This window comes from Faecalimonas umbilicata, from assembly GCF_004346095.1.
Lineage (GTDB): Bacteria > Bacillota > Clostridia > Lachnospirales > Lachnospiraceae > Faecalimonas > Faecalimonas umbilicata.
Genome location: NZ_SLZV01000004.1, coordinates 1 through 115,343, shown reverse-complemented (window position 1 = coordinate 115,343; position 115,343 = coordinate 1). Strand labels below are relative to the sequence as shown.

The 115,343-nt window shown below is 41.6% G+C and carries 96 protein-coding genes, 1 tRNA gene and 1 riboswitch (1 of these 98 running past the window's edge); of the genes, 86 read left to right on the top strand and 11 right to left on the bottom strand.

Going from position 1 to position 115,343, the window contains the following annotated elements; all coding sequences use genetic code 11:
- Positions 1-138 carry the 3' portion of a triose-phosphate isomerase gene (tpiA, locus tag EDD74_RS02965; RefSeq protein ID WP_008975362.1) on the top strand. The gene continues 615 nt to the left of window position 1, outside the view, so the window shows 138 of its 753 coding nt (coding positions 616-753); the start codon falls outside the window, past its left edge; its stop codon occupies positions 136-138.
- 223 nt (positions 139-361) lie between these two features.
- On the opposite strand, the gene EDD74_RS02960 is transcribed toward tpiA, so the two are convergent.
- A complete protein-coding gene (locus EDD74_RS02960; protein ID WP_008975363.1) occupies positions 362-1,270 on the bottom strand; it encodes an alpha/beta hydrolase in 909 nt (302 codons plus the stop codon).
- 99 nt (positions 1,271-1,369) lie between these two features.
- Between EDD74_RS02960 and EDD74_RS02955 the strand changes: the two genes are divergently transcribed.
- The 3 genes from EDD74_RS02955 to gpmI all read left to right on the top strand — a co-directional run bounded on the left by EDD74_RS02955 (position 1,370) and on the right by gpmI (position 4,979).
- The gene (locus tag EDD74_RS02955; RefSeq protein ID WP_008975364.1) at positions 1,370-2,644 is read left to right on the top strand and encodes a hypothetical protein; all 1,275 of its coding nucleotides are present in this window, start codon (positions 1,370-1,372) and stop codon (positions 2,642-2,644) included.
- A gap of 9 nt (positions 2,645-2,653) precedes the next feature.
- A complete protein-coding gene (locus EDD74_RS02950; RefSeq protein WP_116442280.1) occupies positions 2,654-3,358 on the top strand; it encodes a DUF6320 domain-containing protein in 705 nt (234 codons plus the stop codon).
- A gap of 82 nt (positions 3,359-3,440) precedes the next feature.
- Positions 3,441-4,979 (top strand): 2,3-bisphosphoglycerate-independent phosphoglycerate mutase, encoded by a 1,539-nt coding sequence (gene gpmI, locus EDD74_RS02945; protein ID WP_008975366.1) that lies wholly within the window; start codon positions 3,441-3,443, stop codon positions 4,977-4,979.
- A 159-nt stretch (positions 4,980-5,138) separates the two neighbouring features.
- On the opposite strand, the gene EDD74_RS02940 is transcribed toward gpmI, so the two are convergent.
- Together EDD74_RS02940 and EDD74_RS02935 are read right to left on the bottom strand one after the other, a co-directional pair.
- On the bottom strand, positions 5,139-5,765 hold the full coding sequence (locus tag EDD74_RS02940; protein ID WP_008975367.1) for a response regulator: 627 nt from the start codon (positions 5,763-5,765) through the stop codon (positions 5,139-5,141).
- Positions 5,762-6,493, bottom strand: a complete 732-nt coding sequence (locus EDD74_RS02935) for a sensor histidine kinase (protein ID WP_242990187.1) — start codon at positions 6,491-6,493, stop codon at positions 5,762-5,764. The genes EDD74_RS02940 and EDD74_RS02935 overlap by 4 nt, the downstream gene beginning before the upstream one ends.
- A 598-nt stretch (positions 6,494-7,091) precedes the next feature.
- Here EDD74_RS02935 and EDD74_RS02930 point away from each other — a divergent pair.
- From EDD74_RS02930 to EDD74_RS02920, 3 genes are read left to right on the top strand one after another with little or no spacing between them, the layout of a single operon-like run.
- Positions 7,092-8,021, top strand: coding sequence for an ABC transporter ATP-binding protein (locus EDD74_RS02930; protein ID WP_039861460.1), 930 nt, complete (start codon positions 7,092-7,094; stop codon positions 8,019-8,021).
- A 12-nt stretch (positions 8,022-8,033) separates the two neighbouring features.
- Positions 8,034-9,143, top strand: coding sequence for an ABC transporter permease (locus EDD74_RS02925; protein ID WP_116442278.1), 1,110 nt, complete (start codon positions 8,034-8,036; stop codon positions 9,141-9,143).
- Positions 9,130-10,272 carry an ABC transporter permease gene (locus EDD74_RS02920; RefSeq protein ID WP_116442277.1) on the top strand — a complete coding sequence of 381 codons (1,143 nt, stop codon included), beginning with the start codon at positions 9,130-9,132 and terminating at the stop codon, positions 10,270-10,272. The genes EDD74_RS02925 and EDD74_RS02920 overlap by 14 nt, the downstream gene beginning before the upstream one ends.
- 3 nt (positions 10,273-10,275) lie before the next feature.
- Here EDD74_RS02920 and EDD74_RS02915 read toward each other — a convergent pair whose 3' ends face one another.
- The gene (locus tag EDD74_RS02915; protein ID WP_116442276.1) at positions 10,276-14,526 is read right to left on the bottom strand and encodes a 2-hydroxyacyl-CoA dehydratase; all 4,251 of its coding nucleotides are present in this window, start codon (positions 14,524-14,526) and stop codon (positions 10,276-10,278) included.
- Between the two features lie 204 nt (positions 14,527-14,730).
- On the opposite strand from EDD74_RS02915, the gene EDD74_RS02910 reads away from it, so the two are divergent.
- The 6 genes from EDD74_RS02910 to EDD74_RS02885 all read left to right on the top strand — a co-directional run bounded on the left by EDD74_RS02910 (position 14,731) and on the right by EDD74_RS02885 (position 19,705).
- Positions 14,731-15,591: a rhomboid family intramembrane serine protease gene (locus EDD74_RS02910; RefSeq protein ID WP_016438589.1), complete on the top strand. Its 861-nt coding sequence runs from the start codon at positions 14,731-14,733 to the stop codon at positions 15,589-15,591.
- Positions 15,592-15,630: 39 nt separating this feature from the next.
- Positions 15,631-17,067 carry a pyruvate kinase gene (gene pyk, locus EDD74_RS02905; protein ID WP_008975375.1) on the top strand — a complete coding sequence of 479 codons (1,437 nt, stop codon included), beginning with the start codon at positions 15,631-15,633 and terminating at the stop codon, positions 17,065-17,067.
- Between the two features lie 79 nt (positions 17,068-17,146).
- The gene (locus tag EDD74_RS02900) at positions 17,147-18,418 is read left to right on the top strand and encodes a diaminopimelate decarboxylase (RefSeq protein ID WP_116442275.1); all 1,272 of its coding nucleotides are present in this window, start codon (positions 17,147-17,149) and stop codon (positions 18,416-18,418) included.
- A gap of 86 nt (positions 18,419-18,504) precedes the next feature.
- Positions 18,505-18,586, top strand: a tRNA-Leu gene (locus EDD74_RS02895).
- 224 nt (positions 18,587-18,810) lie between these two features.
- The gene (locus tag EDD74_RS02890; RefSeq protein WP_116442274.1) at positions 18,811-19,086 is read left to right on the top strand and encodes a hypothetical protein; all 276 of its coding nucleotides are present in this window, start codon (positions 18,811-18,813) and stop codon (positions 19,084-19,086) included.
- A 133-nt stretch (positions 19,087-19,219) separates the two neighbouring features.
- Positions 19,220-19,705, top strand: a complete 486-nt coding sequence (locus EDD74_RS02885; RefSeq protein ID WP_008975378.1) for an acetyltransferase — start codon at positions 19,220-19,222, stop codon at positions 19,703-19,705.
- 60 nt (positions 19,706-19,765) lie between these two features.
- Here EDD74_RS02885 and EDD74_RS02880 read toward each other — a convergent pair whose 3' ends face one another.
- Positions 19,766-20,584: a polysaccharide deacetylase family protein gene (locus EDD74_RS02880; protein WP_008975379.1), complete on the bottom strand. Its 819-nt coding sequence runs from the start codon at positions 20,582-20,584 to the stop codon at positions 19,766-19,768.
- A 223-nt stretch (positions 20,585-20,807) separates the two neighbouring features.
- Here EDD74_RS02880 and pepV point away from each other — a divergent pair, with 223 nt between their 5' ends.
- The 7 genes from pepV to EDD74_RS02845 all read left to right on the top strand — a co-directional run bounded on the left by pepV (position 20,808) and on the right by EDD74_RS02845 (position 28,158).
- Entirely contained in the window at positions 20,808-22,214 is a 1,407-nt protein-coding gene (gene pepV, locus EDD74_RS02875) for a dipeptidase PepV (RefSeq protein WP_116442521.1), read from the top strand.
- Positions 22,215-22,224: 10 nt separating this feature from the next.
- On the top strand, positions 22,225-22,755 hold the full coding sequence (locus tag EDD74_RS02870; protein WP_016440588.1) for an ECF transporter S component: 531 nt from the start codon (positions 22,225-22,227) through the stop codon (positions 22,753-22,755).
- Entirely contained in the window at positions 22,730-23,197 is a 468-nt protein-coding gene (locus EDD74_RS02865) for a DUF1893 domain-containing protein (protein ID WP_016440587.1), read from the top strand. The genes EDD74_RS02870 and EDD74_RS02865 overlap by 26 nt, the downstream gene beginning before the upstream one ends.
- A 70-nt stretch (positions 23,198-23,267) precedes the next feature.
- On the top strand, positions 23,268-25,880 hold the full coding sequence (gene polA / locus EDD74_RS02860) for a DNA polymerase I (protein ID WP_116442273.1): 2,613 nt from the start codon (positions 23,268-23,270) through the stop codon (positions 25,878-25,880).
- Positions 25,825-26,487 (top strand): dephospho-CoA kinase, encoded by a 663-nt coding sequence (gene coaE / locus EDD74_RS02855; RefSeq protein ID WP_116442272.1) that lies wholly within the window; start codon positions 25,825-25,827, stop codon positions 26,485-26,487. Before polA ends, coaE begins: the two co-directional genes overlap by 56 nt.
- Complete coding sequence (locus EDD74_RS02850; protein ID WP_116442271.1) at positions 26,484-27,281, top strand: MBL fold metallo-hydrolase; 798 nt, start codon at positions 26,484-26,486, stop codon at positions 27,279-27,281. The genes coaE and EDD74_RS02850 overlap by 4 nt, the downstream gene beginning before the upstream one ends.
- 19 nt (positions 27,282-27,300) lie before the next feature.
- A complete protein-coding gene (locus EDD74_RS02845) occupies positions 27,301-28,158 on the top strand; it encodes a DegV family protein (protein WP_116442270.1) in 858 nt (285 codons plus the stop codon).
- 100 nt (positions 28,159-28,258) lie between these two features.
- Here the strand turns inward: EDD74_RS02845 and EDD74_RS02840 are convergent, their stop codons facing one another.
- Positions 28,259-29,479 carry a nucleotidyltransferase gene (locus tag EDD74_RS02840; RefSeq protein WP_008975387.1) on the bottom strand — a complete coding sequence of 407 codons (1,221 nt, stop codon included), beginning with the start codon at positions 29,477-29,479 and terminating at the stop codon, positions 28,259-28,261.
- Between the two features lie 140 nt (positions 29,480-29,619).
- Between EDD74_RS02840 and mgtE the strand changes: the two genes are divergently transcribed.
- The 17 genes from mgtE (at position 29,620) to ftsY (ending at position 48,616) form a co-directional block, all read left to right on the top strand.
- A complete protein-coding gene (gene mgtE / locus EDD74_RS02835) occupies positions 29,620-30,951 on the top strand; it encodes a magnesium transporter (protein ID WP_008975388.1) in 1,332 nt (443 codons plus the stop codon).
- A gap of 136 nt (positions 30,952-31,087) precedes the next feature.
- On the top strand, positions 31,088-32,086 hold the full coding sequence (gene pta / locus EDD74_RS02830; RefSeq protein WP_008975389.1) for a phosphate acetyltransferase: 999 nt from the start codon (positions 31,088-31,090) through the stop codon (positions 32,084-32,086).
- Between the two features lie 84 nt (positions 32,087-32,170).
- Positions 32,171-33,361 (top strand): acetate kinase, encoded by a 1,191-nt coding sequence (locus EDD74_RS02825; protein ID WP_008975390.1) that lies wholly within the window; start codon positions 32,171-32,173, stop codon positions 33,359-33,361.
- Positions 33,362-33,496: 135 nt separating this feature from the next.
- On the top strand, positions 33,497-34,030 hold the full coding sequence (locus tag EDD74_RS02820) for a YceD family protein (protein ID WP_016438601.1): 534 nt from the start codon (positions 33,497-33,499) through the stop codon (positions 34,028-34,030).
- A 3-nt stretch (positions 34,031-34,033) separates the two neighbouring features.
- Positions 34,034-34,210 (top strand): 50S ribosomal protein L32, encoded by a 177-nt coding sequence (rpmF, locus tag EDD74_RS02815; RefSeq protein WP_008975392.1) that lies wholly within the window; start codon positions 34,034-34,036, stop codon positions 34,208-34,210.
- A gap of 83 nt (positions 34,211-34,293) precedes the next feature.
- The gene (locus tag EDD74_RS02810) at positions 34,294-35,523 is read left to right on the top strand and encodes an AraC family transcriptional regulator (RefSeq protein ID WP_008975393.1); all 1,230 of its coding nucleotides are present in this window, start codon (positions 34,294-34,296) and stop codon (positions 35,521-35,523) included.
- Positions 35,524-35,772: 249 nt separating this feature from the next.
- Positions 35,773-37,320, top strand: coding sequence for an MFS transporter (locus tag EDD74_RS02805; RefSeq protein ID WP_016438603.1), 1,548 nt, complete (start codon positions 35,773-35,775; stop codon positions 37,318-37,320).
- A gap of 69 nt (positions 37,321-37,389) precedes the next feature.
- Positions 37,390-37,758, top strand: a complete 369-nt coding sequence (locus tag EDD74_RS02800; RefSeq protein ID WP_008975395.1) for a TM2 domain-containing protein — start codon at positions 37,390-37,392, stop codon at positions 37,756-37,758.
- A gap of 23 nt (positions 37,759-37,781) precedes the next feature.
- On the top strand, positions 37,782-38,666 hold the full coding sequence (locus EDD74_RS02795; RefSeq protein WP_116442269.1) for a sugar phosphate isomerase/epimerase family protein: 885 nt from the start codon (positions 37,782-37,784) through the stop codon (positions 38,664-38,666).
- Between the two features lie 14 nt (positions 38,667-38,680).
- Positions 38,681-39,874, top strand: a complete 1,194-nt coding sequence (locus tag EDD74_RS02790) for a Gfo/Idh/MocA family protein (RefSeq protein WP_008975397.1) — start codon at positions 38,681-38,683, stop codon at positions 39,872-39,874.
- Between the two features lie 29 nt (positions 39,875-39,903).
- Positions 39,904-40,908: a Gfo/Idh/MocA family protein gene (locus EDD74_RS02785; RefSeq protein ID WP_008975398.1), complete on the top strand. Its 1,005-nt coding sequence runs from the start codon at positions 39,904-39,906 to the stop codon at positions 40,906-40,908.
- Between the two features lie 87 nt (positions 40,909-40,995).
- Positions 40,996-41,862, top strand: coding sequence for a sugar phosphate isomerase/epimerase family protein (locus tag EDD74_RS02780; protein WP_016438606.1), 867 nt, complete (start codon positions 40,996-40,998; stop codon positions 41,860-41,862).
- Between the two features lie 177 nt (positions 41,863-42,039).
- Positions 42,040-43,074 carry a phosphate acyltransferase PlsX gene (gene plsX, locus EDD74_RS02775; RefSeq protein WP_016438607.1) on the top strand — a complete coding sequence of 345 codons (1,035 nt, stop codon included), beginning with the start codon at positions 42,040-42,042 and terminating at the stop codon, positions 43,072-43,074.
- Positions 43,075-43,108: 34 nt separating this feature from the next.
- Positions 43,109-43,339, top strand: a complete 231-nt coding sequence (gene acpP, locus EDD74_RS02770) for an acyl carrier protein (protein ID WP_008975401.1) — start codon at positions 43,109-43,111, stop codon at positions 43,337-43,339.
- A gap of 77 nt (positions 43,340-43,416) precedes the next feature.
- Positions 43,417-44,106 (top strand): ribonuclease III, encoded by a 690-nt coding sequence (rnc, locus tag EDD74_RS02765; protein ID WP_009261963.1) that lies wholly within the window; start codon positions 43,417-43,419, stop codon positions 44,104-44,106.
- A 7-nt stretch (positions 44,107-44,113) separates the two neighbouring features.
- Positions 44,114-47,674, top strand: a complete 3,561-nt coding sequence (smc, locus tag EDD74_RS02760; protein ID WP_116442268.1) for a chromosome segregation protein SMC — start codon at positions 44,114-44,116, stop codon at positions 47,672-47,674.
- A 12-nt stretch (positions 47,675-47,686) separates the two neighbouring features.
- Entirely contained in the window at positions 47,687-48,616 is a 930-nt protein-coding gene (gene ftsY / locus EDD74_RS02755) for a signal recognition particle-docking protein FtsY (protein ID WP_008975405.1), read from the top strand.
- 40 nt (positions 48,617-48,656) lie between these two features.
- On the opposite strand, the gene EDD74_RS02750 is transcribed toward ftsY, so the two are convergent.
- A complete protein-coding gene (locus tag EDD74_RS02750) occupies positions 48,657-49,919 on the bottom strand; it encodes a helix-turn-helix domain-containing protein (protein WP_116442267.1) in 1,263 nt (420 codons plus the stop codon).
- Between the two features lie 247 nt (positions 49,920-50,166).
- Between EDD74_RS02750 and EDD74_RS02745 the strand changes: the two genes are divergently transcribed.
- The 7 genes from EDD74_RS02745 (at position 50,167) to EDD74_RS02715 (ending at position 59,800) form a co-directional block, all read left to right on the top strand.
- On the top strand, positions 50,167-51,567 hold the full coding sequence (locus EDD74_RS02745) for an MFS transporter (RefSeq protein ID WP_116442266.1): 1,401 nt from the start codon (positions 50,167-50,169) through the stop codon (positions 51,565-51,567).
- A gap of 119 nt (positions 51,568-51,686) precedes the next feature.
- On the top strand, positions 51,687-52,727 hold the full coding sequence (gene uxuA / locus EDD74_RS02740) for a mannonate dehydratase (RefSeq protein ID WP_016438610.1): 1,041 nt from the start codon (positions 51,687-51,689) through the stop codon (positions 52,725-52,727).
- Between the two features lie 35 nt (positions 52,728-52,762).
- Positions 52,763-53,608 carry an SDR family oxidoreductase gene (locus EDD74_RS02735; protein ID WP_008975409.1) on the top strand — a complete coding sequence of 282 codons (846 nt, stop codon included), beginning with the start codon at positions 52,763-52,765 and terminating at the stop codon, positions 53,606-53,608.
- A gap of 164 nt (positions 53,609-53,772) precedes the next feature.
- Entirely contained in the window at positions 53,773-55,173 is a 1,401-nt protein-coding gene (uxaC, locus tag EDD74_RS02730) for a glucuronate isomerase (RefSeq protein ID WP_016440575.1), read from the top strand.
- Positions 55,174-55,182: 9 nt separating this feature from the next.
- Entirely contained in the window at positions 55,183-56,034 is an 852-nt protein-coding gene (locus EDD74_RS02725; protein ID WP_116442265.1) for an HAD hydrolase-like protein, read from the top strand.
- Between the two features lie 29 nt (positions 56,035-56,063).
- Positions 56,064-58,331: a glycoside hydrolase family 2 protein gene (locus EDD74_RS02720; RefSeq protein WP_016440573.1), complete on the top strand. Its 2,268-nt coding sequence runs from the start codon at positions 56,064-56,066 to the stop codon at positions 58,329-58,331.
- A gap of 254 nt (positions 58,332-58,585) precedes the next feature.
- The gene (locus tag EDD74_RS02715) at positions 58,586-59,800 is read left to right on the top strand and encodes an NADP-dependent isocitrate dehydrogenase (protein WP_008975414.1); all 1,215 of its coding nucleotides are present in this window, start codon (positions 58,586-58,588) and stop codon (positions 59,798-59,800) included.
- A 134-nt stretch (positions 59,801-59,934) separates the two neighbouring features.
- Here EDD74_RS02715 and EDD74_RS02710 read toward each other — a convergent pair whose 3' ends face one another.
- Positions 59,935-61,851: an ABC-F family ATP-binding cassette domain-containing protein gene (locus tag EDD74_RS02710; RefSeq protein ID WP_116442264.1), complete on the bottom strand. Its 1,917-nt coding sequence runs from the start codon at positions 61,849-61,851 to the stop codon at positions 59,935-59,937.
- 201 nt (positions 61,852-62,052) lie between these two features.
- Between EDD74_RS02710 and EDD74_RS02705 the strand changes: the two genes are divergently transcribed.
- The 34 genes from EDD74_RS02705 to EDD74_RS02540 all read left to right on the top strand — a co-directional run bounded on the left by EDD74_RS02705 (position 62,053) and on the right by EDD74_RS02540 (position 103,487).
- Positions 62,053-62,700 (top strand): redox-sensing transcriptional repressor Rex, encoded by a 648-nt coding sequence (locus EDD74_RS02705; RefSeq protein ID WP_008975417.1) that lies wholly within the window; start codon positions 62,053-62,055, stop codon positions 62,698-62,700.
- 6 nt (positions 62,701-62,706) lie between these two features.
- Positions 62,707-63,069 carry a holo-ACP synthase gene (gene acpS / locus EDD74_RS02700; protein WP_008975418.1) on the top strand — a complete coding sequence of 121 codons (363 nt, stop codon included), beginning with the start codon at positions 62,707-62,709 and terminating at the stop codon, positions 63,067-63,069.
- A gap of 1 nt (position 63,070) precedes the next feature.
- The gene (locus tag EDD74_RS02695; RefSeq protein WP_116442263.1) at positions 63,071-64,588 is read left to right on the top strand and encodes an NAD(P)H-hydrate dehydratase; all 1,518 of its coding nucleotides are present in this window, start codon (positions 63,071-63,073) and stop codon (positions 64,586-64,588) included.
- Positions 64,589-64,622: 34 nt separating this feature from the next.
- Positions 64,623-65,789 (top strand): alanine racemase, encoded by a 1,167-nt coding sequence (alr, locus tag EDD74_RS02690; RefSeq protein ID WP_116442262.1) that lies wholly within the window; start codon positions 64,623-64,625, stop codon positions 65,787-65,789.
- A gap of 79 nt (positions 65,790-65,868) precedes the next feature.
- Positions 65,869-66,216 carry a type II toxin-antitoxin system PemK/MazF family toxin gene (locus EDD74_RS02685; protein WP_009261949.1) on the top strand — a complete coding sequence of 116 codons (348 nt, stop codon included), beginning with the start codon at positions 65,869-65,871 and terminating at the stop codon, positions 66,214-66,216.
- A gap of 14 nt (positions 66,217-66,230) precedes the next feature.
- Positions 66,231-67,079, top strand: a complete 849-nt coding sequence (locus EDD74_RS02680) for a hemolysin family protein (RefSeq protein WP_008975422.1) — start codon at positions 66,231-66,233, stop codon at positions 67,077-67,079.
- Positions 67,080-67,125: 46 nt separating this feature from the next.
- Positions 67,126-67,857, top strand: coding sequence for a YebC/PmpR family DNA-binding transcriptional regulator (locus tag EDD74_RS02675; RefSeq protein WP_116442261.1), 732 nt, complete (start codon positions 67,126-67,128; stop codon positions 67,855-67,857).
- A gap of 269 nt (positions 67,858-68,126) precedes the next feature.
- Positions 68,127-69,410 carry an O-acetylhomoserine aminocarboxypropyltransferase/cysteine synthase family protein gene (locus EDD74_RS02670; RefSeq protein WP_116442260.1) on the top strand — a complete coding sequence of 428 codons (1,284 nt, stop codon included), beginning with the start codon at positions 68,127-68,129 and terminating at the stop codon, positions 69,408-69,410.
- Positions 69,411-69,622: 212 nt separating this feature from the next.
- Positions 69,623-70,312, top strand: coding sequence for a ClpP family protease (locus EDD74_RS02665; RefSeq protein ID WP_016440566.1), 690 nt, complete (start codon positions 69,623-69,625; stop codon positions 70,310-70,312).
- An 88-nt stretch (positions 70,313-70,400) separates the two neighbouring features.
- Positions 70,401-72,893 (top strand): FtsK/SpoIIIE family DNA translocase, encoded by a 2,493-nt coding sequence (locus tag EDD74_RS02660; protein ID WP_008975615.1) that lies wholly within the window; start codon positions 70,401-70,403, stop codon positions 72,891-72,893.
- Positions 72,894-72,935: 42 nt separating this feature from the next.
- Positions 72,936-74,606, top strand: coding sequence for a formate--tetrahydrofolate ligase (locus tag EDD74_RS02655; protein ID WP_116442259.1), 1,671 nt, complete (start codon positions 72,936-72,938; stop codon positions 74,604-74,606).
- 13 nt (positions 74,607-74,619) lie between these two features.
- The gene (gene folD, locus EDD74_RS02650) at positions 74,620-75,459 is read left to right on the top strand and encodes a bifunctional methylenetetrahydrofolate dehydrogenase/methenyltetrahydrofolate cyclohydrolase FolD (RefSeq protein WP_116442258.1); all 840 of its coding nucleotides are present in this window, start codon (positions 74,620-74,622) and stop codon (positions 75,457-75,459) included.
- A 14-nt stretch (positions 75,460-75,473) separates the two neighbouring features.
- Positions 75,474-76,709, top strand: coding sequence for a chitobiase/beta-hexosaminidase C-terminal domain-containing protein (locus EDD74_RS02645; protein ID WP_116442257.1), 1,236 nt, complete (start codon positions 75,474-75,476; stop codon positions 76,707-76,709).
- Between the two features lie 125 nt (positions 76,710-76,834).
- Positions 76,835-78,016 carry an iron-containing alcohol dehydrogenase gene (locus EDD74_RS02640; protein WP_008975619.1) on the top strand — a complete coding sequence of 394 codons (1,182 nt, stop codon included), beginning with the start codon at positions 76,835-76,837 and terminating at the stop codon, positions 78,014-78,016.
- A 324-nt stretch (positions 78,017-78,340) separates the two neighbouring features.
- Complete coding sequence (locus EDD74_RS02635) at positions 78,341-79,228, top strand: sulfide/dihydroorotate dehydrogenase-like FAD/NAD-binding protein (protein WP_008975620.1); 888 nt, start codon at positions 78,341-78,343, stop codon at positions 79,226-79,228.
- Entirely contained in the window at positions 79,228-80,616 is a 1,389-nt protein-coding gene (gene gltA, locus EDD74_RS02630; protein WP_008975621.1) for an NADPH-dependent glutamate synthase, read from the top strand. Before EDD74_RS02635 ends, gltA begins: the two co-directional genes overlap by 1 nt.
- Positions 80,617-80,790: 174 nt before the next feature.
- On the top strand, positions 80,791-81,270 hold the full coding sequence (gene rlmH / locus EDD74_RS02625) for a 23S rRNA (pseudouridine(1915)-N(3))-methyltransferase RlmH (RefSeq protein ID WP_008975622.1): 480 nt from the start codon (positions 80,791-80,793) through the stop codon (positions 81,268-81,270).
- Positions 81,271-81,299: 29 nt separating this feature from the next.
- Positions 81,300-81,917, top strand: a complete 618-nt coding sequence (pcp, locus tag EDD74_RS02620) for a pyroglutamyl-peptidase I (RefSeq protein WP_116442256.1) — start codon at positions 81,300-81,302, stop codon at positions 81,915-81,917.
- A gap of 391 nt (positions 81,918-82,308) precedes the next feature.
- Positions 82,309-84,015 (top strand): sensor histidine kinase, encoded by a 1,707-nt coding sequence (locus tag EDD74_RS02615; RefSeq protein WP_016440561.1) that lies wholly within the window; start codon positions 82,309-82,311, stop codon positions 84,013-84,015.
- Positions 83,987-84,754, top strand: coding sequence for a response regulator transcription factor (locus EDD74_RS02610; protein WP_243116168.1), 768 nt, complete (start codon positions 83,987-83,989; stop codon positions 84,752-84,754). Before EDD74_RS02615 ends, EDD74_RS02610 begins: the two co-directional genes overlap by 29 nt.
- The gene (locus EDD74_RS02605; protein ID WP_116442255.1) at positions 84,741-86,030 is read left to right on the top strand and encodes an ABC transporter substrate-binding protein; all 1,290 of its coding nucleotides are present in this window, start codon (positions 84,741-84,743) and stop codon (positions 86,028-86,030) included. Before EDD74_RS02610 ends, EDD74_RS02605 begins: the two co-directional genes overlap by 14 nt.
- A gap of 159 nt (positions 86,031-86,189) precedes the next feature.
- Complete coding sequence (locus EDD74_RS02600) at positions 86,190-87,503, top strand: ABC transporter substrate-binding protein (RefSeq protein WP_116442254.1); 1,314 nt, start codon at positions 86,190-86,192, stop codon at positions 87,501-87,503.
- A gap of 88 nt (positions 87,504-87,591) precedes the next feature.
- Complete coding sequence (locus tag EDD74_RS02595) at positions 87,592-88,521, top strand: carbohydrate ABC transporter permease (protein WP_008975629.1); 930 nt, start codon at positions 87,592-87,594, stop codon at positions 88,519-88,521.
- On the top strand, positions 88,518-89,381 hold the full coding sequence (locus EDD74_RS02590) for a carbohydrate ABC transporter permease (RefSeq protein WP_008975630.1): 864 nt from the start codon (positions 88,518-88,520) through the stop codon (positions 89,379-89,381). The genes EDD74_RS02595 and EDD74_RS02590 overlap by 4 nt, the downstream gene beginning before the upstream one ends.
- A 34-nt stretch (positions 89,382-89,415) precedes the next feature.
- Positions 89,416-90,753, top strand: coding sequence for an alpha-L-fucosidase (locus tag EDD74_RS02585; protein WP_016440556.1), 1,338 nt, complete (start codon positions 89,416-89,418; stop codon positions 90,751-90,753).
- Entirely contained in the window at positions 90,741-92,021 is a 1,281-nt protein-coding gene (locus tag EDD74_RS02580) for a Gfo/Idh/MocA family protein (RefSeq protein ID WP_116442253.1), read from the top strand. The genes EDD74_RS02585 and EDD74_RS02580 overlap by 13 nt, the downstream gene beginning before the upstream one ends.
- The gene (locus tag EDD74_RS02575) at positions 92,018-93,811 is read left to right on the top strand and encodes an L-fucose isomerase (protein ID WP_116442252.1); all 1,794 of its coding nucleotides are present in this window, start codon (positions 92,018-92,020) and stop codon (positions 93,809-93,811) included. The genes EDD74_RS02580 and EDD74_RS02575 overlap by 4 nt, the downstream gene beginning before the upstream one ends.
- Positions 93,812-93,859: 48 nt before the next feature.
- A complete protein-coding gene (locus EDD74_RS02570) occupies positions 93,860-95,356 on the top strand; it encodes a rhamnulokinase (RefSeq protein WP_116442251.1) in 1,497 nt (498 codons plus the stop codon).
- The gene (locus tag EDD74_RS02565) at positions 95,353-96,048 is read left to right on the top strand and encodes a class II aldolase/adducin family protein (RefSeq protein ID WP_116442250.1); all 696 of its coding nucleotides are present in this window, start codon (positions 95,353-95,355) and stop codon (positions 96,046-96,048) included. The genes EDD74_RS02570 and EDD74_RS02565 overlap by 4 nt, the downstream gene beginning before the upstream one ends.
- A gap of 202 nt (positions 96,049-96,250) precedes the next feature.
- Complete coding sequence (locus tag EDD74_RS02560) at positions 96,251-96,838, top strand: TetR/AcrR family transcriptional regulator C-terminal domain-containing protein (protein WP_008975635.1); 588 nt, start codon at positions 96,251-96,253, stop codon at positions 96,836-96,838.
- A gap of 128 nt (positions 96,839-96,966) precedes the next feature.
- Complete coding sequence (gene fucO / locus EDD74_RS02555) at positions 96,967-98,112, top strand: lactaldehyde reductase (RefSeq protein ID WP_008975636.1); 1,146 nt, start codon at positions 96,967-96,969, stop codon at positions 98,110-98,112.
- A gap of 224 nt (positions 98,113-98,336) precedes the next feature.
- Positions 98,337-100,196, top strand: coding sequence for a DUF5696 domain-containing protein (locus tag EDD74_RS02550; RefSeq protein WP_116442249.1), 1,860 nt, complete (start codon positions 98,337-98,339; stop codon positions 100,194-100,196).
- Positions 100,197-100,231: 35 nt separating this feature from the next.
- The gene (locus EDD74_RS02545) at positions 100,232-101,293 is read left to right on the top strand and encodes a helix-turn-helix transcriptional regulator (protein ID WP_116442248.1); all 1,062 of its coding nucleotides are present in this window, start codon (positions 100,232-100,234) and stop codon (positions 101,291-101,293) included.
- Between the two features lie 247 nt (positions 101,294-101,540).
- The gene (locus tag EDD74_RS02540) at positions 101,541-103,487 is read left to right on the top strand and encodes an oxidoreductase (protein ID WP_116442247.1); all 1,947 of its coding nucleotides are present in this window, start codon (positions 101,541-101,543) and stop codon (positions 103,485-103,487) included.
- 68 nt (positions 103,488-103,555) lie between these two features.
- On the opposite strand, the gene EDD74_RS02535 is transcribed toward EDD74_RS02540, so the two are convergent.
- The 3 genes from EDD74_RS02535 to EDD74_RS02525 are packed head-to-tail and all read right to left on the bottom strand — an operon-like array spanning position 103,556 to position 105,835.
- On the bottom strand, positions 103,556-104,245 hold the full coding sequence (locus EDD74_RS02535) for a radical SAM protein (protein WP_116442246.1): 690 nt from the start codon (positions 104,243-104,245) through the stop codon (positions 103,556-103,558).
- Positions 104,232-104,819, bottom strand: a complete 588-nt coding sequence (locus EDD74_RS02530) for an ECF transporter S component (RefSeq protein WP_008975641.1) — start codon at positions 104,817-104,819, stop codon at positions 104,232-104,234. Before EDD74_RS02530 ends, EDD74_RS02535 begins: the two co-directional genes overlap by 14 nt.
- Positions 104,816-105,835: a nucleoside hydrolase gene (locus EDD74_RS02525; protein ID WP_116442245.1), complete on the bottom strand. Its 1,020-nt coding sequence runs from the start codon at positions 105,833-105,835 to the stop codon at positions 104,816-104,818. Before EDD74_RS02525 ends, EDD74_RS02530 begins: the two co-directional genes overlap by 4 nt.
- Positions 105,836-105,885: 50 nt before the next feature.
- Positions 105,886-105,930, bottom strand: a riboswitch (PreQ1 riboswitch).
- 488 nt (positions 105,931-106,418) lie between these two features.
- On the opposite strand from EDD74_RS02525, the gene EDD74_RS02515 reads away from it, so the two are divergent.
- The 8 genes from EDD74_RS02515 to EDD74_RS02480 all read left to right on the top strand — a co-directional run bounded on the left by EDD74_RS02515 (position 106,419) and on the right by EDD74_RS02480 (position 115,064).
- Positions 106,419-106,946 (top strand): hypothetical protein, encoded by a 528-nt coding sequence (locus EDD74_RS02515; protein WP_116442244.1) that lies wholly within the window; start codon positions 106,419-106,421, stop codon positions 106,944-106,946.
- 103 nt (positions 106,947-107,049) lie between these two features.
- Complete coding sequence (locus EDD74_RS02510) at positions 107,050-107,556, top strand: DUF2975 domain-containing protein (RefSeq protein ID WP_016440543.1); 507 nt, start codon at positions 107,050-107,052, stop codon at positions 107,554-107,556.
- A 12-nt stretch (positions 107,557-107,568) separates the two neighbouring features.
- Entirely contained in the window at positions 107,569-107,784 is a 216-nt protein-coding gene (locus tag EDD74_RS02505; protein ID WP_116442243.1) for a helix-turn-helix domain-containing protein, read from the top strand.
- Positions 107,785-108,016: 232 nt separating this feature from the next.
- On the top strand, positions 108,017-110,230 hold the full coding sequence (locus tag EDD74_RS02500; protein WP_116442242.1) for an ABC transporter permease: 2,214 nt from the start codon (positions 108,017-108,019) through the stop codon (positions 110,228-110,230).
- 72 nt (positions 110,231-110,302) lie between these two features.
- Complete coding sequence (locus EDD74_RS02495; protein ID WP_116442241.1) at positions 110,303-110,971, top strand: response regulator transcription factor; 669 nt, start codon at positions 110,303-110,305, stop codon at positions 110,969-110,971.
- Positions 110,968-111,981, top strand: a complete 1,014-nt coding sequence (locus EDD74_RS02490) for a sensor histidine kinase (protein ID WP_116442240.1) — start codon at positions 110,968-110,970, stop codon at positions 111,979-111,981. Before EDD74_RS02495 ends, EDD74_RS02490 begins: the two co-directional genes overlap by 4 nt.
- Before the next feature lie 109 nt (positions 111,982-112,090).
- Complete coding sequence (locus EDD74_RS02485; protein ID WP_116442239.1) at positions 112,091-112,858, top strand: ABC transporter ATP-binding protein; 768 nt, start codon at positions 112,091-112,093, stop codon at positions 112,856-112,858.
- Positions 112,848-115,064, top strand: a complete 2,217-nt coding sequence (locus EDD74_RS02480; RefSeq protein WP_116442238.1) for an ABC transporter permease — start codon at positions 112,848-112,850, stop codon at positions 115,062-115,064. The genes EDD74_RS02485 and EDD74_RS02480 overlap by 11 nt, the downstream gene beginning before the upstream one ends.
- Positions 115,065-115,343 lie beyond the last annotated feature (279 nt).

The following is a 115,343-nucleotide window of genomic DNA, read 5'->3' as shown; positions in this document are numbered from 1 at the left end:
ATCCGCATCCAGTATGGCGGCAGTGTGTCTGCAGCAAGTGCACCGGAGTTATTTGCACAGCCAGATATCGATGGAGGACTTGTAGGAGGAGCTTCCTTGAAACCAGATTTTGGAGCGATCGTGAACTATAATAAATAATAGAAACACTTTTTGTGGAATCATTGCGGATGCTGCAGCAACGCATTAGGAAAGCGTGTTGCAGCAGATGGCTTTATGAAAAATGAAATGACCGGCAGAGGGAAGACGATAGAATTTGAATCTATCCCTCTGCCGGTCATTTGTGATATGCCCAGTTTCTGCTTGTTTTTGAAAAATGTAATTTTGATCGGGAACAGGAAGAAGATCCCATAGCAAATGTACGTTATAAGCGGAATAAAAACTGTGCGGCTTCGTTAATGGCTTCTGTCGCCGTCTTCATATTTGACATTTGAAAAACATGCCACATTCCTTTGTAGATAGTCAGCTTTGCAGCGACATCCTGTCGAAGAAGTTTCTTGTGTAAGTCTGTGGAGTCATTCAAAAGGATCTCATTGGTTCCAACCTGGATATAGACAGGAGGAAACCCCGTGTAATCTCCGTAAAGCGGGGAGACAAAAGGATCTGCATAAATGCTGGCATCACTATTGCTCTCTGGTACATAGGCACACCGCGCGCGTTCAAGATAATCCTTAGTCAGGATTGGATCCAACGCCGCTTTTTTTTCGTGGGATGCGCCACTTAATGTCAGATCTGTCCACGGAGAAAAGAGAACAAGAGCTTTTGGCAGAATCCGTCCATCTTCCTTGAGCTTCAACGCAAGTGAGAGAGCCAGATTACCGCCGGCAGAATCCCCAGCGAGAATAACATTTTTTGCACCGTATCCCAAGTGCATCAGATACCCCCACACTTTTAATGCATCTTCCAATGCTGCCGGGGAGGGATGCTCCGGGGCAAGGCGGTAGTTGAAACTTAAAATGTCAGAGGAAGAAGCAGATGCAAGCTTTGTTGTCAGTGTACGGGAATATTCGAGACTTCCGGTAAAGAAGCCGCCGCCGTGACAGTATAAGATAATTGTCTCGTTCTGATGTGGACGATTCAGGCGGATCCACTCTGAGGGAATATCATCGATCAAAAATTCAGTGTAGGATGCTTCGCTTTGCTTTGTCCCGAGCAGTCGCCCGAGGTTTGCCTGAGAGCGTCTGTATTTTTCTAAATCGTCATTGACTGTAAAATTATGAATAGCCTTGATGATCTTCATCAGTCCCTGTTGTTTTTTCTCTTGATTTGGCATAAATCCTCGTATCCTTTCTTGTAGTAATTTATTCTATCACAAAGCAGTTGTCATATACAATCCAATTCTTTATAATAAAGCTAGGAAAGGAAGAAAAAGATGAATAACAGAAATCAATGGTTAAAACTGGATTTGTCGGGCAATGTTTATCCAACACTTCAGAGAAAAAGTTTCTCATCGGTATTCCGCGTTTCTGTCACCTTGAAAGAAAAGGTAGATCCTCAGATTCTCCAGAAAGCTTATGAGAAGACACTTCCAAGATTTCCATCCTTGAAAGTTGCATTGCGAAAAGGATTGTTTTGGCGTTATCTGGAGCCAAATAAAAACCCGGTGCCGCAGGTGGAGCGAGATGTCAAAAATCCATGCATGCCGATGGATTTTAAGACAAAGCACCGCTATCTGATTCGTCTGTATTATTATGAATGTCAGATTTCTTTTGAAGTGTTTCATTCTCTGGCCGATGGTCTTGGGGCAGTTACTTTTTTAAAGACACTGACAGCAGTTTATCTGCGGATGCGCGGTGTGAAGATTCCGGATGAGGAGGGTATTCTTTCTGTAGAGGAGGAACCAAAAAGAGAGGAACTGGAAGATTCTTATATGAAGTATGCCAATTCTAAGGTGACACCAAAGAGGAGTCAGGGCAGTGCCTATAGGGTGCGTGGGACAAAAGAACCGTTCTATACACTGAATATTATCAGTGGAAGTATGAGTGTCAGTGATCTTAAGACAGCATCGAAAAAATACGGTGTGACGATCACGGAGTATTTAAATGCCGTATTGGTCTACGCATTGATTGAGAATCAGAAGCGCAGCAAGGTGTGGAGGGAAAAGCCGGTGAGGATTGCGATGCCAGTCAATCTGAGACAGTTTTTCCCATCAAAGACACTTCGGAATTTTATTACAATGATTTATCCCGGAGTGGATCCGCGGATGGGAGAATATAGTTTTGAGGAGATCTTAAAAGAGATCCACTATTATATGCGATATCATATCAATGAGAAGTTTTTGAATGCAGATATTACGACGAATGCAAAGACACTGCAGAGTCCGCTGATCCGTATTGTTCCGCTTTGTATTAAGGATATTGTCGTTAAACAGTTTTACAAACATGTGCAGGATTGTCAGTCTTCCGCGGGGCTTACTAATCCTGGAATCATCAAAGTTCCTGCGGAGATGGAACCGTATCTGGAACGATTTGATGTGCTGATGGGACAGCCATTTTCCGCTCGGACGAATTGTGCGATCGTAAGTTATAACGGTCTTACGACCATCAATTTTGCGAGCAGTATTGTGGAGAATGACATTGAGCGGGTATTTTTCAGAAAATTGGTAGAAGAAGGGGTTGCTGTGACAATTCAGAGCAACCGAGATTAGAGGTGTGAGATGGCTTATTGTGTAAATTGTGGAGTGAAACTGGAGGAAACGCTGACCAAATGTCCGCTTTGCAATACTCCCGTGTATCATCCACAGGAGGAAAAAACAGAGAGAAAAGTTCCGCCCTATCCATCTGAGCGCGGAACAGTGGAGAAGGTAAAACGGACAGACCTTGCAATCCTTTTGATCGTGCTTTTTGGAAGTACAGCTGTGGGCTGTGGACTTTTGAATTTGTTTGTATACAAGGGAAGTTTATGGTCGCTGTATGTGATCGGGGCATGTCTTGTATTTTTAGTGTTTTCCATTCCGATCATGGTGTATCGGAAGCTGCCGTATATTTTGATGGTACTGATAGATGGGTGTGCAGTTCTTTTTTATTTGGCGCTTGTGGCATGGGTGAATCATGGGATGGACTGGTATGTGCAGATTGCAGTCCCGGTTATTCTGCTCGGAACGGTTCTTGTGGCAGTTCTGCTATATGTCTATCAACATGTCAGCAGATCTATTTTGTTCACGGCGATGGTTGTTGTGATCGAGATGGCAGTATTCTGTGCGGGCATTGATCTGAGTGTCTATTATTATCTTTATGAAAAATTCTGTCTGACATGGTCCGCGGCGGTTGTTGTCTGTGCAGCAATCATTGCAGTGTCTCTGATTACTGTAATGCGGATTTCAAGACTGCGGGAGGAAGTGCGCCGCCGAATGCATATTTGAGTCTTGCAACGAGAGAAAAAATCATGTAAAATAAACTTCGTAGAAATTACGACATTTTTTTAACATAAAGGAGATTTGCTATATGAGTAAGAAACCTACGGTTTTAATGATTCTTGACGGATATGGTCTGAATGAAAAGTGTGAGGCAAATGCGGTGTGCGAGGCAAAGACACCGGTTATGGACAGCTTGATGAAAGAGTATCCGTTTGTAGAGGGAAATGCAAGTGGAATGTCTGTGGGACTCCCGGAAGGACAGATGGGAAACTCAGAAGTAGGACATCTGAATATGGGCGCTGGAAGAATTGTGTATCAGGATCTGACAAAGATCACGAAAGCAATTCAGGACGGAGATTTCTTTGAAAATGAGGCGCTGCTTACAGCGTGCAGAAACGCAAAGGAAAACAATTCTGCGCTTCATCTGTTTGGACTGGTATCCGATGGTGGAGTGCACAGTCACAACAGCCACATTTACGGACTTTTAGAACTTGCAAAGAAAGAAGGGCTTGACAAAGTCTATGTACACTGCTTCCTTGATGGCCGTGATACTCCACCGGCTTCAGGAAAAGATTATGTGCAGGAATTATCTGACAAGATGAAAGAAATTGGTGTTGGAGAAGTGGCTTCTGTAATGGGACGTTATTATGCAATGGACCGCGATAACCGATGGGATCGTGTAGAACTTGCATACAATGCAATGGTAAAAGGAGAAGGAGAGCAGGCGGAATGTGGAGTTTGCGCAGTGCAGAAATCTTACGATGCAGGAAAGACAGATGAGTTTGTTGTGCCGACTGTTGTTGTAAGAGATGGGGCTCCGATTGCAACGATCAAAGACAAAGATTCTGTGATTTTCTTCAATTTCCGCCCGGACAGAGCAAGAGAGATCACAAGAACATTTTGTGATGATGCGTTTGATGGATTTGACAGAGGAGAGCGTGTGAAGACAACTTATGTATGTTTCACAGAGTACGATGTGACGATCCCGAATAAACTTGTTGCATTCCACAAGACAGAAATTACAAATACATTTGGTGAATTCCTTGCGGCACATAACATGACACAGGCAAGAATTGCTGAGACAGAGAAGTACGCACATGTGACATTCTTCTTTAACGGCGGTGTGGAAGAGCCGAACAAAGGAGAGGATCGTATTCTTGTAAAGTCTCCAAAAGTGGCAACGTATGACCTTCAGCCGGAGATGAGTGCTTTTGAAGTGTGTGATAAACTGGTAGATGCGATCAAATCTGACAAATACGATGTAATTATCATTAACTTTGCAAATCCAGATATGGTAGGACATACCGGAGTTGAGAATGCAGCGATCAAAGCAATTGAAGCAGTAGACGAATGTGTCGGAAGAACTGTGGAAGCGATCAAAGAAGTGAATGGACAGATGTTTATCTGTGCTGACCATGGAAATGCAGAGCAGCTTGTAGATTATGAAACAGGAGAGCCGTTTACAGCACATACAACAAATCCGGTTCCATTTATTCTTGTCAATGCAGACCCTGCATACAAGTTAAGAGAAGACGGATGTCTGGCAGACATTGCTCCAACGCTGATCGAACTGATGGGAATGGAACAGCCGGAAGAAATGACAGGAAGATCCCTGCTTGTAAAATAGCGAGAGGCTGATTTGTTGTTAGGGGGCAAAGTGAAATATTCCCCAAAAGGCAAAAGAGAATATTCAGAAGAATTTACGACCCTGAATAGAGGAAACTCCTCTATTCAGGGTCTTTTTGGCTCTTTGTCAAGGATTGGAGTAAAATGCTTTTGTTCTGCGTTACAGTAAATGTTGATAAAAAAACACAGCAAGCTGCGTGCGGTCCCGCAGCTCTAATTTTTCTAAAATGCTGCTGAGGTAATTTCGTACGGTGCCTTCGCCAAGATACAGTGCTTCGGCAATTTCTCTGTTGCTGCGTCCATCTGCCACAAGCTCAATGATAGAAAATTCACGGCTGGTAAGTTGATACGTTTCGTAATCGAAAGCTTTCTGTGGCTCAAAGAGCTTTGGAATCCGTGTCGTGATCTCTGCGCCAAATACAGTTTGTCCTTTCAGGACAGCACGGATTGCAGGGGAGATTCCAGTATAATCTTGTTTTAAAATATAGCCGCGGGCTCCCAGGTGCAATGCCTTTATAATGTACTCGTCATCAGAAAAAGTAGTGAGCAGAAGAATACGGGCATCGGGATAGATCTGCAAAATCTGTTCTGCGGCATTTAGTCCGTCCAGATGTTCCATGCGGATATCCATGAGAAGGAGATCGGGCTGAAGTTGCTTATATAATCTGACAGCATCATTTCCGTCTTTTCCGATGCCGCAGACAGAAAGATCTCCCTCTGCCTCGAGGATAGTCTTTAATGCGGTAGTGATCAGATAATCATCATCGACAATTAAAAGTCGTATCATAAATCAGATTCCTCCTTTTTGTTCTTTGGGATTGCAATAAAAATCGAAAAACCGTTTTCGCAGGAAAATGTAATCGTGCCGTTTAGTTTTCGGATTCGTTCTTTCATATTTTCCAAGCCGATTCCTTCTGTGGCAGAAGGAGATTGTAAAGTACCGTTATCCTGGATGACAAGTTGCCAGAGTGCAGGGTGTTCTCGCATGAGGATTGAAACGGCGGTAGCGTTACTATGCTTGATAATATTAGAGAGGGCCTCTTTTGTAATAGAGAGAAAAGCATATTTAATGGTTCGTGGGACCGTGATCGGCATGTCGTACTCTAGTGTGATCGGGCAGAAAGTAAAGGAGGAGGTCAGTTCCTCAGTGACTTCTTTTAAATTGACTGAGTCGTCGTGCAAGTCATGGACACTTGTGCGGATATTGTCCATTGCAAGAGATAATGTATCGGTGAGCTGTCTGAGTGGTTCCTGTAACGATTCTTCCTTGTTGACCGTCCTAATGGCACCGGATAGAAGAATTGCCCGAGAAAGCATATGGCCTACATTGTCATGGATTTCTCTGGCAATTCGGTTACGCTCCTGTAAGGTGGCAGCATAGATTTCAGAATCCTGTTTCTGGAGGAGTGCCTCATGTTTCTGGGATAGGAGCATGTTTTTTTCGGTCTGATCATCTATGGTGTGAATATACTGTTCCTTTAGCTGATCGTAATCAGAAGTATGTTTTTCCAGCAAAATGGCTGTGATACATCCGAAAAGTATATATAGAATTTGATCAGTAGCGGAAGAAGTTATAAGGAAAAGAAAGTCCGCGACTACCAGAACAAATAGGGGAAGGATTCTGTAAAGGCAGAGATCGTAGCAAATGACCGGAAAAAATAAAAAGAGCGCCGGATAGAATGGAGCTGCCACAAGAAAAATAGGAAGAACAGAACAGGCATAGCGGCGGGATGTAAAAAAGAAAGTAGTCATTGCAGTAAAAACAGCAAGAAAAAATCCCACAACAAAAGAACGGTCCGTATTTGTCGGGCAGAGGAGAAGCAGAGAATATAATATGAGAAATGATTTATTTAAAAACTGGCGCATGGGAAATCCTTTCCCGGAAGTGATCCGGACTGTTACTATGAGAAATATTATACCATCTGTATGAAATGACGTCATTACTTTTTTATCGGTCTGCAGAAATTCTGTCTGTTTTAAGTTCTTTCCTCCCATTTAGGATTAAAAAGTGACAAATGTCATATAGGGAGCTGACGTGTGACACTGTTCGAAGCAGAATAGATTTTTTATAATGGCAGTAAAGAAAATGATGAACATGGGAGGAGAAAAAATTATGATTTTGATAGAAAATCTTGTGAAACGTTATGGAAAGATACTTGCACTGGATCACTTGAATCTCGAAGTACAAGAGGGAGAAATCTACGGACTATTAGGGCCAAATGGGTCGGGAAAGACAACCGTAATTAATTGTATTCTGGCACTTTTAAAATTTGACAAAGGAAGTGTAAAAGTATTTGGGGAAGAAATCCGGCCGGAAAGTTATCATCTGAAGAAACAGATTGGGGTTGTGATGCAGAATGTGGCAGTTTTTGAAGAACTTAGTGTTTATGAGAACATTGATTATTTCTGTGGACTTTACATTCCTGAGAAATTAAAGCGGAAAAAGCTGGTGGAGGAAGCGATTGCATTTACAGGACTTGAAGAATATTTAAAATTCCGTCCGCAAAAGCTTTCTGGAGGACTTTTGAGACGGCTGAACATTGCCTGCGGAATTGCACATAAACCGCGCCTGATCATTTTGGATGAACCGACAGTGGCAGTCGATCCTCAGAGCAGAAATAAAATTTTAGAGGGGATTAAGGAGCTTAATCGTAAAGGGAGTACGATTATCTATACCTCCCACTATATGGAGGAGGTTGAGCAGATCTGTACAAAGATTTCCATTTTGGATCGAGGCAAATGCCTTGCGACAGGGACGAAAGAAGAGCTGAAACGAATGGTGAAGACAGGGCAGAGAATTGTGATTGACACGGTTGTTTTAAATGAGAAACAGATTGAGAAAATTCGGACATTGCCACATGTCTTCTCGGCAGTCTGGAAGGACCAGTGCCTGATGGTACACTGTACGGAAGATGGAGAGAATCTGATCCGGCTTCTCAGCTATCTTTCCCAGGAGAAGATTCCTTTTGGAAGAGTGTTCTCAGAGCAGCCGACACTGAATGATGTATTTCTCGAAATTACTGGTAAGGCTCTTAGAGATTGAGGAGGGAGAACGATGTTACATTTAGTTAAATACCGTTTTTTACAGATCATCCGGATGCGTGCATTGATGTTCTGGGCATTATTATTCCCAGTGATTCTCGGAACACTTTACTATTTTGGGTTTTGGAAAAATGCAAATTGTCCACAGCTGGAAATGATTGATGTGGCAGTTGTCGCGGAAGAAGATTCTCCTTTTCTGACATTTTTGGAAGGTGCAGAAGATCTGCTATCTTTTCATGTGATGGAAGAAGAGGAGGCAGAAAAAGCACTGGAAAATGGAAAGGTGCAAGGAATTTATACGGAGGGAAGGGAACGGACACTGACAGTTGCCGCCACGGGAGTTGCTCCCAGCATATTAGAAACGATACTGAAGCAGTATAATACAAATGAAAGACTGATAGAGAAAGTGGCGGTAGAACATCCGGAGAGGCTTGAAGGAATGATGGATTCGATGAAAGCATACAGGGATCGAACGACAGAAACTTCTCTTGGGGGAACGGTAAGAAACTCTCTTGTAGAGTATTTTTTTGCACTGGTTGGGATGGCTTGCATGTTTGGCTGCGATTTGGGGTTTGCTGTATCTCTTAGCAGCAATGCGGATCAGTCACCGGTGGGGATGAGGAGAAATATAAGTTATCTGTCCAGAGGAAAGATAATGATGGCAGATTTTCTCGTTGTGTACGGGATCCATTTTGTAAACTTGTGGATTTTGATCTGTTACCTGAAAGGAATTCTTCGGATTCCGCTTGGGGAAGATAATGGGAAAATCTTACTTCTCTGTATGGCAGGAGGAATGATTGGAGTGTCTTTCGGCATTATTGCAGGAAGTATCGGAAAAAGTTCAGGGACACATAGACTGAATTTCTTGACGTTGATTACGATGTTGCTCAGTTTTTTTGGAGGGCTTATGGTACAGAATATGAGACATATTGTGGACAAATGTTGTCCGCTACTCAATGCATGGAACCCGGTTGCGCTGATCTCGGATGGATTCTTCAGTATGACAATTTATGAAGATATGGCAAGATACTGGAGAAATGTGATGATGCTGTTTGGAATGGGGATGATGTTTCTTGTTGCCGGATGTATTGTAATGAGGAGGAAACGCTATGACAGTATTTAGAGGATATCTTTTGATCATCAAGCGGAACTGGGGATTTATTTTTATTTACACAGCATTGTTTCTTTTGACAATGCTGATCATACAGGGGGAAACACAGAAAAAGGAAGAAAAAGAATTTCAAAGAAGCCGTCTGAAGATTGCAGTTGTGGATGAGGATGGAGGAATACTGGCAGAAGGGCTTACAAATTATCTTGCGACTTTGCATGAAATCACAGAGATAGGCAATGCGGAGGGGACTCTTTTGGAGGCAATTTACTATGGGGAAATTTCTAGTGTAATCCGCATTCCGAGAGGAGTGGGAGAAAAGTGGGAAGTACAGTTGACAAAAATACCGGGATATGCAGAAGCGGATTATTTGAAACAGCAGATCAATTTGTTTCTGAATCAAGTACAGTTTTGTACAGAAAATGGGTATTCCATGCAGGAAGCATTTGCGCTTGTAAACCAACAGTTGGAAGAGAAATCGGTCAGACTTTTAAATCTCAATGGGAATCAGGGGAAATGGGAATCTTATTATTATATTTTTCGTTTCCTTCCATACCTTTCCATTGCAGTATTGTGTCTGATCTTAAGTATTCCGATGAATGCATACCGGAAGAAAGAAATCAGACAGCGGCTGCAATGTTCTGCAGTTTCTCTGCGTCGCCAGACGGTGGAAGCAATGCTTGCATTTCTAGTTGTAGGGATTATTTTCTGGGCAGCGATGATCGGAGTTGCCATAATTTTTTCAAAAAATAGCTTTTTCGAAAGCCCGCATGCTGCGTATCTGGCAGGAAACAGTTTCCTGATGGTTCTAACGAGTCTTGCAATGGCATTTTTGATTGGAGCAGTCGCAGAGAGTGAGAACGTCATCAATATTATTGTGAATGTGACAGCGTTGGCAGTTTCTTTTCTTGGAGGGGTGTTCACTCCAACATCTGTATTAGATAAAGGGATATTGAAATTCTCCAGAATACTTCCGGTTTATTGGTATGAAGAAGTCAACAATCTGCTTGCCGGGTTCCGGGAGATTACACCGGAGAGACAGAGCGAAATCTGGAAATCATTTGGGATTCAGTGTTTGTTTGCAGCAGCATGTATCAGTATCGGTATGGCAGTGTTGAAAATAAAAGAGCAGAAAGAAGACTAAAAATTAGTCTTCTTCTCGCTCCAGATTCTTTTGTGCGGTAGACAGCATCAGTTTGATCCGATTCAGCTGGTTGACTTCACTTGCGCCTGGATCATAGTCGATGGCAACAATGTTTGCAAGCGGATAGCGGTGTCGCAGCTCTTTGATGACACCTTTTCCGACAATATGATTTGGGAGGCAGCCAAATGGCTGTGCACAGACGATATTTGTAGTACCGCTATGGATCAGTTCTAACATTTCTCCGGTCAGAAACCATCCTTCCCCAGTCTGATTTCCAACAGACACAATGTCTTGTGCCATTGCTGCCAGATCCGAGATTTTTGCTGGTTCAGAAAAACGTTTGCTCTTTGCAAAGGCAGCAGAAGCCGGTGCCCGGAACCAGTCCAGTGCGTGAATTCCAAGGTTTCCCTTTGTGGCCGAAGATTTTTTCATTCCAAGGTGGCTTGCTTTGAAATTGTTGTTATAGAAGCAGTAGGCAAAAAAGTCCAGGAGATCCGGAACAACAGCTTCAGCACCTTCCTGTTCTAACAGTTCCACAAGATGATTGTTGGCTGCAGGGAGAAATTTTACAAGGATCTCTCCTACGATTCCAACACGCGGTTTTTTTCTATTGAGAATCGGAAGTTCGTCAAATTCATGTATGATCTGTGCGCACAGCGATGAGAAAGTTCGCCTGGATGGATAACCACCAGATAAAAATTCTTTACACCTCTTTCTCCATTTTTCATGAAGCGCATTGGCAGAACCAGGGACTGCTTCGTATGGTCTGACACGGTACAGACATTTCATGAAGACATCTCCCAGAACAACAGCATAAATTCCCTTCAGTGCAAGAGGGAGAGTGATCTGGAATCCAGGGTTGCTCTCAAGGCCGCTCAAATTCAGGGAAATGACCGGAATGTGAGGATAGCCGGCTTTTTTGAGTGCCCGCCGGATAAAGCCAATATAATTCGAAGCACGACAGCCGCCACCAGTCTGCGATATAATCACAGCGAGCTTATCGGTGTTATATTTTCCCGATAAGATGGCATCCATAATCTGTCCGACAACGATCAGTGACGGATAGCATGCGTCGTTGTTGACGTATTTTAGACCTACATTGACCGCTTCTTTATTATCATTCGGAAGAATTTCCAGTTGGTAGCCGCAGGAGCGGATCGCCGGCTCCAAAAGGTCAAAGTGGATCGGAGACATCTGCGGACAGAGAATCGTATAGTCTTTTCTCATCTCTTTTGTAAATACTGCCTTTTGGATGGAAGATGGCTGGATCGTACGGGTTGTGTGTATCTTTTCGTGAACGCGGATCGCTGCGATCAAGGATCGGATACGGATGCGGGCAGCTCCAAGGTTATTGACTTCATCAATCTTCAGGGAAGTATAAATCTTTCCTGAGTTTGTCAGAATATCAGAGACCGCATCAGAAGTTACTGCATCTAGTCCGCATCCAAAAGAAGTAAGTTGGATCAGATCCAGGTTATCTTTTGTCTTGACATAGTTTGCCGCAGCATAGAGGCGGGAATGGTACATCCACTGGTCCATGACGATCAAAGGGCGCTCTACTTTGTGTAAGTGTGAGACGGAGTCTTCTGTAAGTACAGCGATCCCGTAGGAGTTGATCAGTTCTGGGATTCCGTGATTGACTTCCGGGTCAATGTGATATGGGCGTCCGGCAAGAACGATTCCCCTCTTATGATGTTTTTCAAGCCATGCGATCGTCTCTTCTCCTTTTTTTCGGATATCTTCCCGGCAGGCGGCAAGTTCGTCCCATGCTTTTTTTACTGCATGGCGAATTTCCTGTTCTGGAATCTGGAATTCTTTTGAAAATTCTTCTGTGAGCCTCTTGGACAGCACTTCCTCGCTTTGGAAAGAGAGGAATGGATTTTTAAAGTGAATCGTTCCATTGGTGATCGCATCCATATTATTTTTGATGTTTTCAGCATAGGATGTAACCATTGGGCAGTTATAATGATTGTTTGCATCTTTAAACTCTTCCCGTTCATAAGGAATGCAAGGATAGAAAATAAAGGTCACTCCCTGATTGATCAGCCATTCCACATGTCCATGTGCCAGTTTTGCCGGATAACATTCAGATTCACTTGGAATAGATTCGATTCCGAGTTCATAAATCTTACGGCTAGACGGTGGCGAGAGCACAACACGGAATTTCAGTTCATGGAAGAAAGTAAACCAGAACGGGTAATTTTCATACATGTTCAAAACACGAGGAAGACCGACCGTTCCGCGTACGGCTTCTTGTTCGGAAAGCGGTTCATAACCGAAGCAACGTTCGTTTTTGTATGCGAATAAATTTGGAAGTTCCTGTTCCTTTTTCTCTTTTCCAAGTCCGCGTTCACAGCGGTTTCCGGTAACAAAACTTCTTCCGCCGCTGAAACGGTTGACAGTAAGCCGACAGTTATTTGTGCATCCGCGGCACTTTGTCATTGTTGTGCTGTATGTAAGCGCTTCAATTTCTTCTATCGGAAGCATGGTTGTTCCTTTACTTTCATTGAAACGCTCGCGGGCAATCAGAGCAGCGCCGAAAGCGCCCATAATTCCTGCGATATCTGGTCGAATACATTCGCAGTCTGCAATTTTTTCAAAACTTCTAAGCACGGCATCATTGTAGAAAGTACCTCCCTGTACGACAATGTTTTTCCCAAGCATACTGGCATCTGATACCTTGATAACTTTATACAGTGCATTTTTGATGACAGAATAGGCGAGTCCGGCAGAAATGTCCGAGACAGATGCCCCTTCCTTTTGTGCTTGTTTGACTTTTGAGTTCATAAAAACAGTACAGCGTGTTCCAAGGTCGATCGGATGCTTGGCAAAAAGTGCTTCATGTGCAAAGTCTTCCACGCTATAATTTAAAGATTTCGCAAATGTCTCAATGAAGGATCCGCAGCCAGAAGAACAAGCTTCATTTAACTGTACACTGTCCACAGTGTGATTTTTGATTTTAATGCATTTCATATCCTGTCCGCCGATGTCTAAAATACAATCGACATCTGGATTGAAAAAAGCGGCAGCATAATAGTGGGAAATAGTCTCCACTTCACCCTCATCAAGTAAAAGGGCGGCTTTTATAAGGGCTTCTCCGTATCCTGTGGAGCAGGAGTGGGCAATTTTAACCCCATCTGGAAGTTTTGTATAAATATCTTTAATTGCCTTGATCGTTGTTCCTAACGGATCACCATCATTGCTGTGATAAAAAGAGTAAAGAAGATTTCCGTCTTCGCCGACAAGTGCCGCTTTTGTTGTGGTAGATCCTGCATCAATCCCGAGAAAACAGTTTCCCTTGTAGGAGGAGAGATCAAGTACAGGAACCTGATGTCGTTCGTGCCTGGTCTTGAAGCTCTGATACTCTGCTTCACTTGCAAACAGTGGTTCCATACGTTCTACTTCAAAATCCATATGGATATGTTCTGCCAGTCTTGTCTGAAGGGTTGTCAGAGAGGTTTCGTGATCTCCCTTAGAGTTAAGTGCAGACCCAATCGCAGCAAACAAGTGGGAATGCTTCGGTGCGATGATATGTTCATCGTCGAGATTTAGAGTGCGGATAAAGCTATTTCGCAGCTCTGACAAAAAGTGGAGAGGACCGCCAAGGAAGGCGATATGTCCGCGGATCGGTTTTCCGCAGGCAAGCCCACTGATCGTCTGATTTACGACTGCCTGAAAAATAGAAGCAGCGAGATCTTCTTTTGTAGCGCCCTCATTGATCAGAGGCTGGATATCTGATTTCGCAAAGACACCACAGCGTGCAGCGATGGAGTAAAGCGCCTGATAATTTTTTGCGTAGGAATTTAATCCGGTAGCGTCTGTCTGCAGAAGAGAAGCCATCTGATCAATGAAAGAACCAGTACCACCGGCGCAGATCCCGTTCATGCGCTGTTCGACATTTCCGCCTTCAAAGTAGATGATTTTTGCATCTTCTCCACCGAGCTCGATTGCAACATCGGTCTGAGGTGCGTAGTCCTGAAGAGCGGTAGAGACTGCGATGACTTCCTGTACAAAAGGAACTTCCAGGTGATTGGCAAGTGTCAGCCCGCCAGAACCAGTCATGACAGGAGATACTAAGATTGGACCGAGTTTATAAAGCGCTCGCCCGAGAAGATCGGAAAGAGTCTCCTGAATATTAGCAAAATGACGCTCGTAGTCAGAAAAGAGTACATTATTTTCTGTATCAAGAATTGCAATCTTTACAGTGGTAGAACCGATGTCGATTCCCAGTTTATATAGTTGTTTGTAATTCATAAATATTGCTCCTTTTAGAAGAAATAAGGTCTGTTCTAACCTATTAAAATATAGTCTGCTTAAAAAAACAATTTTCATTATATGACAACAATTTGCAAAATACAACGAAAAAATAATAAACTGTTAGAATTGACAAAAGAGGAGCTTGCAGGTACAATTAGTATGAGTAAATTTTAAGAAAGGTCAAGAGGAGTAGTTATTCATATGAATTGGATCAACAAACTAGAACGTAAATTTGGAAGATATGCAATACACAATCTGATGCATTACATTATCATCCTTTATGCGGTTGGCTTCGTTCTGAACCTGATCGCACCTGGTTTTTATATGGAGTATCTGAGCCTGAATGCTAACGCAATTCTGCATGGGCAGATTTGGAGAATTGTGACATTTTTGCTTCAGCCACCAGACGGAAGCCCGATTTTTATTGTTTTTGCATTGTATTTGTATTACATGATCGGACAGAATCTAGAGGCGGCATGGGGAGCGTTCCGGTTTAATCTGTACTTTTTTACCGGGGTATTGTTTCACTTGATTGCGGCGCTGATCGTATACTTCCTGACAGGAATTTCATTCCCAATCGGGACTTCGTACTTGAATCTGTCACTGTTTTTTGCCTTTGCGGCATTGTATCCGAATGTAGAGTTTTTGTTGTTCTTTGTCATTCCGATTAAGGTCAAATATCTAGCATTGCTGGATGGGGCATTTTTTGCATTCACGATCTTGCAGGGAATTCTTCCGGCTTACGCAGGAGGGGTCTTTGGAATTATGTATAAAGCAGACGCAATCGCAGCATTCGTATCTCTTTTGAATTTCCTGATCTTCTATGTATCATCAAGGAATATGAAGGCTTACTCACCAAAAGAAATCAGAAGGAAACAAGCATATAAGAAACAAGTGCACCGGGCAGAACACACTTATGCCAATGGAGCAAGACACAGATGTGCTGTGTGTGGCAGAACAGAACTGGACGATCCGAATCTGGAGTTTCGGTATTGTACAAAGTGCAATGGCGATTACGAATATTGCCAGGATCATTTATTTACGCATGAGCATGTCAAATGATTTTGAGACTGAAGTGAGATAAGAAAGGAAAAGTAAAAGATGAGAAAGACAAAAATTATATGTACGATGGGACCAAATACGAACGATAGAGCTATGATGAAGCGTCTCGCGGAAGAAGGCATGAATATAGCGCGCTTTAACTTTTCGCATGGCTCTCACGAGGAGCAGAAAGGAAGAATGGATCTTCTGAAATCTGTTCGTGAGGAGATTGGGAAGCCGATTGCGATTCTGCTCGACACAAAAGGACCAGAGATCCGTACAGGTGTGCTGAAAGACGGAAAGAAGGTAATGTTAGAAGCAGGAGAGATGTTTACGCTGACAACAGAAGAAATTGAAGGAGATGCAAAAAAAGTATCTATCACGTACGATGGACTTGCAGAAGATGTAGAACCAGGCAAGAGAATCCTGATCGATGATGGATTGATTGAGTTAGAAGTAAAGAACATCAACGGAAATGAAATCACTTGTAAAGTGTTAAATGGAGGAGAACTTGGAGAAAGAAAGGGTGTCAATGTTCCAAATGTTCCGGTACGTCTTCCTGCACTTACGAAGAAAGACCGTGAAGATATTATTTTTGGTGTGGAACAGGGAATTGACTTTATTGCAGCATCCTTTGTTCGTTCTGCAGAAGGAATTTTGGAAATCCGAGCATTATTAAAAGAGTGTGGAGCACCACATACACCGATTATTGCGAAGATTGAAAATGCAGAGGGAATCAAAAATATCGATGAGATCATTCACTGTGCAGACGGTATCATGGTTGCGAGAGGAGATCTCGGTGTGGAAATCCCGGCAGAGAAAGTACCGTACTTACAGAAAATGCTGATCAAGAAATGTAATGATAACTATAAGCCGGTAATCACTGCAACACAAATGTTAGACTCCATGATCCGTAATCCGCGTCCGACAAGAGCGGAAGTGACAGATGTTGCCAATGCTGTTTATGATGGAACAGATGCAGTGATGCTTTCAGGTGAAACAGCGCAGGGAAAATACCCGGTGGAAGCTTTACAGATGATGGTACACATTATTGAAAACACAGAGAAACATCTTGATTATGATGTGCTTCTTGAAAAAGCGCAGGAGCATAGAAAGAAAGGAATTTCTAGTGCGATCGGATATTCTTCTGTGGCAACTGCAATGAATCTTTCAGCAAAATGTATCATCACACCGTCTGTAACCGGTGCAACAGCAAGAGTAGTGTCTAAGTTCAAACCAAAGGCAGATATTATCGGTGTGACACCGTGTGAAGAAACTTTGAGAAAAATGCAGATCTACTGGGGTGTAACACCAGTAAAATCGATTGAGTACAACACGACAGAAGATATCTGTAACGATGCGATCGATCTTGTGACAGCAAAGAGACTTGTGGAGCCGGGTGATATTGTCGTAATGACAGCGGGAATTCCGTCTCCAACGATCAAAAAATCACGTGACGGCGTAAGTAATATGATGAGAATCGCTGTAGTGGAATAAAATAGTCCGAGAGGGCATGACAAGACGGCAGACAGCTGTTCGGTCATGCCTTCTCTGCAATAGAAAAGGAGAAGAAACGATGACGAAGAAACCATTTGTGACAAAAGAGCAACTGGAAGAGATTGCAAAAATCTATCCGACTCCGTTTCACATTTATGACGAGAGAGGAATTCGTGAAAATGTGAGAGCACTAAAGGAAGCTTTTTCTTGGAATAAGGGATATAAAGAATATTTTGCAGTCAAGGCAACACCCAACCCATTTTTGATTCAGATTTTAAGAGAATACGGATGCGGTTGCGACTGTTCTTCTTATACAGAATTGATGATGTCAGAAGCGATAGGAGCTGTGGGAGAAGATATTATGTTTTCTTCCAATGCAACTCCGGCAGAAGAATTTGTTTATGCGGATAAGTTGGGAGGAATTATCAATCTGGATGATTTTACCCATATTGATTTTCTGGAGAAGGCAATCGGATATATCCCGGAGACCATCAGCTGTCGGTACAATCCGGGTGGACTGTTTCAGATCAGCAATGACATTATGGACAATCCTGGGGATGCAAAATATGGAATGACGACAGAGCAGCTGTTTGATGCATTCCGGATTTTAAAAGAAAAAGGGGCGAAGCACTTCGGAATTCATGCCTTTCTTGCAAGCAATACAGTGACAAATGAATATTATCCGATGCTTGCAAAAGTTTTGTTTGAAGTGGCAGTGAAGTTGCAGAAGGAAACAGGAGTCCATATTAAATTTATCAACCTGTCCGGTGGAATTGGAATTCCGTATCGCCCGGATCAAGAACCGAACGATATCCATGCGATCGGGGAAGGGGTCAGAAAAGTATATGAGGAAGTACTTGTGCCAGCAGGTATGGGAGATGTTGCGATCTATACAGAACTTGGCAGATTTATGATGGGGCCGTACGGTGCACTTGTGACAAGGGCAATCCATGAAAAACATACGCATAAGGAATACATTGGCTGCGATGCATGTGCGGTAAATCTGATGCGCCCGGCAATGTATGGGGCTTATCATCATATTACAGTTATGGGAAAAGAGGATGCGCCATGTGACCATAAGTATGATGTGACGGGATCGCTCTGTGAAAATAATGACAAATTTGCGATTGATCGCATGCTTCCAAAGATCGATACTGGAGATCTGCTTTATATCCATGATACCGGTGCACACGGATTTGCAATGGGATATAACTATAACGGCAAATTGAAATCGGCAGAACTTTTGTTGAAAGAAGACGGAAGTGTACAGATGATCCGGAGAGCAGAGACGCCGGCGGATTACTATGCGACGTTTGATTGCTTTGAAATTGGAAAAAAATTGATAAAATAAGTAAAAAATAGAAAAAAGGACTTGCAATTTAAAAAAAAGTGTGTTATGATAAATCTCGGTTCTGAGAGATGAACCGAGGTAAAAGAGCCGATGTGGCGGAATTGGCAGACGCACATGACTCAAAATCATGCGGAGCGATCCGTGCCGGTTCGAGTCCGGCCATCGGCAGTAAAATCCAGATTACTTTAAGTAGTCTGGATTTTTTGCATAGAAAAACACTTGCAATCGGGGGACGCAAACGGTCATATGTAATTTGTAGGTCGGAGAAAACAGTGTATTTTAGAAAGATAATTAAAAATGATAGAAAATTATAAATAAATAATAAAAATGATTGACTATTTTGGCAAATAGAATTAAAATAAAGAAAACGAAAAGAAAAGGGGTTGAAGGCAATGTTGAATCATATTCAGAGTATCATTGTAATGACTACTGTTGTATTGACTGGAATTGTGGCTGCGCTTTTTATGAAAGGGCATGTAGATTACAAAATTGAACCGTTCCATAAGTTCTTTAACCTTTTGGAACTCGGATTTTTTAAGATCTGTGATAAGATCGGTGCCAGCAAAAAGTACTTTGATTTAAAGAAGAGTGAAGAAGTACAGAATTATCAGCCAGAGATTGGCTGGACAGATGTGGTAGAGAAAGGACATAAGAAAGCTGCAAGATAGTTGGTACAGACAAGGTTACAGTAGTAAGAAATCTGTCGGACGATGGTCAAAGACAGATTGTACGGAATATCAATAGCAGAAATAGGAATGTGTCAGACACATTCCTATTTCTTTGAGAAGAAAGGAAGAACAGATGCAGATTAGAAGAGGAAAAGCAGAAGAAATCGATAAAATTATGAGGATATATGAGCAGGCACGTGCATTTATGAGAAAAAACGGAAATGCGACACAATGGGACAAGGGTTACCCTTCCAGAGAATTGATTCTAAAAGAAATTGAACAAGGGTGTCAGTATGTTTGTGAGGAGGAAGAAGCTATTGTGGCAGTCTTTAGCCTGTGTGGCGGACCAGATCCAACTTATGAGAAAATATGGGATGGACAGTGGTTGAACCAGTCTCCCTATCATGTCTTGCACCGACTGGCATCCAGCGGAGAAAGAAAGGGAGCGGGCATGTTTTGCCTGCAATGGAGCATTGAGCAAAGCGAGGAAATTCGAGTGGATACACATGAGGCGAATCTGCCTATGCAGCGCCTGCTGGAAAAGAATGGATTTGTCAAATGTGGAAAGATCCAAGTGGCAGACGGCACAGAAAGAATCGCCTTTCAGTTAAAGAAGTAATTTATTTCAGAGAAAAGACAGTAGGCAGGTTGAGGTGTGGGAATCTGAGTGTGAATAAAACTATGGTGTCTGGACCAGGTCGTTTAGAGAACCGAAAGTGTATCCCATCTCTTCCCATTTTGTGAGCAGTTCGTCTAAGATAGAGGCATTTGTGCTGGAAGTACTGTGGAGGAGGACGATCGCACCAGGGTGGATGCGGCCGAGTAGTTTTTCAAATGCTTCTTCCCTGGTCGGTTGCTGATCCTGATACCAGTCTACATAGGCGAGGCTCCAGAAAAAGGTGTGATACCCCATCTCTTTTGCCATCTGTAGATTGGCTTCGCTATATTTTCCTTGTGGCGGGCGGTAAAATTTTGTCATTTCTTCTCCGGTTGTCTTCTGGTAAAGTGTCGACAGTTCCCCAAGCTCTTTTTCGAATGCTTCTTTTGTAGAGATTTTAGACATGTCAGGATGGGTATATGTATGATTCCCAACGATGTGTCCTTCTTGCTGCATGCGTTTCACTAAATCCGGATTTTCTTTTAGAAAATTCCCGACGACAAAAAAAGTTGCAGGAACATGATGTTTTTTTAGCGCATCGAGGATTGGAACAGTATTTCCGTTTTCATATCCTGCATCAAAAGTAAGATAGATTATTTTCTTATCGGGATTTCCAGCATAAAATGCATTGTATTTTGAAAGTTCTCCGGAGGTGGCATTCCCAGTTGGTGTTTTTCCTTCTTCGGGAAAACTTAGTCCCCAGTTACCGTCGGCAGCTGTGGGGATTGCCTTCAAAGACTGTTGTTTCTGTAAATGGGCAGTCATGGTGCCGATACAAAATGCGGCGCTGAATAAGAAACATAGTTTGAAAGCAGAAATCAGATGCTGTTTTTTGAACATAGAAAACTCCTGAAAGATATTGTTATTCTAATATATGGAAAATCAGAAGTCGTATGCATTAAGAAACAAAGCGAAATTTTTAAAAAAGATTGTAGTATCCCCCAAAGTGCAGTATAATAAGACACAAAGTGCGGCATATGACAGGAAAGCTGTCATTGCCCGGAATACCAGAGTTTATCTCTGCGATTTCATGATAAGTCAGAAGAAGGGAAGGAAGAGATTTATGCAATACAGAGAACAGATTGAAGCTTATTTAGACGCACACAAAGAGGAAATGCTCGCAGATATCTGCCGTCTGATCAGAATCAATAGTACAAAAGGGGAAGCAGTCATCGATTGTCCGTTTGGGGAAGGACCGGCGAAAGCACTTGCAGAAGCACTTGAGATGGCAGAAGGATACGGATTTACAGTGAAAAATTATGAAAACTATGTTGGAACAGCAGATTTAAACGACATGGAAAAGCAGTTGGACATTTTGGCACATCTTGACGTAGTTCCGGCAGGTGACGGATGGAGCGTGACAGAACCGTACATGCCAGTTATCAAAGATGGAAGAGTGTATGGCCGGGGAAGTGCTGATGACAAAGGACCTGCAATTGCGGCGATGTATGCAATGCGTGCAGTGAAAGAGCTTGGCATTCCATTAAACAAAAATGTACGTTTGATTCTTGGAACTGACGAGGAGTGTGGAAGCAGTGATATCGCACATTACTACGCGGTAGAGAAAGAAGCACCGATGACATTTTCGCCGGATGCAGATTTTCCGGTGATCAATATTGAGAAGGGAAGTCTGAATGGACATTTTGTTGCAAAATGGGATACAGAAGAGGTATCTCCACGTATTTTAAGTGTTTCTGGCGGCAAGATCGTCAACATTGTTCCGGGAAAAGCTACTGCAAGTGTAGTTGGAATTGGCAGCGCAGAGATCCTGGAGAAGGCAGAACAGGTACAAAAGAAAACTGGCGTTGTCTTTACTTGTGAGGAATCAGAAGGAACTGTGATCATCCATGCAGAGGGAGAAGGCGCACATGCTTCTAAGCCGGAAGAAGGAAAGAATGCATTGACAGCACTTCTGGAATTATTATGTATGCTTCCATTTGCAGCATGCAGTACAACAGATGCAGTAGAAAAATTACATCGGATGTTCCCGTCCGGAGATCATCAGGCGGAGGCGCTTGGTATCAATCTGGAAGATGAACTTTCTGGGAAGCTCACAATGAATTTTAGTGTTTTAGAGTTAAATGAAGATGGACTGGATGGAATCTTTGACAGCCGGATTCCGATTTGCGGTACAACAGAGAACGTATTAAATGTCGTAAAAGAAAGAATGGCAGAAGATGGGATCACATTATTAAATGAGACACAGAATCCGCCGCATCATGTCCCGGCAGATTCTCCTCTTGTTCAGACATTGCTTGCGTGCTATGAAGAATATACCGGACAGAAAGGAGAATGCCTGGCAATCGGCGGAGGTACTTATGTACATCACTTAGAAAGAGGTGTCGCTTTCGGATGCTCGATGCCGGGAACGGATAATAGAATGCATGGTGCGGATGAATTTGCAGTTGTCGATGAGTTGGTGCTCAGCGCTAAGATCTTCGCACAGGTAATCTGCGAACTCTGCTGTTAGGAATAAGTTTATGAGAACAAAAAAGATGGTATACGGCGGTCTTTTGACTGCCGTCGGACTTGTACTGCCGCAGGCGTTCCATGTATTTGGACAAGGAGCGGGCATGGCATTTTTGCCGATGCATCTTCCTGTGATGATTGCCGGAATCTTGCTTGGACCTTGCTATGGCGGGCTGATTGGACTGATTGTCCCTCTCGTAAGCTCTATGCTTACCGGGATGCCGCCGGTACCTAAACTTTATTTTATGCTTGTGGAACTTGTGGCTTACGGAATTTTCACTGGGATTTTTATCAGAAAAATGAATGTGTATTTCACTTTGCTCAGCGCGATGATCCTTGGAAGAGTGTTGTATGGATGTTCCTTGATCATCGGTGTTAAGCTTTTGGGGTTCCATTTTCCGTTTGCCAATATGGGAGCGTTTCTGGCAGGGATTGTATCTGGAATTCCGGGGATGATCCTTCAGATCACGGTAATCCCACTTTTCTATTTTACATTAAAAAAGGGAGGATGGATGATTGAACGAGACAGAGGTGAGGAGTAAGGAGCAGAAGATCGAAGAACAACTGAGCAATGCGGTTACGATTTTGAAAGAGGAGCAGAAAAGCTGTGTAATCTTATCGGAAGATGGAGCGGTAAGGTGTTCGGATGCCATCGGGATCAAGCCGCTTATGGTGGAGCTGCGCGCAGACAGAAAAGCATTTCAAGGATCTGTGATTGCGGACAAGGTTGTTGGAAAGGCTGCAGCACTTCTGGCGGTTCTCGGAGAAGTTCAGGCCGTATTTGGAAGAGTTATGAGTGAGGGTGCTGTTAGTATATTTGAAAAGCATCAGATTCCATATCAATTTGAAACCCTTGTGCCGTATATTGAGAACAGGACAAAGGATGGCATGTGTCCGATGGAAGAGACGGTACAGTTGGTGGAAGATCCAGAGGAAGCGTTTGAAGCATTAGAAAAAACGATCGCCCGGTTGATGAAAAAATAAAATCTCTTTTAAAACGATCCGATTTGGTGTATGATAAATAAGAACGAGACACCGAAACGGAGAGAGAAGAATGAGTGAAAAAATTGTATTAATAGATGGACATAGTATTTTAAACAGAGCGTTTTATGGGGTCCCTGATCTGACGAATGCAGAGGGGCTTCATACAAACGCTATTTATGGTTTTTTGAATATTTTATTTAAAATATTAGAAGAAGAGCGCCCGGACTATCTGACCGTCGCATTTGATGTCCATGCTCCTACTTTCCGCCATAAGATGTTCTCGGACTATAAAGGGACGAGAAAACCAATGGCAGAGGAGTTAAGACAGCAAGTGCCGGTGATGAAAGAAGTACTCCGTGCGATGAAGATAAAAATTGTAGAGCAGAAAGGCCTGGAAGCGGATGATCTGCTTGGGACAATCGCGGGGATCGGAGAGCGTGCGGGAATGGATGTGGTGATTTTGTCGGGAGATAGAGATTTACTGCAGCTTGCTACGGACCATGTCAAAATACGGATCCCAAAGACAAAACAGGGAAAGACAGAAATTGAAGATTATTATGCCGCGGACGTAAAAGCAAGGTATCAGGTAACTCCGCAGGAATTCATTGATCTGAAAGCGTTGATGGGAGATGCCTCCGACAATATTCCGGGAGTGCCGAGTATTGGAGAGAAGACTGCGACAAAGATTATCACAGAGTATGGGTCTGTAGAAAATGCTTATGCGCATGTCGAGGAACTGAAGCCGCCGCGTGCGGCAAAAGCATTAAAGGAACATTATGACAAGGCGCAGATGAGCAAAATCCTTGCCACGATTGAAGTAAATGCACCGATTTCTTACGAACTTTCAGAGGCAAAAATCGGAAATCTATATACCGAGGAAGCTTATGAGTATTTCCAGAAACTTCAGTTTAAAAATCTGCTCGGCAGATTCGATGTGGAAGCAAAGGGAAATCAGATAGAAAATGCATTTGTCCGTGTGACAGATAAACAGCAGGCAGAAGAACTGTTTGCCCGTGCAGGAAAAGAAGCTTTCGTCGGAGTAAGTTTCGGGAAAGAAGAAAAAGATGCAGTACCGCTGTTTTCTCATTCTTCCGGATTTGGAAGTGTAGGACTTGCTTTTAGTGAGAAAGAAATCTACACGATTGTGGCAGAGGGAGAGCTTACGATGGAAGACCTGTTTTCACTTGTGGAAACATTGGCCAAGACAACGGTTGTTGCATTGTTTGATGTGAAAGCAGCGCTTTCCTATGTGAGGATAGAAGACCCTGAGTCGTGCTTTGATGTCGGAATTGCAGCGTATCTGCTGAATCCGTTAAAAAGCGACTATACGTGGCTGGACGTGGCCGCAGAGCATTTGTCACTGCTTATCGATGAGAAGACAGAAGGCTATTGCAGAAGCTGCTACGAAGCATATGTAATCTGGGCGGCGGCAGCTGTGTTGGAAGAAAAAATGAAAGAGAGCGGGACGGAAGAGCTATTCCGCACCATTGAGATGCCGCTTTTGTTTACTTTATTTGCGATGGAACAGGCTGGTGTGCGCGTGGAAGCGGAGGCGCTCCGTTTTTATGGAGAGCAGCTTGGGACGAAGATTGTAGAGTTGGAAAAGGAAATTTATGCGCAGGCAGGAGAAGCGTTCAATATCAATTCGCCGAAGCAGCTTGGCGTGATTTTATTCGAGAAACTGAAATTGCCACATGGGAAGAAGACGAAGACCGGCTATTCAACGGCAGCAGATGTTCTTGATAAGCTTGCACCGGAATATCCGGTTGTTGAGAAGATCTTAGAGTATCGCCAGCTTACGAAATTAAAATCGACTTATGCAGATGGATTGGCGAATTATATCTGTGCCGATGGAAGAATTCACGGCAAGTTTAATCAGACGATCACTGCAACTGGACGGATCAGCAGTACAGAGCCGAATCTCCAGAACATTCCGGTTCGGATGGAACTTGGAAGGCTGATCCGGAAAGTCTTTATTCCGGAAGAGGGGTATGTATTTGTGGATGCAGACTATTCACAGATTGAGCTTAGGATTCTTGCACATTGCTCGGGGGATCAGGAATTGATCCATGCCTATCGCGAAGCGAAGGACATTCACCGGATTACTGCTTCTCAGGTATTTCACACACCATTTGATGAGGTGACAGAACTTCAGCGGAGAAATGCGAAGGCGGTAAACTTTGGAATTGTTTATGGAATCAGCTCTTTTGGACTGAGTCAGGACCTAAGTATTACGAGAAAAGAGGCTTCGGAATATATTGATCGCTATTTTGAGACCTATCCGGGGATTAAGAAGTTTTTAGATGACACAGTCGCCCATGCAAAAGAGATGGGATATGTTGTTACACTGTTTGGAAGAAGACGTCCGGTACCGGAACTTGCATCAAGCAACTTTATGCAGCGGGCTTTCGGGGAGCGTGTGGCAATGAATGCTCCGATCCAGGGAACAGCAGCAGATGTGATGAAGATTGCAATGATCGGAGTACACCGGGAATTGACGGAACGAAAGATGAAATCAAGACTGGTGTTGCAGGTACACGATGAACTTCTGATCGAGGCATATGAAGAAGAATTGGAAGATGTGAAGAAAATTCTGAAGGAACAGATGGAGCAGGCGGCACAGCTGGATGTTCCGCTGGAAGTGGACATGCACACAGGACGAAACTGGTATGAGGCAAAATAACATGAAGATTATCGGGATTACCGGAGGTGTTGGATCCGGGAAAAGTGAAGTGCTGAAGTTTTTAGGGGAAAATTATCAGGCGACTGTCTGCGAGGCAGATAAGATGGCGCATAAGCTACAAATGCCGGGGGAGCGCTGTTATGAGAGAATTGTCGAACACTTTGGGGCGGAGATTCTTGATGACGAAAAAGAAATCGACCGAAAAAAGCTTGGAGCGATTGTATTTGCAGATGCAGAAGAATTACAGTTTTTAAATCAGATGATCCATCCAGAAGTTAAGCGGGATTTTTTGGAACGGATCCAATCAGAACGTATGAAGGGCACAACACTTTTGGTTTTTGAGGCAGCACTTCTATTGGAGGAGCATTATGAGGAAATCTGTGATGAGGTCTGGTATATTTATACAGAAAAAAGTATCCGCGTACAGCGCCTGAAAGAGGCGAGAGGGTATACAGAGGAGCGGTGCGAAGAGATTATGCAAAATCAGAATCCAGATGAGCTTTTCTTCCGGAAGTGCGACAGAGTAATTGATAATAGTGGATCTTTGGAAGAAACAAAGAGACAGATAAAGGAGATATTAGAAAAAATGGAGATACAGTCACGATGAGATTATGCAGTATAGCAAGTGGGAGCAGTGGAAATTGTATTTATGTGGGAAGTGATCACACGCATCTTCTGATCGATACGGGAATCAGTAAGAAACGAATTGAAGAAGGATTGAAAAATCTGGAGATCAAAGGAGAGGAACTGGATGGAATCTTACTTACGCATGAACATTCTGACCACATTCAGGGACTTGGTGTGTTCAGCAGAAAATATGAGATTCCTGTCTATGCTACACCAGGAACCATTCGAGGAGTCAGGGAATACAAAAAACTTGGAGAGATTCCTGACGGACTGTTTCATGAGATTGATGTAGATCAGAAATTTACGCTTGGAGATTTGAGTGTGGAAGCATTTGTGATCTCTCATGATGCGAATGAGCCGTCCGGGTACCGGATCGAGCAAGGTGGGCAATCGGTTGCAGTGGCGACGGATCTTGGGATTTATGATGAATATACCGTGTCAAAGCTACAAAATTTGGATGCGGTTCTTTTAGAAGCAAATCATGATATTCATATGCTGGAAGTGGGGAGTTATCCGTACTATCTGAAGCAGAGAGTTCTGGGAAATCGAGGACACTTGTCAAATGAATTGTCAGGTCGTCTTCTCTGTGATATTTTGCATGAGAATTTGAAACATGTCCTGCTTGGACATTTGAGCAAAGAAAATAATTATTCGGAACTGGCATATGAGACGGTGAAAATGGAAGTGCTGTTAAGTGATGTTCCGTACAAACCGGGAGATTTCCGTATGGAAGTCGCAAGGAGAGATATGCCATCAGATATTATCACTGTTTAATGGCAAGAAGGAGAGATGTATGAAAAAGATAGCAATTGTAACAGACAGTAACAGCGGGATTACGCAGGCACAGGCAAAACGTCTGGGGATAGAAGTAATACCGATGCCGTTTTTTATAGATGGGAAATTATATCTGGAAGACATTACGCTGACGCAGGAAGAATTTTATCAGCATTTGACACAAGATTCTGATATTTCGACTTCTCAGCCGGCGCCGGGAGAAATAATGGAATTATGGGATCGCCTTTTGGAAGAGTACGAGGAGATTGTGCACATTCCGATGTCCAGTGGATTGAGCAGTTCGTGTGAGACTGCGATGGCGCTTGCAGCAGATTATGACGGCCGGGTGCGCGTAGTAAATAACCAGAGAATTTCTGTGACGCAGAGACAGTCTGTTTTGGATGCAATGGAACTTGCAGCAGAAGGGAAGAGCGCAGTGGAAATCCAGAAGCGTTTGGAGGAAGAAAAACTGGATGCGAGTATTTACATTACCGTAGATACCTTGAAATACTTGAAAAAGGGAGGGCGGATCACTGCGGCGGCAGCGGCAATCGGAACGGTGCTGAATTTAAAACCCGTTCTCCAGATTCAAGGCGAGAAACTCGATGCGTTTGCAAAAGTGCGTGGATGGAAGCAGGCAAAAAAAGCGATGTTAGATGCGCTGGAGAAAGACATTGAGGAACGTTTTGGAAAGGAAAAGGTATATCTCCAAGCTGCGTACACCTGTTCAGAGGAAGATGCTGCCAAATGGAAAGAAGAGATCGAGAGCAGATTTCCGGGATATGAGGTACATATGGACAAATTGTCTCTGAGTGTGGCGTGTCACATCGGGCCGGGAGCAATGGCAGTCGCATGTACAAAAGTGATGGGAAAATAATACGAATAGAGGAAGAATGATAGTAAAAAAACTTCGCCCTGCAAGGCAACTGAGAATCGAAAAAGATTTGAGAGCCTGGCTGGGCGAAGTTTTTTGCCTTTTAAAGGCGTATAATGGATTGTCTGTATTCGTTGTGAAAAGGCCTCTGAAATTTGTCTGTGACGACGGATTCATACAGATTAGCGCTGTGAACGTCTTCCTGAAGCATATCTTCGGCAGCTTTGGATGTGAGCGCGGCAGAGGCAAGCTTTGTGATCAGAGGGATACGGCTTTCCTTTTTCAGGAGTGAAAAGAGCGGGGTGGCTGATTTTTGGAATCCCAGTATACGCGCATAAAGAGGGGGAACACTCTTATCAGGGTCCGGAATTTCCAGACAGACATGGAGAAGAGCACGGCTGATGCGCGTGTAGGTAAGCTCCTTTGTTTTTAACAGCTCGCAGAATTGTTCCCAGTTTTGGAACTGATCTCTGCATCGGATGATCCGGTTTGCAAGCGGTGAAGAGATATCCTGCCAATGCACGAGGGAGTCTGCAGTTTCCTGTAGCAGTCGGTATTTCAGCAAGAGAGAAAAGTCGTTGGAACACACTGGGAAGCGAATGTTATATGCCTCTTTGCAAAGTAGATGGACGGTCTTGGGAACATGCCCGACAAGGGTAGAAAGGGCATCTTCTCCTTGGGAGAGAAAAAGTTTGCGGATTGCAGAGGCAGAACTAAAAGTTTCATGAGGAACAGCGTCATGATAGTGTGCCCCTTGCCGCTGGATCGTGAGGGGACGGATGGGGCTCTTTCGTCGTTTCAATGCTTTTAGGTATTCGATTCCTAAAATATTGTTTGGTTCATTTAAAATATTGCAGAGCGCTTGGTCGTTGAGTGTCTGCAAGGCGGCTTTTTTTCGGGCTGCAGGATAAGAAAGGCCAGATTTTAGCGATGCCTGGAGTGCTTCTTTGAAACTGGCGGGCTCTTCCAAAAGAAATTGAGCGAGCGAAAGAAGCTTTTCAATCTCACCGCATTCACTTCCAAAACAAAGGAAATCAACACAGCCAAGCGCGTCTAGAAGAGATACAGCCCCAAAGGCGAAAAATTCTGCACTGCCTGTGGCATAGCGGACGGGAAGTTCTAAAACAAGAGAAGCACCACATTGAAGAGCCATCTGCGTGCGGACATCTTTTGGAAGAATTGCGGGACCGCCGCGCTGTACAAAGTCTCCACTCATGATGACGATCAGGTAATCGGCATCCGTCAGTTCTTTTGCTTTTTGAATGTGATAGAGATGTCCGTTGTGGAACGGATTGTATTCGGTGATAAGACCTGCGATTTTCATTGTTGGTTCTCCCTTTCTATAATCGTATTTCAGAATTATACTATAATATTTTTTGTTTGACAATCGAGGGAGAAGTCGATACACTTAAATTAGTGCGATTTGTTTAAAGCAGGGTAAAAAAGAGAAGAGGGAGGGTGCATATGCCAGAAGAAAGAATTGAAGAACTACTTGAACAGCGTGATTTTAAACAGTTGAAGCTGGAGTTGGAAGATATGTATCCTGTGGATCTCGCAGAGATCATGGAAGAGTTGACAGACAAACAGGTTGTATTGATTTTCAGGCTTCTCCCAAAAGAGGAGGCAGCAGAGACTTTTTCGTATATGAATGCGGAGATGCGTCAAGTGTTGATCGATGCACTGACGGATTCGGAATTACAGGAAGTCATGGAAGAGATGTATATTGATGACACGGTCGATGTACTGGAGGAAATGCCTGCAAATGTAGTGGATCGTCTTTTGCTTGTGACAGATGAGGAGACGAGAAAGCAGATCAATATGTTGCTCCAGTATCCGGATGACAGCGCTGGAAGTATCATGAATGTAGAGTACATCGCGCTGAGAAAAGAGATGACGGTGGCAGAAGCAATTTTGAAAATCAGGCAGGTCGGAATCAATAAAGAGACGATCTATACTTGTTATGTGACAGAAAAGAGAAAACTGATTGGAAGTGTGGATGTCAAAGATCTTCTGACAACAGGTGAAAATAAGGTGATTGAAGAAATCATGGAGACCAACCCGTTGTTTGTCAGAACATTAGACGACAAAGAAGATGTGGCAAATACAATACACAAATATGGACTGATCGCGATACCCGTGTTGGATCAGGAGATGTGCATGGTAGGAATTGTCACGGTCGATGATGCGATGATCGTTCTGCAGGATGAGGCGACAGAAGATATGAGTGTAATGGCAGGTGTGGTTCCGAATGAGGAGTCTTATTTTGGTACGTCTGTCTGGAAACATGCCAGAAACCGTTTTCCATGGCTGCTGTTTCTTATGCTCTCGGCAACGATCACAGGTTTGATTTTAGGACATTTTGAGGCAGCGCTTGCAGTGATGCCGATTTTAAATACGTTTATTCCAATGTTGACAGGAACAGGAGGAAACTGTGGATCACAGAGCTCTACATTGATCATCCGCGGTCTGACAGTAGGAGAGATTGAGTTTAAGGATATTTTCCGAGTGTTGTTCAAGGAGATACGGGTAGCGCTTCTTGTAGGACTCTGTCTGTCGATGGTGAATGGAGTTCGCGTAATCATTATGTATGGCGATCCGCTTCTTGCATTTGCGATCGGATTGACAATGATTGCAACGATCCTTCTTTCTAAGACAGTAGGGTGTGTTCTTCCGCTGGTCGCAAAAAAGTGTGGACTAGATCCGGCGATTATGGCAGCGCCGCTGATTACAACTTTAGTGGATACAGGTACAATTCTTGTGTACTTTGCGATTGTGACAAGGATTTTTCATATTTAATTTGGGAAAAATTTCGGAAGATTAGTGTAAATTAGCAAAAAATGAGAATTATTGACATATAATTAACAAAGCTTGTATACAAAAAGCATTTGCGCTATAATAAGATATATGAGAAAAATGAAAGGGGTCATAAATCATGGGATTTATTGATGTAATTAAAGCAAAAGCAAAAGCAGACAAAAAAGTAATCGTACTTCCGGAGACAGAAGACAAAAGAACTTATGAAGCGGCAGAAGCTGTTTTAAAAGAAGGCACAGCAAATCTGATTCTTGTCGGAAGCAAGGAAGAGATCGAGAAGAATGGAGCTGGATTTGATCTTACGGGAGCAGTGATCGTAGACCCTGCAACAGATGAGAGAACAGCAGGATATATTGCAAAACTCGTAGAACTGAGACAGAAAAAAGGAATGACAGAGGAGCAGGCAAAAGAGATTCTTCTGACAAATTATTTATATTATGGAGTAATGATGGTAAAAATGGGAGATGCTGACGGTATGGTATCCGGAGCATGCCACTCCACAGCAGATACATTAAGACCATGCTTACAGATCTTAAAGACAAAACCAGGCACAAAATTAGTATCTGCATTCTTTGTTATGGTTGTTCCGGACTGTGAGATGGGAGAACACGGAACATTTATCTTCGGAGATTCTGGTCTTGAGCAGAACCCAGATCCAGAAAAACTTGCAGCAATCGCAATTTCTTCAGCAGAATCTTTCCGTACATTAGTTGGAGCAGAACCGAAAGTTGCTATGCTTTCTCACTCTACAAAGGGAAGTGCAAAACATGCAGATGTTGATAAAGTTGTAGAAGCAACAAAGATTGCAAAAGAGGCAGCTCCAGAATTAATGCTGGATGGAGAACTTCAGTTAGATGCAGCAATCGTTCCGGAAATTGGTGAATCAAAAGCTCCGGGAAGCAAAGTGGCAGGACATGCTAACGTACTGATTTTCCCGGATTTAGATGCAGGAAATATCGGATACAAACTTGTGCAAAGACTTGCAAAAGCAGAAGCATATGGACCGCTCACACAGGGAATTGCAAAGCCGGTTAATGATCTGTCACGCGGATGCAGCGCAGCAGACATTGAGGGTGTAATTGCAATCACAGCAGTACAGGCTCAGGCAGCAGAATAAAAGTGCATTAGACAGGAGAAATGTAAAAGTGGTAGCATTTCTTCTGTTAAAATAAAATATTATAACCAAACGGAGGAAAGAAACATGAATATTTTAGTAATCAACTGTGGAAGTTCTTCTTTGAAATTCCAGCTGATCAACTCAGAATCAGAAGGAGTTCTTGCAAAAGGGCTCTGTGAAAGAATCGGAATCGACGGAAAGCTGACCTATCAGCCAGAAGGTGGAGAAAAGACAACATCTGATAAGGCAATGCCGACACATACAGAGGCTATTCAGTTTGTAATCGATGCCTTGACAGATGAGAAGACAGGTGTTGTAAAGAGCCTTGATGAGATCAATGCGGTTGGACATCGTGTTGTACATGGCGGAGAGAAATTTGCAAGTTCTGTAGTGATCGATGACGAAGTGTTAAAAGCAATTGAAGAATGTAACGACCTTGCACCATTACATAATCCTGCAAACCTGATCGGAATCAATGCATGCCGTGAATTAATGCCGGGAGTTCCTATGGTAGCTGTATTTGACACAGCATTTCATCAGACAATGCCAAGCAAAGCATATATGTATGGACTTCCATATGAGTATTATGAGAAATACAAAGTAAGACGCTACGGATTCCATGGTACAAGCCACAGCTTTGTATCAAAGAGAGTTGCAGAACTCGTTGGAAAAGCTTACGATGAGACAAAGACAATCGTATGTCATTTAGGAAATGGAGCAAGTATCTGTGCAGTGGAAAATGGAAAATCCGTGGATACTTCTATGGGACTTACACCGTTGGAAGGACTTGTGATGGGAACACGTTCCGGAGATATCGATCCTGCAATCATGGAATTCCTTGCAAAGAAAGAAAATCTTGACATTGCCGGACTTATGAACGTACTGAATAAAAAATCAGGAGTATATGGACTTTCTAATAACTTATCAAGCGACTTCAGAGATTTAAGTGAAGCGGCAGCAGACGGAAATGAAATTGCAGAGCTTGCGTTGGATGTATTTGCGTACAGAGTAGCAAAATATGTTGGAAGCTATACAGCTGCAATGAACGGAGTAGATAATATCGTATTTACAGCTGGAATCGGAGAAAACTCAGCAATCGTTCGCACAATGGTATGCAAATATTTAGGATATCTTGGAATTGAGATTGATGAAGAGCTGAACGGAAAACGCGGACAGGAAATCATTATCTCTACACCAGAATCGAAAGTAAAAGTGCTTGTAGTTCCTACAAATGAAGAACTTGCGATTGCTCGTGAGACAGTTGCCTTAGTTTAATTTCTGATTATTTTGTGGAAGGAAGATAAGAAAAAAGTCTGTACCAGACTTTTTTCTTATTTTTGTCATATAAAAGCATTGACAAACGCGTTGAACGTGATATAATAATTGAGGTGTGAATAGGAGAACTGTTTTATGATAATCAGCCTATTGAAAGTCGTGACAGCAGAAGATAAGACGATGCATCTGAATGCAGAGATGGAACTGGAAGAGTTTCGCACAAAGGCTGGGAGATTTCCAATTATAGAGAAAGAGCCAGTAGAGTTTGTGATCCGGCATGTGAAGAACCGTCAGGTACTTATTTCCGGGAAAACAAAGGTTGTGATTTCGATTCCGTGTGATCGCTGTCTGAAAGAAGTGCCGTATGAATTTTTGATTGAGTTTGAGAAAGATGTGAATCTGAACGAATTGAATCAATCAGAAGCGCACGATGAAACAGCAGAAGAAAAGAATTATATTGACGGATATAATCTTGACGTAGACAAATTACTCTATAATGAGATTTTGATAGGATGGCCGATGAAAATTCTATGTTGTGAAGACTGTAAAGGAATTTGCAACGTATGTGGTCAAAACCTAAATGAGGGAACTTGTGACTGTGAAGACACAAGTCTTGACCCTAGAATGTCAGTTATCCGCGATGTGTTTAAGAATTTTAAGGAGGTGTAACCTATGTCAATTTGTCCAAAGAATAAATCTTCAAAAGCAAGAAGAGACAAAAGAAGAGCAAACTGGAAAATGAGCGCTCCGAATTTGGTAAAATGCAGCAAGTGTGGAGAATTAATGATGCCTCACAGAGTTTGCAAAGCTTGTGGATCTTATAACAAAAAAGAAATTATCGCTCAATAATAAGAGGATAAGGTTGAAAAGGAGGTTGGGAATCAGCCTCCTTTTTTCCATTCTTTTTTTGCTTTAGAAAGAGGAGGAAGCATATGCAGGTTGATTTATGGAAAGTCCTTGAAGCCTTTCTGGAAAATTTTAATGTAAATCTGACATTGATTTCTTCAAAAGAAGATGACATCACGAAGTTTGATTTAGGGATCAGAAAGATTTTTGGGAATCAGAATACTTATGAGAAGATTGCAGCGTATGTCTGTGACACTTGTGAGAGCAGGAAGTTGTATGTCTTGCAGGATGTTTTTGAAACGGAATACTGTATGTTCTGTCTGCCGGAAGAAGAGAGAAGTGTGGGAAACTACTGTTTGATCGGACCATATCAAAATGAAAAGGTAGAAGAGAACTGGCTGAATGAACTGGTGCAGACACATAAAATCCCTACAATTTATATGGGGGAACTTCAGGAATACTATCAGGCAATGCCGATTCTGCCAAACTATCAAGAGTTTAAAGAATGTCTTGTATCCATCATACGTATGCTATACAAAAATGAAGGGAAACTGGAAATCTGTTATCTGGATCACTTTACATGGACAGAAGAGCTTACTGCGCCGGAAAATCAGGAAGAGTCAAACCTGTCGGCGAACTTGATTGAAGAACGCTACAAAATTGAAAATGATCTTATGAAAGCAATTTCCCAGGGGAATATTGATGCGGCTCTGAATGCAACGGCCAGAATGTCCAGTTTTCGCATTGCAGATCGCTTTAAAGAAGCAAGCAGGAATTACAGGAATTTTTTGATCACTGCAAATACGCTTTATCGAAAAGCGGCTGAGATGGGAGGAGTACATCCTTATTTGATCGACAAGGTGTCCTGTGCGTTGGCAAAAAAGATTGAGACGGTTTGCACTCGTGCAGAGTACAGCCATTTTAATCGGGAAATGATTCGAAGATATTGTATGTTAGTGCAAAATTATTCGTTTCAGAAATATACACCGCTTGTGCGAAAGGCGATGAATTATATTGAACTGAATATCAGTCAAGGGGTTTCTTTGAAAAATCTGTCGGAAGAGCTCAATGTGAATGCAAGTTATCTTTCCACGGTGTTTAAAAAGGAGATGGGTCAGACGGTGACGGAATATATCAATCAGCGCAGAGTAGAAATAGCTATTCTTTATTTAAACACAAGTTCTATGCAGATCCAGGACATTGCTTTTCGGGTGGGAATCTGCGATGTGAATTACTTTAGCAAAGTTTTTAAAAAGATCACCGGGATGACTCCGACAAAATATCGCGAAAAAGTGCTCTCGGCAACAAAAATGTAAAAAAAGAAAATACAAAAGCTACAAAAAAGCAGCAGAAACAAAGGGGTTTCTGTTGTTTTTTTACATTACAAGTCAAAAAAATAACAATTTTCCTTATTTCAAACAAAATTTTACTTATTTCTTTTGAGAATCCATGTTAGAATGTCAACATAAGGAGGGACGAGTAAATAATAGAAAGGGAATTCTAAAATACCATTTGCCTTGAGTATTTTCATTGATTTGAGAAATGAAAGAAAGAGGAAAATAAGAATGAAAAAACCTTTAGAAGAAAACGGTATTCACCGTGCGAAATTATGGGAGATAGGATTCTATGCACTGAATAATACTTCCACAAATATTTACATGATGTTGATGAGCTATATCAGCTATTATCTGATTGGTATCGTAGGTGTTGGTGCGGTACTGGCAGGTTCTTTTGTAACGATTATGAGAATCTGGGATGGTGTGACTGACCCATTTGTCGGATATTTCGTAGATAAGACAAATTCAAAATTTGGTAAGAATAGACCATTTATTGTAATTGGACAGATTATTTTGTTTGCATCATCTTTCGTGCTATTTAATGTAACACCGAGTATCCCGAAGGCAGGAAGATTTCCATTCTTCATCGCAATCTATATGATTTACATTATCGGGTATACTTGCCAGTGTGTTGTTACAAAATCAGCACAGTCTTGTTTGACAAATGATCCGAAGCAGAGACCAATCTTTGCAATGTTCGATTCCGTATATAATATTTTGGCAATGAGCATGATCATTCCTGTTTATATTTCTGGAACATTGATTCCAAAATTTAACGTGACAGACAAAGCTGGCAACGTGACACTTTCTGCATTTTATAATCCAGAGATGTTCCACCATCTTCAGTTGGTATTTGGTGGAATTGCAGCAGTTTTCGCAGTTCTTGCAATTATTGGTTTGTGGAGAAAAGACCGTCAGGAGTACTTTGGAACAGGTGAAACTGTAAAAGTTGGATTCAAAGATTACATCGATGTGCTTGCACATAACCGTGCAATCCAGATGCTTGTTGCTTCTGCATCTTCAGATAAGCTGAGCAACTCTATGGCAACAAATGCTACGATCATGATTACATTGTTCGGTGTTATTTGCGGAAATTATGCATTATACGGATCTGTTTCAGCTATTACATCGATCCCAATCTGTATTTTATCTATCCTTGGTATGGGTGTGATCGCAAGAAACTTAGGACAGAAGAAAGCTCTCGTGATCGGAACAGCAGGATCTATTATATTTGCTTTGGGATTATTCCTGTTAATGTATCTGGGAGATCCTACTTCTATGAAACTTCCGGTTGTATCTGGAATTATGGGTGTATTCAAAGGAAGCACATGGTCACTGGAAAACTGGAGTTTATATGGAATTATATTTATGCTCCTTTATATATTAATGCGTGGATTCATGAATGTGGCAGGATCTATTGTTATTCCGATGACAGCGGACTGTGCGGATTATGAAGTATACCGTTCTGGAAAATATGTGCCAGGACTTATGGGAACATTATTCAGCTGCGTGGATAAGATCATTTCTTCACTGGCAGCTACATTTGTAGCAGTTATGTTTGCGGCAATTGGGTTTAAGAAAGAGCTTCCGGTAGAATCAACACCATACAGTGATGGAATTTTCTGGGTGACAATGGCATGCTTTATCGGAGCACCATTGATCGGATGGATCATCAACTTGATCGCAATGAAATTCTATCCACTTACAAAAGAAAAGATGGAAGAGATTCAGGAAGAGATTGCAGCGATCAAAGCAAAAGCAATGGAACAGAAATAGTATTTGCAGAAGATTTATAAAAGGGGGAGGATTCCTGGCTGACAGTCTTTCCCATGGGAGGTAACAGACATGAAAAAAAAGGAAAGACTGGACAGTCCGGAAGACATTAAAAAGTTTTTAGAGTTAGAAAATGAACTACAGAAAACAAAAGAGGCATATGGTATTGAAGAAAAAGAGACTTTGCTGCAAAAATTCGCAGGGTGGTATCAAAACCTGATCAACAGCAGAGAAAAGAGGCTGGTAAGCCGTAAAACATACATATGGCTGGCAGTGCTCACAGGATGGATGGGGGGACACCGCTTCTATACGCATCAGTATAAGACAGCGCTTATCTACCTGTTGACATGCTGGGCGGGATTTCCGTTCGCTATGACGGTGGTAGATTTAATGATCGTCATCCCTATGAAGCCAGATGAGAACGGAAAAGTATTGATTTAAAATTTTAGAAAGAGGTGGAAGAAATGGAACATATTTTAATTTCTGGATTTGCAGATGAGATTAGTCCGGATTTTGATGAACAGCTTCGTGTTGTGACTTCTCTTGGAATGGAGTACATTTCTCTTAGAACAGCAGACGGGAAAGGCATCGCAGATTATACAGCAGAAGAGGTTGAGGAAAAGCTTCTGCCAAGATTGCGGGAAGCAAATGTAAAAGTTTCTTCTCTGGGATCTCCGATTGGTAAGATTAACGTAGATGATGAAGAAGCATTTGAAAAACAGCTTGTGCAGATGGAAGAACTCTGCAAAATCTGTAAAGTGCTTGATTGTAAATATATTCGCATGTTTAGCTTCTTTATTCCGGAAGGAAAGAATGCCGATGATTACAAAGAGATTGTTATTGAAAAATTAAAGAAGTTTGATGCGATCGCAGCAAAATATAATGTTGTTATGATCCATGAAAATGAAAAAGCTATTTATGGTGATATCAAAGAACGATGCAAAATCATTTTAGATGCACTTGGAAGCCCGCATTTCAAATCGGTATTTGATTTTGCGAATTTCGTACAGTGCGGGGAAGATACAATGGAATGCTGGGAATTGCTCCGTGACCATGTCGCATACATCCATATTAAAGATGCTGTGACAACAGATAAGGAGAATGTTCTTTGCGGAACAGGTGAAGGAAAGATTGCAGAAATCTTAAAAAGAGCGATCAAAGAGGAAGGTTATCAAGGCTTCCTGACATTGGAGCCGCACCTGGTACTGTTTGATGCACTTCAGTCTCTTGAGACAGAGAATGCAGAAAATATTATTAAAGAAAATAAAGCAAAAGATGGTGCAGAAGGTTACTCCATGCAGTATCATGCTTTAATAGATATTTTAGATTCCATAGAGAAATCAAACTAAGGAGGAATATAAACATGGAAAAAGTAAGATTTGGTTTAATTGGTATTGGTGCGCAAGGTGGCGCGTATGCAGGATTTTTATCAGGAAAGGGTGGATTCCCAGGAATGCCGGCACCAGAATGCCCACCGCACTGTGCATTAGGAGCACTTTGTGATATCGATCCTGAGAAGGAAGCAATGTGCAAAGAAAAATATCCGGAAGTTCCTTTCTTCAAAGATTGGAAAGAGATGGTTGCTTCTGGAACAGTCGATGCAGTAATCACAACTGTTCCACATTATTTACATACAGAAATCGCAATTTACTGTCTGGAACATGGAATGAACGTACTTGTAGAGAAACCAGCAGGGGTATATGCAAAATCTGTTCGTGAGATGAACGAGTGTGCAGCAGCTCACCCAGAGGTAGCTTTCGGAATCATGTTCAATCAGCGTACAAATAAATTATATCAGAAAGTAAAAGAAATCGTTGCTTCCGGAGAACTTGGAGAAATTCGTCGTTCTAACTGGATCATCAACTCATGGTGGCGTCCGGACAGCTACTACCGTCAGAGCGACTGGAGAGCTACATGGGGCGGAGAAGGTGGAGGTGTCCTTGTAAATCAGGCTCCTCATCAGTTAGACTTATGGCAGTGGATGTGTGGAGTTCCAAGCAAAGTATATGCAAAGATCATCTGCGGAGCTCACAGAGATATTATCGTTGACAACGATGTAACAATCGTCACAGAATATCCAAACGGAGCAACAGGAAGCTTTATCACATGTACACATGATCCAATCGGAACAGACCGTTTTGAGATCGACTTAGACGGTGGAAAGATTGTTGTGGAAGACAGCAAGAAAGCAACTGTATACCGTCTGAAAAAATCAGAAAAAGAATTAAATGATACAATGTCTATGATGGAACTTGTAAAACTGACTCAGGGAAATTCTTCAGGAGCAGACGGACTGTACGACATCGAAACATTTGAGAACACAGATGGATGGGGAGTACAGCACACAACTGTTATGGAAGATTTTGCAAAACACATCATCGAAGGAACACCGTTATTAGCTCCTGGAGCAGACGGAATCAATGGAGTAAACCTTGCAAATGCAACACTTCTGTCAAGCTGGTTAGGAAAAGAAGTAGAACTTCCTGTAGACGAAGATGTATATCTTGCTGAATTAAATAAGAAAATTGCAGAGGAAGGAAAATTCCCAACACGTTAATTTCACAATTGAAAATGGGAGGAGTTAGGATGAAGAGAGCAGCGATCATTGGATTAGGGGATATTTCCCAAATTCATATTGCGGGTATTCTTGCGAATCCAGAAATAACACTCTGCGGACTGTGCGACATCAATCCGGAGGCCAATCAAGGGCTTCCGGAAGGTGTCCCTTTCTTTACAGATTACAAAGAAATGGTAAAACAGACACAGCCGGACTGTGTCCATATCTGTCTGCCGCACTACCTGCACTATCCGGTTGCAAAAGAAGTAGCTGAGATGGGATGCAATGTATTTTGTGAAAAGCCGGTAGCGCTTACGACAAAAGAAGCGGAAGAATATGTAAAATTAGAAGCAGAGCATCCAGAGCTTCATATTGGAATTTGTCTCCAGAATCGCTTGAATGAGAGTGTGGAGATGTTAAAAGAGCTGATTGACAGTGGAAAATACGGAAAAGTTACAGGAACAAGAGGAATTGTCCCATGGTATCGCGCAAAGGAGTATTACGATATCAAACCGTGGCGCGGGAAATGGGAAACTGCCGGCGGCGGATGTATGATTAATCAGTCTGTGCATACACTGGATCTTTTATATTTTCTTGGTGGAACTATCAAAGGGGTACATGCTTCGGTAAGTCAGCTTTTAGATTATGGAATTGAAGTTGAAGATACTGTGACTGCGAGACTGGAATATGAAAATGGTGCAAGAGGTCTGTTTTTTGCAACAAACGCTAACCATAAAAATGAATCTGTACAGATTGCAGTTCAGCTCGAACAAGGAGAATTTCTGATTCGGGATAATGTACTTTATGAAGTGCAAGAGGATGGTACCCAGAAAAAACTGATCGAGGATGAGAAGATGCCTGGAAGCAAGTTTTATTATGGTGCGAGCCATAGTAAACTGATTGCCAGATTCTACAAATGCCTTGAGGATGGAACAGATAATTATATCAAAGTGAAGGATGCAAAGATGAGCATTCAGTTGATTGATGCGATCCAGGAGTCTGGAAGAACAAACAGTTATGTGCCTGTGCGATAAAATGTCTCATGCAAAAGATCATTTTTACCAGGCTGTGTCATGACGAAAGAAGATAACGGATTGTTTTTATAAGTAGGAGGAACATTGATGAAAAAAGGATTAATTGGTATTCAGATGAGTACAATCAAAGATAAAATTGCAGAATTAGGTGCATATGGAACATTAAAAGCATGTGCAGAGCTGGGATATCACTGTGTGGAAGTATCTCAGGTTCCGATGACAGAAGAAAACGTAGCAGGAATGAAAAAAGCATGCGAAGAATTCGGAATTAAGATTGCAGCGCTCAGCGCAGCATTAGAGCCGATGATGCCAGGAATGCCAGGAGAATACCTTACAACAGATTTTGACAAAATCGTAGCTGATTGTAAGACATTAAACTGCGATATGCTTCGTATCGGTATGCTTCCGATGACATGTATGGGAAGCCGCGAAAAAGCGCTTGATTTTGTAAAACGTGCAGATGAGGTTGCTGGAAGATTAAAAGAACATGGAATTGATTTATACTACCACAATCATCATGTAGAGTTTGTAAAATATGATGGAGAATACTTATTAGACATCATCAAGAACAATACAAAACATATGGGATTTGAGTTAGATATCCACTGGATTCACAGAGGAGGAGAAAATCCGGTAGAGTTTATTAAGAAATATGACGGACGAATCCGTCTGCTTCACTTAAAAGATTACAGAATCGGTGAAGTAAAACTTCCAGAAGGAAAATTTGATCCTGAAACATTTATGGCTGCATTTACAAGCAATGTAGAATTTGCAGAAGTTGGAGAAGGTTCTCTTCCGGTAAAAGAATGTATCGAAGCAGGTCTTGCAGGAGGAAGCGAGTACTTCTTGATCGAGCAGGATGCAACTTATGGAAGAGATCCATTTGAAAGCTTAAAGATCAGCAAAGCAAACCTGGAAAAACTTGGATATGCTGACTGGTTTAATTTAGATTAATCTAGGAATAGAAAAAGAAAATAAAACAGACAGGGAACGAAACGATCCTGTGACAAAAAATCGCTTTATGGGTAAACATAAAGCGATTTTTGTGATAGAGGGAAGTACAAAAAATTATATTGATTTTTGCAGAGATGTCTAGTAATATTATTAATAGTAATGCTGGGAGGAATGAATATGGCTGATTTAACAAAAGTAGTTCTGGATGCAATGGGCGGCGATCATGCACCTGGTGAAATGGTGAAAGGTGCTGTGGATGCCGTCAGCAGACGTCAGGACATTAAAGTTTTTCTCGTCGGACAGGAAGCTGTGGTCAGGGAGGAACTTGACAAGTATACATATCCGAAGGAGCAGATCGAGGTTGTCGGCGCCACTGAAAAAATCGAGACGGCAGAGCCGCCGGTTATGGCAATCCGCAAGAAGAAGGATTCATCGATTGTTGTTGGGATGAATCTTGTAAAGAAGGGAGAGGCAGATGCTTTTGTCTCTGCTGGAAATTCTGGTGCAGTTCTTGTCGGAGGGCAACTGATTGTTGGAAGAATTAAAGGCGTGGAGCGCCCGCCGCTTGCACCGTTGATTCCAACAGAAAAGGGTGTCTCTCTTTTGATTGACTGCGGGGCAAATGTGGATGCAAGACCGTCACATTTAGTGCAGTTCGCAAAAATGGGATCTGTTTATATGGAGAATGTGATGGGAATCGCGAAGCCAAGAGTCGCAATTGTTAATATCGGTGCGGAAGAAGAGAAAGGAAATGCACTTGTAAAAGAAACATTCCCACTGTTAAAGGCATGTAAGGATATTCATTTTATCGGCAGCATTGAAGCAAGAGAGATTCCACATGGGATGGCAGACGTAATTGTCTGTGAAGCGTTTGTCGGGAATGTTATCTTGAAGTTATACGAAGGTGTCGGAGCAGCGCTCACAAGCCAGATAAAAAAAGGGATGATGTCTACATTGAGAAGTAAGATTGGTGCACTGTTAGTAAAACCAGCTTTGAAGCAGACATTGAAATCGTTTGATGTCAGTGAACATGGTGGGGCACCGCTTCTCGGATTGAATGGACTTGTCGTGAAGACGCATGGAAGTTCTTCGGCAAAGGAAGTTTCCAATTCTATCATACAGTGTGTGACTTTCAAAGAACAGAAGATCAATGAGAAGATCAGAGAGCACATTCAGAAAGAAGAAAAGCAAAAAGACGAAACAACATCCTAAAAATCAAGTGGAATAACAGAAAGGAAATCAAGTTATGGAATTCGAAAAATTACAGGAAATTATTGTGGACGTATTAAATGTAAATCCGGATGAGATCACAATGGATACAACTTTTGTAGATGATCTCGGAGCAGATTCGCTGGATATTTTCCAGATCATTATGGGAATTGAGGAAGCATTTGACATTGAAATCGCAAATGAAGATGCAGAAAGCATTGTAACAGTTGGGGATGCAGTAGAACAGATCAAGAATGCTACAAACTAACAGCAGGCGATATTTCTATTATTTTATAAATGAGAAAGCCCATCCGGGCTTTTTCGTTTTATCAGAGGAGAATCAGAATGCAGAGATTAAAGGAATTAGAAAAAAAAATCGGTTATACATTTCAGAAAAAAGAATTGCTTCAAAAGGCGATGATGCACAGTTCTTATACAAATGAAAAACATATGAAAAAGCAAGACTGCAACGAACGGTTGGAATTTCTCGGAGATGCGGTATTAGAACTTACAACGAGTGAAGCACTCTTTTTTGACAATCCTTCTATGCCGGAAGGTGAATTGACGAAAACGAGGGCAAGTATTGTCTGTGAGCCTGCGCTTGCATTTGTTGCAAAGGAATTGATGTTGGGAAGTTATCTTTTACTCGGAAAAGGTGAGGAAGCAACTGGTGGACGGCAGCGAGACTCAATTACTTCGGATGCCGTGGAGGCATTGATCGGAGCGATTTATTTAGATGGTGGTTTTGCTAGTGCAAAAGAGTTCATTCAAAAATTTATTTTGTCAGATCTGGAAAACAAAAAGCTCTTTTATGATAGCAAGACTATCCTTCAAGAGATGGTTCAGGCGAAATTTACAGAAAATGTAAGATATGTGCTTGAAAAGGAGGAAGGTCCAGACCATAACAAATCTTTTACAACGTCTGCCTACATTGGAGAGGAATGCTACGGAACCGGAAGTGGAAGAACAAAAAAAGCTTCTGAGCAGGAGGCGGCATATCAGACGATTTTGATGCTGAGAAAGAAAGAACAGTAGGTGGAAGATGTATTTAAAAAGTATCGAAGTGCAGGGATTTAAGTCTTTTGCGAATAAGATTTTGTTTGAGTTCCATAATGGAATTACAGGGATTGTAGGACCAAATGGAAGTGGAAAAAGTAATGTCGCTGATGCAGTGCGCTGGGTGCTGGGAGAGCAGAGGGCAAAGCAGCTGCGTGGAGGATCGATGCAGGATGTTATTTTTTCGGGGACAGAGAACCGCAGACCCTTAAGTTATGCTTCGGTTGCAATCACATTGGACAATGCGGATCATCAGCTTCCGGTTGACTATCATGAAGTGACTGTCACAAGAAAGTTATACCGTTCTGGGGAAAGTGAATATCTGATCAATGGAACTGCTTGCAGGCTGAAAGATGTGAATGAGCTTTTTTATGACACCGGGATTGGGAAAGAAGGGTATTCGATCATCGGGCAGGGCCAGATTGATAAGATTTTAAGTGGAAAGCCGGAAGAGCGGAGAGAGCTTTTTGATGAAGCGGCAGGGATTGTCAAATTTAAGAGGCGAAAATATCTTTCTGTCAGAAAGCTGGAAGACGAGAGACAGAATCTCGTTCGTGTCAATGATATTTTGTCAGAACTTGAGAAACAAGTGGAGCCACTGAGAAGGCAGTCAGAAACAGCGAGAATCTATCTGAAGAAAAAAGAAGAATTAAAAATTTATGATATTAATATGTTTTTAATGGATACGATTCGGCTGAAAGAACAGATGGAAACCGCTCAGCGATCTTTTGATGATGCCAACAGAGAACTGACAGAAGCAAAGGAAAAGCAGGAAGCGTTGAAACATGCCTATGAGAAACAAGAACAGAAACTTGCTGAAGCTGAATTGCAGATGGATGGGTGCCGCACAAAGCGAGATGAAAAAACATTGGCAAAACAGCAGGCGGAAAGTCAGATCCAGGTATTGGAGGAACAGATCCGGACTGCGAAGATGAGCGATAGCCATTATGATCAACGTCTTCTGGCAATTGCAAAAGAATTAAAAGAGTATCAGGAACAGAAAGCAGCATTTGCAAAAGAGCAGGAGCAATTGGGAGAAAAGATTTCTGGCGCAAAGATAGAAGAGCGTCAGGTAGAAGAAAATCTAAAGGAAATCCAGACGCAGATCGCAGAACTTCTTGTGGCGGTAGAAAAAAAGAAAAATGATACGATGCAGTTATTGGAAAATCGTGCTGTAACAAAAGCGAAGCTGCAACATTATGATACGATGATGGAGCAGACAAAAGTTCAGCGGGCGCAGATGAATCAGCGACTGATCGAGATGAAAAGCAACTCCGGAGAACAGGAAGCACAATTAAAGAAATATGAGGAAGATTTTCTTGCAGTTCAGGCGGAAATCGAAAAACATCAGGCAGAGAGCAATCGTCTGGAAGATGAGATCGAACAGCTTCAAAAACAGCTGAAAGATCAAAATAAGCAATTACAGATCGGTCAGACAACATTCCATAGAGAGAAGTCAAGACTGGAATCTCTTAGAAACTTGACGGAGCGGTACGATGGCTATGGAGGAAGTATCCGCAAAATTATGGAACGAAAAGAGGAAGAAAAAGGGCTTCTTGGGGTTGTGGCGGACTTGATCAAAGTTGATAAGACCTATGAGATCGCAATTGAGACAGCGCTTGGCGGTAACATTCAGAATATTGTTACGGATTGTGAGGAGACTGCAAAACGCATGATCGATTTTCTGAAAAGGAATAAGTACGGACGTGCGACCTTTTTACCATTGACTGCAATCAATGGAACCTCCGGGATTCGACAACCAGAGGCATTACAAGAGAAAGGGGTTATAGGACTTGCAAGCACACTGGTAGCAGCAGACCCTAAGTATCAAAAGCTTATTGACCACTTACTTGGCAGAACAGTTGTTGTTCATACCATTGAGGATGGAATTGCACTGGCAAGAAAATACAGACAGTCTTTGCGGATTGTGACACTGGAAGGAGAACTGATGAACCCCGGCGGTTCCATGACAGGAGGATCTTTTAAAAATACAAGCAATCTTTTGAGTAGAAGGCGCGAGATTGAAGAGTATGAGAAAGCGGTAAGAAGGCTGTATCAGGAGATGCAGCAGATGCAATCTGCTGTGATTCGGGATAAAGAGAAGAGGACAGCTTGTTATGCAGATCTTGAAAAAAATCGAGAAATTCTTCAAAACCTGTATGTGAAACAAAATACGGTAAAGATGAATCTTGCACAGGCAAAGGAGCGACAGGGAGAAACGAGCCAGGCATTTACCGATATTCATCAGGAGGGAATGCGGCTGGAACGTCAGATGGCAGAAATTTTTGAAAACAAAGAGTCAATCCAGATGGAACTTGAAACGTCGGAATTACTTGAGAAAGAATTTCAGCGGAGAATCCAACAATTGCAGAAAGAAGTTGAGCAGAAGAAAGAGAAGGAAGCAATCTATCTGAAAAGTGCAGAGGCAGCACATCTCGAGAGTGCTGCACTGGATCAAAAAAATCTATTTTTGCAGGAAAATGTGAAACGAATGGAAGAAGAAATGTTTCGCAGATCGCACGAGGAGGAAACACTTCAAGCCGGAAAAGAACATGCGGCAAATGAGATTGCGGAGCGGGAAGGGCAGATTTTAAAACTACGTCAAACGATCGTACAGCTGAGTGAAGAACTTCATGCAGCAAAAGAGGAACTGGCGTCTTATATGGAGCAGAAAGAGAAACTGCAGCTTGTACAGAAAGAAATTTTCCAGAGCCGGGAAGATTTATCCCGTCATCTTTCTGATCTGGACAAAGAAACTTTTCGCTTGGACAGCAAAAAGACTGCTTTGGAAGAGCAGACTGAAAAGTTGATGGATTACATGTGGGAAGAATATGAACTGACCTATTCTCATGCACTGGAAATGAGAAAAGAAGAGCTGCTTGATCCTGTGCTTCTAAAGAAAGAAATTCAAAGATTAAAAACAGAGATCAAAGCGCTTGGCACAGTCAATGTCAATGCGATTGAGGACTACAAAAATGTACTTGAGCGCTACGAATTCTTAAAAGGACAGCATGATGATCTTGTAGAGGCAGAAAAGACTTTGGTTCAGATTATTGAAGAACTGGATATTGCGATGCGGAAACAATTTGAAGAACAGTTTGCAAAGATCGCAAAGGAGTTCGACAGTGTATTCAAACAGCTTTTTGGCGGAGGAAAGGGAACGCTCGAATTGTTAGAAGATGAAGACATTCTAGAAGCGGGTATTCGCATTATTGCACAGCCGCCGGGGAAAAAACTGCAAAATATGATGCAGCTTTCTGGTGGAGAAAAGGCGCTGACGGCCATTGCACTTTTGTTTGCTATCCAAAATTTAAAGCCATCCCCATTCTGTCTTCTTGATGAGATTGAGGCTGCGCTTGACGATTCGAATGTAACGCGTTTTGCAAAGTATTTACATAAACTGACCAAACATACACAATTTATCGTAATTACGCACAGGCGTGGTACGATGACAGCGGCAGACCGTCTATACGGAATTACGATGCAGGAGAAAGGGGTATCGACATTAGTGTCGGTAAATCTTTTGGAAGATGAGTTAGAGAAGTAGGAGGAAATAGATATGGGAGAAAAAAAAGGATTTTTTAAACGACTGGTATCTGGACTTGCAAAGACAAGAGATAACATTGTATCAGGAATTGACAGCATTTTTAATGGATTTTCAAGTATTGATGAAGATTTCTATGAAGAACTGGAAGAGATACTGATCATGGGAGACTTGGGAATCCATGCGACGATGAAGATCATTGAAGATCTGAAGGCAAAGGTAAAAGAGAACCATATTAAGGAGCCGGCAGAATGCAAGCAGCTTCTGATTGACAGTATCAAAGAGCAGATGAGCATCGGAGATACGGCATATGAATTTGAAAATCGTACTTCCGTTGTTCTTGTCATTGGAGTAAACGGTGTTGGAAAGACGACAACAGTTGGAAAACTTGCAGGAAAACTTCGAGAAGAAGGAAAGAAAGTTGTTTTAGCAGCGGCAGATACTTTCCGCGCAGCAGCAGGGGAACAACTTACCGAGTGGGCGAGAAGAGCAGATGCCTATATGATCGGAGGTCAGGAAGGAGCAGATCCGGCGGCAATCGTTTATGATGCAGTACAGGCTGCAAAAGCAAGAAAGGCAGATGTACTGCTATGTGACACGGCAGGGCGTTTGCACAACAAGAAAAATCTGATGGAAGAGTTAAAAAAGATCAATCGGATCATTGACCGGGAATTTCCGGAAGCATATCGTGAAACACTTGTTGTATTGGACGGAACAACCGGACAGAATGCGCTCGCACAGGCAAGAGAATTTAAAGAAGCAGCAGATATTACAGGAATTGTTTTGACTAAATTAGACGGAACAGCTAAAGGGGGAATTGCTGTGGCAATCCAGTCAGAACTTGGCATTCCGGTGAAATATATTGGTGTCGGAGAACATATCGAGGATCTTCAAAAATTTGATCCGGATGAGTTTGTAAATGCATTGTTTGCGACAGAAGAATAAAAGATAGATGGAGCGGGATTGAAAAATTCCCGCTCCATTGTTATATTGAAATCTGTGTGATAGATGAAGGTTGATTATCATAAGGTGTGGTCCGCTTGATATTTTTCTTATAGCAGCTTGGGGTTACACCAACCGACTTTTTGAACAGTTTTGTAAAATAATTGACATCATTCATTCCTACATTCCATGCCACATCCTGAATTTGCAGATCGGTGGTATTTAATAATTTCACTGCAATGTGTATTCTTTGCTGGTTGATAAATTCCGTCAATGTAATTTCAAGTTCCTTTTTGAAAATGGTTGACAGGTAGTTTGGATTTACATTCAGCACTTCTGCAATTGATTTTAATGAGAGTGGATGATGCAAATTAAAATGGATATAATTCAATGCTTTGCGAATGACTGGGCTATAATTCATCATGGACTGATTTTGAACAAGCAGACAATATCTCCGGATCATATCGAGCATCAAGGCATTTAAATCTTCAACAGAAGAAGAGTCTTCAATTTGTAAGGCATAAGATGTCGAAATTTCATTTAAATAGATAGGATGGACAAAACTCTTTTCAGCTGCTTTTCGGCACAGCGTATTTAAGATTACAAGCCGATTCTTAGCATCACGCAGAAGATCTTTTGTCCGATTCTCAAAGCGAGTGCAGCTAAATGCGTGAAAAGACTTTAGTGCATTTCTCCGGTCTCCTCTGGAAATCGCTTCTAGAAGTTCGTTCTCCATCCGATAACGTTCTTCCATGACATCCATGGAAAGATAGAGCTCCGGCGTGGAAGAAGATTCGTAGCTTACGTCATTTGTTCCCCAGTTTTCAGTGATGAAATGGACCAGGTAAGATTCCGGGCCACCGTATAGATAACTGCCTATTGTGTTGAGTGTGGCGATCATCGTTCGCATTTCCAACTGTGGAATTGTGTTATAGTAAGTACGGAGCGAATCACGCATATTTTCGGAAAGCTGATTTTTCTGAAGAATTTCCGAAAGAAAGGTATCATCCGCAGTTCGGGTGAGAAATGGACCTACATAATAATAACTGTTGGCAATCTCGGGGTGCTTAAAAATGATATAATGTGAATAAAAATTATCTTCCATGAAATAAATAGAATTATCAAATGTTACATTTGGTGCTCCGTAGAGTAGAGTCTGGTAGTCAAAATCGCTCCAAATCTTTCTGCGCAGTCCGAAGTCAATCTGCTCCAAAGATTCAAATGGAGGTGTCAGGACGGCAGAGTGCACTTTGAGTGTAGCGTACAAAAGGTCTGTGAGGAATGCAAAAATATTCGGTTGTTTCATACTCATCTCCTTAAAATTATTCTATATAATAATAAAATACATGAAAATAGTACGAAAATCAATGAGAATTCTACTCTCGCTCAAAAAAAATATGTGTTAAAGTAATAACAAGGTCAAGACAGACCGAATGCTAAAAGTCTTTTTGCCCATCCGACAGTGACACAGGTGTATACCAAGATCTGCTTGTTGCTGGGAGAGGAACAAAAAGTAAAACATGCCGAAAGAAAAAGATTTTAGGAGGATGACAATGGCAAGTTCAACAAACAACAATCAACCTTTCGGAATCAAAGATAAAATCGCTTACATGTGTGGAGACTTTGGTAACGATTTCTTCTTTATTCTGATTAGTCAATTTTTAATGGTGTTCTACACAAGCGTGTTGGGAATCAATGCAGGTGTGGTAGGAACTTTGTTTTTAGTAGCGCGTTTTGTTGATGCGTTCACAGATATTGGAATGGGACGAATTGTAGACAGTGCGAAACCTGGAAAAGAAGGAAGATACCGTCCATGGATCAGAAGAATCCGTATCCCGGTAGTCCTTGCAGGAGTACTTGTATTTATTCCATGGGTAGCAAACCTTCCGTATGCACTGAAGATTGTTTACATCTTTGTGACTTATATTTTATGGGGAAGCTTCTGTTACACAGCAATCAACATCCCATATGGTTCTATGGCTTCCGCAATCACTACTGATCCGGTAGAGCGTGCACAGCTTTCTACATTTAGAAGTGTAGGTGCGTCACTTGCAGGAGTTATCGTTGGATTTGTAGCGCCGATGATCGTATACGTAAAAGATGAGGCGGGAAATCAGGTATTAGTTGGGGAACGTATGTTTATTCTCTCACTTATTTTCGCTGTATGTGCATTCATCTGCTACACAATCTGTTACAAATGGTCTACAGAGCGTGTTGTGACAGAGACAAAAACAGCTGAGAAGAAGACTTCCGCAAAAGACCTTGTAAAAGGACTTGTTGGAAACCGTGCACTTGTATCTATCATTGTTGCGGCAATCGTATTACTTCTTGCAATGCTTCTTGCACAGTCTATGAACGTATATCTGTATCAGGATTACTTCAAAAATACAAAGGCAATGTCAATTGCAAGTTTATTAGGTACTGCATGTACATTGATTTTAGCTCCATTTTCTGGTAAAATTACTAAGAGATTTGGAAAGAAAGAAGCATCTAGTGCGGCATTACTTTTTGCATCTGCAGTATATGTATTCTTATTTGTTGCAAAGATTAAAAATCCATGGGTATTCTGCGGAATCATTTTATTAGGAAACCTTGGAAGCGGTCTTTTCAACTTGATGATCTGGGCATTTATCACAGACATCATTGATTACCAGACTGTAATGACAGGTTCTGAAGATGGTGGTACTGTTTATGGAGTTTACTCTTTTGCAAGAAAGCTTGGACAGGCTCTTGCAGGAGGACTTGGCGGATATGCGCTTGCACTGATCGGATATCAGTCAGGTGCAGGTATTGACCAGACAGAGGCTGTAAAAAACTCTATTTATGCGGTGGCAACAGGTGTTCCGGCAATCGGATATCTTATCATTGCATTGATCTTGATTTTCTGGTATCCTCTTTCTAAGAAGAAACTGGAAGAAATCAGAGAAGAATTAGACAAAAGAGCAGCAAAATAATTTGCGCTAGATACATCCGGCAGTCAGCGATATGGCTGCCTGTCGGTACGAGAAGAGATATTTTGCGTTCCTTATAACGCATAATAAAATATATAAATGAAACGAAAGGAGAAATGTGTATGAAAATGACATTTCGCTGGTATGGACCAGACGATCCGGTAACTCTGGACAATATTCGTCAGATTCCGGGAATGACAGGTGTCGTGACAGCTGTTTACAGTGTTCCTGTCGGAGAAGTATGGCCGGAAGAAGAAATTCTGAAATTGAAAGCTCAGGTAGAAGCTAAAGGACTTGAGATGGAAGTGATTGAAAGTGTTCCGGTTCACGAGGATATCAAGTTGAGAAGAGGAAACTATCAACAGTATATCGAGAACTATAAAGAGAACATCAGACGTCTTGCAAAAGCAGGCGTGAAGTGTATTTGCTACAACTTCATGCCAGTATTCGACTGGACAAGATCACAGCTTGACAGAGAACTTCCGGATGGATCTAACGCACTTGTATACTACAAAGAGCATGTAGCGCAGATGGATCCGACAAAATTAGCTCTTCCGGGATGGGATTCTTCCTACTCAACAGAAGAGATGGCAGAGCTGATCCAGGCGTACAAAGATCTTGGAGAAGAAGGTCTGTGGGAGAACCTGGCTTATTTCATCAACGAAATTATGCCGACAGCAATCGAATTTGATGTCAACATGGGAATTCATCCGGATGATCCACCGTGGTCTATTTTTGGAATTCCGAGAATCATTACATGCGAGGAGAACATTGATCGTTTCTTAGGTCTCTATGATGATAAACATCACGGACTGACACTCTGCAGCGGAAGTCTTGGATGTGCGACATTTAACAACTACGCAGAGATGGTAAAGAAATATGCGGCAATGGGACGGATTCACTTCGCTCATGTAAGAAATGTTAAGATTTTGGAGGACGGATCCTTTGAGGAGAGTGCACACTATTCTCCGTGTGGATCATTAGATATCGTTGAAATATTAAAAGCATATCACGATGCTGGATTTGAAGGATATTTAAGACCGGATCACGGAAGAATGATCTGGGGAGAGACTGGAAAACCGGGATATGGACTGTATGACAGAGCATTAGGTGCAATGTATATGACAGGAATCTGGGAAACCCTTGATAAATTAGACAAATAGTTCGAAAAAATAAAAAGATTGGAGCGTGGAAAAATATGAAACTTCCATTTCAAATTGATCTGAAAGATAAAGTAGTAGTTGTAACAGGAGCCGGCGGTGTACTTTGTTCTATGTTCGCAGCAGCTGTTGCTGAGACAGGAGCGAAAGTTGCACTTCTTGACCTGAACGAAGAAGCAGCAAAAGCAAATGCTGAAGCAATCGTCAAAGACGGAGGAATCGCAAAAGGATATGCATGTAATGTACTTCAGAGAGAGAGCATCGAAGCAGCAAGAGATGCGATCCTTGCAGATTTCGGAACATGTGACATCCTGATCAACGGAGCAGGAGGAAACAATCCGAGAGCAACAACAGACAATGAATTCTTCCACAAAGAAGATTTAAATCAGATGAAGACATTCTTTGATCTTGATGTATCTGGAGTAGAATTCGTATTTAACTTAAACTACCTTGGTACACTGCTTCCAACACAGGTATTTGCTCAGGACATGATGGACAAAAAAGGTGCGAGCATCATCAACATTTCCAGCATGAATGCATTTACACCACTGACAAAGATTCCTGCATACAGCGGAGCAAAGGCTGCTATTTCTAACTTTACACAGTGGCTTGCAGTACACTTCTCAAAAGTTGGAATTCGTTGCAACGCAATCGCACCAGGATTCTTCGTTTCAAAACAGAATGAAAAATTATTATTTAACGATGACGGAACACCGACAGCACGTACAGAGAAGATTTTAAGAAACACACCTATGGATCGTTTTGGTAAATCAGAAGAGTTGATCGGTACTTTATTATACTTAATGTGCGAAGATGCTTCTAGCTTCGTAAATGGTGTAGTAATTCCGGTAGACGGAGGGTTCTCTGCTTACTCAGGCGTATAATAGTAATCAGATAGAAAAGACACATTGCCAATGCAGAAGAACATGCAGAGTCTGTTTTTCTGCATTGGCGTTCTTTATCATAGAAAAAGTGAAATGACAGATGCTTTGGCAAGCATACAATCTTCCAGAGCGCACAAAAAAGATAGGATAAGGAGAAAATAAAAATGAAAAAATTTATGGATAAAGATTTCCTCTTAGAGACAGAGACAGCAAAAGTATTATATCATGACCATGCGGCAAAAATGCCGATCTGTGATTTCCATAACCACTTAAATGTACAGGAAATTTATGAAGATAAAGTGTTTAACGACATCGGAGAAATCTGGCTTGGGGGAGATCACTACAAGTGGCGTGCACTTAGAACAAACGGAATCAAGGAAGAGTATGTGACAGGAAAGGAAGTTTCTTTCCAGGAAAAATTCAGCAAATGGGCTGAAACAATTCCATATACATTCGGAAATCCACTGTATCACTGGACACATCTGGAATTACAGCGTTATTTTGGAATTGAAGAGCCGTTAAGCCCGAAGACAGAGAAAGAGATTTATGAAAAGTGTAACCAAATGCTCAATACAAAAGAATTCTCTGTTAGAAATCTTCTCCGCATGATGAATATCACAGTACTTTGCTCCACAGATGATCCGGCAGACGATCTGAGATACCACAAAGCATTAAAAGAAGATGGATTTGAAATTCAGGTACTTCCGACATTCCGTCCGGACAAAGCGCTTGGAATCGACAAGGCTGATTTTGCAGAATATATTGCAAAACTTTCAGAAGTTGTAGGATATGAGATCGATTCCATCGAAACATTAAAGAAAGCACTGGAAGAGAGAATTAACTACTTTGCAGAAGTTGGATGCCGTGTCAGCGACCATGGATTAGATGAAAATCTCTACATCAAAGCATCTGAAGAAGAAGTAGATGCAATCTTTAAAAAAGCATTGGCAGGGGAGAAACTGACAGCAGAAGAGATCAAGAAATTTAAAGGAAACGTTCTTGTATTTTTAGGAAGCCATTATCACAAGAGAAATTGGACAATGCAGCTTCACATTGGAGCAGTTCGTAACAACTCTACAAGAATGTTTGAAAAGTTAGGACCAGATGCAGGATTTGACTCTATCGATGATATCTGCTATGCAAAAGAATTAAGTGCACTTTTAAATGCAATGGATTACAACGCAGAACTTCCAAAGACAATCCTTTACTGCCTGAATGCAAAAGATAATGAGATGCTTGCAAGTATGGCTGGAAACTTCCAGGATGGTTCCTGCAAAGGAAAAGTACAGTTTGGTGCTGCATGGTGGTTCCTTGATCAGAAACGCGGTATGGAAGCACAGTTAGACGTATTGAGCCAGATTGGCCTCCTGTCTGCATTTGTTGGAATGCTTACAGACTCAAGAAGTTTCCTTTCTTTCCCAAGACACGAATACTTCCGCCGTATCCTCTGCAACTACATCGGAAATCTTGTTGAGAATGGAGAATATCCGGCAGACATGGAATTCCTCGGACAAATGGTAGAAAATATTTGTTACAATAACGCAATGGAGTATTTCGGATTTTAGGAGGCATAGATGTCAACGATATTTGATTCTTTTGAAAGAAAACATGACTTTTTAATCTGTGTCGATTCAGACGGATGTGCAATGGATACAATGGATATCAAGCATTTTCGCTGTTTTGGCCCATGTATGATCGAAGTCTGGGGACTCCATGCTCACGAACAAGAGCTTCTTGCACGTTGGAATGAAGTAAATCTTTATACAATGACAAGAGGGATCAATCGGTTCAAAGGACTTGCGATCGCATTGAAAGAGGCAGAGGAAACCTACGATGATGTGCAGATTGATGATCTGGAGACATTTCTTCGTTGGACAGAAACAACAAAAGAACTTTCAAACCGTGCGATTGAGGAAGTGCTTGCTCAAAAAGAGAGCAAGTCACTTCGGATGGCGCTGGAGTGGTCAGAGCGGGTCAATGTGGCAATTAAAAATCTTCCGGAAGAGGAAAATCTTCCATTTGAAGGTGCGAAAGCAGGACTTGCAGCTGCTCATGCTGCAGCAGATGTAGCGATTGTGTCTTCTGCAAATGCAGGAGCAGTCAGAGAAGAGTGGACAAGGCATAACCTGATTGAGCATACGGACATTATGCTGGCGCAGGATGCAGGAACAAAAGCTTACTGTATCGGTCAGCTTTTACAGAAAGGGTATGAAAAAGCCCATGTACTGATGATTGGGGATGCTCCGGGAGACCAGAAAGCGGCGGAGGACAACGGAGTGCTGTACTATCCGATTCTGGTGAAAAAGGAAAAAAGTTCCTGGGAGCGGTTCCTGTCAGAGGGACTGGAAAAATTCCTTTCAGGAACATATTCAGGAAAATACCAAGAAGAAAGAATTAACGAGTTTCAGAAGAATCTTTCCGAGTAAGTCATTTGAAAGAAAAAGGAGGAAGCAGCGTGAGAGAAATTATTAATATCAATGAAGGATGGTCTTTCAGTAAAGAGCAGAAAGAACTGCCGATCGCGTGCGAAGAAAGCTGGGAAGTAGTCGATCTTCCACATACATGGAACCAGTATGACGGGCAAGATGGAGGTTCGGACTACTATCGTGGAGCTTGCTGGTATGTAAAGGAATTAGGGCCATATACAGTGAAGCCGCATAGCCGCATTTACCTGGAATTTCAGGCAGCAGCAAATGTATGCGCGGCTTATGTAAATGGAAAGAAAGTGTGCAGTCATGAAGGTGGATTCAGCATTTTCCGTGCGGATATCACAGAGCAATTAGATGAAAACGGAGAAAATCTGATTGCCGTATGCGTGGACAATGCACCGAAATCAAATGTCTATCCACAGATGGCAGACTTTACATTTTATGGAGGTCTGTACAGAGATGTGAATCTCGTGATTGTAAATGAATCTCACTTTGATCTGGACTATTATGGAGCACCAGGAATCAAAGTTTCCTCTAAAATCCAAGGAGAGAATGCACTTGTAGATATTCATTCTTATGTGACAAATCCTTTGGAAGGTGACCGTGTAGAGTTTGAGATTTATGATGAAGATGGAGAGACAAAAGTATTTGCAGTTCGTCCGGCGACACAGGAGACACAGGTAGCTGTAGAGCTTCTTGATGCACATCTGTGGCAGGGAGTCGAAGATCCATATCTTTATACCGTTTCTGCGAGATTGGTACGACACAATGAAGTACTGGATGAAATTGAAACGAGAATAGGTATTCGTGAATATACAGTGGATCCGCAAAAAGGATTTTTCTTAAATGGAAAAAGTATGCCGCTTCGCGGAGTATCCAGACATCAGGATAGATATGATCTTGGAAATGCACTGACATTTGAGGAGCATTACGAAGATATTCTGTTGATCAAAGAAGTGGGGGCAAATACTATCCGCCTTGCACATTATCAGCACAGCCAGGATTTTTATGATCTTTGTGACGAAGCAGGATTTATTATTTGGGCAGAGATTCCGTTTATTTCAGCGATGAACGCAGATCCGGATGCTCACGAAAATTGCAGAAGCCAGATGAGAGAATTGATTTTCCAGAATTTTAATCACCCATCCATCTGTTTCTGGGGAATCTCAAATGAGATTACAATTGGAGGAGAAGTGCCGGGACTGGTAGAAAATCTGAAAGATCTACATGCGCTTGTCCATGAATTGGATGATACAAGGATGACAACAATGGCCCAAGTGTCCCATCTTCCGATGGAAAATGAGCAAAATGACATTACCGATGTGGTAAGTTACAACCATTATTTCGGATGGTATGGCGGAAAACTGGAAGATAATGAGGCATGGCTGGATGCGTTCCATGAGATGCACCCAGAAAGACCGATCGGAATTTCTGAATATGGATGCGAAGGAATTACAACATATCATAATGATAATCCAAAAGGCGGAGATTACAGCGAAGAATTTCAAGCAGTGTACCATGAGCATATGGCGAAAATCATTGAGGAACGTCCGTGGCTTTGGGCAACACATGTATGGAATATGTTTGATTTTGGATGTGATGCAAGAAATGAAGGTGGTGTCAAAGGACGTAACAACAAAGGCCTTATGACAATTGATCGTCTGATTCGCAAAGATGCATTTTACCTGTATAAGGCATATTGGACAGAGGAAGAATTCGTTCATATTTGCAGCAAGCGCTATGCGCAGCGTACAACAGACACTGTGACAATCAAAGTTTACACGAATTGTCCGGAAGTTACACTTTCTATCGGCGGAAGGGTAATTGAGAAACAGGCAGGAAATAAAGTGTTTACATTTGAAAATGTACCGTTGCAGGAAGGATTTACAACAATTGTGGCAAAAGCTGGAAATTGTACGGATACAATCACTCTGGAAAAGGTTGCAGAGGCAAATCCATCTTATATTTTTGAAGAAAGCGAAGATGATAAAGTAGCAGGTGTAACAAACTGGTTTGACAATGTAGATTTATCTGTAGCACGTCCAATGGAATTTAAAGAAGGATATTTTTCTTTGAAAGATCTTGTGAAAGATATTTTAAAGAATACAGAGGCATGCCAGGTTCTGTTAAATGGTCTCAGCAGTACGATGGGAATTAATATTAAGAAATCGATGCTTGAAGTTATGGGAGACCGTCCGGCAATGGATATGGGTGCAAACAGTGGAGACGAAAAGATGATGGCTGTAATGGCATATATCAATGCAGAACTTCAGAAAATCAAAAAAGAAGACTAACGATTGTTTCTGTGAAATTATATTGAAAACATAGACAAAGCAGGGGTGTTCCTATGAACATCCTTGTTTTTGTCTATAAAAGCATTTTTAAGATACTATGCAATAAAAATCTTCTAACAAAACGAAAAAGAGCAAATAATTATTGACATAATCTGTATTAAAATGTAAAATATTTAGAATAATTTGAAATACAAAAAGATATTCAGAATATTTCTCGAGTGTTTTGGATGGAGCTGTGGAAGGAGGAACTTACTATGGAGAAAATTCAGATGACGACACCGCTTGTGGAGATGGATGGCGATGAGATGACGAGGATTTTGTGGCAGATGATCAAAGAGCATTTGATTTTGCCTTATGTGGATTTGAAGACAGAATATTATGACCTGGGGTTGGAATACCGTAATGAAACGGAGGACAGGGTTACAGTAGAGTCTGCAAATGCAACAAAAAAATATGGGGTTGCCGTAAAGTGTGCGACGATTACACCGAATGCTGCCAGAATGGAAGAGTACAATCTGAAAGAGATGTGGAAAAGTCCAAATGGGACAATCCGAGCTATGTTAGATGGAACGGTATTTCGTCAGCCGATCGTTGTAAAAGGAATTGAGCCGTGTGTTCGGAACTGGAAGAAACCGATCACACTGGCGAGACATGCCTATGGAGATGTGTACAAAGGTGTGGAGCTGAAGATTCCGGGGGCTGGAAAGGCAGAACTTGTCTATACTGGCGAAGATGGCACTGAAATGCGAGAGCTGATCCACGATTTTTCGGGACCAGGTATTATACAGGGAATGCATAACACTGACGAGTCAATCACAAGCTTTGCAAGAAGTTGCATGAACTATGCGCTGGATACAAAGCAGGATCTCTGGTTTGCTACAAAAGATACCATTTCAAAGAAATATGATCATACGTTCAAAGATATTTTTCAGGAAATTTATGATACAGAATATCAGGAAAAATTTCAAGAAGCAGGTATTACATATTTCTACACATTGATTGATGATGCTGTGGCACGTGTGATGAAATCAGAAGGAGGATTTATCTGGGCATGCAAAAATTATGATGGTGATGTGATGAGTGACATGGTATCTTCCGCATTTGGATCTCTTGCCATGATGACTTCCGTGCTGGTATCTCCGGATGGTTACTATGAGTATGAGGCAGCACACGGGACAGTACAGCGCCACTACTATAAACACCTAAAAGGAGAAGAAACTTCTACAAACTCGGTAGCTACTATCTTTGCATGGACAGGTGCGTTGAAAAAGAGAGGAGAACTGGATGGCAATAAAGAACTGACAGCATTTGCAGAAAAGCTGGAGCAGGCGACGCTCGATACGATCGAGTCGGGAAAGATGACGAAGGATCTTGCGATGATCACATCGATTCCGAATCCAGTCGTGCTGAACAGTGAAGCGTTTATTAAAGAAATCGCGGAGAAACTTTCTCAATACAGTGAGAAATAGAAGTGGATATGGTTTTATAAAAAATGGAACGATTGCAAGAAAAAGGTATGTTGCAATCGTTCCGTTTGTCTGTTTATGAATAGTTTCCGAAAGAGCGGAGTGTAAGCATGATGGCTGGCACCCCAGATGACTATTTATTCCGCGAGGGATTCCCATTGTTCATAAAGATCCCATAGTTTTGTATCAATTTCGGCTTTTTCATTTGTGATGTCCATTAGCTTTTTTGAGTTCATTGCATACTCCGGTTTTGCAAGCTCTTCATCGAGTTTAGCGGAAGCCTCTTCCAGTTTTTGAATTTTCTCTTCTAATTTTTTAAGATCATTCTGCCGTTTCCGTTCTTTTGCCTGAAGTTCCTTTTGCGCCTGCCAGTCTAATTTCGATTCAGATGCTGTTTCTTCAGAGGAAGCATCTGTTTGCGCGGCAGATTCGGTGTAGGCGGCAGTAAGCTCTTCCTTTTTTTCTAGATAATAATCATAGTTTCCGATGTAGTTCACAAAACTTTGGTTAACGAGATCCAGAATCCTTGTGGCAGTTTGGTTGATGAAATAGCGGTCATGCGAAACATACAGAACCGTTCCAGTGTAGTTGTTAAGCGCTTGTTCTAAGATTTCTTTTGAGGCAATATCCAAGTGGTTTGTCGGCTCGTCAAGAATCAAAAAATTAGCTTCCGACAACATGAGCTTCGCGAGAGACACCCGTCCTCTTTCCCCACCACTGAGATCGCCGATCCGTTTAAAGACATCCTCTCCGGTAAAGAGAAATGCGGCAAGAGTGTTACGGATCTCTGTATTTGTCAGTGACGGATAGTCGTCAGAAATCTCTTCGAAAATAGTCTTTTCCATGTGCAGAACGTGATGTTCCTGATCATAATAACCGATATGGACATTGGAGCCAAGTGTAAAGGTTCCGTGATCTGCAGGAATCACTTCGTTTAAAATTTTTAGTAAGGTTGTCTTGCCGGTTCCATTATCCCCGATGACTGCAACATGTTCTCCACGCTTGATTTCAAAGTTGATATTTTGAAAGAGCGTGTGTGTGCCAAAAGATTTTCCTAACCCTTCTACACGAAGCACATCATTTCCGCTGATGACGGTCGGTTCTAAATGAAGCTTCAATTCGGCATGATGTTCCAATGGCTTTTCAATCCGATCCATTTTATCGAGCATTTTTTCACGGCTTTCTGCACGGCGGATCGATTTTTCACGATTGAAAGAACGAAGTTTTCGAATTACTTCTTCTTGATGGCGGATTTCCTGTTGTTGATTCAGATATTCTTTTAACTTCGCTTCCCGGATCAGTTTCTTTTTCTCGGCAAATTCAGAATAATTGCCGTTGAACATCATAATTTCGCCAAATTCAATTTCAATGACTTTTGTTACAACGCGGTTGATGAAATAGCGGTCGTGGGAGACTAAAAGTACGGCACCTGGATAATTTGAGAGGTAAGTCTCAAGCCATGCGATAGAATTCAGATCTAAGTGGTTCGTAGGCTCATCAAGAAGTAAAATATCAGGTTTGGTAAGAAGCAGTTTTCCTAGAGCTACTCGGGTTTTTTGACCTCCGGAGAGGTTGTCCACACATTTGTCAAACTCTGTCTCTGCAAATCCAAGACCTTTTAATACACCGACAATCTCGCTTTTGTAGGCATATCCATCTGCCCGCTCAAAGGCTGCACTTAATTTGTGATAGGTATGCAAAAGCTGCTCAAGTTCTTCCCCGCTTTTTTTCTGCATTTCTTCTTCTAAGCGGCGAAGTTGTGTCTCCATCTGAATCAGGTCGGCTTTTGCGCTTTCTACTTCCTGATAGATCGTGTTGCCGGACAATAGCGCTTGATGCTGCGCAAGATATCCGATGGTCTTCCCTTTGGCAAGGATGATTTCTCCATCATCAGCGGGAATCTCTCGCATGATCATTTTTAAGATGGTTGATTTCCCGGCACCATTTAAACCAACTAACGCCGCTTTTTCGTGTTCTTCTATATGAAAAGAGCCATTTTTGACAATCACTTGCTCCAAAAAGGCTTTTTTTAGATTATGGCATGCTAAAACCATGTTGTTTCCTCCTAAATCAATTGTTGAGTTGTTATTTCCATGCTGAAAAAATGTGACCATTTCCCCAGAATCTTCCTTTACTCTCTTTTCAATTATAGCGGATATCAAAGAAAATACAACTAAAAAGAAATGAAAAGTTTGACTTTGCTAGAACAATTTTATATAATAAGATGTAATAAACAATGGGGATGGTGAACATTTGTGACAGAAAGACAGATTTCTCAGGCAGTCATCAGACGTTTGCCAAGATACTATCGGTATTTAGGCGAACTTCTGGAAAATGGAGTGGAACGCATTTCCTCAAATGACCTGAGCAAGAAAATGAAAGTGACCGCTTCCCAGATTCGTCAAGATCTGAATAATTTTGGTGGATTTGGCCAGCAGGGCTATGGATACAACGTGAAATATTTATACACAGAGATTGGTAAGATCTTAGGGCTCGATAAGACACATAATATTGTGATCATCGGTGCAGGAAATCTCGGACAGGCGCTTGCAAATTATGCGGCATTTGAAAGAAGCGGATTTCTGCTGAAAGGAATTTTTGATATTAATCCAACATTAAAAGGAATGACGATTCGCGATGTTCCGATTCGAATGATGGAAGAACTTCCGGAGTTTGTACAAAACAATGACATTGAGATTGCAGCACTTACGATTCCGAAGACGAAAGCAGTGGAAGTGGCAGAACTTCTTGTGGACAACGGAGTGAGGGCGATTTGGAACTTTGCACATACTGATCTAAATCTTCCAAAGAATGTTATTGTGGAAAATGTACATCTTTCAGAAAGCTTAATGCGTTTATCTTACAATGTAAATCGCTATAATTACTTTAATGCAAAGGAATAAGAAACGATGATCATTGGAGTTGGAACCGATATGATAGAAATAGAACGTGTAAGGAAAGCGTGTGGAAAGCAGGCTTTTTTTACGCGTTGTTTTTCCGTGCGGGAACAGGAGATGATTCGCGGGCAGATGGAGAAAGCAGCAGGCAATTTTGCAGTCAAAGAGGCTGTGGCGAAAGTATTTGGAACCGGATTTTCAGGATTTCGTCCTGGAGATATCGAGGTATTGAGGGATGAGAGAGGCAAACCTTATGTGAATCTTTTGCGAGGGGCAAAGGAGGCGGCAGTATCTGCCGGTATTGTAAAAATACATGTTTCCATTACGAATACTGATTGTTATGCTGTTGCATTTGCAGTGGGAGAGGGGGAATAATATGAGATATCTGCCGACTGGAGCGCAGATGAAACAGGGAGACCAAAAGACGATCACAGAGATGGGTATGCCGTCGATGGTTCTGATGGAGCGGGCGGCACTTTCTGTTGTGGAGATGATGGAGTCTGAGCAACTAGATTTAAAAAAGGTGCTCGTTGTCTGTGGTTCCGGAAATAATGGAGGAGATGGTTTTGCTGTCGCAAGACTTTTGCATCTAAAAGGATATGCTGTGGATGTCTGGTTTGTCGGGAAGGAATCTTCTATGACAGAGGAGACAAGGCTTCAGAAACAGATCGCGGTCCACTATGGAGTACCTGTAAAAGAACGGGTAGGAGAAGATTGTTATACGGTGATCGTAGATGCAATTTTTGGAATTGGATTATCAAGACAGGTTTCCGGGACATATTATAATGTGATTGAAAACTTAAATCAGATGGATGCCATAAAAGTCGCTGTAGACATTCCATCGGGACTTTCGGCAGATACAGGAGATGTACTGGGAATTGCATTCGCAGCAGATTTTACAGTCACATTTGCATTTCAAAAGATTGGGATGTTGTTTGGTATGGCGCGCAAGCTTGTCGGAAAGCTTGTGACGGCCTCCATTGGAATTGAACCTTCTGTATATGATGGGAGGGGAGATGTGTGCTATACTTACGATAGGACGGATTTGAAAAATCTGCTTCCTGCGCGTGATCCGGATGCTCACAAGGGTAACTACGGGAAAGTGCTTTTGATCGTGGGAAGTCCGGGAATGGCAGGTGCTGCTTACTTTAGTGCAAAGGCGGCATATCTGACAGGTGCCGGACTTGTACAGATTTATACAGCAAAAGAAAATCAGTCGAACTTGCAGCAACTGCTCCCGGAGGCGATCATTACCACATATGAAAGGTATGAGGAAGAAAAGCTAAAGGAACTGCTGGAATGGGCGGATGTTGTTGGAATCGGTTCAGGACTTTCGATGAGTGAGACCGCACAGCACCTTCTTTCAACTACCGTTCGCTGTGCAAAAAAGCCGTGCATGATCGATGCGGATGGATTGAACATTTTGTCAAAAGACAGGGCACTTTTTGAGAAATTGACACCGGATTGTATATTGACTCCCCACATGAAAGAAATGGCAGGGCTATGCGGGCATTCCGTGAAGGAATTAAAAGAAGAACGTTTTCGGTATTTTCAGGAATTTCTCGGATCGATTCCGTCTGTCTGTGTGATGAAAGATGCACGAACACTTGTAGGAAGAGATGGACGGCCAGTATATGTGAATACTTCCGGCAATCAGTCGATGGCAAAAGGGGGAGCCGGTGATGTCCTTGGCGGCATGATCACGGGGTTACTTGCACAGAAAATAGAGCCGTATGAAGCGGGAACACTCGGGGTGTTTTTGCATGGTTTGGCGGGAGATGCTGCACAGAAGAAAAAAGGCAGTTATAGTGTTCTTGCAAGTGATATTCTTGATGGGATTGCAGAAGTGCTGACCGCGGAAAGCACAGAGATGATTTTGCGTGAAAAGTGTTAAAAGAACAGAATAAAAAGTAGTAAGGGGCAGATAAATGAAAACTTATAGCAGAGTGTATGCAAAGATAGATCTAGATGCAGTAGCATGGAATATGGAACAGATGAAAAAAAATCTCAAAGAAGGAACTGAGATGGTTGCTGTGATCAAAACAGACGGATATGGGCATGGAGCTGTGCAGGTTGCATCGATGCTGGAATCATATGATTATGTGTGGGGATATGCCGTGGCAACATTAGATGAGGCGGTTGTGCTCCGTGCGGCAGAGATTCAAAAGCCGATTTTGGTGTTGGGATGTATTTTCCCAGATCAATATTGGGAGATGTTGAAATATGAAATCCGTATGAATGTTTATACAAAAGAGATGGCAGAGGCGATTTCAGCTCTGGCAGTTGAAAAAGGGGAGCAGGCATATGTACATATTAAACTGGATACCGGGATGGCGAGGCTTGGATTTTCTGCAGAAGAAAGCAGTATTGAAGAAATCAAGGAGATTGCAGAACTTCCGAATTTAGTGCTGGAGGGAGTTTTTACCCATTTCGCTAAAGCGGACGAAGAAGATAAGACGTTTACAATGATGCAATTGGAAAAGTTTGAGTGGATGACACAGAGACTGGAAGAAGAAGGGGTTACTTTCCCGTATGTTCATGCGTCAAACAGTGCAGGAATTATAGATGTTCGCAGGGCTGATTATAATCTGGTACGTGCCGGGATCGCAATTTATGGGCTCTATCCTTCGGAGGAAGTCGATAAGAAAAAGGTGCAGTTAAAACCGGCATTGTCTTTGAAAAGCCATATTGCATTTGTAAAAGACATCCCGGCAGGGACGCCGGTAAGCTATGGCGGTGATTTTGTGTCAGAGCGTCAGATGCGGATTGCGACCATTCCGATCGGATATGGTGATGGGTATCCGAGAAGCCTTTCGGATACCGGATATGTGTTGATTCGCGGTAAAAAAGCTCCAATTATCGGAAGAATCTGCATGGATCAGTTCATGGTGGACGTATCAGATATCCCAGAGGTGAAATTTGGGGATAAAGTGACGTTGATCGGAAGAGATCAGGAAGAGTATCTCCCGGTGGAAAAGTTAAGCGAGTTATCTGGCAGGTTTAATTATGAGTTTGTCTGTGATCTTGGGAAGCGGATCCCGCGTGTCTATGTGCAGGATGGGAAGGTTGAAGAACAGGTAGATTATTTTGCTTAAATAAAATAAAGCTCTAAAGAATACATCCGAGAAAAGAGGAAATACTTTTTGTATCTTGAAGAATCGGAGTGTGAATAGAGTGGTTGTAAAACGAGGGGATATTTTTTATGCAGATTTAAGTCCAGTTGTCGGATCGGAACAGGGAGGTATCAGACCAGTATTGATCATACAGAATGATATTGGGAACAAACATAGTCCAACAGTCATCTGTGCCGCCATCACATCGAAGATGAATAAGGCGAAACTGCCAACGCATATTGAGATTGATGCAAAAAAATGCAGACTGGTAAAGAATTCAGTCGTACTGTTAGAGCAGATCCGTACAATCGACAAACAGAGGCTCAGGGAGCAGGTTTGTCATCTAGATCAAGAACTAATGAAAAAAGTTAATGAAGCACTGAAAATCAGTCTGGAGCTTCATACATAGTAAAGGAGTAGACGATGGAAGAAGAGAGGCGTCTGTGGAAAAATTTGAAGCAGATAGTATCCGGAGAGAGTCCGGAGAGCAAAGAAGAAGTGCAGGAAGCGGTTGAACATGTGGTAGAAGAGTGCGGCAGTCAGGGATACCTTGAAGAAAACGAAGTGCGAATGATCAAGAATGTGCTGCAGTACAGTGGGAAAAATGCTCGTGATATCATGACGCATCGAAAGGATATTGTAGCGGTGGATGGCAGTGAGACGCTGGAACATGCTTTGCAGTTCATGCTGGATGAGCGGTTTACGAGATTTCCGGTTTATGAGGAGAATATCGATGATATTATCGGTACGATCCATCTTAGAGACGCGATGAAATATTATTTAAACAAAGAGCTTCGCCCGGTCAAAGTAAAAGAATTAAAAGATTGTCTTCGTGAGGTCAGCTTTATCCCGGAAACAAAAGGACTATCCCGTTTGTTCAAACAGATGAACACAGAAAAGAATCATTTATTTATTGTGCTGGATGAGTATGGACAGACAGCGGGGATCGTAGCGATGGAAGATATCATTGAGGAAATCGTCGGGAACATTTTTGATGAATATGATGAAGAAGAAACATTGTACTTCCGGCAGGAAAATGGGACCTATCTTGTTAAGGGGAAAGTAGCATTGGATGATCTGGAGGAGATTTTAGGAATCGAGATTGAAGATGAAGAAAATGAGACGTTGAATGGCTTTTTGATTTCGAAACTTGAACGGATTCCAGCTGAACATGAGACGTGCGAGGTACAATATGATGTTTACTGTTTTAGAATTCTTCGCGTAGACAATAATATGATCGAGTTGGTTGAAGTTGAAAAGATAGAAGATTAGTGATAGAATATAGCAGTGAAATACAAAATAGAAAGAGGTTAGAGTAATGTCAGGACATTCAAAATTTGCGAATATTAAGCATAAAAAGGAAAAAAATGATGCTGCAAAAGGAAAAATCTTTACAAAGATCGGAAGAGAACTTGCAGTAGCAGTAAAAGAAGGAGGCGGACCGGATCCGGCAAATAACAGTCGTCTGCGAGATGTAATTGCAAAAGCAAAAGCAAACAATATGCCAAATGACAACATCGACCGCAGTATTAAGAAAGCGGCGGGCGAAGGTTCTGCTGACAATTACGAACACATTACATATGAGGGATATGGACCAAATGGAACAGCGATCATTGTGAAAGCGCTGACAGATAATAAGAACCGTACTGCATCCAATGTCCGCAATGCCTTCACAAAAGGTAGTGGAAATGTTGGGACTCCGGGATGCGTTTCTTTCATGTTTGATGAGAAAGGACAGATCATTATTGCAAAAGAAGATTGCGATATGGATTCTGACGAACTGATGATGCTTGCTTTAGATGCAGGAGCAGAAGATTTTGTGGAAGAGGAAGACAGCTACGAAGTGTTGACAGTGCCGGAAGATTTCAGTGAAGTTCGTCTGAAATTGGAAGAAGCAGGAATTCTGATGGCAAATGCAGAGGTGACCATGATCCCACAGACATGGGTAGAGTTGACAGATGAACAGGATCTGAAAAATATTCAGAAGACATTGGATCTACTTGAGGAAGATGATGATGTCCAGGAAGTGTACCACAACTGGGATGAATAAGAAATTCAGTTTAGAGTATAGCATGTAGTTATTTTGCAGCAAAAAGGAGCTGTTGCTCTTAAAAGAATAAATGGCACAGTCAGATCGATCACCAACCAGGTGAAAGAGTGGCTGTGTCATTTTTGCATAAAATTTTCATAGTTAGATAAATTATTTTCAATTACAAATTAAAAAACATGAAAAAGATAGCTCTTGTGCAAATATTTTCTGAATGGTATACTAGATTCTAGTGAGAAAAAATCAGAATGAATACGCAGGAGGCAACGCAAATGAGCAATAATTACAGACCAGAGACAAAATGTATTCAATCAGGCTGGAAGCCGAAAAATGGAGAAGCCAGAGTGCTCCCGATCTACCAGAGTACAACATTTAAGTATGAGTCCAGTGAGCAGATGGGCAGACTTTTTGACCTGGAGGAGGCAGGATATTTTTATACAAGACTTCAGAATCCTACTAACGATGCCGTGGCAGCGAAAATCTGCGATCTGGAAGGAGGGGTTGCAGCAATGCTTACTTCCTCTGGACAAGCAGCAAATTTCTATGCGATCATGAATATTGCAGAAGCTGGAGATCACATTGTATGTGCGTCAGCACTTTATGGGGGAACCTATAATCTGTATGCCCATACATTGAAAAAAATGGGAATTGAAGCAACCTTTGTAGATCCGGATGCAGGAGAAGAGGAGTTACATGCTGCATTTCGGGAGAACACAAAAGCAGTATTTGGAGAGACTATATCTAATCCATCCCTTGTTGTTCTGGATATTGAGAAGTTTGCGAAGGCAGCTCATGCACATCAGGTTCCATTGATTGTTGATAATACTTTTGCGACTCCAGTGAACTGCCGTCCATTTGAGTGGGGAGCAGATATTGTAACACATTCTACTACAAAATATATGGATGGACATGCGACTTGTGTCGGAGGCTGTATTGTAGACAGTGGAAATTTTGACTGGGATGCTGCAAAAGAAAAGTTCCCGGGATTGACAACTCCGGATGAAACTTATCATGGAGTGATTTATACAGAGCGCTTTGGAAAACTGGCCTATATCCAGAAGGCGACAGCACAATTGATGAGGGATCTTGGATCGATTCAGTCTCCACAGAATGCATTTTTATTGAATATCGGACTGGAGACATTGTGTCTGAGGGTTGAGAGACATTGTGAAAATGCGCAGAAAGTTGCTGAGTATCTTGAGAACCATGAGAAAGTGGCATGGGTGAACTATGCGGGGCTGGAAGGAAATAAGTATCATGAACTTGCGAAAAAGTATATGCCGAATGGTACATGTGGAGTGATTTCTTTTGGACTGAAAGCGGGAAGAGACGGAGCAGTTGCGATGATGGATCATCTTCAGATGGCTGCGATTGTTACCCATGTTGCAGATGCGAGAACATCGGTGCTCCATCCGGCAAGTCATACACATCGTCAGATGAATGAACAGGAACTGCTCGAAGCAGGGGTACAGCCAGATCTTATCCGCCTTAGTGTCGGAATCGAACATGTAGAAGATATTATTGCAGATTTGGAGCAAGCACTTGCCTATGTCTAATGGTAAGCTAAGAAACTCCGACCTGTTTTGATGAAATGGTACAGATGAAGAAATAAATAAAATACGTCTTGCAGAATACTGTTGTCCGATGGATGGGATACATTGTTTTGTGAGACGTATTTTTATATGATCAAAGAGTTCTTTATGTTCCAGGAAAGTATGAAATATTATTTTCTGCACATACTAAAAAGAAAATATCAGGAGTGTGTGAAATGGGACAGGAAGAAAGAGATAATCATCAAGAAAAAGAGACGGAACAAATTAAAGAAATGGGAGCGCTTGAACTTGACAAAGACAGAGAAAAGCATCGTATCCAGCTTCTTACAATTATTGGAGAAATCGAAGGTCATGAAGCAGTATCGGGAAATACAAAAGCAACAAAATATGAACATCTACTTCCAAAGCTTGCGGAAATAGAAGATAATGAAGAAATTGATGGAGTGCTGATCCTTCTCAATACAATGGGCGGGGATGTGGAAGCAGGACTTGCAATTGCGGAGATGATAGCATCTCTTAGTAAGCCGACAGTTTCGCTTGTACTGGGAGGCAGTCATTCTATCGGTGGACCTCTCGCGGTGTCGGCAGACTACTCTTTTATTGTACCGAGTGGAACTATGATCGTGCATCCAGTGCGTTCGACCGGAATGTTTATTGGTGTCTTACAAAGCTATAAGAATATGGAGCGGACACAAGATCGTATTACACGGTTTCTCGCAGAACATTCCCGTATTTCTCAAGAACGTGTCGAAGAGTTGATGCTAGACTCGACACAGCTAGTAAAAGATGTGGGAACATTGCTGGAAGGAGAAGATGCCGTTCGGGAAGGACTGATCGATGCGGTTGGAGGTATCAGTGATGCATTAAAAAAATTGCAGGCAATGATTGAAGCGAACAAAAAATAGTGTTATAATAAACATAGTATGTTTTGTTGTGGTATGGGAAATAGCCTGTGCCACAACTTGCGAATAAGAAACAAGGAGGGAATATTGTATGGCTGCAAAGAAAGGCAAAACAACAAAAAAGGCAGGCACAAAAGGGAAAAAGGCACAAAACAGTTATTCTTTCCGTGATGAGATTATCATTCTTTTGACATTAGCAGTGGCAATTCTTCTTATTTTGAGTAATTTCGGTCTGGGAGGATTTCTTGGAAATGCAGTTTCTGCATTTTTGTTCGGAATCTTTGGACTGCCGGCTTATATCATGCCGGTTTTACTTTTTTTAGGGACTGCTTTCGTATTTTCAAACAGAGGTAATTCTTTTGCATACATAAAACTGGGGGCAGGAGTTGGTTTTTCCTTCATGCTCTGCACGTTTTTACAGTTGCTTACTGTTCCATTTGAAAAAGAGCAGACTATTATTTCCTTTTATAGATATGCAGCGAAGGAGAAAAAGGGCGGCGGACTGCTCGGAGGGATTTTTACAAAATTGTTGTGCCCGGCAGTTGGAGTCGCGGGAACTTATGTGATAGTGATTATTTTAATGATCATCTTTCTTGTGCTGATCACGGAAAAGTCCTTTTTAAGAGGGCTGAAAAAGGGCAGTGCAAAAGTTTACACATCTGCGAAGGAAGATGTCAGAAAAAGACGGACACAGGCATCTGCGAAAAGGGAAGCGCGTGCTGAAAAAGAAGAAACAAAAGCGATAAAAGAAGCGCAGAAAGCTGCGAAACGAGAGGCCAAAAAAGCGGCTAAAGCAGACCAGCATATATCAGGTGTGACATTTGATACTACACTCACACAGCCTAAGGAAGATTTGAAAGAATTAAAACCGGAAGAAATTCCATTTGAGGAGCAGCCGCTGGATTTTGTGATCAATCGTGCAGAGCCTACTTTGAAACAGGAAGTTTTAGAAGAAGTAGCTCCGGCAGGAGATCCATTTGCACCGGATCCTGCAACAGAGAAAAAAAATACGAGAGCAAAGAAAAAGAAATCCAGTGAGGAAGAGACACAAAAGGCGACAGAAGAAGTTGAACGAGAGAGGAAAGAAACGGAACATCAACCAAAATTAAACTATCAGCGCCCACCACTTTCGCTATTGAAGCGTGGAAAAGCAGGTGGTGGGGATTCCGATGCACATTTGCGTGAGACAGCGAACAAGTTGCAGCAGACGCTTTATAATTTTGGAGTACGTGTTACTGTGACAAATGTAAGTTGTGGACCATCTGTGACACGCTATGAACTTCAGCCGGAGCAGGGAGTAAAAGTCAGTAAGATTGTCGGTCTTGCCGATGATATCAAATTGAATCTGGCGGCCGCTGACATTCGTATTGAAGCGCCGATCCCGGGAAAAGCTGCAGTTGGAATCGAGGTTCCGAACAAAGAGACTTCCCCGGTGATGCTGCGGGATCTTCTGGAAACGGAAGAATTTCAAAAGAGTACTTCCAAGATTGCTTTCGCAGCAGGAAGAGATATCGCAGGGAAGGTTGTTGTGGCAGATATTATGAAGATGCCTCATCTTCTGATCGCAGGTGCGACAGGATCTGGAAAATCTGTCTGTATCAATACACTGATCATGAGTATTTTATATAAAGCAGATCCGGATGAGGTGAAATTAATCATGATCGATCCAAAAGTTGTAGAGTTAAGTGTCTACAATGGGATTCCACATTTGATGATTCCGGTAGTTACAGATCCGAAGAAAGCATCGGGAGCTTTAAACTGGGCTGTTGTGGAAATGGATAAGCGGTATCGGTTATTTGCGGAATACAATGTGCGTGATTTACGGGGATATAACGAAAAGGTATCTGAGGTTGAAAAACAGATAGAAAATGGTGAAAAGCCAGAAAAAATGCCTCAGATTGTCATTATTGTTGATGAGCTTGCAGACCTTATGATGGTGGCACCAGGGGAAATCGAGGAGGCGATCTGCCGCCTGGCACAGCTTGCCCGCGCAGCGGGAATTCATCTTGTTCTTGCGACACAGAGACCGTCCGTGAATGTTATTACCGGATTGATCAAGGCAAATATGCCGTCGCGTATTGCTTTTTCGGTGTCTTCGGGAGTGGACTCCAGAACAATCATTGATATGAACGGAGCGGAAAAACTTCTTGGAAAAGGTGATATGCTTTTTTATCCATCGGGATACCAGAAGCCTGCCCGTGTGCAGGGAGCATTTGTCTCTGATAAAGAAGTTCAAAATGTTGTAGAATATCTCGTGACAAAGAATGGAAATGCCGTATATAATGAAGAAGTAGAAAATCATGTAAACAGTGCACAGACGGGAATGGCATCAGCTGCAGGAGCAGGTGGAGGAGCCGATGAACGCGATGTCTACTTTGTAGATGCAGGACGTTTTATTATAGAAAAAGACAAAGCTTCTATCGGAATGCTCCAGCGGGTATTCAAAATTGGATTTAACCGTGCAGCACGCATTATGGATCAGCTTTTCGAAGCTGGTGTCGTTGGCGAGGAGGAAGGAACCAAACCGCGAAAGGTACTGATGTCTATGGAAGAGTTTGAGCAGTACATAGAGGAGTATGTATAAAGTAAGTGCAGCAGATGCATAAAAAGAAAGGACGAAGAGAAGATGAAGACAGATATTCAAATCGCTCAGGAAGCACAGATGAAGCCGATCAAAGAGGTGGCAGAGACAATTGGGATTCAGGAGGATGATCTGGAACTTTATGGAAAGTACAAAGCAAAACTTTCTGATGAACTTTGGGATCAGATCAAAGACAGACCAGATGGAAAACTTGTCCTTGTGACAGCTATTAATCCGACACCGGCAGGAGAGGGAAAGACAACGACAAGTGTTGGACTTGGACAGGCAATGGCAAAATTAAATAAAAAGGCAGTGATCGCACTCCGTGAGCCTTCCCTTGGCCCATGTTTTGGAATTAAGGGTGGAGCAGCAGGAGGAGGTTATGCACAGGTTGTTCCGATGGAAGATTTAAATCTGCATTTTACAGGAGATTTTCATGCGATCACTTCTGCCAACAATCTGCTTGCAGCAATGTTAGATAATCATATTCAGCAAGGAAATGCTCTGCAGATCGATCCAAGGCAGGTTGTCTGGAAGAGATGCCTGGATATGAATGACCGATCTCTTAGAAATATCGTAGTTGGACTTGGAAGCAAAATGGACGGAATGGTAAGAGAAGATCATTTTGTCATCACAGTTGCCTCAGAGATTATGGCGGTACTCTGTCTGGCGAATAATCTTCAAGATTTAAAGGAACGTCTTGGCAAGATTATCGTTGCCTATGACTTCTCTGGCAATCCGGTTACTGCCGATATGCTTCAGGCAACAGGTGCAATGACAGCCCTTTTAAAAGATGCGATGAAACCAAATCTGATCCAGACACTGGAACATACACCAGCCATCGTACATGGTGGACCATTTGCCAACATTGCACATGGATGTAACAGTGTCCGAGCTACAAAGATGGCGTTAAAACTTGGAGACATTGCCATTACAGAGGCTGGATTTGGAGCAGATCTCGGTGCGGAAAAATTCTTTGATATCAAATGTCGAAGCAGTGAACTGGCACCAGATGCAGTTGTGATCGTTGCGACTGTGCGCGCATTAAAATACAATGGAGGGGTTCCGAAAAATGCTTTGGCAGAAGAGAATTTGGAAGCATTGGAAAAAGGAATCGTGAATTTGGAAAAACATATTGAAAATATTCAGAAATATAATGTTCCGGTCATTGTTACACTGAATTCGTTTGTGACAGATACAGATGCTGAGAATGCATTTATCCAAAAATTCTGTGAGGAGCGAGGATGCGAGTTTGCATTGTCTAAAGTGTGGGAACACGGCGGAGAGGGCGGAATTGAACTGGCAGAAAAGGTACTTCAGACTTTGGAGACAAAGGAAAGCCATTTCGCACCGTTATATTCCGATGAGTTGACACTCAAAGAGAAGATCGAGACGATTTCAAAAGAAATCTATGGCGCAAAAGGAGTTGAGTATGCTCCGGCAGCAGAAAAGCAGCTTGCAAAGATTGAGCAGATGGGATTTGGAAATCTTCCAGTATGTATGGCAAAGAATCAGTATTCCCTTTCTGATGATGCTACATTACTTGGCCGTCCACAGAATTTTGATATGCATATCCGTGAAGTGTATGTAAATGCCGGAGCAGGATTTGTTGTCGCTCTTACGGGAGCTGTTATGACAATGCCTGGACTTCCGAAAGTTCCGGCAGCAAATCATATTGATGTAGATGCAAGTGGAAATATTACAGGTTTATTCTAAGGAGAGATGAAATATGCCACAGATTATTGACGGAAAACAGATTGCAATGCAGATCAAAGAAGAGTTAAAAGAGCGTGTGGCAAGGCTGAAACAGGAGGGAAAATCTGTCTGCCTTGCTGTGATACAGGTGGGAAATGACCCCGCATCTACGGTATATGTGAATGGGAAAAAGAAAGATTGTGCTTATATCGGGATCGAATCGCGCTCTTACGAGCTGCCAGAAGAAACGAAAGAGAAAGAACTTCTCGCACTGCTCGATCAATTAAATCACACCGAAGATGTGCATGGAATTCTTGTACAACTTCCGCTTCCATCTCATATGGATGAATCAAAAGTTGTGAAGGCAATTGATCCGGCGAAGGATGTGGATGGATTTCATCCGGTCAATATCGGGAAGCTTTGTATCGGAGGGGATGGCTTTGACTGCTGTACGCCAGCTGGAGTCATTCAACTTTTGAAACGTTCAGGGATTTCGATCCGTGGAAGAGAGTGTGTAGTTGTTGGAAGAAGTAACAATGTAGGGAAACCGACAGCGCTTCTTCTACTAAGGGAGAATGGAACTGTGACAATCGCACATTCCCAAACGAAAGATTTAAAGGAGATTACAAAGCGAGCAGACATTCTTGTGGCGGCAGTCGGGAAACCAAAATTTATAACGAAAGAATATATAAAAGAAAATGCAGTCGTGATCGACGTCGGCATTCACCGAAATGAAGACAATGTGTTGTGCGGGGATGTCGATTACGATGACGTAATAGAAAAAGTTGGCGCAATCACACCGGTTCCAGGAGGAGTGGGACCGATGACACGAGCTATGCTGATGTATAACTGTGTGGAGGCGGCATGCAAATAGGGGGTTTTTACTAAATGAAATGTGCAAAATGCGGAGCAGAAATTACATATGACCTAGGATATTGTCCGTATTGTGGCGCAGAAGTCAGAATTGTTCCAGATTACAATCCGCTGGATGATATGCTGGCGGAGCAGGTGCGGGATGCCATTGGCGGGGGAGAGACTTCAGAAAATGAACTGGAGCGTTATCGCCAGGCAGTACAGGAGAAATTAAGACAGCAGAAACAGGAAGAGCAGCAGAAACGAGAATTTGTGCAGAGAAGAAGCCAGATTGAAGCTGAAGAAGAAGCACGGAGAAAGAAACGGCTTGCGCGTCGAAGAGAAGTCAGAAGGAAGAAGAGACGTTTGTTGATTGGTATGACCGCAGCAACTGTTGGACTACTGACACTTCTGAGTGCCGGAATTTATAGAAGTTCCTATAGTGGCAAGATAAAAAAAGGATATGCATTGGCAAAGGAGCAGAAATATGATCAGGCTATCCGTACATTTGAGAAGGCAGTAGAGAAAAAGCCGGCGCGTGCAGAAGCGTATGCCGGGCTTGCGGCTGTGTACAATGCACAGGAAGATCTTGACAGGGCAGAGATGGTATTCTGGGATGCTATCGAAGCAAATCCTACCAGTGTAGAACTGTATGAAGAGATGATTGATTTTTATATTGCCACAGATCAGGAGACACAGATTCCGCTCCTTCTTGATGAGTGTGAGGATGAAAGTGTTCTTACTGCGTTAAAATCTTATCAGGTAAAGGTGCCAAAATTTAGTTTAGATGAAAGTAAGTATGATGAAGTACAGGAATTAACCTTGACATCCAAAGCGAAAGAAATCTACTATACGATCGATGGCTCCGAACCTACAACAGACAGCACAAAATATGAGGAACCGATTTCTATCCCGGAAGGTACAACTACAGTGAAAGCGATTGCTGTAAATAAAAAAGGAGTCCCAAGTCTTACGGAAGAGAAGACATATACGGTAGAATTACCTTTGGAAGATGCACCGGTTGTAACACCAACGACAGGACAGTACTATGAGTATACGATGATTGAAATTGAAGTTCCTGAAGGATATGAGGCATATTATACCTTCAATGGTGAGGTACCGGAAAAGGATTCAGAAGATTCATATAAATACACAGAACCAATTGAAATGCCAGAAGGAAATACTTTGTTTTCGGCAGTGCTGATCGACAAAAAGGGGCGTGCAAGTGCTGTGACAAAAAGGAATTATACCCTCACATATTCTTATGAATAAGGAAGTGTAAGAAGAAAATAAATTGTTTGTAAAATAACAAAAAAAGAATTGCGTTAAATTGTTAACAGTGATATAATGTAATTGTTTAAAAATTAACAATACATATTCAAAGGAGATGCATGACAATGGCAAGATTTACATTACCAAGAGACATTTACCACGGAAAAGGGTGTCTGGAAGAACTGAAAAATCTGAAAGGGAAAAAGGCAATTCTCGTAGTCGGAGGAGGTTCCATGAAGCGTCAGGGATTTCTTGACAAAGCAGTGAACTATTTGAAAGAAGCCGGCATGGAAGTTCAGTTATTTGAGGGTGTTGAGCCAGATCCATCCGTAGAGACTGTTATGAAAGGTGCAGAAGCAATGCGCGCATTTGGTCCAGACTGGATCGTGGCAATGGGCGGAGGTTCTCCAATTGATGCTGCAAAGGCAATGTGGGCATTCTATGAATATCCAGATGTAACATTTGAGGATTTATGTATTCCGTTTAACTTCCCAGAACTGCGTCAGAAAGCAAAGTTTGCGGCAATTCCGTCTACATCAGGAACAGCAACAGAAGTTACTGCATTCTCTGTGATCACAGACTATGCAAAAGGAATTAAATATCCATTGGCAGATTTTAATATTACACCAGATGTTGCAATTGTTGACTCTGAGTTGGTAGAAGCACTTCCGGCACATCAGGTTGCCTATACAGGTATGGATGCTCTGACTCATGCAATTGAAGCTTATGTATCTACTTTGAATTGTGCATATACAGACCCACTTGCAATTCAGGCAATCGAGATGGTATTTGATTATCTTCCAGCTTCTTTCAAAGGAAACATGGAAGCAAGAGCACAGATGCACAATGCACAGTGCCTTGCAGGTATGGCATTTTCTAATGCGTTGCTTGGTATTGTACATTCTATGGCACATAAGACAGGAGCAGCATTCTCAACAGGACATATTACACATGGTCTTGCAAATGCAATGTACCTTCCATATGTCATCAAGTATAATGCAAAAGATCCTGTCGCTGCAAAGCGTTATGCTGAGATTGCAAGAAGAGTAGGTCTTGCCGGAGCTTCTGAACGAGCACTGATCAATAGTTTATGTGAAAAAATCAATGAATTTAACGTAATCCTTGGAATTCCTGCAACATTAAAAGAGTTTGGAATTAAAGAAGATGAATTCAAAGAAAAGATTTCTGAAATCGCAAAAAATGCAGTTGGAGATGCCTGTACAGGGTCTAATCCAAGAGCAATCGATCCGGAAACAATGGAGAGATTATTTACATGTATTTATTACGGAACAGAAGTTGATTTCTAATTAGAAAGTCTGTCAAGAGAACAACCTTTTGAGAAACAGGTTTTGCCCGAATCAGGCAGTTGAATGATTACTTAGATAGAAAATCAAAAAGGCACATTTTGCAGGAGTACATGTCTTCCGTAAGATGTGCCATTTTGTTTGTTTCCAAAAGCTTTTTAAAAGAATCTTTAGGAAATATTACTAGAAAATGCCGATAAATTTTTAACATTATCGCAAGATATACTTGAACTTTAACGAAGAATGATATATTATATTAATAATCATGTATGCTTATTCACGGCTTAGCGGTAAATAGGTAATATATAAAATTTTAGGAGGCGCAAGATGTATAAAATACAAAAGGCAGAAAAATTAGCAGATAAGATTTTTCTTATGGATGTTGAAGCACCAAGAGTTGCAAGACACTGTCAGCCGGGACAGTTTGTAATCGTAAAAATGGATGAAAAAGGGGAAAGAATTCCATTGACGATTTGTGATTATGACAGAGAAGCAGGAACAGTGACAATCGTATTCCAGATTGTAGGAGCTTCCACAGATAAGATGGCAGAGTTAAAAGAGGGGGATTACTTCAGAGACTTTACAGGTCCTTTAGGATGTGCTTCTGAATTTGTAGAAGAAGATCTTGAAGAATTAAAGAATAAAAAGATTTTGTTCGTAGCAGGTGGTGTTGGGGCAGCTCCTGTATATCCACAGGTAAAATGGATGCACGAACGTGGAATAGATGTAGATGTAATTGTTGGATCTAAGACAAAAGAGATGCTGATCCTTGAAAAAGAGATGGAAGCTGTTGCTGGAAATCTTTATGTCTGTACAGATGATGGTTCTTACGGACACCACGGAATGGTAACAAGCATGATCGAAAAATTAGTCGGAGAAGGCAAAAAATATGACAGATGTGTTGCAATCGGACCGATGATCATGATGAAATTTGTATGTCTTCTGACAAAAAAATTAGAGATTCCTACAATCGTCAGCATGAACCCGATTATGGTAGACGGAACAGGTATGTGCGGAGCATGCCGTCTTCAGGTAGGAGATGAGATCAAATTCGCATGTGTTGACGGACCGGAATTTGATGGACATTTGGTAGATTTTGACCAGGCAATGAAGAGACAGTTAATGTATAAAACAGAAGAAGGCCGTGCAATTTTGAAATTGCAGGAAGGCGATACACATCATGGCGGATGTGGAAATTGCGGAGGTGACAACTAATGGCAGATGTATTAAAGAAAGTACCTGTAAGAGAGCAGGAACCAAAAGTACGCGCAACAAACTTTGAAGAAGTTTGTCTTGGATATAACAAAGAAGAAGCAATGGAAGAAGCAACTCGCTGCATCAACTGTAAGAATGCAAAATGTGTGCAGGGATGTCCGGTAGCTATTAATATTCCAGGATTTATCAAGGAAGTAAAAGAAGGAAATATCGAAGAAGCTTACAAGATCATTGGAGAATCTTCTGCACTTCCTGCAATCTGTGGACGTGTATGCCCTCAGGAATCACAATGTGAAGGAAAATGTATCCGTGGTATCAAAGGAGAACCGGTTTCCATCGGTAAATTAGAGCGTTTTGTTGCTGACTACGCATTAGAGCACGACATTAAACCAGTTGGCGCAGAGAAGACAAACGGACACAAAGTTGCTGTAATCGGATCTGGTCCGGCAGGACTGACATGTGCTGGTGACCTTGCAAAATTAGGATATGAAGTAACTGTATTTGAAGCACTCCATGAACTGGGCGGTGTATTAGTATATGGTATTCCTGAGTTCCGTCTTCCAAAACAGAAAGTTGTTGCAAAAGAGATTGAGAAAGTAAAAGAACTCGGAGTAAAATTTGAGACAAACGTTGTTATCGGTAAATCTACAACTATCGATCAATTGATCGAGGAAGAAGGATTTGAGGCAGTATTTATCGGATCTGGAGCAGGACTTCCAAAATTCATGGGAATTCCGGGAGAAAATGCAAACGGCGTATTCTCTGCAAATGAATACTTGACAAGAAGCAACCTGATGAAAGCGTTTGATGAATCTTATGATACACCAATCGCTGCAGGAACAAAAGTTGCTGTCATCGGTGGTGGTAACGTTGCGATGGATGCTGCAAGAACAGCTCTTCGCCTTGGTGCAGAAGTACATATCGTATATCGTAGAAGTGAAGAAGAACTTCCTGCCAGAGTAGAAGAAGTACACCATGCAAAAGAAGAAGGAATCATCTTTGATCTTCTTACAAATCCAAAAGAAATTTTAGTAGATGAAAATGGATGGGTAAAAGGTATGGTATGCGTGAAGATGGAATTAGGAGAACCAGATGCTTCCGGTAGAAGACGTCCGGTAGAAGTAGAAGGATCTGAATTTACAATGGATCTTGATACTGTGATCATGTCTCTTGGTACATCTCCAAACCCACTGATCTCTTCTACAACAGAAGGACTGGAAGTAAATAAATGGAAATGTATCGTTGCAGAAGAAGAGAACGGTAAGACAACAAAAGAGGGTGTCTATGCCGGAGGAGATGCTGTAACAGGTGCAGCAACTGTTATCCTTGCAATGGGTGCAGGAAAAGCAGGAGCAAAAGGTATTCACGAATACTTAAGCAATAAATAAAAGATAGTATCATCGTTGTTTCAGGGAAGATCTGAGATAGGAAATATCTCAGTCAGATCTGATGTGACAAAAAAGGACTGCCGTATATGACTGAAACGGAAGTCCTTTTTTTCGCTAGAATAATAGGAGAAAATAAGATAGAAGCACTGTCTTGTACAGAGCAGGGAGATGAACATGAAAATTACAATTATTACTGTTGGAAAATTAAAGGAAAAATATTTGAAAGATGCAATCGCCGAGTATACAAAGCGGCTGAGCAAATCATGCAAATTGGAGATCATCGAAGTGGCTGATGAGAAAACACCCGATCAGGCAAGCGTATTGGTAGAAAATGGAATTCGCAGAAAAGAAGGGGAACGTATTTTAAAGCATATAAAAGAAGGTGCCTATGTGATTACTTTGGAAATCAATGGGAAATTGTTATCTTCCGAAGAATTTTCCGAAAAAATCGAACAACTTGGAATTCAAGGGAAAAGCCATATTATTTTTGTGATTGGAGGCTCGATTGGACTTAGCGAAGAAGTTTTAGAAAAATCCGATTATGCATTGAGTTTCTCCAAAATGACTTTTCCACATCAACTGATGCGTGTTATTTTGCTGGAACAGATTTATCGTGCATATCGGATTATAGAAGGAGCGCCGTATCATAAGTAACAGAATTGAAAGTACAGGAGAGATCAGAGATGAAAATTTTAATTACAGGATTTGAGCCATTTGGAGGAGAAAGTGTCAATCCTGCTTATGAAGCAGTGAAGCTTTTACCAGATATGGCAGGAGATATACAGATTGTAAAAATGGAAATTCCAACTGTGTTTGGAGAGGCCGGAAAAGTTGTGGAAACAGGAATTCTGCAACATCAGCCGGATGCAGTAATCTGCGTTGGGCAGGCAGGAAGGCGAGCCGATATCGGAGTGGAGCGTGTTGCGATCAATCTTGCAGAAGCTTCAATTCCGGATAATGCCGGAAATCAACCGATGGATGTAAAAGTGCAAGAAGATGGAGATACGGCATATTTTGCAACCATTCCGGTAAAAGCAATGGTAAAAAACATCAAGGATCATGGGATCCCTGCAAGCATATCTTACACAGCGGGGACTTATGTATGTAACAGTGTGATGTATGATCTTCTTTATTTGATTGATAGAAAATATCCTTCTATTCGAGGCGGTTTTATTCATGTGCCATATGCGACAGAGCAAGGCGTCGGAAAGCCTGTCGGAACGGCTACAATGGAACTTTCTACCATCTCAAAGGCATTACTATATGCGCTGGAGGCAGTTGCCGGAGAGGATAAAAATTGACATTTCCTATCTAGAAACATAGACTGAAATAAAAAATCTCGTTATTCTTTTAATCGAATAGCGAGATTACTAAATATAATCATAACTTTTATTCACTGCTATAACCTCATTTGTTTTTCATTTCTATGAAAAATCATTTTCACTGCTGCTAAATTTCTTATATTATACCATTCATCAAAAAATACGTCATTATTTTCTCCCGTTTGTCATGAATATTTTTCAACTTATTTTTGCATAGAAAAATGTTCCGCCTTTTCTTTGTTGGGCAAAATGTATAAAAAATATAAGATTTTAAATGAAATAGAGAAGAAAAACTACAAAAGCAAATGACTTTATGGAAAAGCTGTGCTAGAATAAATCCATTAGAGTTTATTTTAAGGAAGCAGAGGATATGATTCAGAGACAGAAAATGGGAAAAGAGAAAAAACGAAAAACACTCAGCCAGGAATTTACACTTCTGACAGTAGTGACTTCTGTAGGGACACTGTTCCTCTTGGGAGTTGTTCTGATCAGTGTATTTTCTTTTTTATTTTTACAAAATGCAAAAGAAGATATGCAATATGTCCTGGACAGTACAAACGAGCAGATCCAAAGCCACATCCAGTTTATTTCAGATGGCGCAGTTTCTATCCGTCATAATCCATTATTGGAAGCATTTTTAAAAAATGAATCTTATGATCAGGAAAATGCGGAAAAACAGCTTGGATATATGATGGAACTTTTTTCGGCGGGAAACCTGGCAGAGCAAACCCCATTCGTTGAAAGTGTACATTTATTTAATAAAGTAGGGAAGGAACTTGACAGACGCTATTATCCTCTGACTGTTTTGGCAGCAAAGGAGGAGAAAGAAATTTGTCAGCACATTTTAACAGAGTTTTATGAAGAAAATTGTCGATATCAAAGTTATATCCGAAATGGCAAGTGGTATCTCTGTTTTACAATATATGATGAAAGTATGAACAACGTCGGAATCTGCATGGTGCAAATAGAGAGAGAGGCGATAAAAGAGATTTTCTCGGCAGTGGAAGGGTACCAGGACTGGGGATGGGAAATCAAAGGAAACGATGAAATTTTATTTTCGGACGGAAGAAAAATAGAGGGCGATAATCTGGTATACAGCAGTGCTGACGGCGAATTTGATATCCAGATTTCTTCGGTAGTCGGGAAAGAAAATCTCTATGTCGTTCTTCGTCCAACATTGTTTGCGTTTTTATTCATCCTTCTTCTGGCACTTGTCCTGGCAGCCGCTCTTGCATTTGTTTCTGGGTATCGATTGTCAAAACCATTGAAGAAAGTAAGAGAAAGTATGCATGAATTTGGGGAGGAACAATTTGATATCCGAATGGATGATTTTCAGATTCAGGAGTTCCATGATATATCTGTAGTATTTAATGAGATGGCGGATAAGATCCAGCATTTGATTCTTGAAGTGTATGAGAAAGAACTTACCGCAACGAGACTTCAAGTAAAGTATCTCCAGGCACAGATTACACCGCATTTTCAGTTTAATATCCTTTCCATGCTGAGTCTGAAGGCAAAATTGGCAGGAAACGAAGAACTGTATCAATGTCTGCGGGCATTCTCTGAATTGGTGAGAGGAAAAATTTTCCGAAAAAAGGAGATTATGATTCCAGTGGCAGAGGAACTGGAGTTAGTGGAATTTTATCTATATCTTCAAAATAGTAGATTTCAGGACAAGATCACTTATGAGATTATCTGTCCGGAAGAAAAAGTCAAAGAAAATCTGATTCCGAGACTTTTGATCGAGCCGCTTGTGGAAAATGCGGTATCGCACGGTCTGGAACCAAAACAGGGCAGTGGAAAGGTGCAGGTAATACTTTATGAACAAAACAAGCGGCTTCATATTATTGTAGAAGATGATGGTGTAGGGTTTGAGGAAGAAGATGTGGAAACGGTCCGGGAAAAAGAAGGGCATACACATACCGGACTGGAAAATACAAAGCGACTTCTTTATATTTTATATGGAGAAAACCACACATGGAAGGTGACAGGAAAAAAAGGAGAGGGAACGACTGTGGAGATTGTAATACCCTCGGAGAGGAGAGCGGATGATGTGGAACGTGATGGCAGCAGATGATGAGGCCTATATTCGGGAGGCACTGCAAAAATTAATTTCATGGGAAAAGATGGGATGCAGTCTTAAGTATGTAGCAGAAGATGGAAAGAAACTGATAGACAGAATGAAGGAGGAGAAACCCGATATCGTAATTACAGACATCCGAATGCCAGGAGCAGATGGATTGGCGGTTTGTCAGTATATCTATGAAACGTATCCGGAGACCCAGGTGATTATTTTGAGCGCCTATTCTGAGTTTGAGTATGCGAGAGCGGCGATCAAGTATGGGGTGTGTGAGTATGTATTGAAAATTTCCGTCCTAGAGGAACTCCCGGGAGCAGTAGAAAAGGCGATACAAAATTTAGAAAAGTTGCAAAAAGAGTCTTTGTCAGTCAGTGTAGAGCTGGAGGAAAAGAAAGAGAATGATAGTCTCTATGATCAGATGCTTCGCTATATCGAGGAAAACCTGGAAAAGAAAATCACACTGGAGGAGATGGCGGAAGCGCTTCATGCCAATGGAAGCTACTTAAGTCGACTGTATAAAAATAAAAGGGGCATAAATCTCTTTGATGATATTTTGAGAAAGCGTGTAGAAAAGGCAAAAGAATACATGACTACAACAGACTGGAAAATATATCAGATTTCAGAGGCTGTTGGATTTGAGGATACCGGCTATTTTTCTCGTGTATTTAAACGATATACGCATATGTCGCCAAAAGAATTCAGAAATGTAGGAGGGGAGGAGCATGAGGAAAAGTAAGAGGATATTTATTATCTGTATGATAGGAGCAGTATTTTTCCTGTCAGGTTGTAGTGAAAGAAAGGAAAAGCAGGTGGAGATCACAGTGATGCATGGCTGGGGAAGCACGGAGATGGATCACAAAGAAATGCAGAAAATCTATTCCGATTTTCAGAAAAAATATCCGGATATCTCTCTGAATCTGATCGCAATGCCGACAGGGAAAGAGATGGTAGAACGGGCAGAGGACAGAATTCTTGTGGGAGATCTTCCAGATGTGATTTTCTGTGGGGATGCAGGAAAGGAATCCTTGTACCAGTTTATGATAGAAAACGAACTGGCGCTGGATCTTATGCCATACATTAAGGAGGATAAAGAATTGTTGCACAGCATTGCTCCATCTAGTATGGAGTATTGGAAGACGAGGGATGGTAAGCTCTATACCGTCTCCGATGTCCTTATGCTTGGTGGAGGTTACTGGTACAATGAAGAGATTTTTCGTGAAGCTGGAATTACGTCTATTCCAGAGACATGGGAAGAATTTTATAGCGCATGTCAAAAGATTCAAACGTGGTCTGAGACATCAAATAAGGATGTGATGCCTCTTGGACCTACCGTGGAGGGATATCTCTATATCACAGATCAGATGCTTGCAAAGAATAGAGGGAGAGGGAGTGTTGCGATCAGTCAGAACAAGGTTCCAATGTCTCAGTCAGAAATCTGTACTGTGTTAGAGCAGCAGAAAGAGTTGTGGCATTATACAAAACCTTTAAGCAAGGAATATAGCTATCGGGATGAAACAGACCTGTTCAATGATGGAAAGCTTGCAATGTACATCAATGGAATTTGGGGAGCATTTATGATTGATGAGACCCTTCCGGTATCTTATGCGCTTCTTCCTTTTGGAGAAGGTGCAGAGATTGCCTGTGAATCCGCGGGGCTTGGATATCTTCTTGGAAATACAGAGAATGAAAAACGAATCGATGCAAGCATAAAATTTTTGAAGTATATGCTCAGCAAAGAGGTGCAAGAGAGAATCTTGCTGAAAACCGGACAGATGCCGGCAAATCCTCAGATTACAATCGAACAGTATAGCGAAAAAATGCCCCGGTTCTGCCAGGCGGCTACGGAAGTGAAACAGGCAGAAATAAAGATCCAAGTACCGGCAAATTTGTGGAACAGTGCACAGATGCATATATTCGAGGAATATTTGCCGGTGTTTTTTCAGGAGGAGATGAGTGGAGAAGTTTTTTTTCAATTACTAGAACGAAATAGTCAAAACAGACTAAAAAAGTAAATATAATCCATATAAAAAGTTAAAAAGTAAATATAGAACAAACTATTCGTAAAAATACTTTATTCAAAATGCACAGAAAAATGTTTAGAATAAGCACATAAATTAAATGAATGCACAAAACAAGGAGAATTTTAAACTGTGCGTGGAGGAGGAAGTAGGATGAAGAAAATGAAAGCAAGAGTAATCAGTACTGCATTGGCGGTAGCGATGGGAACAACGGTGCTTGCAGGATGTGGAGATTCCAAAGAAGCAAAAGGGACGGCAAAGGAGAAAAAAGAAAATGCAGAAGCTGTGCTGGAATTCTATCACGGATATTACCATGAGGAAAGTGAGTGGCCGGCGGCAAAAGTGATGCGTGATATTTATGAAGAATTTGCAAAAAGCCATGCAGACGGCAAAGTAAAGTTCAAACCAATTGCAGTTGAAAATCGGGATGACATCGTAAGCTCACAGGTTGCAGGGGGAAGTTTCCCAGATCTTGTAGATTGTGGAACTGCAGTGCCGCAGGCCGCAATTGCTCAGGACCTTGTGCTGGATATGAAACCTTACATCGATGAGAACAATCTGAAAGATGCGGTAGGACTGAATTATACGCAGAATGATATAGACGGACATATTTATTCTGTACACGATCAGATGGAAAGCCGTGGAATGTGGTACAATCAGGAAATTTTAGATCAGGCAGGAGTAACGTTAGAAGACTTAAGTACCTGGGATGGCTATGAGGCTGCAATGGAGAAAGTCAGAGCACTCGGCGGTGATACATACGGATATGCAGCGGGTCAGGGATCCATCATCATGTTCAATGCAATGCTTGCATCTACGGAGGAAGGAAGAGAACTTTTGGAGTCAGAAATGACACAGGAGACAATCGAATCTAAGACGTTTGAAGAGGCATTTAAGAGAGTGGCGAAGATGGATCAGGCAAATGGCTCCGATCACACCGTAGAAGATCTTGGAAATGTGATGGATGACTTTAACAAAAAAGGGACGATGGCAGTGCTTCCAAATGGTGTCTGGAATGCCAGTGGAATCGATGAAAGTATGGTAGAAAAGATTCAGCCGACAATCTTCCCTGAAAATGTAGCTTTGTCTTCAGCAGGATCTGGACTTACAATTTCCAGCGGATTGAGTGCGGAAGAAGAAAAACTTGCTTTGGAATTCATAAAATATATGACAAGCGAAGAAGTGCAGTCTAAGATCTTTACAGAAGTACAGGCAAATCCATGTAACACAACGTTAGACTTAAATAAACTTGCCGAAGAAAGTGGAAATGCAGCGACGATCAAACTCGCCGAAGCATGTACACTTGTCAATGATGCAGAATACATTGCAGAGGATCTGAACTATGTATGGGGATCAGATGTAAGAACATCCATGATCAATGCTTTAATGGAATGTGCGGTATCCGGAACAGATATCGACAGCCGGTTTGAACAGCTGCAAAAGGAACTGACAGCGCTTATCGGATAACGAATGTTTTGTAGAAAAGAGTTGTCGTAAAACGACAGCTCTTTTTCTTTGGCAGAACAGAAATCGTTCTTAGAAGGAGGTTTAAAAGATGAACAGACATAACAGACTTGGTTGGCGGAGGAAGGGATTCATTTTTGCATTTCTAGCTCCGACACTGATTGCTTTTGTTATTTTCTATTTGTACCCGATCGTGACAGTTTTTGTCACTTCCTTTTGCAAATGGGATTACACAAATATCAATGCACCGGAATTTTTTGGCATAAAAAATATGTGGGATAATTACAAATACATTTTTCATACTTATCCATATTTCTGGGAGGCACTGAAAAATTCTTCTCTGTGGGCACTTTTGGGAGTTGCCATCCAAATCCCGATCGCTACATTGATTGCACTTGCATTTTCCAGAAAGATGAAAGGGGTAAAATTGATCCGGAATATTTACATTATCCCGAATATGATCTCAACAGCAGCTATGGGTATGATTTTCTTACAGCTATATAGTCCGCTTTATGGGGTGGTAAACCCGATTATCAAATTGTTCAACAAGGATTTTAAAGACAGCATTCTTCTGCTTGAAGGACCGGCATTCTGGGCAATGACAGCTGCATATATTTTCTTTACCGGTACGACAACACTGATGATTCTCGGAAATATTATGGCAGTTCCGGAAGAAGTAAGAGAAGCCGCCAGACTGGACGGTGCAAGTGGGTTAAAGCAGGATTGGTATATTACGATCCCGATGATCAAGGAAACACTGCGCATGGTATGTATTTTAGCGGCAACTGGTGGATTCTTACTTTACAATGAAGTATATTTTCTCACAAAGGGTGCAGCCGGTACTTACAGCATCAGCTATGTGATCCGGGAACTTGCCATTACAAGTCCTCGTACACAGTTTGGCCGTGCAAATACCGTTGCCGTTGTACAGATTCTGGCAGGAATGTTAATTATTGTCATCATAAATATGCTTTTTAATCTCACATGGAAAAGACCGACAAAAGGAGGAAAACGTTCATGAGAAAAAACGGACAGAAAGTATCAAAAAACCGAATGAAAAAAGACTCAAAAGCGACAAGAATCGTAACTGTTATCTGTCTGTGTTGGGCAGCATTTGTAGCGCTTGTTCCGCTTGTATGGCTTTTACTTTCCAGCTTCAAAAAAGATCCGATGGCACGTCCGGGATTTATGCTTCCGGAATCTATCTATCTGGAAGGATATATTTCTACCTTCCGTGATCTGCATGTGATGCGGTATTTCGGAAACAGTTTACTGATTTCTTTTGTATCAGTTGTGATCAGTATCGTGATGATCTCCATGTCTGCCTATGTTGTGGCAAGACTGGATTTTAAAGGGAAAAAGCTTGTAAATGTCATGCTGTATTCGACCATGTTTATTCCAGCTACTGCATTGACCTATCCGGTTTATAATCTGGTCAATAAATTGCATTTGTATGATACGAGAGGCGCCTTAATCTTGATTTATTCTTGCAGTGGTCTGGCAGTGAGCTTCTTTGTAATTAAAAATTACTATATGAATATTCCAAAGGAGATGGAAGATGCGGCAAGAATAGATGGATGCGGTTATGTGAAGACATGGCAGAAGGTTATTTTTCCGATGGCACGTCCGGGAATTATGACAGCAGGGGTTCTTGCCTTTTTAAATAACTGGAATGAATACTACTGGGCCTCTCTTGTGTTGATCGACCGCGAAAAACTGACAGTGCCGGCATTGTTATCTACATTTACAACATCATTCCGGACAAACTATAATGGTTTGTTCTCGGCAATGGTCGTGATCATCCTGCCGCCGGTTATCTTGTATTGTGTATTCAGCAAGTTTTTCGTGGAAGCACTTTCCGGAGGAGCAGTAAAAGGATAATCATACAGCATATGAAAAGAAGGAGAAGATAGAAATGAATCAGGAAATTAGAGAAAGAACAAAATGGTTTATGGATGCAAGATTTGGAATGTTCATCCATTGGGGACTTTATGCGATCCCTGCCTGCGGAGAGTGGGTTATGTCCGAGCGTGAGATGACGGTGAAAGAGTATGAGAAATATTTTGACCTGTTTGACCCGGTTGACTATGATCCAAAAGTGTGGGTGCGTCTTGCAAAGGAAGCAGGGATGAAATATGCGGTGCTGACGGCGAAACATCATGATGGATTTTGTCTGTTTGATTCTGCTCTGACAGACTATAAGTGTACGAACACAAAAGCAGGGAGAGATCTTGTGAGAGAGTTTGTGGATGCCTGTCGGGAAGAAGACATCAAAGTTGGTCTTTACTTTTCACTGATTGACTGGCATCATCCGGATTTTCCAAAGTACAAAGACCGCCAGCATCCGATGCGAAACTGTGAGGCATACAAAGATGAAAAATTTGATTTTGACCGTTATTTAGATTATATGCATGGACAAGTAAAAGAACTTGTGACGAATTATGGAAAGTTAGATCTGCTCTGGTTTGACTTTTCCTACGATGATATGTGTGGGGAGAAATGGCGCGCTGAGGAGTTGATCCGCATGGTGAGAATGTATCAGCCAGATGTTATTATTGATAACCGTCTGGAAGGTTCCGGGGAAGATCATGGAAGTATTGCGACGGCGGAGCCTTCGATCTTCAGTGGTGATTTTGCAAGTCCGGAACAGATCATTCCGCCGGAGGGAATCCGGGATCAGGAGGGAGAGCTGATTCCATGGGAACTTTGTGCGACAATGAACAACCATTGGGGGTACTGCAATTTTGACCATACCTTTAAATCATCGCAGATGCTGATACGCAAGCTAGTAGAATGTACAAGCAAAGGCGGAAATATGATTTTGAATGTAGGCCCGGATGCAAAAGGAAATATTCCTTGCGAGAGTGTCAGAATTTTAAAAGAGATTGGTGTATGGATGAAGAAAAACGGTGAAAGTATTTATGGAAATACTATCTGCGAACGTCCGAAACCGGAATGGGGGAGATACACGCAAAAAGGCGATGTGATTTATGCACATGTATTTGAGGAAGCGCTGGGAGCCATGCCACTTTACGGGATTACACCAGAGGAATTAGATGTCGTTTACTATCTGGCAGATGGAAGTGAGATGAATCGTGGAGAAGCATGGAATACCGTACAGTTTCAAGAATCAGCATTTGTTTCTTTTGGAGAAAATCCGGTATTTACTTATCCACTTCCAGATCAGACAGATACTGTTTTGAAAATTGTCCTGAAAAAGAAAGGAGCAGACAAAGACTCATGGGAAAAATAACAGCCATCCTAATTGGAGCAGGGCTCCGCGGAGGACATGTATACGCCTCCTATGCACTGGAACATCCAGATGAATTTCAAATTGTAGCGGTTGCAGAACCTGATATTGCGCGCAGAAAGCAGATAGCAGCACTTCATAAAATTCCAGAAGAAAATCAATATGAAAGTTATGAAAAGCTACTTCAGAAAGAATGTATGGCAGACTGTGCACTTGTCTGCACACAGGATCAGATGCATTATGAGCCAGTGACGATGGCTCTTCAAAGAGGGTATCATGTACTTTGTGAAAAGCCGATGTCGCCTAAAAAAGAAGAAATCATTCAAATGGGAATGCTTGCGGAAAAATATAACCGGGTGCTGGCAATCTGCCATGTGCTTCGTTATTCCTCTTTTTACACAAAACTGAAAGAATTACTTGATTCCGGGAAAATAGGGAAGTTAATGAGCATACAGGCGATGGAATCAGTCGGGTTCTGGCATCATGCACACAGCTTTGTGAGAGGAAACTGGAGAAATGCAAAAGAATCCAGCCCAATGATCCTGCAGAAGTGCTGCCATGATATGGATATTCTTCTGTGGCTTGCAAAAGCTCCATGCAAAAAAATCAGTTCTTTTGGGAAACTTACTTTTTTTAAAGAAGAAAATGCGCCTGCACATGCACCAAAGCAGTGCATGGATGGATGCCCTCATAGAGATCACTGTGCTTTTTATGCACCGAAGTTTTATTTGGAACATCCAAAGGCAGAGACAGACGGACTCGTCTATGCGGTGACTCCGACAAGTGACAAAGAATCAGTGCTCACGGCGCTGAAAACAGGACCGTACGGGCGCTGTGTGTTTTGCTGTGATAATACGGTAGTAGACCATCAGATTGTCAATATGGAATTTGAAAATGACGTGGAAGTTTCCTTTGTGATGAGTGCTTTTACAAAAGAATGTAAGCGCACAATCACGCTGATGGGGACAAATGGAGAAATACAAGGAGATATGGAGGAAGGAAGAATCCGTATTTTTGATTTTGTCAGTGGAAATACCGAGGAGATTTATTTACATACGCCGTCCAAAGGACACAGCGGAAGTGACGAGAGAATGATGCACGATTTTGTCCAGCTTCTTGGAAATTCAGAAAATAGCGAGGTACCGACAGGTGCCGGAATTTCTGTAGACAGTCATCTGATGGCACTGGCAGCGGAGGAATCAAGGCTCAGTGGAGAGACGATCGACTTTGCAACCTATAAGAAGAATTTAATGGAGGAGGTACAACGATGAGCAGAAACAGAAGAATCGGCGCTTATCCGGTTATTGGGATTCGCCCAACGATAGATGGAAGAAGAGGATATTTAAAAGTAAGAGAATCATTGGAAGAGCAGACATGGAGCATGGCAAAAGCAGCGGCAACTCTTTTCCGTGAGAATCTCCGGTATGCAAATGGAGAGCCTGTTCAAGTTGTTCTGGCTGATACAACAATTGGCGGTGTCGCAGAGGCGGCAGCCTGCCAGGATAAGTTCCGCCGGGAGGGGGTTGACATTACACTCACTGTGACACCATGTTGGTGTTATGGAGCCGAGACAATGGACATGGATCCGAAAACGATAAAAGCAGTCTGGGGATTTAACGGGACAGAGCGACCAGGAGCAGTCTATCTGGCAAGTGTCCTTGCAACACACGCGCAGAAAGGTCTTCCAGCATTTGGGATCTATGGGCATGAAGTACAGCCGGCCTCCGCGCGCGAGATTCCTGAAGATGTCAAGGAGAAGCTTCTGCGATTTGGGAGAAGTGCAGTAGCAGTGGCATCTATGCGTGGAACTTCTTATTTGCAGATTGGATCTGTGACAATGGGAATTGGTGGCTCCATCATCGATGCTGCATTTTTGGAAGAGTATCTCGGTATGCGTATGGAATCTGTGGACGAAGTAGAACTGATCCGCCGCATGGAAGAAGGAATCTACGATGAAGAAGAATTTCAGAAGGCACTCAAATGGACAAAAGAACACTGCAAAGAAGGATTTGATAAAAATCCGGAAGCGGTACAAAAAACAAGAGAACAGAAAGACCATGACTGGGAATTTGTTGTAAAAATGATGTGTATTATCAAAGACCTCATGAATGGAAATCCGAATCTTCCGGAAGGATGCGAGGAAGAACAGATGGGACACAATGCTTTGGCAGCAGGTTTTCAGGGACAGAGACAGTGGACAGATTTTTATCCAAACGGAGATTTTGCAGAGGCACTTTTAAATACCTCCTTTGACTGGGATGGACCGCGTGAGCCGTATATCCTTGCTACAGAAAATGATGTGTTAAACGGAATTGGAATGTTGTTTATGAAACTTTTGACAAATCGTGCACAGATTTTTGCAGATGTCAGAACTTACTGGAGCCCAGAGGCTGTATGGAAAGCAACAGGGTATACCATGGAAGGAAAAGCTGCCAAAGCAGGCGGAATGATCCATTTGATCAACTCCGGCGCAGCATGTCTGGATGCCTGTGGAGAAGCGAAAGATGATTGTGGCAATGCAGTTATGAAGCCATGGTATGAAGTGACTGAGGAAGATCAGAGACAGATACTAGAAAATGTCACATGGAATCCAGCAGATTTTGGATACTTTCGCGGTGGTGGGTATTCTTCGAGATTTCTTACCAATGCAGAGATGCCAGTGACAATGATCCGCCTGAATTTGATCAAAGGTCTTGGACCTGCGCTGCAGATTGCAGAGGGATGGACGATCCGACTGCCGGAGGAGGTATCAGATATTCTATGGAAGCGAACAGATTATACATGGCCGTGTACTTGGTTTGTTCCGAGAACCAATGACAGTCCGGCATTTCGGACCGCTTATGATGTGATGAATAATTGGGGAGCAAATCATGGGGCAATCAGCTACGGACATATCGGTGCCGATCTGATCACACTTTGTTCTATGTTAAGGATACCGGTTTCTATGCACAATGTAGCAGAAGAGAACATTTTCCGTCCAGCTGCATGGAATGCGTTCGGAATGGATAAAGAAGGGCAGGACTATCGGGCATGTTCCGCTTATGGACCGCTTTATCGATAAAACTTCTGGAGTGCTCCAACGACTAAAAAGTAGAAAGAAGGATAGAAAATGGCAGAAAAGCACATGCTGGCGGCCGATTTTGGAGGTTCCAGCGGAAGAGTGGTAAAAGGAAATTTTGACGGAAACCGGATTTCTCTGGAAGAAATACATCGTTTTGCAAATGAACCGGTGACTTTGTGGGGCAAAGAGACTTCCGTGATGTGCTGGGATTTCCTCAGATTGTTCTGTGAACTGAAAAAAGGAATATTAAAAGCAGGAGGGAACACAGACAGCATCGGAATTGATACCTGGGGTGTCGATTATGGTCTGCTTGATCAAAGCGGACAACTTCTTACAAATCCAATCCATTATCGTGATCTGCGTACCAGCGGAATGCGAAGAGAAGCTACTGCACAGATAGAAGAGTCCTTTTTGTATGAAATTACAGGAAGCCAGTTTATGGAGATCAATACTTTCTATCAGCTCCTGGCAGAGAAAAAGATCCGAAAAGACTTGTTTGGGATGGCAGGGCAAGTTTTGTTTCTGCCGGATTTGTTCGGGTATTTTCTATCAGGAGAAAGGACTGCGGAATATTCGATTGCTTCCACTTCACAGCTTCTGGATGCGAGAGGAAAAAGCTGGTCAGAAGAAATCTTAAAAGCAGCAGGGATTTCCAGAAGACTGTTTCCAGATATCTCCATGCCTGGCATACCGCTTGGAATGCTCCGAAGAGAGCTGAGTCAGGAACTTGGTGTGAAGTCATTGAAGGTTATTACGGTGGCAGGTCACGATACGCAGAGTGCTATGGCGGCAATTCCGGCAGAAGAAGAGGATTTTCTGTTTTTGAGTTGTGGTACATGGTCATTATTTGGGACGGAGTTAAAGGAGCCGCTGATCAATGAGAAAGCATTTTCCTACGGAATGACAAATGAAGGCGGCTGTGAAAATAAAATTTCCTTTTTGAAAAATATTGTGGGATTGTGGATGATTCAGGAGAGCCGCAGGCAATGGATGCGGGAAGGACAGGCGTATTCCTTTGGAGAGCTCGAGGACATGGCAAAATCTGCAAAACCGTTTTGCTGTCTGTTAGACCCGGATGCACCGATTTTTCTCCCGGAAGGAAATATGCCAAAGAGAATTCAAAGATTTTGTCAAGAGAGCGGACAGAACATTCCCGAAACACCGGGAGCAATTGTCAGAGGAATCGATGAGAGTCTTGCACTTTGTTACAGAAATGCAATGGAAGAAATTCAAGATTGTACGCAAAAAAAATATCGGGCGATCTATATGGTGGGTGGAGGGATCCAAAGCAATCTGCTCTGTCAGATGACGGCCAATGCCTGCAAGGTACCGGTTATCACTGGCCCACAGGAAGCAACGGTATACGGAAATCTTGGGATGCAGCTCATTGCAGAGCAGGAAGTAAAAGATGTAAAGGAGCTTCGTGGTCTGATCAGAACTTCAGAAGATCTTAAACGATACGAGCCTTCGGATACCGAAGTGTGGGATGAAATATATGAAATCTGGAAACATACAGTAAAAGTGAGAGAGGACAACATATTATGAAAGAGTATAGAGAGTTAAGAGAACAGATCTGTGATGTGTGTCATAAAATGTGGCAAAAAGGATGGGTGGCAGCCAACGATGGAAATGTTTCCGTTCGATTAGAAGATGGGACATTTCTTGCAACCCCTACAGGTATGAGCAAAAGTTTTATTACACCGGAGAAACTTGTCCGTATTGATAAAAATGGGAAGGTTCTTGACGGAGAACCGGGACTGCGTCCTTCTTCGGAGATTAAAATGCATCTGCGCTGCTACAGAGAAAGAGAAGATGTCGGAGCAGTGCTGCACGCACATCCGCCGGTGGCGACCGGGTTTGCAGTGGCAAACATTCCGCTGGATGATTATTCGATGATTGAAACTGTGATCTCCCTCGGCTCCGTTCCGGTTACTCCTTACGGAACACCTTCCACAGAGGAAGTACCTGAAGCGATCGCTCCGTATCTTGCCGATCATGATGCGATGCTTTTACAGAATCATGGCGCACTGGCAGTAGGGCCGGATATCATCGGGGCATATTACCGGATGGAAACACTGGAATTGTTTGCGCAGATTTCCTTAAATGCAAAATTACTCGGAGGTGCCAGGGAACTTTCTCGCCAGAATATCGACCGTCTGATCTCTATGAGAGAGCAGTATCAGGTTACGGGCAGACATCCGGGATATCGGAAATATCATGAGGAGCCGACCATCTAAAAATAAAAAACAATAAAACAAGAGAAAAGACCGGTACCAAATCATACAGCGTGCCGGCTTTTTTCTTGTGTTCTTCAGACAATGTGTATATAATGAATTTAAGGATTTTTGACAGAAAGATGAACTTAGAAAGAGACAAAATCTGTCTAAAAGCAGAGAAGAGAGAGGAAAAAGATTTGTGGTAAAAGAGGGAGCAATACCTATGGAATATTTGTGTGACAGCAATGCATACGGAAAAAATACTGACCGCATGAAATACCGGCTTGCGGATGCGATGAAACAATGCATGAAAACGGCGCCCGTGGAAAAAATTACCGTCAAAGAGATTGTGGAGGCGTGTGGTATAACAAGGCAGACCTTTTATCGAAATTTCAAGGACAAATACGATCTGATCAATTGGTATTTTGACAAAATTCTCCTGGAGTCATTTGAACACATGGGAGAAGGAGAGACCATCTATGAGGGACTTGTCAATAAGTTTTGTTATATTCGTCAGGAGAAGATGTTTTTCCGGGCAGCATTCAAAAATGATGACCAGAATTGTCTGAGGGATCATGACTTTCAGTTGATTCTCCAGTTTTATACAGAGAAAATTGAGCAGAATACGCAAAGGCAGATTTCCGATCGCGTTCGATTTTTATTGGAAATGTATTGTCACGGATCGATCTATATGACTGTACAGTGGCTGCTGGGACAATGGAAAGGGACACCGGAAGAGCTTGCATCACTGCTTGTTGCCGCGATGCCCGAAGAACTTTCTGCTATATTCAAAAAGCTGAAACTTTTGTAAAGTGACAGATTTCCTTTTTTGTAACTTTCTATTTGGAAAAAGAATTGTTAAAATGTAAACAAAAGAAAGATGAGATAGGCATAGAGTAAAGAAAACATGCTATATCAGAGAAAAGGAGATTGAGGACAATGGCAAACAGAATTATGTTAAACGAGACATCCTATCACGGAGCAGGAGCGATCAAAGAAATCGCAACAGAGGCAAAAGCCCGGTCATTTAAGAAGGCATTTGTCTGCTCGGATCCGGATCTGATCCAATTTGGAGTAACAGGAAAGGTGACAAGTGTACTCGAAGAGGCAGGACTTGCTTATGAGATGTATTCTGATATTAAAGCAAATCCGACAATTGAGAATGTGCAAAATGGTGTCAAGGCATTTAAAGCGGCAAACGCAGACTATATTGTTGCAATCGGCGGAGGCTCTTCAATGGATACCGCAAAGGCAATCGGCATTATTATCGCAAACCCAGAGTTTGAAGATGTCAGAAGTCTGGAAGGTGTTGCGCCTACAACAAAACCGTGTGTTCCGATCATCGCTGTTCCGACAACGGCAGGAACTGCAGCAGAAGTTACAATCAACTATGTCATTACAGATGTGGAGAGAAAAAGAAAATTTGTCTGTGTAGACCCACACGACATGCCAGTTGTTGCAATTGTAGATCCTGATATGATGTCTTCTATGCCGAAAGGGCTGACTGCATCCACTGGTATGGATGCATTGACACATGCGATTGAAGGATACACAACAAAAGCAGCATGGGAAATGACAGACATGTTCCATTTAAAAGCGATTGAAATCATTGCAAAATCGTTGAGAAGCGCGGTAGCAAACGAAAAAGAAGGACGTGAAGGAATGGCGCTTGGACAGTATATTGCAGGAATGGGCTTCTCAAATGTCGGTCTTGGAATTGCCCACTCTATGGCACATACACTTGGTGCTGTTTATGATACCCCGCATGGTGTTGCATGTGCGATGATGCTTCCGATCGTTATGGAGTATAATGCAGAGTGTTCGGGAGAAAAATACCGTGAAATCGCGCGGGCAATGGGAGTGAAAGGTGTCGATGAGATGTCTGTCGAGGAATATCGGAAAGCAGCTGTGGATGCTGTACAGAAACTTTCCGTGGACGTTGGAATCCCGACAAAACTGGAGGCACTGAAAGAAGAAGATCTTCAGTTCCTTGCTGAGTCAGCTCATGCAGATGCATGCGCTCCGGGAAATCCAAAAGATGCAAGCGTAGAAGATTTGAAAGAACTGTTTAGAAAATTGATGTAGGGAAAGATTTTTATAACAGGACTTGATCTATTTGCAAGAGATAGTATCCACCTTTATTAATGAAAGAAGGTATCGCAGAGAGGAGTATTAGGAAATAGAGTCTCCTCTCTGTTTTTGTTTCGCAGAATCGGGATTTATGCTATAATGTTCTGAAAACAGTCTATCAAAGATGTTTGATGTATTGGTAGGAAAAGAGAAAAGAAAAAGAGTGAGGGAATTTAGATATGAGTGAAATCAAAGTAAGTCATCAGAGTACAGCGCTTGTTCTGAACACAGAAACGCTCGGCATCGAGATTACAGCACATGGCGAAACATGGCGTTCAGAAAAGACGTATCAGCCACATTTTTATGTAAATGATAAAAAAATATATTTTCATCAGGCTGGAAAACTAGAACACTTTTCGTGGAATACCGGTGTCGGCTGTGGGATCAGAAGTGTATTTTCCGGTTTTCATCTTTCGGGGAAAGAGGATACTTTAAGTTTTCAGACAGTCATCTGGATTGAGTATGCGACGGAGGATATCTTCTTTGAGCTGAATCCTCTTACAGAATCAGAGCAGTGCATTGGAAATTTTTACTGGCCGGGGCAGATGGAGTTTCGCAAAAAGACAAGCGATTGGTATACCGTAATTACAAACCGTCAGGGCTTACTGATCCCAAATGACTGGAAATATGATGCCGGAAAAATCGTATTTGACGGGCAAATGTGCAGTGCAGGGGCATTTATGCCATGGTTTGGACAGGTCAGATGTGGAGCTGCGTATATCGGGATTGTCTGTGATCCGTGGGATGCCGGATATCAGGTAGAACATCCGGAACAGTCTGATTATTGTCATGTATCTGTCAGATGGCTTCCGAGCCTTGGAAAGCTTTCTTATAAGCGTACCATCAAATATCGTTTCTTAAAGAATGCCGACTATAATGATCTATGTAAAGTATATAGAGCTTACGCGAAGGAGAACGCACTGCTTGTTACGTTAAAAGAAAAAGCAGCAAAAAATCCGGTTGTAGACAAATTTATCGGTTCTGCTATCGTACATACTGGAATTAAGACACATGTATCGCCAGATTCTTTCTATTATGATAAAGAACATCCAGAAAAAAATGATGAAGTGATTCCGTTTGCAGTAAGAGAAGCGCAGATGAGGAAATTAAAAGAACATGGACTGGAAAAAGTTTATCTGCATCTGGATGGATGGGGAAACCCAGGATATGATAACCAGCATCCGGATTATCTGCCTGCTTGTGAGGAAGCCGGTGGATGGGAAGGAATGCGATCACTGTCGAAATCTATGAAAGAGATGAATTATATTTTTGCAATCCACGATCAGTACCGCGATTATTATTTTGATGCAAAGACGTATGATCCTGAATTCTCCATGATTTCTCCGGAAGGGAAAAAACCGGATTTTTGCCGTTGGGCAGGAGGATGGCAGACATACATCTGTGCAAGCCAGTCTCCACTTTACTTGAGAAGAAACTTTACAGAACTTTTTCGTCAAGGAATTCAGCTGGAAGGAACGTATCTGGATGTCTTTACCTGCAACGAGCCGGATGAATGCGCGCATCCGTGGCATACAATGACACGAAAAGAATGTCTGGAATATCGGAAAAAATGTTTTGATTTTCTAAACGCAAATGAAATTATTGCAAGTTCCGAGGAGACGATAGACTGGGCAGTGCCAAGTCTTGTGACTGCCCATTACAGCCCGTATTCATTTATGGTAGAAGAAAAGGGTTCGATGCTTGGGGTTCCGGTTCCGCTATTTAACCTTGTATACCATGACTGTATGGTAGTTCCATGGATGATGGATGCAGATCAGCCCGAAGGGGACTATATGCTGTATGCACTTTTAAACGGTGGAGCCGCATACTTAAACTGCGAAGCAGAAGGAAAGGAACTCGAAAAGGAGATTGAGCGCTATCGGACTGTGGCACAACTTCAGGAAAAGGTTGCTTATTCTGAGATGGTGCGCCATGAATTTTTAGATGGAAATTATAAGAAACAAAGAACTGTCTTTGCTGACGGGACAGAAGTAACCGTAGATCTTGAGGCGGGAACTTATCAGATTCATCAGAACTGAAACAGTCACAGTATACAGCGAAAGGATCTGAAATTATGAAAGATATGAATGGATATTATGATTTTTCCGGGCAGAAGTTCGGTTATCCTTTGAGCCTTAGCATCAATGGATTTTCACAAAATGTTTTTACAAGGCAGAGCAGTCTAGAACTTTCCTATGTGCTCTGTGGAGAATATGAAGCTGTGACAGAACAGTTTTCTACCATTGTCCACAAGGAAGAATTGATCCTCATTGCACCTTATGAAATGCATCTGCTCAGAAAACGCTGTGGGAAAGATGACGGAAAAATTCTGACAATCCATATCGACTTTGATCGTATGCCGGAGTCGATGACAGGAGAAGTAAAAGGGCAGTTTTATTCGGGAGTTTTTAACAGCCAGAAGAATCCTTCTGTCTATTTTCCATTGAAGCGTAAGATCGGAGAGCTTGTAAAGATGTTGATGGATGGTCAAAGTAATCTGCTGCGATTGAATGTGTTGATGGCAGAACTTGTTTGTTTTTCAGCTCGCGAAAATATTTCGTTGGAGGAGCTTCCACTTCAATCGGAGTATCAGGAGAATTATCTTAAAGCAATCAAGTACATTGATGAACATTTTAAAGAACCTTTGACGCTTCAAGACGTAGCAGATCAGCTTTCTTTCAGCTTATCTTATACTTCCAAACTTTTGAAAAAATATATGGGGATTCCGTTTAGTAAATATTTATCTTATGTTCGTGTGCGGGCCTCGCTGGAAGCGTTGTTGGAGGGAAAGGAGCAGATTGAACAGATTGCTCTTGAATGCGGAATGCCAAATGGAAAAGCTTATACAAAAACGTTCCGAGAGCTCTACGGAATTCTGCCCAGTGCTTACCGCAGGCAGTTTAGACAAAATCTCAAGTACAGCAAAGATGAGGAAGGAAGAGTTATGCAGTTGGATGAAGAGCAGAAAAGTCTGCTTTCTCATCTTGTAGAAGGAAACAGACAGATGGTGTATGAAGATGCAAAGCTTGTGATCTGGAAGGAGCAAGAGAAGTTCTGCTGCCAGATAAAAGAAATGTGGAGCGATGTTACAGTTGCAGCAAATGGAAAAATAGAAGTATTTTTTGAGGAAACATAAAAAATCGAAAGAGGCAGAGAGAAATTTTTTGCAGGAATAAAAAATAGCAGAAGATTTCTCTTTTGTTTTGTCTGGAAAATTTCGGATAAGTAAAGATAAAATCGGCACAGATTTTCAAAAAAAATTGTAATCTCATATGAAAATAGGACAAAATCTGCCTGCTGATGTATCTGAAAGGGCGGGTTTGGAAAAGAAAGACATGGTACAATAAGAGCAAGAACAAATGAATACGAAGGAGATACAAATTATGAATTCTTACGAACATTTATTTTCCCCAATTCAGATTGGAACGACAACAGTAAAAAACCGTGTATTTATGCCGCCGATTTCTACAAATCTTGCTGACAAAGGTTATGTCACAGATGAGTTGGTGGAGCATTATGCGGCACGTGCAAAAGGTGGAGTTGGTCTGATCATTACGGAAGTCACTACCGTAGAGCCTACTTATATTTATCTGCCGGGAGATATGTCTATTTGCGACGATTCTTACATTCCGGGTTGGAAGAAACTGACCGACGCAGTTCATAAATATGGTGCCAAAATTCTTCCACAGTTATTTCATCCAGCTTATATGGCATTTCCGATACCGGGGACTCCGCAGTTGATCGCTCCGTCCAATGTTGGTCCTTACTATGCAAAAGAAGCTCCAAGAGCTGTGACTATAGAAGAACTGAAAGTGATCATCAGACAGTTCGGGGAAGCTGCATTCCGTGTGAAGCAGGCTGGCGGTGACGGAGTAGAAATCCATGCAGCCCATGCTCACGGCTTACTTGGAGGATTCCTTTCCCCGCTCTACAATAAGAGAACAGATGCTTACGGCGGAGACATCCACGGCAGACTGCGTCTGACATTGGAGGTCATTGAGGAAGTCAGAAAAATGTGCGGAAAGGATTTCATCATTGATGTCCGCATTTCCGGTGATGAATATACAGACGGAGGTCAGAACTTAAATGATGCTGTCTATGTAGCAAAACAGTTAGAAAAAGCTGGGGTTGATTTCATCCATGTATCCGGAGGAACTACAATTATGCGAGGAAGTTCGATCCCTGCACCGGGAACACCGCTGGGATCCCACAGCAAAGTCGGAGAAGAGATCAAAAAACAAGTATCGATCCCGGTTGCGACCGTAGGGCGCATCACAGAGCCATGGTTCGCAGAAGAATTGATTGCAAATGGAAAAGCAGATATTTGCATGATCGGACGCGCAAACCTCTGTGATCCAGAATTTGTACAGAAAGCTTGTGAGGGAAGAGAAGATGAAATCCGTCCTTGCATTGGATGTCTTCGTTGCCTAAATGGCATCATGTTTGGAAAACGTGTCGCATGTACTGTTAATCCATCTCTGGAACTGGAAAACGAGGATAATATTCCGGCTGCACAAGAAAAGAAACAAGTGCTTGTGATCGGAGGAGGGCCGGCAGGCATGGAGGCTGCTTTCGTTGCAAAAAAACGCGGACATGAAGTAGTATTGTGCGAGAAAAGTGATAGTCTTGGTGGACTTGTAAAACTTGCAGCAGTTCCGATCGCAAAACAGGAATTGACGAAAGTGATTCAATATATGGAGAGAAAACTTACCCGGGAAGGTGTAGAAATCCTTCTGAACTGTGAAGTGACAGAGGAAATGCTGAAAAATGAATTCGCAGGATATGAAGTCATTGCAGGAACGGGTGCGGATCCAATTGTAGTAAATGCATTTACTGCATTTAAGCATTGTGTGACTGCAGACGATATTCTTGCAGGAAAAGCGTTTGCCGGAAGGAAAGTAGTAGTGATCGGCGGGGGATCTGTAGGGTGTGAAACTGCAGACTATCTTGCTCCGCTTGTCAATGATCTCTTCCCGAGAAATCGTGAAATCATCTTGTTGGAGATGGCAGATGGGATCATGCTCCAGGAATCTGGTCCGGGCAGAAGCCTTCTGACACAACGGATGATGAAAAAAGGAATTCAGATTCACTGTAAGGCAAAGGTAGAAAAGGTAGAAGCAGAGAAAATCTACTATACAGAGAATGGTGAAGAACACTGTATCTCGGATGCAGATACACTTGTGCTTGCGATGGGATACCGACCAGATTCGAAATTAGAAGAAACGCTTAAAAAAGCAAATGTTTCTTACCATTTGATCGGAGATGCAAAGAAGGTAGGAAATATCAAAGATGCAATTACAGAAGGATATCAGATTGCAAGAGAAATTTAACAGATAGCGGATATAATGTAAAGTAATAAAGAAGCTATTTATTCTAAAACAGGGGACGAGAGTTATTCTCAGTCCCCTACACCAAAATCTGTCTTTTCATATAACACTTCTACACTTGGATCTTCTAAAAGATACGCATATTTATTCATAAACCAGTCTACCAGTTCCGGATCTCTTTTTACATCGGTACTGTTATTTGTAAACACATTGACCGTGCCTAGTTCAAAATGCATCTTCAGCATTTGGATGTCATAATCAATCATTTCTTTTGTCTGCCCTTTGATCCCAACCATCAGACACGGGGAGTCAAAGTATTTTCGGACTTCTTCCGGGGAATCAAAATTAGCATGTTTATTTAAATAGTCTTCCCGAAAGCTCCGATCAAATGTCTCTACACCAATCTTAAAAGTAATTGGAATTCCCATATACTCCCGCATTTTTTGCAAATGTTTCCGATACATCCAGTGAGCTTCAAAAAATAGACGGTGAATCTGCTTTTCGATGATGATATCTTTGATCATTTTTAATGTTTCTTTTGGAAGTTCGAAACAGCTTCCAGAGTTGATGACTTCCAACACTCCGAGTTCCCCTGTGACACGAGAGAGAATTTCATAGTTCAAATCATTTATTGTATCAATATCCCGGGAATTGTCATCAATATAATCACAGAATCGGCATTTGCCCCAGGCACATGGTTTGCCTTTCAGAAGTACGATTTCGCGGGGATTTTTATTGGTGATCTTATTATACCTTTCCATGAGATTTCTCCTTATCTGCAGCTATTTTGATGGAAGAAGGAACTACAGCCAGAAGAGCAACAGTTAAAGCAAGAACAATGGCTCTGTCTGCATAGTCTGTCAATCCTTGTACGATACAGACACTGGCAGTTAATCCCAGACCAAGATGATGGAGCAGTTGTACCAAAAGTGTGGATCCCGAAGAAGTAATTCCGCCAAACACGATCGCGGTGATGGAAGAACTGATGACGGTTCCGGGAATGCTGACGATTCCTGCTCCAAGCAGGATTTTTATCAACCTTTTCCTATCGTGAAATGATATTTTCTGAAAGAGAAGTCCTGCAATCCCACCGGTGATCATCTGAACAGGTAAGTAATAAAGAGCATAAATATCAGTAGTCACGCCTCCAATGAGATTGCTTATGATCCCCGGGATCATTCCCGAAAGAGGTCCCATCAGAGCTGCTGCGAATACAGTTCCAAGAGAATCCAGATAAACCGGAAGCCGAAACAGCAGCGCGATATGCCCTCCGATGAGGTTGATTACAGAACAAAGTGCGAGAAGACAAAGCTTATTTGTCGAAAATTTTCTCATTGTGAGTCTCCTTTCATAATCTGCTCTAAGACAGAACAGCTTACCTTAGGATGCACTCCAAGAACTCTGTCAAAAAACATCTGCATAAATGCCAGAGGAGAAGTTTTGGTCAGAACGTGACTGTTTTTGTGTCCATGCCAGAAATCAAATCCATCTACGACACTCTGACCGATGCAAAGCCCGTCTGTTGCAATTCTCGTACAGGCATCGATACCACTGCAGAGTGTACGGTCTACAAAATAGGCCACTGCAAGAGGATCATTGATAACACAGCCGATGACACCTTCTTGTTTCCAGTGGAAGTCAAAATAGAACCGGGTAATCTTTCGGATCCGCTCACCTATCTGTGGATTCACATAGCACATATATTCTAAGATGTTGGGAGTCAGAACAATTTTTCTTGTCACATCTAATCCGACCATATGAATTTTTTTATCCTGGCAGACAGGCAGGTCTTCAAATGCACGGTATACGATTTCTGCTGCATGAGGATCACACCAGTAGTTGTATTCTGCAACAGGTGAACAGTTTCCGTGACTTTGATAACTTCCGCCCATGCTGATCAATTCCCCAAGTCCGGCAAGACTTTGTGGATCCTCTTGGATCACTTTTGCAAGGTTTGTAAGAGGCCCGAGTGCAATGATCGACACCGGGTCATTGGTTTGGGCAGCATTTTTCAGTGTGTGGGTAAGAAACTCCACACCACTTTCATCCATGATTTGATTAGTAATTTCAGGGTAATTAGATTCGCCGAGACCGTCTTCCCCATGGGTATCCATGGCATCCACGTAAGGGCGGACAAGTGGCAGTTCTTCTCCAAGATAAACAGGAATGTCCGGGCGGTTCATCCAGTGAAGGACTTTTTTAGCATTTGCCACACCTTTTTTTGCCGGTACATTTCCAGAGACAACTGTGATCCCTAAAACTTCTAATTCGGGTGAGCAAAGTGCCAACATCAGCGCAAGCGCGTCATCGATCCCGGGATCACAGTCAATAATGACTTTTTTAGCATTCATTCTCCAATCTCCTTTACTTTTTGATTCTGTGCTCAGAGAGCTACAGTATGAGATACTTGGTTTTTTATACTGGGAAGTTCACGAACCAGTCCAGAGGGTAAGAAATCCCTTCTGATTTTATAAATGCGATGTAGAGTATAGCACAAAATAGAGTGCATGTACAGTGTTTTATGAGGAAACGTTTATACGTTTTGGAATGTTTGTATTGGAATAGTTTCCTTGAAAATGTTATAATACTTGCATACTATTTCATATACTGTTTGCTCTGTAAATTTTTTGACAGAAAAATTGTGTGTAGGATGGGAGAAATCTTTATGATGTCAAAAGAACAGTTTTTGGTTTTCTGCGACTTTATTGTAGGGAAAAGAGGATACTGATCAAAGGTGCATACATGCGGATAGAAACGTTGTTTCAAAAGGCAGACTTTCACCGAGACGATATTGTATATCGTTTCACAGGGGAAAACAATGAGAAAATTATTTTTTATCAAAACGGGGAAAAACTCACGTTTGTAGATGCTCTATATCCAGGCTATCAAGAGCTGCTTTGTTGGCTTGAGAAAGAAAAAAGAGGGGGACTATAAATGAAAAAGAACTGCATCGCTTTTCCGAGTGGGACGGAATGGAGGGACAACACGGAGCAAACGAAGTATGAAATTGTGATTCCGCTTCAAAAGGAAACATTACGCCGGAGATTAAAAGAAACCACTTATCCTCTTTGCATAGAAAATGAAGCATACCGTCATCAAATATTATCAGATTTTTCAAATGATTGTCTTCGACTGAAAGCGTCTGCCGGTATTATGAAAAGCAATGGAATTCTATTTGAAGGAACGGTTATCGAAGAAGTGTATGGCATGCGGATCATTGGCACATTCCGTATTCTTCCAAGGATAAAAATTTTGACATTGCTCTTTCTTACGGCAATGACTGTAGCTATTTTTTTTATAGCAGGAAGCAGTTTTCCTACGATATTTCTCTTACTTCCAGTGGTGGGACTATGGTTCTATCTATATAAACATTTAGAAACAATTTTTGATACGAAGAGTGGCGATGAGCGGATTTTCCAATATATTCGGGAAGAACTAAATGGAATGATTGTACAAAAATAGCGTAAAAAGTAAAAAAAAAATTTATGTTTATCATTAAATTATAATTGAAAAAGATAAAAATAATGCTATACTGTGAATTAAGAAATGAAAGGAGCTGCATCTTATGAAACAAAAAACTTTGAAAAAATCTGCTCGTTTTATCTCCATACTTCTTAACATTGGCTGCATTATTTTCGGTATATTAAGTGTATCGCTATTGCTTGGAATTATGGTTATCGTTTGCACTCAGCTTTTTTCTCCGGAAATGTTCCGTGAGGCGTGGGCAACTGCTGTTCAGGCGGGACAATCTCTTAGCTTTGGGCAATGCGTATTTTTCTTCTTTTGTTGCCTTGGAGAGTTTATCTGTATCTTTTTAGCACTATATAATGCCAAAAGAATATTTGGATGTATTGGCAAAGGAAATTCTCCTTTTACAGCTAAAACAGCTATTCAGATACGAAAAATTGCAATGTATGTTCTGATTTTTGCTGTTTTTTCCGTACTCTCTGTTTTTAAAATGGCATTTTCATCTTTTTTTATGTGTGGGTTATTCGCCCTCATCTTGTTTTGTATTTCCCTTATTTTTGATTATGGATGTGAATTACAGCAAGAAGTAGATGAAATGATATAAAGGAGATTTGATATGGCAATAATTTTAAGACTTGATAGAATGATGGCGGATAGAAAGATAAGCCTAAACGAACTCGCGGAAAAGGTTGGTATTGCAAATGTCAACTTATCTAAAATTAAAACAGGGAAAGTAAGTGCTATTCGTTTTTCTACGTTGAATGCTATTTGCAAAGTGCTGGATTGCCAGCCGGGGGATATATTAGAATATCAGAAAGACGCGGAAGAGTAAAAAGCTAGGTTGTATTGCGGAACGACTGCCATACTTTCTTTTCACATTAACCGATTTCCTATGCAGGGCTGAAAAGCCCTGCATTTCTTACGTTTTTGTTAGAATTTTGTAAGAAAACTTGATACAAAAGAATGCTCTCATCCATTATAATAAAAAGAAGTAAAGAAGGAGGAAACGATATGGACACAATCTTGAAACGGGATAAATACTCTGATGGAAGGTGGGAAAAACGATGTATGCTAAATTGATTTTCCAAAATGCAAAACGCTCTGCGAAGGACTATCTAATCTACATTGTTACCTTGACGATCTGCGTTACTTTGTTTTATGCGTTTCTATCCATATCCAGCAGCTATTATCATCCAGATATTGGAACAGCTTATGAGATTACAGCATTTAGCGATGGTATCCAATTGGCAGTTTGTGCAATCACCCTGTTGTTATTGTTCCTGATACGCTATGTAAATAACTATATGCTGCGGCGTAGGCAAAAGGAATTTGCAGTACAATCTATTATGGGGATGGAGCAGAAAACAATCAGTTGGCTCTTTTTTGCTGAAACTTTTTTGATGGGAGCTGTATCGATTGTCATTGGCATTGCTCTTGGCGTGCTATGTTCGCAATTTATGTCCGCTATGCTGCTGGCTTCTTATGGTCAGAGTTATGAGCTGACATGGACACTGTTCCCGGATACTGTTCTTTGGACAGTCGGTTTTTTTACAATCAGTTTTTTTGTAGTTGGACTGTTTAATGTCCGTACTATTCGTAAGATTAAGATTATAGATATGCTGTCTGCGGATAGACAAAATGAACCGGATTTGAAGAAAAATCGGTTTATGCCGACGATTCTTGTAATCTACTTGGCGCTTTCTATATGGATGTTGGAAACAGGGATTCAAAAGATGATTTTTTTCTTTGATCCGCGATTTGCTTTTCCGATTCATATTCTATTTTGGGGAAATATCATGTTCCCGGCGCTCACTTTGTTTTGGTCGTTCACTTGGCTGTGCAAAAAGAAAGTATGGACATTGCAAACTTTGCTTATCGGTCTATTAGTCTGTACAGTTCCCAATACTGTATTTTCGGCTCTTGTACCGGTTTTTGAAAGCAAGTATTATCTAACCCTTGGCGCAGGTACAATTAATCAATATTTGATGTTCGTTGTTGCAGACTTACTTTTTTTGATATGCGGAATTATTTATCTGTCCAGCAGTGCAATTGTTGTATGGAAAAGCAAAGCTCCCGCACACAGGTATCAAGGGAATAACCTGTTTTTCTTTGGACAGATCATATCTAAGCTCTCGACAACGACAAAAACAATGACCTTGATCTGCATCACTCTGACAACGGCCATTCTTATGTTCATAATTGCACCAATACTGACCGAATGGAGTATGGGATATTTGGATAGCCGATCCATGTATGATGTGCAGATCAATTCTCGATATAATAATGTGGATGAAGAAGCCGACTTGCCAGTAGGAGATTATGAGTTGGTAACAGAATTTTTGGCAGAAGAAGGAATTGCGACAAATGCAGACTGTACTTTTAGTCTTTACCTTCCAAATCGCGAAGATTTTCATAGCCGTGTAAAGCATGAGTTTCCTGTGGTTGCTATTTCTCTTAGCGATTATAATGCTATTCGAGAAATGCTGGGATATAAGACGGTCACGCTTGAGGAAAATGAATTTACAACCCAGTGGCATATGGCTGTAACAACGGATGAACAAGAGGAGTTTATACGTAGTCATGCAATAGTAGACACCGATGCCGGAAGACTGACACTTTCTGAACAGGCCAGTCATCAAGAAGCGATGGGTGAAACCTTATACAATTCCTATACGCAAGTTGTATATGTGTTTCCTGACAACATTTGCCAAAATCTTCTTTCTGTCAATCGGAATCGCTATATCCAGACCTCAGGAGAACTTTCTTATTCAGATGCAGCAGCCTTAGAAAACAAGTTTATAAAGGCATATCCGGAACTTTCAGAAAATGGTGTTGGGTATTATATTCGATTAAGTACGCTGCAAGTCAATGAGGCAAAGGGGATGAACTTCATTCTGAAGACGGCGATGATTTATGGTGCGGTGGTTTTAATGGTAATATGTCTTACTATCTTATCTTTACAGCAGCTTTTGGATGCCGGACAGTATCGTTACCGTTTTGGAGTACTTCGCAAGTTGGGTGTCGAGGAACAGGATATAAAAAGTCTTGTAAGGAAACAGTTAAGTGTATGGTTTGGTTTGCCGGTAGTGGTATCCATTATAGTTTCTGCTATTGTTGTGGAGTACTTCTTGCAATCCGTTTCCGTTGAAATTTCCGCTTATATCGGAATTGGAGCTTTAATTACGCAAGTATCCATTACGATATCCATTCTTATACTCTTACTGCTATGTTATTTTCTAAGTACTTGGATATTGTTTCGGAGATCTATCACGGAATAAAACGAATTGGGGCAGGGAAACTTGCTCCAATTTTAGCTGTATTATGTTATAATGCAGTTTAGGAGGATTGTTATGAATACAGAAATTTTAATTATTGAAGATGATCCGGTGATCCGTAAAGAACTGCAAACAGTACTGGAGGGAAATAAATATCACACATCTGCTATTGAAGATTTTTCTGATGTAACAGAACAGGTGCGAAAAATAAATCCACATTTGATTTTATTGGATATTAAATTGCCGCAAGAAAATGGGTTTACCATTTGTTCCGGCATTCGGAGTTTTTCACAGGCTCCGATTATCTTTGTTACCAGCTGCAATACGGATATGGATGAATTGAACAGTATTATGCTTGGAGGAGATGCTTTTATCACAAAGCCCTATCACACAGCCATTTTACTTGCGAAAATTGCTTCCTTGCTGAAACGTGCTTATCCTGATACACAAAGCAGACATCTGACTTATCAAGGTGTTTCTTTATCTTTAGAGACTGGAACAATCGAAGCGGAAGGAAAGCAAACAGAACTCACAAAAAATGAACTGAAGATTATGTACTATCTATTTGAACATGCCGGAACCATCTGCACAAGAGCAGATCTCATTGAATATTTATGGGACAATCAGCTCTATGTAGATGATAATGCATTGAGTGTAAATATTGGACGTATCAGAGAAAAATTATCAAAGATCGGCGTTAAAGACTTTATTAAAACGAAACACCGTCAGGGGTATACACTATGAATGGAAAACAGTATTGGAAAGACAAAATCCCCCTTTTCCTCATCAATATCGTTTGTATGGTATTGCTGTCAGTTTTTCTGCTCTTTGTCGGAAATAATGCAGATAGTATTGCAGTGATTCTTATCATCTGGACGATGTTACTGGCTGGTGTACTGACGTTTACCTATCATCAGCGAAAAAGGAGATTAAATAAATTAGTAAAGATGGCAGAAGGACTGGAAGAAAAATACTTGTTGTCAGAGATGCTTCCGGAACCGGAACATGCCGAAGAACAGGTTTATTTTCAACTCTTAAAAATGGCGTCCAAATCTATGCTGGAACAGATTGGAACAGTAGCAAGGGAGAGACAGGAGTATCGAGAATATATTGAGCAGTGGATCCATGAAATCAAAACACCGATTACTGCAATGAAACTATTGTGTGAAAATCATAAAGAGCCTTTTACAAGAGAAATGATGAGGGAACTGGAAAAAACCAATCGCTTTACAGAACAGGCGCTTTATTATGCCCGTAGTGAATATACGGAAAAGGATTATTCTGTTCAGGAAATCCGGTTATTTGATGTGGTGCATCAGGCGATTGCAGATAACAAGTATCTTTTATTGCAGAATCAGGTTGCTTTAGAGACGGAAGAAAGTGAACTGACGGTTTATTCGGATGACAAATGGCTCCGGTTTATTCTGGATCAGTTGATTGTCAATGCTGTAAAATACAGCCGGGAGCATCCCGTATTGCACTTTTATACCAAGGTGCAGGGAGATCAGATTTTTCTTTTTGTAGAAGATCATGGAATCGGGATCTGTGCAAATGATCTGCCCCGTATTTTTGAGAAAGGTTTTACCGGGAAAAATGGACGTATCCGGCAAAATGCAACCGGTATCGGACTTTATCTTTGCAAAAGACTTTGTGATAAGCTGGGAATTGGAATTGCCGCCCAGTCAGGCGAGACAGGAACGACAATGATCCTGTCCTTTCAAATCAATCATTTTATTCATCAGGTGCAGGGCTGAGAAAAGCCCTGCATTTCTTACATTTTTGTTAGAAGTTTGTTAGAAAACTTGATACAAACACAGGCAGAAATCCGTTACAATAATAATATCAAAAGACGAGGTGAGTATCATGAAAGAAATTTTAAAATTAGACCATATTCAAAAATTTTATGGAAATGAAGGCAATGTAACAAAAGCGATTCAGGATATTGATTTTTCTGTGCAGGAAGGTGAATTTCTAGGGATTATGGGTGCGTCAGGATCAGGAAAAACAACGATGCTGAACTGCATTTCTACCATAGATACGGTAAGCGCAGGGCACATTTATTTGGATGGTACAGATGTAACTGAGATAAAAGAAAAGGCGATTGCAAAGTTCCGGAGAGAAAATCTGGGATTTATTTTCCAAGACTTTAACTTGCTGGATACTTTAACCATTCGTGAGAATATTGCTCTGGCTCTGACGATTAACCACATTCCGGTTGGGGAAATAGAACCAAGAGTGGAAGAGATTGCAAAAAGTCTGAATATTGCCGATATTTTGGATAAATATCCATATCAGGTTTCCGGTGGACAGAAGCAGAGATGTGCTTGTGCAAGAGCAATTATCAATCACCCGAAGCTGATTTTGGCTGATGAACCTACAGGGGCCTTGGACAGCCACTCATCTCAGATGCTTTTATCTACCATGCAGAGTATGAATGAGAATCTGGGTGCAACCATTCTGATGGTTACACATGATGCATTTTCGGCAAGCTATGCCAATCGGATTTTATTTTTACGTGACGGTGTAATCTTCACTGAAATCTTAAAAGGCAGGGACACCCGTAAGGTATTTTTTGATAAAATCCTGAATGTTCTTACCATGATGGGAGGCGGGATAAGTGATGTACTTTAGATTGGCATTTCAAAATGTAAAACGTTCTATAAAAGATTATTTGATTTATATTATGACACTAACTGCCTGCATCTCCTTATTTTACGCATTTTTGTCGATTACCAGCCGTTATTATAGACCAGATATTGGTGCGGAGTTTAATCTGGAGGTGTTAGGAGACGGAATGTTGCTGGTGATTATATTAATTACCATGCTTTTGATTTTTCTGGTGCAGTATGTCAATCGGTTTATGATAAGGAATCAGCAAAAAGAATTCGCAGTGCAGAGTATCATGGGAATGGAGCAATCAATGATTGCCGGTCTTTTCTTTATAGAAACATTGGTAATGGGACTTTTCTCACTGGTGTTAGGAATTGTATTGGGAGTCATTTTCTCACAATTTATTACTGCCATGTTGCTGCAGGTTTTTCAGAAACCATTTGTATTTTCGTTTATGTTGTTTCCGGATACGGTGTTTCTGACCGTTTTCTTTTTTGGCGCTTGTTTTGCAGTCGTAGGACTGTTTCAGATCCATACTATCAGAAAGATAAAAATCATTGATATGCTTCATGCAGATCGAAAAAATGAAGCATTTTCCACAACTCATAAATGGGTGGAGAAGGTTTTAAAAGTTAATTTTATTTTGTTTTTTCTGATGGGGATTTATAGTATCAGGACATTGACTTATTACCTTACTGATGAGTTTCAAACAGCAATTCAAATATGGGTTTTAATCAGTATTGTAATACCTTTTGTTATGGTAGGCTTGGGAATTGCTGAAAAGAAGATACGAAAATCTAGCAGCCATGTAAAATATCTGCTTATGGTTGGAGTGGTCGGATTTGCAGAAATGATAACCGTAAGTCTGCTTCCTGTCTGGAAAATGTATTTTGCTCTTCCGATGGATAAGGGGGCATTTAATTTATATCTGGCCTTTATCATCTGGTGTCTGATATTTCTTGTCAGTGTATTTTTTGTTGTATTCAGTGATGGACTTCTGGTCTTGAAAAATCGTAGTCTACGAGTAAAGTATAAAGATGAAAATCTGTTTTTCTTCGGACAGATTTTATCAAAATTAGGATCAAATACACTGTCAATGACTTTAATCTGTTTGACTTTGACATTATCTATTTCTCTATTTTTACTTACCCCTTTCTTGGTGGAATGGGCACAGGGATTTTTAGATAAGAGAGTGGTATATGATATTCAAATTGATTCCGATTATACAGCTGCAGAGAATGTAAAATTATTGCCTGAAACAGATTACACATTTTTGGATTCGTTTTTTGAGGAAAAGCGCATTACTTTGAAAGACGACTGTACTTTTTCAACATACTTTTTGAAAGCCTCGGATGTTCATGGGCAGAGTGCAATTACAGCTATTTCCTTGTCTGATTATAACCACTTGATGGAAATGTTTGGATATGAGAAAATTTCTCTTGCTGAAAATGAATTTTCAACACAGTGGTTATCTATTACACCGAAAAGTACAATGGAAACTTTTGAAACCCAGTACGACAGGATCGCTACAGATAATGGAGAACTGATTCTTTCTGCCATTGAACCGAAAACAGAGGAACTAGGAGAAGTAATATACAGTAATCAAAATGTTGTTCTGATTCTACCTGATTTGACGTGTGATAAGCTGACGGTCGCAAATTCTTATCGGTATATCATGACAGAAAGTCCGCTTTCTTATGCAGACGCCGAACAATTAACGGATTATTTCCATGAATATATGCCGATGGATGGACAGGAGGTTTATTCTGTCACTACAAAAACAATTGAAAGAAATGATACTTCTGCATTGATCTTCATTGTACAGACAGGATTGATTTATAGTGCAATTATTTTATTTGTTATATGTTTTACAATTCTATCTCTGCAGCAATTATCTGATTCTGGAAAGTATCGGTATCGCTTTCAGGTTTTAAGGAATATGGGAGTGGAGGAAAACCATATCCGCAGGTTGGTATTAAAACAATTAGGGATTTGGTTCGGAGTCCCTGTTATGGTAGCTCTTCTCATATCCAGTGCATTTATACTGTTTTTATTTATTGGATTTTCCATACAGATTAGAACGTATATCGGCGCTTGGAAATTGTTGCAGCAAGTAGGAACTATTTTGATTATTTTGTTTGCTTTATTGATCTGTTATTTCACCAGCACCTGGATATTATTCCGAAAGTCCATTTCACAAGGACAGGAGGGGAAATGTAACGTATGACTGTAGAATATGAGGATGGGAAGCCTGACCATCTAGAGCGTGTGCTTGTATCCTGTCAGTATACGGAGAATAAGAAACTGGAAGCAGTTCATTTAGATTTCCTGCCTTTCTTGTCATTAATAAATATTCAAAATGATTTCATAAATTAAATCCTTTCGTTTGCCATAGACGGAAACCCACTACCTTCAGGTGGTGGGAGGAGCCTTGTGAATCTTTAGCCATTAACCCTGACTCTCAATATACTTTTGTATAGTCGCTGACGATACTTCTCCAATACTG

Coding starts and splice junctions, on each gene's coding strand:
- EDD74_RS02960 (WP_008975363.1), bottom strand. CDS start 1,270: ATGCCAAATCAAGAGAAAAAACAACAGGGACTGATGAAGATCATCAAG.
- EDD74_RS02955 (WP_008975364.1), top strand. CDS start 1,370: ATGAATAACAGAAATCAATGGTTAAAACTGGATTTGTCGGGCAATGTT.
- EDD74_RS02950 (WP_116442280.1), top strand. CDS start 2,654: ATGGCTTATTGTGTAAATTGTGGAGTGAAACTGGAGGAAACGCTGACC.
- gpmI (WP_008975366.1), top strand. CDS start 3,441: ATGAGTAAGAAACCTACGGTTTTAATGATTCTTGACGGATATGGTCTG.
- EDD74_RS02940 (WP_008975367.1), bottom strand. CDS start 5,765: ATGATACGACTTTTAATTGTCGATGATGATTATCTGATCACTACCGCA.
- EDD74_RS02930 (WP_039861460.1), top strand. CDS start 7,092: ATGATTTTGATAGAAAATCTTGTGAAACGTTATGGAAAGATACTTGCA.
- EDD74_RS02925 (WP_116442278.1), top strand. CDS start 8,034: ATGTTACATTTAGTTAAATACCGTTTTTTACAGATCATCCGGATGCGT.
- EDD74_RS02920 (WP_116442277.1), top strand. CDS start 9,130: ATGACAGTATTTAGAGGATATCTTTTGATCATCAAGCGGAACTGGGGA.
- EDD74_RS02915 (WP_116442276.1), bottom strand. CDS start 14,526: ATGAATTACAAACAACTATATAAACTGGGAATCGACATCGGTTCTACC.
- EDD74_RS02910 (WP_016438589.1), top strand. CDS start 14,731: ATGAATTGGATCAACAAACTAGAACGTAAATTTGGAAGATATGCAATA.
- pyk (WP_008975375.1), top strand. CDS start 15,631: ATGAGAAAGACAAAAATTATATGTACGATGGGACCAAATACGAACGAT.
- EDD74_RS02900 (WP_116442275.1), top strand. CDS start 17,147: ATGACGAAGAAACCATTTGTGACAAAAGAGCAACTGGAAGAGATTGCA.
- EDD74_RS02890 (WP_116442274.1), top strand. CDS start 18,811: ATGTTGAATCATATTCAGAGTATCATTGTAATGACTACTGTTGTATTG.
- EDD74_RS02885 (WP_008975378.1), top strand. CDS start 19,220: ATGCAGATTAGAAGAGGAAAAGCAGAAGAAATCGATAAAATTATGAGG.
- EDD74_RS02880 (WP_008975379.1), bottom strand. CDS start 20,584: ATGTTCAAAAAACAGCATCTGATTTCTGCTTTCAAACTATGTTTCTTA.
- pepV (WP_116442521.1), top strand. CDS start 20,808: ATGCAATACAGAGAACAGATTGAAGCTTATTTAGACGCACACAAAGAG.
- EDD74_RS02870 (WP_016440588.1), top strand. CDS start 22,225: ATGAGAACAAAAAAGATGGTATACGGCGGTCTTTTGACTGCCGTCGGA.
- polA (WP_116442273.1), top strand. CDS start 23,268: ATGAGTGAAAAAATTGTATTAATAGATGGACATAGTATTTTAAACAGA.
- coaE (WP_116442272.1), top strand. CDS start 25,825: ATGTTCCGCTGGAAGTGGACATGCACACAGGACGAAACTGGTATGAGG.
- EDD74_RS02850 (WP_116442271.1), top strand. CDS start 26,484: ATGAGATTATGCAGTATAGCAAGTGGGAGCAGTGGAAATTGTATTTAT.
- EDD74_RS02845 (WP_116442270.1), top strand. CDS start 27,301: ATGAAAAAGATAGCAATTGTAACAGACAGTAACAGCGGGATTACGCAG.
- EDD74_RS02840 (WP_008975387.1), bottom strand. CDS start 29,479: ATGAAAATCGCAGGTCTTATCACCGAATACAATCCGTTCCACAACGGA.
- mgtE (WP_008975388.1), top strand. CDS start 29,620: ATGCCAGAAGAAAGAATTGAAGAACTACTTGAACAGCGTGATTTTAAA.
- pta (WP_008975389.1), top strand. CDS start 31,088: ATGGGATTTATTGATGTAATTAAAGCAAAAGCAAAAGCAGACAAAAAA.
- EDD74_RS02825 (WP_008975390.1), top strand. CDS start 32,171: ATGAATATTTTAGTAATCAACTGTGGAAGTTCTTCTTTGAAATTCCAG.
- EDD74_RS02820 (WP_016438601.1), top strand. CDS start 33,497: ATGATAATCAGCCTATTGAAAGTCGTGACAGCAGAAGATAAGACGATG.
- rpmF (WP_008975392.1), top strand. CDS start 34,034: ATGTCAATTTGTCCAAAGAATAAATCTTCAAAAGCAAGAAGAGACAAA.
- EDD74_RS02810 (WP_008975393.1), top strand. CDS start 34,294: ATGCAGGTTGATTTATGGAAAGTCCTTGAAGCCTTTCTGGAAAATTTT.
- EDD74_RS02805 (WP_016438603.1), top strand. CDS start 35,773: ATGAAAAAACCTTTAGAAGAAAACGGTATTCACCGTGCGAAATTATGG.
- EDD74_RS02800 (WP_008975395.1), top strand. CDS start 37,390: ATGAAAAAAAAGGAAAGACTGGACAGTCCGGAAGACATTAAAAAGTTT.
- EDD74_RS02795 (WP_116442269.1), top strand. CDS start 37,782: ATGGAACATATTTTAATTTCTGGATTTGCAGATGAGATTAGTCCGGAT.
- EDD74_RS02790 (WP_008975397.1), top strand. CDS start 38,681: ATGGAAAAAGTAAGATTTGGTTTAATTGGTATTGGTGCGCAAGGTGGC.
- EDD74_RS02785 (WP_008975398.1), top strand. CDS start 39,904: ATGAAGAGAGCAGCGATCATTGGATTAGGGGATATTTCCCAAATTCAT.
- EDD74_RS02780 (WP_016438606.1), top strand. CDS start 40,996: ATGAAAAAAGGATTAATTGGTATTCAGATGAGTACAATCAAAGATAAA.
- plsX (WP_016438607.1), top strand. CDS start 42,040: ATGGCTGATTTAACAAAAGTAGTTCTGGATGCAATGGGCGGCGATCAT.
- acpP (WP_008975401.1), top strand. CDS start 43,109: ATGGAATTCGAAAAATTACAGGAAATTATTGTGGACGTATTAAATGTA.
- rnc (WP_009261963.1), top strand. CDS start 43,417: ATGCAGAGATTAAAGGAATTAGAAAAAAAAATCGGTTATACATTTCAG.
- smc (WP_116442268.1), top strand. CDS start 44,114: ATGTATTTAAAAAGTATCGAAGTGCAGGGATTTAAGTCTTTTGCGAAT.
- ftsY (WP_008975405.1), top strand. CDS start 47,687: ATGGGAGAAAAAAAAGGATTTTTTAAACGACTGGTATCTGGACTTGCA.
- EDD74_RS02750 (WP_116442267.1), bottom strand. CDS start 49,919: ATGAAACAACCGAATATTTTTGCATTCCTCACAGACCTTTTGTACGCT.
- EDD74_RS02745 (WP_116442266.1), top strand. CDS start 50,167: ATGGCAAGTTCAACAAACAACAATCAACCTTTCGGAATCAAAGATAAA.
- uxuA (WP_016438610.1), top strand. CDS start 51,687: ATGAAAATGACATTTCGCTGGTATGGACCAGACGATCCGGTAACTCTG.
- EDD74_RS02735 (WP_008975409.1), top strand. CDS start 52,763: ATGAAACTTCCATTTCAAATTGATCTGAAAGATAAAGTAGTAGTTGTA.
- uxaC (WP_016440575.1), top strand. CDS start 53,773: ATGAAAAAATTTATGGATAAAGATTTCCTCTTAGAGACAGAGACAGCA.
- EDD74_RS02725 (WP_116442265.1), top strand. CDS start 55,183: ATGTCAACGATATTTGATTCTTTTGAAAGAAAACATGACTTTTTAATC.
- EDD74_RS02715 (WP_008975414.1), top strand. CDS start 58,586: ATGGAGAAAATTCAGATGACGACACCGCTTGTGGAGATGGATGGCGAT.
- EDD74_RS02710 (WP_116442264.1), bottom strand. CDS start 61,851: ATGGTTTTAGCATGCCATAATCTAAAAAAAGCCTTTTTGGAGCAAGTG.
- acpS (WP_008975418.1), top strand. CDS start 62,707: ATGATCATTGGAGTTGGAACCGATATGATAGAAATAGAACGTGTAAGG.
- EDD74_RS02695 (WP_116442263.1), top strand. CDS start 63,071: ATGAGATATCTGCCGACTGGAGCGCAGATGAAACAGGGAGACCAAAAG.
- alr (WP_116442262.1), top strand. CDS start 64,623: ATGAAAACTTATAGCAGAGTGTATGCAAAGATAGATCTAGATGCAGTA.
- EDD74_RS02680 (WP_008975422.1), top strand. CDS start 66,231: ATGGAAGAAGAGAGGCGTCTGTGGAAAAATTTGAAGCAGATAGTATCC.
- EDD74_RS02675 (WP_116442261.1), top strand. CDS start 67,126: ATGTCAGGACATTCAAAATTTGCGAATATTAAGCATAAAAAGGAAAAA.
- EDD74_RS02670 (WP_116442260.1), top strand. CDS start 68,127: ATGAGCAATAATTACAGACCAGAGACAAAATGTATTCAATCAGGCTGG.
- EDD74_RS02665 (WP_016440566.1), top strand. CDS start 69,623: ATGGGACAGGAAGAAAGAGATAATCATCAAGAAAAAGAGACGGAACAA.
- EDD74_RS02660 (WP_008975615.1), top strand. CDS start 70,401: ATGGCTGCAAAGAAAGGCAAAACAACAAAAAAGGCAGGCACAAAAGGG.
- EDD74_RS02655 (WP_116442259.1), top strand. CDS start 72,936: ATGAAGACAGATATTCAAATCGCTCAGGAAGCACAGATGAAGCCGATC.
- folD (WP_116442258.1), top strand. CDS start 74,620: ATGCCACAGATTATTGACGGAAAACAGATTGCAATGCAGATCAAAGAA.
- EDD74_RS02645 (WP_116442257.1), top strand. CDS start 75,474: ATGAAATGTGCAAAATGCGGAGCAGAAATTACATATGACCTAGGATAT.
- EDD74_RS02640 (WP_008975619.1), top strand. CDS start 76,835: ATGGCAAGATTTACATTACCAAGAGACATTTACCACGGAAAAGGGTGT.
- EDD74_RS02635 (WP_008975620.1), top strand. CDS start 78,341: ATGTATAAAATACAAAAGGCAGAAAAATTAGCAGATAAGATTTTTCTT.
- gltA (WP_008975621.1), top strand. CDS start 79,228: ATGGCAGATGTATTAAAGAAAGTACCTGTAAGAGAGCAGGAACCAAAA.
- rlmH (WP_008975622.1), top strand. CDS start 80,791: ATGAAAATTACAATTATTACTGTTGGAAAATTAAAGGAAAAATATTTG.
- pcp (WP_116442256.1), top strand. CDS start 81,300: ATGAAAATTTTAATTACAGGATTTGAGCCATTTGGAGGAGAAAGTGTC.
- EDD74_RS02615 (WP_016440561.1), top strand. CDS start 82,309: ATGATTCAGAGACAGAAAATGGGAAAAGAGAAAAAACGAAAAACACTC.
- EDD74_RS02610 (WP_243116168.1), top strand. CDS start 83,987: ATGATGTGGAACGTGATGGCAGCAGATGATGAGGCCTATATTCGGGAG.
- EDD74_RS02605 (WP_116442255.1), top strand. CDS start 84,741: ATGAGGAAAAGTAAGAGGATATTTATTATCTGTATGATAGGAGCAGTA.
- EDD74_RS02600 (WP_116442254.1), top strand. CDS start 86,190: ATGAAGAAAATGAAAGCAAGAGTAATCAGTACTGCATTGGCGGTAGCG.
- EDD74_RS02595 (WP_008975629.1), top strand. CDS start 87,592: ATGAACAGACATAACAGACTTGGTTGGCGGAGGAAGGGATTCATTTTT.
- EDD74_RS02590 (WP_008975630.1), top strand. CDS start 88,518: ATGAGAAAAAACGGACAGAAAGTATCAAAAAACCGAATGAAAAAAGAC.
- EDD74_RS02585 (WP_016440556.1), top strand. CDS start 89,416: ATGAATCAGGAAATTAGAGAAAGAACAAAATGGTTTATGGATGCAAGA.
- EDD74_RS02580 (WP_116442253.1), top strand. CDS start 90,741: ATGGGAAAAATAACAGCCATCCTAATTGGAGCAGGGCTCCGCGGAGGA.
- EDD74_RS02575 (WP_116442252.1), top strand. CDS start 92,018: ATGAGCAGAAACAGAAGAATCGGCGCTTATCCGGTTATTGGGATTCGC.
- EDD74_RS02570 (WP_116442251.1), top strand. CDS start 93,860: ATGGCAGAAAAGCACATGCTGGCGGCCGATTTTGGAGGTTCCAGCGGA.
- EDD74_RS02565 (WP_116442250.1), top strand. CDS start 95,353: ATGAAAGAGTATAGAGAGTTAAGAGAACAGATCTGTGATGTGTGTCAT.
- EDD74_RS02560 (WP_008975635.1), top strand. CDS start 96,251: ATGGAATATTTGTGTGACAGCAATGCATACGGAAAAAATACTGACCGC.
- fucO (WP_008975636.1), top strand. CDS start 96,967: ATGGCAAACAGAATTATGTTAAACGAGACATCCTATCACGGAGCAGGA.
- EDD74_RS02550 (WP_116442249.1), top strand. CDS start 98,337: ATGAGTGAAATCAAAGTAAGTCATCAGAGTACAGCGCTTGTTCTGAAC.
- EDD74_RS02545 (WP_116442248.1), top strand. CDS start 100,232: ATGAAAGATATGAATGGATATTATGATTTTTCCGGGCAGAAGTTCGGT.
- EDD74_RS02540 (WP_116442247.1), top strand. CDS start 101,541: ATGAATTCTTACGAACATTTATTTTCCCCAATTCAGATTGGAACGACA.
- EDD74_RS02535 (WP_116442246.1), bottom strand. CDS start 104,245: ATGGAAAGGTATAATAAGATCACCAATAAAAATCCCCGCGAAATCGTA.
- EDD74_RS02530 (WP_008975641.1), bottom strand. CDS start 104,819: ATGAGAAAATTTTCGACAAATAAGCTTTGTCTTCTCGCACTTTGTTCT.
- EDD74_RS02525 (WP_116442245.1), bottom strand. CDS start 105,835: ATGAATGCTAAAAAAGTCATTATTGACTGTGATCCCGGGATCGATGAC.
- EDD74_RS02515 (WP_116442244.1), top strand. CDS start 106,419: ATGAAAAAGAACTGCATCGCTTTTCCGAGTGGGACGGAATGGAGGGAC.
- EDD74_RS02510 (WP_016440543.1), top strand. CDS start 107,050: ATGAAACAAAAAACTTTGAAAAAATCTGCTCGTTTTATCTCCATACTT.
- EDD74_RS02505 (WP_116442243.1), top strand. CDS start 107,569: ATGGCAATAATTTTAAGACTTGATAGAATGATGGCGGATAGAAAGATA.
- EDD74_RS02500 (WP_116442242.1), top strand. CDS start 108,017: ATGTATGCTAAATTGATTTTCCAAAATGCAAAACGCTCTGCGAAGGAC.
- EDD74_RS02495 (WP_116442241.1), top strand. CDS start 110,303: ATGAATACAGAAATTTTAATTATTGAAGATGATCCGGTGATCCGTAAA.
- EDD74_RS02490 (WP_116442240.1), top strand. CDS start 110,968: ATGAATGGAAAACAGTATTGGAAAGACAAAATCCCCCTTTTCCTCATC.
- EDD74_RS02485 (WP_116442239.1), top strand. CDS start 112,091: ATGAAAGAAATTTTAAAATTAGACCATATTCAAAAATTTTATGGAAAT.
- EDD74_RS02480 (WP_116442238.1), top strand. CDS start 112,848: ATGTACTTTAGATTGGCATTTCAAAATGTAAAACGTTCTATAAAAGAT.